At 52.0% G+C, this 112,696-nt stretch carries 118 protein-coding genes (2 of these 118 only partly in view); 64 read left to right on the top strand and 54 right to left on the bottom strand.

What is annotated here, in order from left to right; translation table 11 throughout:
- The 14 genes in view from flhA to BLW37_RS08350 are tightly spaced (at most 50 nt apart) and all read left to right on the top strand, a layout consistent with a single transcriptional unit that may run on beyond the window.
- Positions 1-940, top strand: the end of a protein-coding gene (flhA, locus tag BLW37_RS08415) for a flagellar biosynthesis protein FlhA (RefSeq protein WP_091341819.1). Its footprint begins 1,163 nt before the window's first position; 940 of the gene's 2,103 nt are visible here — the last part of the coding sequence; its start codon lies off the left edge, out of view; its stop codon occupies positions 938-940.
- 10 nt (positions 941-950) lie between these two features.
- Positions 951-2,348, top strand: a complete 1,398-nt coding sequence (flhF, locus tag BLW37_RS08410) for a flagellar biosynthesis GTPase FlhF (RefSeq protein WP_091341817.1) — start codon at positions 951-953, stop codon at positions 2,346-2,348.
- Positions 2,341-3,225, top strand: coding sequence for a MinD/ParA family protein (locus BLW37_RS08405; protein ID WP_091341816.1), 885 nt, complete (start codon positions 2,341-2,343; stop codon positions 3,223-3,225). The genes flhF and BLW37_RS08405 overlap by 8 nt, the downstream gene beginning before the upstream one ends.
- Positions 3,222-3,941 (top strand): RNA polymerase sigma factor FliA, encoded by a 720-nt coding sequence (locus tag BLW37_RS08400; RefSeq protein ID WP_091341814.1) that lies wholly within the window; start codon positions 3,222-3,224, stop codon positions 3,939-3,941. The genes BLW37_RS08405 and BLW37_RS08400 overlap by 4 nt, the downstream gene beginning before the upstream one ends.
- A gap of 50 nt (positions 3,942-3,991) precedes the next feature.
- Entirely contained in the window at positions 3,992-4,375 is a 384-nt protein-coding gene (gene cheY / locus BLW37_RS08395) for a chemotaxis response regulator CheY (protein ID WP_091341812.1), read from the top strand.
- A gap of 26 nt (positions 4,376-4,401) precedes the next feature.
- Positions 4,402-5,163: a protein phosphatase CheZ gene (locus tag BLW37_RS08390; protein WP_091341810.1), complete on the top strand. Its 762-nt coding sequence runs from the start codon at positions 4,402-4,404 to the stop codon at positions 5,161-5,163.
- A gap of 13 nt (positions 5,164-5,176) precedes the next feature.
- Positions 5,177-7,348, top strand: a complete 2,172-nt coding sequence (locus tag BLW37_RS08385; RefSeq protein WP_091341809.1) for a chemotaxis protein CheA — start codon at positions 5,177-5,179, stop codon at positions 7,346-7,348.
- Positions 7,349-7,360: 12 nt separating this feature from the next.
- Positions 7,361-8,476, top strand: a complete 1,116-nt coding sequence (locus tag BLW37_RS08380; protein ID WP_091341807.1) for a protein-glutamate methylesterase/protein-glutamine glutaminase — start codon at positions 7,361-7,363, stop codon at positions 8,474-8,476.
- Positions 8,469-9,212, top strand: coding sequence for a flagellar motor protein (locus BLW37_RS08375; protein ID WP_091341806.1), 744 nt, complete (start codon positions 8,469-8,471; stop codon positions 9,210-9,212). The genes BLW37_RS08380 and BLW37_RS08375 overlap by 8 nt, the downstream gene beginning before the upstream one ends.
- An 8-nt stretch (positions 9,213-9,220) precedes the next feature.
- Positions 9,221-10,207 carry a flagellar motor protein MotB gene (locus BLW37_RS08370; RefSeq protein WP_091341804.1) on the top strand — a complete coding sequence of 329 codons (987 nt, stop codon included), beginning with the start codon at positions 9,221-9,223 and terminating at the stop codon, positions 10,205-10,207.
- Position 10,208: 1 nt separating this feature from the next.
- Positions 10,209-10,997 (top strand): ParA family protein, encoded by a 789-nt coding sequence (locus BLW37_RS08365; protein ID WP_091341802.1) that lies wholly within the window; start codon positions 10,209-10,211, stop codon positions 10,995-10,997.
- Positions 10,990-11,736 carry a chemotaxis protein CheW gene (locus BLW37_RS08360; protein WP_091341801.1) on the top strand — a complete coding sequence of 249 codons (747 nt, stop codon included), beginning with the start codon at positions 10,990-10,992 and terminating at the stop codon, positions 11,734-11,736. Before BLW37_RS08365 ends, BLW37_RS08360 begins: the two co-directional genes overlap by 8 nt.
- A 41-nt stretch (positions 11,737-11,777) precedes the next feature.
- Positions 11,778-12,272 carry a chemotaxis protein CheW gene (locus BLW37_RS08355; RefSeq protein ID WP_091341799.1) on the top strand — a complete coding sequence of 165 codons (495 nt, stop codon included), beginning with the start codon at positions 11,778-11,780 and terminating at the stop codon, positions 12,270-12,272.
- A gap of 12 nt (positions 12,273-12,284) precedes the next feature.
- Entirely contained in the window at positions 12,285-12,710 is a 426-nt protein-coding gene (locus tag BLW37_RS08350; protein WP_091341797.1) for a DUF2802 domain-containing protein, read from the top strand.
- Here BLW37_RS08350 and BLW37_RS08345 read toward each other — a convergent pair.
- Positions 12,707-13,006 (bottom strand): EscU/YscU/HrcU family type III secretion system export apparatus switch protein, encoded by a 300-nt coding sequence (locus BLW37_RS08345; RefSeq protein ID WP_091341795.1) that lies wholly within the window; start codon positions 13,004-13,006, stop codon positions 12,707-12,709. The two genes, BLW37_RS08350 and BLW37_RS08345, sit on opposite strands and share 4 nt — an antisense overlap.
- 10 nt (positions 13,007-13,016) lie before the next feature.
- Positions 13,017-14,876, bottom strand: a complete 1,860-nt coding sequence (fliK, locus tag BLW37_RS08340) for a flagellar hook-length control protein FliK (RefSeq protein ID WP_091341792.1) — start codon at positions 14,874-14,876, stop codon at positions 13,017-13,019.
- 100 nt (positions 14,877-14,976) lie between these two features.
- Here fliK and ccmA point away from each other — a divergent pair, with 100 nt between their 5' ends.
- The 11 genes from ccmA (at position 14,977) to BLW37_RS08285 (ending at position 25,098) form a co-directional block, all read left to right on the top strand.
- Complete coding sequence (gene ccmA, locus BLW37_RS08335; protein ID WP_228611484.1) at positions 14,977-15,603, top strand: cytochrome c biogenesis heme-transporting ATPase CcmA; 627 nt, start codon at positions 14,977-14,979, stop codon at positions 15,601-15,603.
- The gene (gene ccmB, locus BLW37_RS08330; RefSeq protein ID WP_091341789.1) at positions 15,597-16,256 is read left to right on the top strand and encodes a heme exporter protein CcmB; all 660 of its coding nucleotides are present in this window, start codon (positions 15,597-15,599) and stop codon (positions 16,254-16,256) included. Before ccmA ends, ccmB begins: the two co-directional genes overlap by 7 nt.
- A 1-nt stretch (position 16,257) precedes the next feature.
- Entirely contained in the window at positions 16,258-16,995 is a 738-nt protein-coding gene (locus tag BLW37_RS08325) for a heme ABC transporter permease (protein WP_091341787.1), read from the top strand.
- On the top strand, positions 16,995-17,198 hold the full coding sequence (ccmD, locus tag BLW37_RS08320) for a heme exporter protein CcmD (protein WP_091341785.1): 204 nt from the start codon (positions 16,995-16,997) through the stop codon (positions 17,196-17,198). Before BLW37_RS08325 ends, ccmD begins: the two co-directional genes overlap by 1 nt.
- Positions 17,195-17,686 carry a cytochrome c maturation protein CcmE gene (gene ccmE / locus BLW37_RS08315; protein WP_091341783.1) on the top strand — a complete coding sequence of 164 codons (492 nt, stop codon included), beginning with the start codon at positions 17,195-17,197 and terminating at the stop codon, positions 17,684-17,686. Before ccmD ends, ccmE begins: the two co-directional genes overlap by 4 nt.
- Positions 17,686-19,686 carry a heme lyase CcmF/NrfE family subunit gene (locus BLW37_RS08310; protein WP_091341782.1) on the top strand — a complete coding sequence of 667 codons (2,001 nt, stop codon included), beginning with the start codon at positions 17,686-17,688 and terminating at the stop codon, positions 19,684-19,686. Before ccmE ends, BLW37_RS08310 begins: the two co-directional genes overlap by 1 nt.
- Entirely contained in the window at positions 19,679-20,278 is a 600-nt protein-coding gene (locus tag BLW37_RS08305; protein WP_091341780.1) for a redoxin family protein, read from the top strand. The genes BLW37_RS08310 and BLW37_RS08305 overlap by 8 nt, the downstream gene beginning before the upstream one ends.
- Positions 20,275-20,730, top strand: a complete 456-nt coding sequence (locus tag BLW37_RS08300; RefSeq protein ID WP_091341778.1) for a cytochrome c-type biogenesis protein — start codon at positions 20,275-20,277, stop codon at positions 20,728-20,730. Before BLW37_RS08305 ends, BLW37_RS08300 begins: the two co-directional genes overlap by 4 nt.
- A complete protein-coding gene (gene ccmI, locus BLW37_RS08295; RefSeq protein WP_091341777.1) occupies positions 20,730-21,935 on the top strand; it encodes a c-type cytochrome biogenesis protein CcmI in 1,206 nt (401 codons plus the stop codon). Before BLW37_RS08300 ends, ccmI begins: the two co-directional genes overlap by 1 nt.
- Before the next feature lie 32 nt (positions 21,936-21,967).
- On the top strand, positions 21,968-22,717 hold the full coding sequence (locus tag BLW37_RS08290) for an MlaA family lipoprotein (RefSeq protein WP_342744204.1): 750 nt from the start codon (positions 21,968-21,970) through the stop codon (positions 22,715-22,717).
- Between the two features lie 131 nt (positions 22,718-22,848).
- Complete coding sequence (locus BLW37_RS08285; RefSeq protein WP_091341773.1) at positions 22,849-25,098, top strand: aminotransferase class V-fold PLP-dependent enzyme; 2,250 nt, start codon at positions 22,849-22,851, stop codon at positions 25,096-25,098.
- 44 nt (positions 25,099-25,142) lie between these two features.
- On the opposite strand, the gene BLW37_RS08280 is transcribed toward BLW37_RS08285, so the two are convergent.
- Both BLW37_RS08280 and BLW37_RS08275 read right to left on the bottom strand, forming a co-directional pair.
- The gene (locus BLW37_RS08280; protein ID WP_091341771.1) at positions 25,143-25,826 is read right to left on the bottom strand and encodes a ChrR family anti-sigma-E factor; all 684 of its coding nucleotides are present in this window, start codon (positions 25,824-25,826) and stop codon (positions 25,143-25,145) included.
- On the bottom strand, positions 25,810-26,406 hold the full coding sequence (locus tag BLW37_RS08275; RefSeq protein WP_091341769.1) for a sigma-70 family RNA polymerase sigma factor: 597 nt from the start codon (positions 26,404-26,406) through the stop codon (positions 25,810-25,812). Before BLW37_RS08275 ends, BLW37_RS08280 begins: the two co-directional genes overlap by 17 nt.
- Before the next feature lie 236 nt (positions 26,407-26,642).
- Here BLW37_RS08275 and BLW37_RS08270 point away from each other — a divergent pair, with 236 nt between their 5' ends.
- Together BLW37_RS08270 and BLW37_RS08265 are read left to right on the top strand one after the other, a co-directional pair.
- Positions 26,643-27,248 (top strand): FMN-dependent NADH-azoreductase, encoded by a 606-nt coding sequence (locus tag BLW37_RS08270; protein WP_091341767.1) that lies wholly within the window; start codon positions 26,643-26,645, stop codon positions 27,246-27,248.
- Between the two features lie 164 nt (positions 27,249-27,412).
- Positions 27,413-29,893, top strand: a complete 2,481-nt coding sequence (locus BLW37_RS08265; RefSeq protein ID WP_091341765.1) for a S9 family peptidase — start codon at positions 27,413-27,415, stop codon at positions 29,891-29,893.
- A gap of 224 nt (positions 29,894-30,117) precedes the next feature.
- Here BLW37_RS08265 and BLW37_RS08260 read toward each other — a convergent pair whose 3' ends face one another.
- From BLW37_RS08260 to BLW37_RS08250, 3 genes are all read right to left on the bottom strand, one after another.
- Positions 30,118-30,702: a DUF5610 domain-containing protein gene (locus BLW37_RS08260; protein WP_091341763.1), complete on the bottom strand. Its 585-nt coding sequence runs from the start codon at positions 30,700-30,702 to the stop codon at positions 30,118-30,120.
- 80 nt (positions 30,703-30,782) lie between these two features.
- Entirely contained in the window at positions 30,783-32,108 is a 1,326-nt protein-coding gene (gene dinF, locus BLW37_RS08255; protein ID WP_281248652.1) for an MATE family efflux transporter DinF, read from the bottom strand.
- 168 nt (positions 32,109-32,276) lie between these two features.
- Positions 32,277-32,897: a DUF4136 domain-containing protein gene (locus tag BLW37_RS08250; protein WP_171907579.1), complete on the bottom strand. Its 621-nt coding sequence runs from the start codon at positions 32,895-32,897 to the stop codon at positions 32,277-32,279.
- A 338-nt stretch (positions 32,898-33,235) separates the two neighbouring features.
- On the opposite strand from BLW37_RS08250, the gene BLW37_RS08240 reads away from it, so the two are divergent.
- Together BLW37_RS08240 and BLW37_RS08235 are read left to right on the top strand one after the other, a co-directional pair.
- Positions 33,236-33,796 carry a TMEM165/GDT1 family protein gene (locus tag BLW37_RS08240; protein ID WP_091341757.1) on the top strand — a complete coding sequence of 187 codons (561 nt, stop codon included), beginning with the start codon at positions 33,236-33,238 and terminating at the stop codon, positions 33,794-33,796.
- A gap of 7 nt (positions 33,797-33,803) precedes the next feature.
- On the top strand, positions 33,804-34,283 hold the full coding sequence (locus tag BLW37_RS08235; RefSeq protein WP_425426615.1) for a GNAT family N-acetyltransferase: 480 nt from the start codon (positions 33,804-33,806) through the stop codon (positions 34,281-34,283).
- On the opposite strand, the gene BLW37_RS08230 is transcribed toward BLW37_RS08235, so the two are convergent.
- A complete protein-coding gene (locus BLW37_RS08230; protein WP_091341753.1) occupies positions 34,280-34,708 on the bottom strand; it encodes an Lrp/AsnC family transcriptional regulator in 429 nt (142 codons plus the stop codon). The two genes, BLW37_RS08235 and BLW37_RS08230, sit on opposite strands and share 4 nt — an antisense overlap.
- 155 nt (positions 34,709-34,863) lie before the next feature.
- Here BLW37_RS08230 and BLW37_RS08225 point away from each other — a divergent pair, with 155 nt between their 5' ends.
- From BLW37_RS08225 to BLW37_RS08200, 6 genes are all read left to right on the top strand, one after another.
- Positions 34,864-36,072: an aspartate aminotransferase family protein gene (locus BLW37_RS08225; protein WP_091341751.1), complete on the top strand. Its 1,209-nt coding sequence runs from the start codon at positions 34,864-34,866 to the stop codon at positions 36,070-36,072.
- 6 nt (positions 36,073-36,078) lie between these two features.
- On the top strand, positions 36,079-37,116 hold the full coding sequence (gene astA, locus BLW37_RS08220; protein ID WP_091341749.1) for an arginine N-succinyltransferase: 1,038 nt from the start codon (positions 36,079-36,081) through the stop codon (positions 37,114-37,116).
- Between the two features lie 80 nt (positions 37,117-37,196).
- Positions 37,197-38,000, top strand: a complete 804-nt coding sequence (locus BLW37_RS08215; protein ID WP_091341747.1) for a DUF1338 domain-containing protein — start codon at positions 37,197-37,199, stop codon at positions 37,998-38,000.
- Between the two features lie 147 nt (positions 38,001-38,147).
- Complete coding sequence (locus tag BLW37_RS08210) at positions 38,148-39,608, top strand: FG-GAP repeat domain-containing protein (protein ID WP_091341745.1); 1,461 nt, start codon at positions 38,148-38,150, stop codon at positions 39,606-39,608.
- A gap of 83 nt (positions 39,609-39,691) precedes the next feature.
- Positions 39,692-40,633: an ABC transporter ATP-binding protein gene (locus tag BLW37_RS08205; protein WP_091341743.1), complete on the top strand. Its 942-nt coding sequence runs from the start codon at positions 39,692-39,694 to the stop codon at positions 40,631-40,633.
- Positions 40,630-41,811, top strand: a complete 1,182-nt coding sequence (locus BLW37_RS08200; protein ID WP_091341741.1) for an ABC transporter permease — start codon at positions 40,630-40,632, stop codon at positions 41,809-41,811. Before BLW37_RS08205 ends, BLW37_RS08200 begins: the two co-directional genes overlap by 4 nt.
- Positions 41,812-41,870: 59 nt before the next feature.
- Here BLW37_RS08200 and BLW37_RS08195 read toward each other — a convergent pair whose 3' ends face one another.
- From BLW37_RS08195 to BLW37_RS08120, 16 genes are all read right to left on the bottom strand, one after another.
- Positions 41,871-42,734 (bottom strand): D-amino acid aminotransferase, encoded by an 864-nt coding sequence (locus tag BLW37_RS08195; RefSeq protein WP_091341740.1) that lies wholly within the window; start codon positions 42,732-42,734, stop codon positions 41,871-41,873.
- An 8-nt stretch (positions 42,735-42,742) separates the two neighbouring features.
- Entirely contained in the window at positions 42,743-43,582 is an 840-nt protein-coding gene (locus tag BLW37_RS08190; protein WP_091341738.1) for a DUF4392 domain-containing protein, read from the bottom strand.
- A complete protein-coding gene (locus BLW37_RS08185) occupies positions 43,582-44,538 on the bottom strand; it encodes a 5-oxoprolinase subunit C family protein (RefSeq protein WP_091341737.1) in 957 nt (318 codons plus the stop codon). Before BLW37_RS08185 ends, BLW37_RS08190 begins: the two co-directional genes overlap by 1 nt.
- A complete protein-coding gene (gene pxpB / locus BLW37_RS08180) occupies positions 44,535-45,221 on the bottom strand; it encodes a 5-oxoprolinase subunit PxpB (RefSeq protein WP_091341735.1) in 687 nt (228 codons plus the stop codon). The genes BLW37_RS08185 and pxpB overlap by 4 nt, the downstream gene beginning before the upstream one ends.
- Before the next feature lie 5 nt (positions 45,222-45,226).
- Positions 45,227-45,955 carry a 5-oxoprolinase subunit PxpA gene (locus tag BLW37_RS08175; RefSeq protein WP_091341733.1) on the bottom strand — a complete coding sequence of 243 codons (729 nt, stop codon included), beginning with the start codon at positions 45,953-45,955 and terminating at the stop codon, positions 45,227-45,229.
- Between the two features lie 11 nt (positions 45,956-45,966).
- Positions 45,967-46,758: a putative hydro-lyase gene (locus tag BLW37_RS08170; RefSeq protein WP_091341732.1), complete on the bottom strand. Its 792-nt coding sequence runs from the start codon at positions 46,756-46,758 to the stop codon at positions 45,967-45,969.
- Positions 46,759-46,904: 146 nt separating this feature from the next.
- Complete coding sequence (locus BLW37_RS08165; protein WP_091341730.1) at positions 46,905-47,771, bottom strand: DMT family transporter; 867 nt, start codon at positions 47,769-47,771, stop codon at positions 46,905-46,907.
- Positions 47,772-47,862: 91 nt separating this feature from the next.
- Positions 47,863-48,624 carry a substrate-binding periplasmic protein gene (locus BLW37_RS08160; RefSeq protein WP_091341729.1) on the bottom strand — a complete coding sequence of 254 codons (762 nt, stop codon included), beginning with the start codon at positions 48,622-48,624 and terminating at the stop codon, positions 47,863-47,865.
- Between the two features lie 99 nt (positions 48,625-48,723).
- Positions 48,724-49,833, bottom strand: coding sequence for an SO_0444 family Cu/Zn efflux transporter (locus BLW37_RS08155; protein ID WP_091341727.1), 1,110 nt, complete (start codon positions 49,831-49,833; stop codon positions 48,724-48,726).
- Entirely contained in the window at positions 49,827-50,291 is a 465-nt protein-coding gene (gene zntR / locus BLW37_RS08150; protein ID WP_171907578.1) for a Zn(2+)-responsive transcriptional regulator, read from the bottom strand. Before zntR ends, BLW37_RS08155 begins: the two co-directional genes overlap by 7 nt.
- Positions 50,292-50,359: 68 nt before the next feature.
- Complete coding sequence (locus BLW37_RS08145; protein WP_091341724.1) at positions 50,360-51,217, bottom strand: CopD family protein; 858 nt, start codon at positions 51,215-51,217, stop codon at positions 50,360-50,362.
- On the bottom strand, positions 51,218-51,667 hold the full coding sequence (locus tag BLW37_RS08140; RefSeq protein WP_091341723.1) for a copper resistance CopC family protein: 450 nt from the start codon (positions 51,665-51,667) through the stop codon (positions 51,218-51,220).
- Positions 51,668-51,763: 96 nt separating this feature from the next.
- On the bottom strand, positions 51,764-52,138 hold the full coding sequence (locus tag BLW37_RS08135) for a hypothetical protein (RefSeq protein WP_091341721.1): 375 nt from the start codon (positions 52,136-52,138) through the stop codon (positions 51,764-51,766).
- A 102-nt stretch (positions 52,139-52,240) separates the two neighbouring features.
- Complete coding sequence (locus BLW37_RS08130) at positions 52,241-52,426, bottom strand: hypothetical protein (protein WP_091341719.1); 186 nt, start codon at positions 52,424-52,426, stop codon at positions 52,241-52,243.
- 10 nt (positions 52,427-52,436) lie between these two features.
- Positions 52,437-53,882 (bottom strand): hypothetical protein, encoded by a 1,446-nt coding sequence (locus tag BLW37_RS08125; RefSeq protein ID WP_091341717.1) that lies wholly within the window; start codon positions 53,880-53,882, stop codon positions 52,437-52,439.
- A 2-nt stretch (positions 53,883-53,884) separates the two neighbouring features.
- On the bottom strand, positions 53,885-54,820 hold the full coding sequence (locus tag BLW37_RS08120; protein ID WP_091341715.1) for a permease: 936 nt from the start codon (positions 54,818-54,820) through the stop codon (positions 53,885-53,887).
- A gap of 174 nt (positions 54,821-54,994) precedes the next feature.
- Here BLW37_RS08120 and BLW37_RS08115 point away from each other — a divergent pair, with 174 nt between their 5' ends.
- The 4 genes from BLW37_RS08115 (at position 54,995) to BLW37_RS08100 (ending at position 62,226) form a co-directional block, all read left to right on the top strand.
- Positions 54,995-55,312: an ArsR/SmtB family transcription factor gene (locus tag BLW37_RS08115; protein WP_091341713.1), complete on the top strand. Its 318-nt coding sequence runs from the start codon at positions 54,995-54,997 to the stop codon at positions 55,310-55,312.
- A gap of 60 nt (positions 55,313-55,372) precedes the next feature.
- Positions 55,373-55,765, top strand: a complete 393-nt coding sequence (locus tag BLW37_RS08110; RefSeq protein ID WP_091341712.1) for a hypothetical protein — start codon at positions 55,373-55,375, stop codon at positions 55,763-55,765.
- A 79-nt stretch (positions 55,766-55,844) separates the two neighbouring features.
- Positions 55,845-58,169, top strand: coding sequence for an efflux RND transporter periplasmic adaptor subunit (locus tag BLW37_RS08105; protein WP_091341710.1), 2,325 nt, complete (start codon positions 55,845-55,847; stop codon positions 58,167-58,169).
- A gap of 70 nt (positions 58,170-58,239) precedes the next feature.
- A complete protein-coding gene (locus BLW37_RS08100; RefSeq protein ID WP_245785670.1) occupies positions 58,240-62,226 on the top strand; it encodes an efflux RND transporter permease subunit in 3,987 nt (1,328 codons plus the stop codon).
- Between the two features lie 133 nt (positions 62,227-62,359).
- Here BLW37_RS08100 and BLW37_RS08095 read toward each other — a convergent pair whose 3' ends face one another.
- Positions 62,360-62,569 carry a cold-shock protein gene (locus BLW37_RS08095; protein WP_091341706.1) on the bottom strand — a complete coding sequence of 70 codons (210 nt, stop codon included), beginning with the start codon at positions 62,567-62,569 and terminating at the stop codon, positions 62,360-62,362.
- Between the two features lie 452 nt (positions 62,570-63,021).
- A complete protein-coding gene (locus BLW37_RS08090; RefSeq protein ID WP_091341704.1) occupies positions 63,022-63,927 on the bottom strand; it encodes a LytR/AlgR family response regulator transcription factor in 906 nt (301 codons plus the stop codon).
- Between the two features lie 133 nt (positions 63,928-64,060).
- Here BLW37_RS08090 and BLW37_RS08085 point away from each other — a divergent pair, with 133 nt between their 5' ends.
- The 6 genes from BLW37_RS08085 to BLW37_RS08060 all read left to right on the top strand — a co-directional run bounded on the left by BLW37_RS08085 (position 64,061) and on the right by BLW37_RS08060 (position 68,690).
- On the top strand, positions 64,061-65,317 hold the full coding sequence (locus tag BLW37_RS08085; RefSeq protein WP_139243683.1) for an acyltransferase family protein: 1,257 nt from the start codon (positions 64,061-64,063) through the stop codon (positions 65,315-65,317).
- A 373-nt stretch (positions 65,318-65,690) separates the two neighbouring features.
- A complete protein-coding gene (locus BLW37_RS08080) occupies positions 65,691-66,227 on the top strand; it encodes a hypothetical protein (RefSeq protein WP_091341699.1) in 537 nt (178 codons plus the stop codon).
- An 8-nt stretch (positions 66,228-66,235) separates the two neighbouring features.
- The gene (locus BLW37_RS08075) at positions 66,236-66,451 is read left to right on the top strand and encodes a helix-turn-helix domain-containing protein (protein ID WP_091341697.1); all 216 of its coding nucleotides are present in this window, start codon (positions 66,236-66,238) and stop codon (positions 66,449-66,451) included.
- A gap of 38 nt (positions 66,452-66,489) precedes the next feature.
- On the top strand, positions 66,490-67,497 hold the full coding sequence (locus BLW37_RS08070) for a tetratricopeptide repeat protein (protein WP_091341695.1): 1,008 nt from the start codon (positions 66,490-66,492) through the stop codon (positions 67,495-67,497).
- 13 nt (positions 67,498-67,510) lie between these two features.
- Entirely contained in the window at positions 67,511-67,918 is a 408-nt protein-coding gene (locus tag BLW37_RS08065; protein ID WP_139243682.1) for a hypothetical protein, read from the top strand.
- 40 nt (positions 67,919-67,958) lie between these two features.
- Positions 67,959-68,690: a DUF4386 domain-containing protein gene (locus BLW37_RS08060; RefSeq protein ID WP_091341691.1), complete on the top strand. Its 732-nt coding sequence runs from the start codon at positions 67,959-67,961 to the stop codon at positions 68,688-68,690.
- Between the two features lie 58 nt (positions 68,691-68,748).
- On the opposite strand, the gene msrA is transcribed toward BLW37_RS08060, so the two are convergent.
- Positions 68,749-70,029 carry a peptide-methionine (S)-S-oxide reductase MsrA gene (msrA, locus tag BLW37_RS08055; protein ID WP_245785659.1) on the bottom strand — a complete coding sequence of 427 codons (1,281 nt, stop codon included), beginning with the start codon at positions 70,027-70,029 and terminating at the stop codon, positions 68,749-68,751.
- Between the two features lie 73 nt (positions 70,030-70,102).
- Positions 70,103-71,536, bottom strand: coding sequence for a MocR-like pyridoxine biosynthesis transcription factor PdxR (gene pdxR, locus BLW37_RS08050; RefSeq protein WP_091341687.1), 1,434 nt, complete (start codon positions 71,534-71,536; stop codon positions 70,103-70,105).
- Positions 71,537-71,621: 85 nt separating this feature from the next.
- Here pdxR and BLW37_RS08045 point away from each other — a divergent pair, with 85 nt between their 5' ends.
- Both BLW37_RS08045 and BLW37_RS08040 read left to right on the top strand, forming a co-directional pair.
- Positions 71,622-72,020 carry a GNAT family N-acetyltransferase gene (locus BLW37_RS08045; RefSeq protein ID WP_091341686.1) on the top strand — a complete coding sequence of 133 codons (399 nt, stop codon included), beginning with the start codon at positions 71,622-71,624 and terminating at the stop codon, positions 72,018-72,020.
- A gap of 3 nt (positions 72,021-72,023) precedes the next feature.
- Positions 72,024-72,656 carry an FMN-binding negative transcriptional regulator gene (locus BLW37_RS08040; RefSeq protein ID WP_091341684.1) on the top strand — a complete coding sequence of 211 codons (633 nt, stop codon included), beginning with the start codon at positions 72,024-72,026 and terminating at the stop codon, positions 72,654-72,656.
- Here the strand turns inward: BLW37_RS08040 and BLW37_RS08035 are convergent.
- The 3 genes from BLW37_RS08035 to BLW37_RS08030 all read right to left on the bottom strand — a co-directional run bounded on the left by BLW37_RS08035 (position 72,653) and on the right by BLW37_RS08030 (position 73,970).
- Positions 72,653-73,261: a GGDEF domain-containing protein gene (locus BLW37_RS08035; RefSeq protein WP_091341682.1), complete on the bottom strand. Its 609-nt coding sequence runs from the start codon at positions 73,259-73,261 to the stop codon at positions 72,653-72,655. The two genes, BLW37_RS08040 and BLW37_RS08035, sit on opposite strands and share 4 nt — an antisense overlap.
- Positions 73,262-73,279: 18 nt before the next feature.
- A complete protein-coding gene (locus tag BLW37_RS18600) occupies positions 73,280-73,426 on the bottom strand; it encodes a lmo0937 family membrane protein (RefSeq protein ID WP_139243681.1) in 147 nt (48 codons plus the stop codon).
- A gap of 130 nt (positions 73,427-73,556) precedes the next feature.
- Positions 73,557-73,970 carry a PRC-barrel domain-containing protein gene (locus tag BLW37_RS08030; protein ID WP_091341679.1) on the bottom strand — a complete coding sequence of 138 codons (414 nt, stop codon included), beginning with the start codon at positions 73,968-73,970 and terminating at the stop codon, positions 73,557-73,559.
- Between the two features lie 198 nt (positions 73,971-74,168).
- Here BLW37_RS08030 and BLW37_RS08025 point away from each other — a divergent pair, with 198 nt between their 5' ends.
- The 4 genes from BLW37_RS08025 to BLW37_RS08010 all read left to right on the top strand — a co-directional run bounded on the left by BLW37_RS08025 (position 74,169) and on the right by BLW37_RS08010 (position 76,631).
- The gene (locus BLW37_RS08025) at positions 74,169-74,510 is read left to right on the top strand and encodes a BON domain-containing protein (RefSeq protein ID WP_091341677.1); all 342 of its coding nucleotides are present in this window, start codon (positions 74,169-74,171) and stop codon (positions 74,508-74,510) included.
- Between the two features lie 43 nt (positions 74,511-74,553).
- On the top strand, positions 74,554-74,865 hold the full coding sequence (locus BLW37_RS08020) for a BON domain-containing protein (RefSeq protein WP_091341675.1): 312 nt from the start codon (positions 74,554-74,556) through the stop codon (positions 74,863-74,865).
- Between the two features lie 95 nt (positions 74,866-74,960).
- On the top strand, positions 74,961-75,713 hold the full coding sequence (locus tag BLW37_RS08015) for a Crp/Fnr family transcriptional regulator (protein WP_091341673.1): 753 nt from the start codon (positions 74,961-74,963) through the stop codon (positions 75,711-75,713).
- Between the two features lie 159 nt (positions 75,714-75,872).
- Positions 75,873-76,631, top strand: a complete 759-nt coding sequence (locus BLW37_RS08010) for a Crp/Fnr family transcriptional regulator (protein ID WP_245785658.1) — start codon at positions 75,873-75,875, stop codon at positions 76,629-76,631.
- Here the strand turns inward: BLW37_RS08010 and BLW37_RS08005 are convergent.
- The 4 genes from BLW37_RS08005 to BLW37_RS07990 form a co-directional block, all read right to left on the bottom strand.
- Positions 76,605-76,904: a hypothetical protein gene (locus tag BLW37_RS08005; protein ID WP_091341668.1), complete on the bottom strand. Its 300-nt coding sequence runs from the start codon at positions 76,902-76,904 to the stop codon at positions 76,605-76,607. The two genes, BLW37_RS08010 and BLW37_RS08005, sit on opposite strands and share 27 nt — an antisense overlap.
- Before the next feature lie 4 nt (positions 76,905-76,908).
- Positions 76,909-77,334, bottom strand: a complete 426-nt coding sequence (locus BLW37_RS08000) for a hypothetical protein (RefSeq protein ID WP_091341667.1) — start codon at positions 77,332-77,334, stop codon at positions 76,909-76,911.
- The gene (locus BLW37_RS07995) at positions 77,324-77,683 is read right to left on the bottom strand and encodes a sensor histidine kinase family protein (protein ID WP_091341665.1); all 360 of its coding nucleotides are present in this window, start codon (positions 77,681-77,683) and stop codon (positions 77,324-77,326) included. The genes BLW37_RS08000 and BLW37_RS07995 overlap by 11 nt, the downstream gene beginning before the upstream one ends.
- Before the next feature lie 117 nt (positions 77,684-77,800).
- Positions 77,801-78,508, bottom strand: coding sequence for a GGDEF domain-containing protein (locus tag BLW37_RS07990; protein ID WP_171907577.1), 708 nt, complete (start codon positions 78,506-78,508; stop codon positions 77,801-77,803).
- A gap of 517 nt (positions 78,509-79,025) precedes the next feature.
- Here BLW37_RS07990 and BLW37_RS07985 point away from each other — a divergent pair.
- On the top strand, positions 79,026-80,243 hold the full coding sequence (locus BLW37_RS07985) for an NAD(P)/FAD-dependent oxidoreductase (protein WP_091341661.1): 1,218 nt from the start codon (positions 79,026-79,028) through the stop codon (positions 80,241-80,243).
- 112 nt (positions 80,244-80,355) lie between these two features.
- On the opposite strand, the gene BLW37_RS07980 is transcribed toward BLW37_RS07985, so the two are convergent.
- Positions 80,356-80,535, bottom strand: a complete 180-nt coding sequence (locus BLW37_RS07980) for a hypothetical protein (protein ID WP_139243680.1) — start codon at positions 80,533-80,535, stop codon at positions 80,356-80,358.
- A 205-nt stretch (positions 80,536-80,740) separates the two neighbouring features.
- On the opposite strand from BLW37_RS07980, the gene hemN reads away from it, so the two are divergent.
- Positions 80,741-82,099 carry an oxygen-independent coproporphyrinogen III oxidase gene (gene hemN, locus BLW37_RS07975; RefSeq protein WP_091341657.1) on the top strand — a complete coding sequence of 453 codons (1,359 nt, stop codon included), beginning with the start codon at positions 80,741-80,743 and terminating at the stop codon, positions 82,097-82,099.
- 48 nt (positions 82,100-82,147) lie between these two features.
- On the opposite strand, the gene BLW37_RS07970 is transcribed toward hemN, so the two are convergent.
- From BLW37_RS07970 to BLW37_RS07955, 4 genes are all read right to left on the bottom strand, one after another.
- Positions 82,148-83,245, bottom strand: a complete 1,098-nt coding sequence (locus tag BLW37_RS07970; RefSeq protein ID WP_091341655.1) for a DUF3083 family protein — start codon at positions 83,243-83,245, stop codon at positions 82,148-82,150.
- Positions 83,246-83,372: 127 nt separating this feature from the next.
- Positions 83,373-84,590: a methyl-accepting chemotaxis protein gene (locus BLW37_RS07965; protein WP_091341653.1), complete on the bottom strand. Its 1,218-nt coding sequence runs from the start codon at positions 84,588-84,590 to the stop codon at positions 83,373-83,375.
- A 105-nt stretch (positions 84,591-84,695) separates the two neighbouring features.
- Positions 84,696-85,481, bottom strand: coding sequence for a type 2 periplasmic-binding domain-containing protein (locus BLW37_RS07960; RefSeq protein ID WP_091341651.1), 786 nt, complete (start codon positions 85,479-85,481; stop codon positions 84,696-84,698).
- A 30-nt stretch (positions 85,482-85,511) separates the two neighbouring features.
- Positions 85,512-85,955, bottom strand: coding sequence for a nucleoside deaminase (locus BLW37_RS07955; protein ID WP_091341649.1), 444 nt, complete (start codon positions 85,953-85,955; stop codon positions 85,512-85,514).
- 139 nt (positions 85,956-86,094) lie between these two features.
- On the opposite strand from BLW37_RS07955, the gene BLW37_RS07950 reads away from it, so the two are divergent.
- Both BLW37_RS07950 and BLW37_RS07945 read left to right on the top strand, forming a co-directional pair.
- Positions 86,095-86,673 (top strand): hypothetical protein, encoded by a 579-nt coding sequence (locus tag BLW37_RS07950; RefSeq protein ID WP_139243679.1) that lies wholly within the window; start codon positions 86,095-86,097, stop codon positions 86,671-86,673.
- A gap of 221 nt (positions 86,674-86,894) precedes the next feature.
- Positions 86,895-87,695, top strand: coding sequence for an undecaprenyl-diphosphate phosphatase (locus BLW37_RS07945; RefSeq protein WP_091342042.1), 801 nt, complete (start codon positions 86,895-86,897; stop codon positions 87,693-87,695).
- A 117-nt stretch (positions 87,696-87,812) separates the two neighbouring features.
- On the opposite strand, the gene mgtE is transcribed toward BLW37_RS07945, so the two are convergent.
- The 9 genes from mgtE to BLW37_RS07900 form a co-directional block, all read right to left on the bottom strand.
- Positions 87,813-89,168, bottom strand: coding sequence for a magnesium transporter (gene mgtE, locus BLW37_RS07940; RefSeq protein ID WP_091341645.1), 1,356 nt, complete (start codon positions 89,166-89,168; stop codon positions 87,813-87,815).
- A 15-nt stretch (positions 89,169-89,183) separates the two neighbouring features.
- Positions 89,184-89,900, bottom strand: coding sequence for a hypothetical protein (locus BLW37_RS07935; RefSeq protein ID WP_091341643.1), 717 nt, complete (start codon positions 89,898-89,900; stop codon positions 89,184-89,186).
- Between the two features lie 407 nt (positions 89,901-90,307).
- A complete protein-coding gene (locus tag BLW37_RS07930; RefSeq protein ID WP_091341641.1) occupies positions 90,308-91,342 on the bottom strand; it encodes a porin in 1,035 nt (344 codons plus the stop codon).
- A gap of 72 nt (positions 91,343-91,414) precedes the next feature.
- The gene (locus BLW37_RS07925; protein WP_091341640.1) at positions 91,415-92,569 is read right to left on the bottom strand and encodes a cation diffusion facilitator family transporter; all 1,155 of its coding nucleotides are present in this window, start codon (positions 92,567-92,569) and stop codon (positions 91,415-91,417) included.
- Entirely contained in the window at positions 92,566-92,823 is a 258-nt protein-coding gene (locus BLW37_RS07920; RefSeq protein ID WP_091341638.1) for a hypothetical protein, read from the bottom strand. Before BLW37_RS07920 ends, BLW37_RS07925 begins: the two co-directional genes overlap by 4 nt.
- Before the next feature lie 18 nt (positions 92,824-92,841).
- A complete protein-coding gene (locus BLW37_RS07915; protein WP_091341637.1) occupies positions 92,842-93,255 on the bottom strand; it encodes a DUF6691 family protein in 414 nt (137 codons plus the stop codon).
- An 11-nt stretch (positions 93,256-93,266) separates the two neighbouring features.
- The gene (locus BLW37_RS07910) at positions 93,267-93,668 is read right to left on the bottom strand and encodes a YeeE/YedE family protein (RefSeq protein WP_091342040.1); all 402 of its coding nucleotides are present in this window, start codon (positions 93,666-93,668) and stop codon (positions 93,267-93,269) included.
- A gap of 9 nt (positions 93,669-93,677) precedes the next feature.
- Positions 93,678-94,079: a rhodanese-like domain-containing protein gene (locus tag BLW37_RS07905; RefSeq protein WP_091341635.1), complete on the bottom strand. Its 402-nt coding sequence runs from the start codon at positions 94,077-94,079 to the stop codon at positions 93,678-93,680.
- Positions 94,080-94,094: 15 nt separating this feature from the next.
- Positions 94,095-94,844 carry a sulfite exporter TauE/SafE family protein gene (locus tag BLW37_RS07900; RefSeq protein WP_091341633.1) on the bottom strand — a complete coding sequence of 250 codons (750 nt, stop codon included), beginning with the start codon at positions 94,842-94,844 and terminating at the stop codon, positions 94,095-94,097.
- Between the two features lie 110 nt (positions 94,845-94,954).
- On the opposite strand from BLW37_RS07900, the gene BLW37_RS07895 reads away from it, so the two are divergent.
- Positions 94,955-95,836, top strand: a complete 882-nt coding sequence (locus tag BLW37_RS07895; RefSeq protein ID WP_245785657.1) for an MBL fold metallo-hydrolase — start codon at positions 94,955-94,957, stop codon at positions 95,834-95,836.
- Positions 95,837-95,914: 78 nt separating this feature from the next.
- On the opposite strand, the gene BLW37_RS07890 is transcribed toward BLW37_RS07895, so the two are convergent.
- The 5 genes from BLW37_RS07890 to BLW37_RS07870 form a co-directional block, all read right to left on the bottom strand.
- Positions 95,915-96,238: a TraR/DksA family transcriptional regulator gene (locus BLW37_RS07890; protein WP_091341632.1), complete on the bottom strand. Its 324-nt coding sequence runs from the start codon at positions 96,236-96,238 to the stop codon at positions 95,915-95,917.
- A 68-nt stretch (positions 96,239-96,306) separates the two neighbouring features.
- Complete coding sequence (locus tag BLW37_RS07885; RefSeq protein ID WP_091341630.1) at positions 96,307-97,539, bottom strand: efflux RND transporter periplasmic adaptor subunit; 1,233 nt, start codon at positions 97,537-97,539, stop codon at positions 96,307-96,309.
- Positions 97,540-97,543: 4 nt separating this feature from the next.
- On the bottom strand, positions 97,544-99,898 hold the full coding sequence (locus BLW37_RS07880; protein ID WP_091341628.1) for an ABC transporter permease: 2,355 nt from the start codon (positions 99,896-99,898) through the stop codon (positions 97,544-97,546).
- Positions 99,898-100,623, bottom strand: coding sequence for an ABC transporter ATP-binding protein (locus BLW37_RS07875; RefSeq protein WP_425426612.1), 726 nt, complete (start codon positions 100,621-100,623; stop codon positions 99,898-99,900). Before BLW37_RS07875 ends, BLW37_RS07880 begins: the two co-directional genes overlap by 1 nt.
- Before the next feature lie 151 nt (positions 100,624-100,774).
- Positions 100,775-103,570 carry a TonB-dependent receptor gene (locus BLW37_RS07870; RefSeq protein ID WP_091341627.1) on the bottom strand — a complete coding sequence of 932 codons (2,796 nt, stop codon included), beginning with the start codon at positions 103,568-103,570 and terminating at the stop codon, positions 100,775-100,777.
- A 316-nt stretch (positions 103,571-103,886) separates the two neighbouring features.
- Here BLW37_RS07870 and agaR point away from each other — a divergent pair, with 316 nt between their 5' ends.
- From agaR to BLW37_RS07830, 8 genes are all read left to right on the top strand, one after another.
- Positions 103,887-104,669, top strand: a complete 783-nt coding sequence (gene agaR / locus BLW37_RS07865) for a transcriptional repressor AgaR (protein WP_091341625.1) — start codon at positions 103,887-103,889, stop codon at positions 104,667-104,669.
- Between the two features lie 13 nt (positions 104,670-104,682).
- Entirely contained in the window at positions 104,683-106,053 is a 1,371-nt protein-coding gene (locus BLW37_RS07860) for a Gfo/Idh/MocA family oxidoreductase (protein WP_091341623.1), read from the top strand.
- 78 nt (positions 106,054-106,131) lie between these two features.
- A complete protein-coding gene (locus BLW37_RS07855; RefSeq protein ID WP_091341622.1) occupies positions 106,132-107,436 on the top strand; it encodes a D-tagatose-bisphosphate aldolase, class II, non-catalytic subunit in 1,305 nt (434 codons plus the stop codon).
- Entirely contained in the window at positions 107,433-108,587 is a 1,155-nt protein-coding gene (locus BLW37_RS07850; protein ID WP_091341620.1) for an SIS domain-containing protein, read from the top strand. Before BLW37_RS07855 ends, BLW37_RS07850 begins: the two co-directional genes overlap by 4 nt.
- Positions 108,587-109,504 carry an ROK family protein gene (locus tag BLW37_RS07845; RefSeq protein WP_245785656.1) on the top strand — a complete coding sequence of 306 codons (918 nt, stop codon included), beginning with the start codon at positions 108,587-108,589 and terminating at the stop codon, positions 109,502-109,504. Before BLW37_RS07850 ends, BLW37_RS07845 begins: the two co-directional genes overlap by 1 nt.
- Positions 109,497-110,663, top strand: coding sequence for an N-acetylglucosamine-6-phosphate deacetylase (gene nagA, locus BLW37_RS07840; protein WP_091341618.1), 1,167 nt, complete (start codon positions 109,497-109,499; stop codon positions 110,661-110,663). The genes BLW37_RS07845 and nagA overlap by 8 nt, the downstream gene beginning before the upstream one ends.
- Positions 110,660-112,027 carry a sugar MFS transporter gene (locus BLW37_RS07835; protein ID WP_245785655.1) on the top strand — a complete coding sequence of 456 codons (1,368 nt, stop codon included), beginning with the start codon at positions 110,660-110,662 and terminating at the stop codon, positions 112,025-112,027. Before nagA ends, BLW37_RS07835 begins: the two co-directional genes overlap by 4 nt.
- Before the next feature lie 95 nt (positions 112,028-112,122).
- A protein-coding gene (locus BLW37_RS07830; protein ID WP_139243678.1) for an ATP-binding protein crosses the window boundary here: on the top strand, positions 112,123-112,696 show its 5' portion. 2,516 nt of this gene lie beyond the right edge of the window; the window shows 574 of its 3,090 coding nt (coding positions 1-574); it begins with the start codon at positions 112,123-112,125; the stop codon falls past the right edge of the window.

Here is a 112,696-nt window from a genome sequence, read left to right as displayed (position 1 = left end):
CCGTATTAAAGGCGTACGGAAAAAGCTATCACAAGAACTGGGCTTTCTGATCCCTGCGGTACATATTCGCGACAACCTTGATTTGGAGCCGAACAGTTACCGGGTGTCTTTGATGGGGGTCACTACTGGTGAGTCTGAACTGCGGCATGATCATGAGCTGGCCATCAATCCTGGTCAGGTGTTTGGCACTGTCAAAGGCATTGCTACCCGGGATCCGGCCTTTGGCCTGGAGGCGGTCTGGATTGCCAAAGATCAGCGCGAACATGCGCAAACCCTGGGGTATACCGTGGTTGATGCGGCTACCGTGGTCGCCACCCATCTGAGCCAAATTCTGACCAACAATGCTGCCAGCTTGCTGGGGCACGAAGAAGTACAGAACTTACTGGATATGCTGGCCCGCACTTCGCCCAAGCTGGTTGAAGGCTTGGTGCCAGAAACCCTGCCTCTGACGACCGTAGTAAAAGTACTGCAAAACCTGCTGAATGAAGGGGTGCCAATTCGCGATATGAAAACCCTGGTGCAAACCTTGGTGGAGTATGGAGCCAAAAGTCAGGATGTCGATGTATTGACCGCGGCTTGCCGCATTGCGCTGCGCCGGCTGATTGTTCAGGAAATTGCAGGGAGCCAGCAAGAGCTGCCGGTTATCACCTTTGCGCCAGAGCTGGAGCAGATGCTGCATCAATCCATGCAGGCTGCTGGTAATGATGGCGGTGGCATTGAGCCGGGGCTGGCCGAACGTATCCAGCAATCGTTGCAGGATGCCAGCCAGAATCAGGAACTGAATGGCGAGTCCGCCATTTTACTAACGTCAAGTATTTTACGCTCTGTGATGGCACGATTTGTGAAGTACACCATACCAGGGTTACGAGTTCTGTCCTACCAGGAAATCCCGGATGACAAACAAATCCGTATTGTCAGTGTGGTAGGCCAGGCCAATTAGGAGATAGCCGATGAAAATTAAACGCTTTGTTGCCAAAGATATGCGCGCTGCGCTGGATGAGGTCAAAGAGTTCCTGGGTCCAGACGCCATTATCATGTCGAATAAAAAAGTCGCTGGTGGGGTGGAAATTGTCGCGGCTATCGATCCGGATGCCCAGCCGGCAGCGGCTGCAGCGCCTAAAAAAGCCATGGATACCAGCAGTGCTACTGTCTCTGCGCTGGCGGCTCGTCAAAGTGCTTTGCAGCAAAAAATGCGCACTGAGCCGCCCGTCGATGACGAGGCCGATTCGCTGCGTGCCTTGTTAGCCCGGCAGATGAGCAAGCAAGGTGGTCAGGGAGACTCGGTGAAAGCGGCGCCTGCAGCCAAGTCAGCGCGGCAGGAGAACCGGACTGAGCGTCAAAACAATGGCGCTCAGCACTCTGTCAACTTACAGGAGCTCAGTCAGCTCCAGGAAAAGCAACAGCAGCAATTGCAGTCGGAGTTTGCGGCCATGCGTAATGAGATGTTGTCGATGCGGCAGTTGCTTCAGCACCAGGTTTCCGGCTTGATGTGGCAAGAGCTGGCCCGAGCTGAGCCGGTCAGGGCTCTGGTGATTGAGCAGATGAAACAAATGGGGTTATCGTCAGCGATGGCCGATCAACTGGCGTGCTTTATGCCAGAAGATATTTCTGAAAGTCAAGCCTGGGAAACTGCCCTGGAACTGTTAGCTGGCCAGCTTAATACAGGTAATAATGATATTATGCGTCAAGGTGGTGTGGTGGCTCTGGTCGGTCCAACCGGGGTTGGAAAAACCACCACTGTAGCTAAGTTGGCTGCGCAGTATGCCCGTAAGCACGGCCCGGACCAGGTAGCTTTAATTACCACCGACACTTTTCGCATTGGTGCTTTGGATCAACTCTCGACTTTTGGTCGCATTATCGGTTGCCCGGTGCGTCAGGCCAAAGACAGTGAAGAGTTGGCTTTATTGCTGAAACAATTCGCCAATCGGAGCCTGGTATTGATTGATACGGCTGGAATGAGTCAGCGCGATCTGCGTCTGGCAGAAAAACTTGCCGCTCTGGTGCAGGATTCTCTTGTAAAAATAAAGAGCTATTTGGTATTGTCTGCTACAGCACAGGCTAGGGTGATGCAAGAGAGCGTTGAGCACTTCAAACGAATTCCTTTATCAGGTTGTATTTTTACCAAACTTGATGAATGCTTAAGCTTAGGTGAAGTCATTAATGCTGCGCTACAAAATGCCTTGCCGGTATGCTATTTGACCAATGGTCAACGCGTACCAGAGGATATTCGTATTGCCCGGGCCGATGACATCGTAGCGCAAGCTGAAAAGTTACGCATCGCATACAGTAGTACGGCTTATCAATGGGAATCCTCCATTGGCCGCCGAGCGGAAGGGGCCTATGCATAGTCATGAGCACATCGACGATCAGGCCGCAGGTCTGAGGACAATGAAAACGAACATGGTCAAAGTTATCGCAATTACCGGTGGTAAAGGCGGCGTTGGCAAGACCAATGTCTCACTCAATCTTGCTATTGCCATGGCACAGCTGGGCAAGCGCGTTATGGTGTTGGATGCCGATTTAGGCTTAGCCAACTGCGATGTTATGCTGGGACTTCGGGTGCACAAGAATTTGTCGCATGTGCTCTCCGGTGAAGCAGAACTGGATGATATTCTGATCGAAGGACCAGCCGGCATCAAAATTATTCCTGCCACATCAGGCTCACAGAATATGACCGAATTAAGCCCGGCAGAGCATGCGGGCTTAATTCGTGCTTTCAGTGAAATGAAAACCCGGGTTGATATCCTGCTGATTGATACGGCTGCGGGTATATCTGATATGGTCATGAGCTTCTCCAGGGCATCACAGGATGTTCTGGTGGTGGTGTGTGATGAACCTTCCTCCATCACCGATGCCTATGCCCTGATGAAAATACTCAGTCGCGACCACGAGGTGCAACGCTTTAAAATCATCGCCAATATGGTGCGTAGTTTGCGCGAAGGTCAGGAGCTCTTTGCCAAATTGACCCGGGTTACCGATCGCTTTTTGGATGTCAACCTGGAGTTAGTGGCAACCATTCCTTATGATGAAAATGTCCGTAAAGCCGCACGAAAGCAGCGGGCTTTTGTGGAAGCCTTTCCAAAAACCGGAGCCAGTCTGGCGGTCAAGTCTCTGGCCATGAAAGTGGTGAAATGGCCAGCCCCAGCGGGTGCCTCTGGTCATCTTGAGTTTTTTCTAGAGCAATTGGTCCAGCAACCCGATAAAACCCAGCGAGGTTTAGCGTGAATGCGAAATTGTCTGCTTATGGTGCAGCGGATCAATTAAACCAACTGATTGAGCGCCATGCCCCTCTGGTTAAACGCATTGCCTACCACTTGCTTGCACGGCTGCCGGCCAGTGTACAAGTCGATGACTTGATACAGTCCGGCATGATTGGCTTGATGGAAGCTGCGAAGAATTTTGATGGTAGCAAAGGGGCTAGTTTTGAAACCTTTGCTGGTATCCGCATTCGTGGTGCTATGTTGGACGAAATGCGCCGCGGTGACTGGACACCACGCTCGGTTCATCGTAATGCCCGCTTAATCGCTGAGACCATTGCGGAATTGGAAGCAGAGCTTGGCAGAGATGTTAAAGATATAGAAGTTGCTGAAAAACTTGATATATCCTTAGATGAGTACCATCATATGCTGAGTGATGTTAGTTGCGGCCGGATCCTGGGAATTGAGGATTTGGGCGTTTCGGACGATGTACTGGCAACAGCCGATGAGCGGGAAACCGATCAGTTGTATGAAACGCAGGCGAATGCAGCGTTTCAACACAGTCTGATGGAGACCATCAGCAATTTGCCCGAGCGGGAAGCATTAGTACTATCACTGTATTACAATGATGAGCTAAACTTGAAAGAGATCGGAGCCGTACTGAATGTCAGTGAGTCCCGGGTCAGTCAAATCCATAGTCAGGCGCTGGTTCGTTTAAAGTCCAGAATGCAGGATTGGTTGTAATTAATAGTTATTGAACATGTCCGATAACGATTTTCTCAGCGGAGGGGATTTTGGATAAGAACATGAAAATTCTGGTGGTAGATGATTTCTCCACTATGCGTCGAATTATTAAAAACTTGCTTAGAGATCTTGGTTTTACCAATGTTTCTGAAGCAGATGACGGCAGCACGGCATTACCAATGCTGCAAAGCGGTGATTTCGACTTCGTGGTGACCGACTGGAACATGCCTGGCATGCAGGGCATTGACTTACTTCGGGCAATACGTGCCGATGATAAGTTAAAGCACATTCCAGTGCTGATGGTAACTGCAGAAGCCAAGAAAGAACAAATCATTGCCGCGGCTCAGGCCGGTGTAAATGGCTATATTGTCAAGCCGTTTACTGCAGCAACCTTGCAAGAAAAGTTATCCAAAGTGTTTGAAAGGATTGGATAATCTGACGCAGACAAGGGAGTAATGCAATGTCCGCACTCACAGCACCATCCATTTCATTGGAGCAGGCCAAAGAGCTGGTTCAGTTACTTGAGATGGGTGAAAATGAAGCGGCTAATCAACTGGTACAGCAGATTGCCGTACCAGGCTCCGCAGAGCTTTTTTCTGAAGTCGGGAAGCTGACTCGTCAACTGCATGATTCGCTGAAGAACTTCCAACTGGATCCATCGCTCAATAACTTACTGGAAGAAGATATTCCAGATGCTAAAAAGCGTTTGAATCACGTGATTGACATGACCGAACAGGCTGCGAATAAAACCATGGATGCGGTGGAGTCCTGTTTGCCCATAGCCGACCAATTGGGTCAAAACCTGCAAAGTATATTACCGGACTGGCAGCGTTTAATGACTCGTGATTTAAAAGTCGGTGAGTTTAAATCTCTGTGTCACAATCTGAATGGCTTTCTCGATCAGGCCAATGCTGATGCTGGCACTTTAAATAGCTTATTAACTGAAGTGCTGATGGCACAGGACTATCAGGATCTCACCGGGCAAATTCTGCGGCGGGTGATTGAGTTGGTCCGTGAAGTTGAAGATAGTCTGATTGGCTTGCTGACTGCCTTTGGAGAAAGCAACCCGGATTTACTGCCAGACACATCCAAACCACCAAAAGTGAAGAAACCGAAAGCGGCTGCAGAAGCCGAAGGCCCAATCATCGATGCCGAAGGTCGTGATGATGTGGTTACTGGGCAGGATGACGTGGATGATCTTTTGTCGAGTTTAGGGTTTTAAGAGGTGGCCAAGCATGAGCTTTGATATGGATGAAGACATTCTACAGGACTTTCTGGTGGAAGCCGGGGAAATCCTGGAGCTGTTGCAAGAGCAACTGGTTGAGTTGGAAAACAACCCTGAAGACTCTAATTTGCTTAATGCGATCTTCAGAGGTTTTCATACCGTCAAAGGGGGTGCTGGTTTCCTATCGCTGACCGAATTAGTGGATGCCTGCCACGGCGCAGAAAACGTCTTTGACATCCTTCGTACTGGCAAGCGTCAGGTCACACCTGAGCTAATGGATGTTATTCTGCAGTCGTTAGATACTGTGAATGCGATGTTTGTAGAGGTGCAAAACCGGCAACCTTTGACTCCGGCCGATCCGGCACTGCTTGATGCCTTGCATCGGCTTAGTGAGCCGGATGACGGCAGCAGTGCGCCAGTGGTTGCTCCTGTTGCTGCTACAGCTGCACCAGAGCCCGAGCCAGTTGCATCTGCAACGGATACTTCTGATAGCATTGATGACATTGATGAAGATGAATTCGAACGCTTGCTGGATGAGCTGCACGGCGGTAAAGCGCCTGGCCAAAGCAGTGCACCAAGCCAGTCTATGGTTGACCCGGACTTGCAAGGTGATATGACCGATGAAGAGTTCGAAGCTATTTTAGATCAATTGCATGGCAAAGGCAGCTTCAGGGCGGAGGCAGAAACACCTGCGGCTGCCTCCAAACCTGCCGCCACTGCGCCAGCTAAGCCTGCTGCAGCGGCTTCTCAGGCAAAAGACGATGAAATCACCGACGATGAATTTGAGTCTTTGTTGGATGAATTGCATGGTAAAGGTAAATCGCCTCAGCCAGCAGCACAAGCAAGTGCACCGGTTGAGCGCAAGCCTGCTCCTAAGGTACCTGAACAAGCTGCAACGGCGCCAGCTTCAAGCGCCGTAGCTCCTGCAGCAACTAAACCAGCAACTGCCGCTCCCGCTGCGCCGCCAGCAGCTCAGCCTGAAACCACGGTGCGGGTGGATACCAAGCGTCTTGATGAAATTATGAATATGGTGGGTGAGCTGGTATTGGTCCGCAACCGCTTGGTGAGCCTGGCGACCAGCACCAAAGATGAGGAGATGGGTAAGGCCATCGCCAACCTCGATGTGGTTACGGCCGATATCCAGGGTGCAGTGATGAAAACCCGGATGCAACCCATTAAAAAGGTGTTTGGCCGCTTCCCCCGGGTCGTTCGCGATCTGGCTCGGTCATTAAAGAAAGATATTACGCTGGAACTTGAAGGCGAAGAGACTGATCTGGATAAAAACCTGGTAGAGGCCTTAGCGGATCCTTTGGTGCATTTGGTGCGTAATTCGGTAGATCATGGCATTGAGATGCCTGATGTGCGCCAAGCTGCAGGCAAAGATCGCACAGGGAAAGTCAAACTGGCGGCGGAGCAAGCGGGTGATCATATTTTGCTGACCATCGAGGATGATGGGGCAGGGATGGACCCAGAAAAATTAAAAGGCATTGCTATCAAGCGCGGTATTCTGGATGTAGATGCGGCTGCTCGCATGTCCGATACTGAGGCGTTCAACCTCATTTTTGCACCGGGTTTTTCGACCAAAGAGCAAATCTCGGATATTTCCGGTCGCGGTGTTGGCATGGATGTGGTGAAAACCAAAATCACCCAGCTCAATGGCAGTGTGCATATCAACTCCCAGCTCGGTAAAGGCACCTTACTTGAAATTAAAGTACCGCTAACTCTGGCGATTTTACCAACACTGATGGTGGTCGTTGGTAAACAGACGTTCGCCTTACCGCTTGGTACCATTGATGAAATTGTGCAGCTTGACCTGGCAAAAACCAATAATGTCGATGGCCAGTTGACCATCATCGTACGTGATAAAGCCATTCCATTGTTTTATCTCGAACATTGGCTGGTGAAAGGATCCAGCAAAACAGTGCGACGTGAGCAAGGCCATGTTGTAATTTTGCAATTAGGTACGCAAAAAATAGGCTTTGTTGTTGATTCGCTGATAGGTCAGGAAGAAGTTGTTATTAAGCCGCTGGATAACTTGTTGCAAGGTACACCCGGCATGGCTGGGGCAACTATTACATCCGATGGTGGCATTGCACTTATTCTGGATGTCCCGAGCTTACTCAAACATTACGCCAGAAAGTCGAAAATAAAACTTGAGCGATTTGCTAAAACTGCAAGCTAAAGCGAGTATTCAATGGCTATAAAAGTTCTGGTGGTAGATGATTCCAGCTTTTTTCGTCGCCGCTTAACCGAAATCCTAAATGCCGATGCTGAGCTGGACGTTATTGATACCGCAAATAATGGCCAGCAAGCAGTTGAAAAGGCGATAGCGCTCAAGCCTGATGTCATCACCATGGACATCGAAATGCCGGTGATGGATGGTATCACCGCTGTTCGTGAAATTATGAAGCAACAGCGGATCCCAATTCTGATGTTTTCTTCGTTGACTCACGAAGGTGCTAAAGCCACATTGGATGCATTGGATGCGGGGGCAGTAGACTTTTTACCAAAAAAGTTTGAAGACATAGCCAGAGATAAAGACGATGCTATTGCACTGCTCCGTCAGCGGGTGAAAGCTGTTGCCCGTCGCTTACCGGGTCGTCCTGTGGCGACTGCACGTCCGGCTTTAACTCGAAGTGGTTTTGAACGGCCTAAATTAGCCGAGCGCTTAAAGGACACTTCGCCGGTAAGCCGGCCTGCAACTTCAGCACCTTTCAAAGCCAGTGGCAAGGACTATAAATTACTTGCGATTGGGACCTCGACCGGCGGCCCTGTTGCTTTGCAAAAAATTATTACCGAATTACCTGCTAACTTCCCTCTTCCGATCGTGTTAATTCAGCATATGCCAGCTGCTTTTACCGGTGCTTTTGCTACCCGTTTGAATGGGTTGGCTAAAATTTCTGTCAAAGAAGCCGAAGACAATGATGTACTCAAGCCTGGTGTGGCTTATTTGGCACCCGGCGGAAAACAAATGCTGATAGAAGGTAAAGCTGATCAGGCAAGGCTTCGAATCAAAGAGGATGATTCGCCACGCATTACCTTCAAACCCAGTGTGGACATAACTTTCGGCAGCGCTGCCAGAGTGTACAGAGATCAGGTGTTAGCTGTCATTTTAACCGGTATGGGCTCGGATGGACGTGAAGGCGCCCGTTTATTAAAACAATATGGTTCTCGTATTTGGGCTCAGGATGAGGCCAGCTGTGTCGTCTATGGTATGCCTCAGGCTGTTGCGGCTGCCGGATTAATGGATGCCGAAGTCAGCTTGGCAGATACAGCCAGCAAACTTATAGCTGAAGTGATGCATGGATAAACTTGCGCTGATTGGTTTTTTTGTCGCCATCGTCGGTGTGGTGGGTGGCTTTGCTCTGGAAGGTGGGTCGATTTTCACCTTATTGCACCTGCCAGCTTTTATTATTGTGGTGGGTGGCACGCTAGGTGCTGTAATGGTACAAACGCCCTTCTCCCAGTTCAAGCTGGGCTTGCAGATACTGCCTTGGGTGGTTCGGGGACATAGCTTGCCGACCAACAGCATGGTTGATCGAATGATTGAGTGGAGCAATGCGGCTCGAGCCAGTGGTTTCCTGGCGTTGGAAAACACCGCTTTGGAAGAAGACGACCCCTTTGTTCATCGCGGTTTAAATCTGCTGGTGGATGGCGTGGATCCAAAGGTGTTGCAGGATACGCTGGATGCCGAACTGACGTTGGAGCGTGAGCGACTCCTGCGTGGTGCTAAGATTTTTGAAGCGATGGGTGGTTATAGCCCGACCATTGGTATTGTTGGCGCAGTACTAGGCTTAATTCAGGCGATGGCGAATATTACCGATCCCGAAATGCTTGGCCTTGGGATTGCCACAGCCTTTGTGGCTACCATTTACGGTGTTGGCTTTGCCAACCTGATTTTTATACCGGTTGGTAATAAACTAAAAAACCTGGTGCATCAACACACCTTGCATCATGAAATGATCATCGAAGGGCTCATTTCGATTGCGCATGGTGAAAACCCGCGCACCATTGAACGCAAACTCAACGCCTATCGTGCGGGGTAGCTAGCAGCATGTACCGGCATAAGAACAAACACCAGAAAGTTGAAGGCGAAGAGCTGGATCGCTGGTTGGTTTCCTATGCCGATTACATGACATTGATGTTTGCCCTCTTTGTGGTGCTGTATGCCATGTCCATCGTGAAGGACGAAGAGTATCGGGCTTTATCGGATACGCTCACCAAAATTTTTGAGCGGCCGGATCGCACTGGCACAGGGGTGGAAGGGACCTCTGTGTTGCCAGAGCCAGGCCCACAAAGCGATTTTGATTTGTTTGGTGCTTCGCTGGAACCGGCGAAAGGCCCTGACTTGGTGGCGGATGCAACGGATTTATCCGAAGTGACCGAGCGCTTACTAGGTTCGCCACTGAGTTCGCTGGAAGCCGAGTTAAATGAAGCTCTGGCGCATCTGATGGAGCAAGGTTTGGCCAAAGTGGAACAGGATGAGAACTGGCTGACTATTGAACTGAACAGTGGTTTATTGTTTCCTAGTGGCAGCGCTACAGCTACTTTATCGGCGCAGGCCGTACTGGATGAAATCGCTGGTATTATTGTGCCCATCAACAACTTTATCCGGGTTCGTGGCTATACTGATAATGTGCCGATTAACAATGAGCTTTTCGCCTCCAATTGGGAATTATCTGTTGCCCGTGCGACATCCGTATTGAGATTGTTAGAGGCTTTGGCCGTTGCACCGCAACGCATGGCGATTGAAGGCTATGGTGAGTTTTATCCGACGGCGGATAATACCACTGCAGACGGACGGGCTGAAAACCGACGTGTGGTGATCGCGATTTCAAAGTATGGTTATCGCGCAGACGATGCGGCTATCGATATGTCTGAAGCGCCGCCTGAAATACCGGCTGAGGTCATTCAGCAACTGGAGAATATTACGCAGGAGGATGGCAGTATTCGGGTGATTCGCTTGCCTGGTGGCGGTATTCGCATCACTACCCGCGACGAAGAGCCACCTCCGGCATCGCCTCAACAGCAGGAACCTTAATGTGGTTGTTTGGACAATAGCAAATCAGAAAGGTGGCGTTGGTAAAACCACTACCACCGTAACTTTAGGAGCCTTGTTGGCGGAGCGCGGCCAGCGGGTATTGTTGGTTGATATCGATCCCCATGCTTCCATGACCTACTATTTTGGCATCGATGCCGAAGAGCTCGAGGTCAGTGTTTACGATATTTTTATGCGAGGTAAAGACATCACCCGGGAAGAGATTTTGCAATCGCTCTGTCCCAGTGGTGTAGATAATCTGGACATATTACCTTCATCGATGGCACTGGCGACGCTTGACCGCTCCCTGGGCAATAAAAACGGCATGGGTTTAATCTTAAGAAAGGGCTTAAGTAAGTTAAGTAAAGATTACGATTACATCCTGTTGGATTGTCCGCCTGTGATGGGCGTATTGATGGTCAATGCTTTAGCTGCCAGTGATCGGGTCTTAATCCCGGTGCAAACGGAGTTTTTGGCGATAAAAGGGCTGGAGCGAATGATTGCGACCATGGGCTTGATGCGTCAGTCGCAGCAAAAAGATTATAGTTTTACCATTATTCCAACCATGTACGATAAGCGTACCAAAGCATCGCTTGAAGCCTATAAGGAGCTAAAAGCCAAGTACCAGGATAAAGTCTGGTCGGCTGTTGTGCCGGTCGATACCAAGTTTCGTGACGCCAGTCTGGCACAAACACCACCACCTGTGTTTGCCCCACGCTCGCGAGGTGTCTTTGCCTACAATACGTTACTAAGTTATCTGCTGCAGTTGCCTGCGGAGAGCGGCCATGTCTGATCGATACAGCAGTCAGAAGGTGATGCAGCATTATCTGAGCGCCTTACTGACCGATGATGAAATTCAGCCTGCGGTTGTCCGGGAAGAGCCAGAGGTTAAAAAGAAGCTCGAGTCTTTATTGGCGAAAGTGACGACCACCAAGGTTGCAGCAGAGCCTGCTCCTGTCGTTGCGAAAGAAACGAAGCCGCTGGCACCGCCAAAACTTGATAGTACTGAATTAGAACAAGCTGTCGTTAGCCGCAAATCACAACCTGGGTTTACAGCGGATAGTGTTCGCTCGGATAAGGCCTACCGCAAGGGTGACTTTCAGGCATTGTTTTTTAGTGTGGCAGGTCTTACCGTCGCGCTGCCATTAAAGGAGCTAGGTGGGATCCATAAATTAACGGCGATCAACACCATGCCTGGCAAGCCAGCCTGGTTTAAAGGTGTGATGTTGCAGCGGGAACAGAAAATCAATGTGGTGGATACTGGTCTTTGGGTGATGCCAGAAAAATTTGATAGGCAGCAAGCTGAATCGCATCAGTATCAGTATGTTATAATGTTAAGCAATACTGCTTGGGGCTTGGCTTGTGATAAATTGGTCAACACAGTGACTTTATCGCAGGATGAGGTAAAGTGGCGAGAGTCAACAGGGAAAAGGCCTTGGCTTGCCGGGCTGATAAAACAACACATGTGTGCTTTACTGGATGTGGATGCTTTGATTAACATGCTTAAGCAAGGTCAAAGCAGTGAGCACTAAGCTAAATACAACGGCCTGGTAGCCGTTGATGAGGAGCTGGAATGAGCAATGTAGCGAATCAGAGCGCAAAAAACAGTGACAAGGGTGATGAGGTCCTGCAATGGGTCACCTTTAAGTTGCAGGATGAGACTTATGGCATCAATGTGATGCAGGTGCAAGAAGTATTGCGCTATACCGAAATTGCGCCTGTGCCTGGCTCTCCGGATTACGTGATGGGCATCATAAATCTGCGTGGTAATGTCGTCACGGTCATTGATACCCGAACGCGTTTTGGCTTAAATGGCGCTGAAGTGACTGATAACACCCGTATTGTGATTATTGAAGCGGATAAGCAGGTGATAGGCATTTTGGTCGATAGCGTGGCTGAAGTGGTCTATTTGAAAGCTTCTGAAATTGATACGGCACCCAATGTGGGTAATGATGAAAGCGCCAAGTTTATTCAGGGCGTTACCAATCGGGATGGCGAGTTGCTGATTTTGGTGGATTTAAACAAGCTTCTGACGGATGAAGAGTGGGATGAAATCAGCTCTCTGTAGTAGGATAGCAGCATGCTGATTGGGTGGCTGTTTGCATTAAGCCTGCTGGTTGCCTGGTTGCTGTGGCGCAGTCTGCAGCACAGCTCTGAGCTGCTTGCCCGCTCAGATCAGCGCTTGTTGCAGCAAGACAGTACGGACGATAATCAGCAAGAGCTTCGCCTTCTCAGGGCGGAGCTTGCGGAGCTTCGCTCAGGTGTGATTGGTGTTGGCCAGCGTGTGCTTGAGCTTGAGTCTCAACTGCAAAGTCAGCAGCAACTGCTGACAGAGCAAGCGGAGCAACTGCAGGCGGTGCAGTTGATTGAACCCGAGTCTAAAATTTACAGCCGGGCCATGAAAATGGTGCAGTTAGGTGCGGATTTGGAAGAAATAATGCGCGAGTGTGAGCTGCCAAGGGCGGAAGCTGAGCTGCTGTTTAATTTACACCAGCAAAAATCCTAGGTTTTTAAATCGATGCGCTGATGAATGTTGTGCCATTTGTCGGGAAATTTGCCTTGCAGTACGTACGAAAAGGCAATCAACTCAGCAATAATCAGATACAACTCAGTCGGTATACTCTCGCCGAGTTCAAGACCAGTTAACAGCTTACTGAGCTCTTCATCTTCATGCACCAGAATGCCATGTTCTTTGGCAATGCTAAGGATATCTTCCGCCAGTTCCCCATGACCTTTGGCAACCACTTTCGGAGCGGATTTGCCGTCGTATTTAAGCGCGGTAGCTGACTTTGGCTTTTTCATCAGAAGCTCCTCAGGCCTGAACCTTAATTAAGCTACTTTGTCTGGTAAACAAAGTGCCAGGAACTACCCCGAGCTGGCACTGCGCCTGTTCAACCTCTATTCCCTGAGCGGTCAAGCGCTCGGTTAACAAAGGCAAGAATTGCTCAGCCAGTGTCTGCGCCTTAATTTGCTCACTGTAAATCTGCAGATTCAGACGGTTTTCCTGCAGCCGGGCTTTTGCCATTAATTTACCTAGCTCCAGCAAATCAAAATGCATGGTCAGTTGCCAGATTTTTGCGCTGTTTTCACCAGCAGACTCAGCCGATTCCTCCCGCTGCTCTATTTTTACCTGAAGTTGACTGCTTTGCTGCTCCAGCTGGATCGGTAGTTGTAACAGAAACTGGCTGGGCTGCTGTTGCTGTAATTCGGCACTCGCCAGCTGGCTTTGTTGCATGGCGCCACTGTGGCTGGCCAGTTGACGCAACAACTGGCTGGCACTTTGTGCATCCAGTTGTTGCAGCAATGGGATGAGCCGTTGAGCAAGTGGACTCTGATTTGCAGCGGGTGGTTGCTGACTGAGCCTGCCGAGCAACAGCTGAATGGCGATTGCCAGGGTGCCTGCAGCACTGCCAGCCAGTTGGCTTGGCATCTGCAAAGGATTGAACTGCAATACGGCTTGCAACTGTTGCTGTACCTGTGCGGTTTGTAAAACCTGTTGACCACCAGGCAGTTGTTGACGCAATTGTTGCAGTACTTGCTGCAAGGGCTGTGGGAGTTCTGGCAGACTAGCCAGGCGAGCTGGGCTGTCGGGCAATAACGGCAGTAATGCACGCCAGCCCTGATCCAGCAATGTTTTCGGTTCATTGCCAGCAAGGTTGGTTGTACTTGGCTGGGCACTGGTTGACGCACCGACGGGGGCTTGCCATTGAATAGGTCGATTGAAAGCTTCAGTCGATACGGTCACTTTATGGCTGGCTTGTTGCTTGCTTTGAAAGTGCAATTGCCAGTGTTGCATCTCCTGCTGCAAGCTGATTTGATAGCTACCAGAAGGCAATCGTACCTGCGGCAGCGGCAACATCAGTGCACCCATTTGCAGGTATTGCTGTTGTAGGCGTGCTGGCACCGCTTGACCTTGTAAGCTGTCTGCAAGTCGTTGCAACAATTGTTGTTGCAGTTGCGTCGGCAGGGTGAGTTGCTGGTATTGCAAGCGCTGCGGTGTCGCTGTGGTGCTGTGATTTTCTTTGAGGTTTGTGTTTGCAACCTGACTGAGCTGGGCTGCGGCACCACTGTTCGTAACCTTGGCGGTGCTAACTGGTTTGACTTCGATAAACAAGCTGGGCTCCTGGCCGGTGCCAAGACTAATGCTGGCCTGAAGCCTGGCCTGAGGAAACTGTGTTATTAGAGATTGTATAGTGCGATGCAAGGTTTCTGGCAGATGAAGCAGAGTTCCTTGTGGTAAACGGATCTGACTTTGCTGCGAGTTGGTTACTAACTCGACAGGAAGTTGGGTGGCGGTACTGGTTGTGATGCCCTGTGCGCCCACTTTACTGCTCGCACCCCAGTTTAAAGCTAAGGTTAATGCTTGTTGCTGATTGAGTGGGAAGCTTTGCATTGCTTCACCTTTGGCTTGCAGCTGCACCTGAACCCGGCCATCCGGCAGTTGCTGAAAGCTGGCTTGCATCGGCGTACCATTGCTGGTTTGAATACTTTTTGGCAGACGGAGTTGCAAAATCCCCTGGCTGGTTGTTAGCTGAAGCAGGCGCGCGCCCTGCACCGGATCGGTTAAGATGACACCAGTGTAGCTCTTGTCTGCTTGCAGTGGCACCGCCGCATTGCTAGTTCGCCCAGTTGCCGTTAGTTGCAGCAATTGCTCAAGTTTGATTGGGTTCATCTTATTTTAATCATTTTTACCATGCTTGTACTGGCCTGATGCGTTCGTATTCCATTAGGAATATGATAAGATCCGCGCAATTTTACCAGGAGGCCATGCAGTGACCAACTTCTTATGCGCCCGCGGCTTAAGTTGTATCCGCCAGGACAGAGTACTGTTCGAAGCGCTGGATCTTGAGTTGTCACCCGGCCAGCTACTGCAAATACAGGGTAAAAACGGCGCTGGTAAAAGCTCATTGTTACGCCTGTTGGCCGGTTTGTCCACTCCGGATGACGGGAACATTCTGTTTTGCGGCCAGCCCCTCGCTTTACAGGCCGAGCAGTATGCCGCTTCTTTATGTTATATCGGCCATCAGAGCGGTATTCATGAGCACCTGACAGCGGTGGAGAATATTGCTTTTTGGCGTGCGGCTTATCAACTGCCATTTACCGACAGCATGGACTTGTTAGGTCAGCTGGGCCTGGCTGGTTTGGAAGACATTCCTTGCCGCATGTTGTCGGCAGGTCAGCAACGTCGGGTCTCGCTGGCCAGACTCTGGTTAACCCAGGCTCAACTTTGGATCCTTGACGAGCCCTTTACGGCCTTGGACCAGCAAGCCATCCAGCGCTTACAGCAACGCTTTCATCAGCATCTGGCCGCAGAAGGGGCTATTATCGTGACCACCCATCAAGCACTGAGCCAGGATTTCCCAACGCTCAAAACCCTGGAGCTGGCGTACCGATGGTAGTGACTTTTTTACGCCGTGAACTGGTGCTGCTGGGGCGCCAAAAAGCTGATTGGCTGAATCCATTGTTGTTTTTTATTATTGTGCTGACCTTGTTTCCATTAGGGGTTGGACCAGAACCGAATCAGTTACGTATAATGGCACCTGGCATTGTCTGGATTGCTGCGCTGCTCAGTGTCTTGCTGGCGGCCGAACGCTTGTTTCGGGATGATTACCGCAACGGTGTGATTGAACAGCTGGTCGCGTCCAGGCAGGGGTTGATGGCTTTTGTGCTGGCCAAAGCCGCAGCGAACTGGTTAAGTACCGGCTTGCCTTTGGTGCTAATATCGCCGGTGGTGGCGATGTTGCTTGGGGTGGAAGCCCCAGCTTTTGTTGCGATGATGCTTACTTTGCTGCTGGGCACGCCCTTGCTGAGTATTTTGAGTGTGCTGGGTGCAGCGCTGACGATGTCTGCCGATAAAGGCGGCATTTTACTGGCCCTGTTGATATTACCGCTGTATATCCCACTGCTTATTTTTGCCAGTGCGGCGATCGAGGCAGCCAGCATGGGGCTGCCCTACAGTGGACAACTTGCTATTCTGGTCGCCATGTTGTTATTGGCGTTGGCTTTGGTGCCGCTGGCTGTCGCCAGTGCGTTACGGATAAATGTGAGTTAGTATGTTTAAATGGCTGCATCCACTTGCAAAACCTGAGACTCTTTACCATTTTTGTGGGCGTTTGTTCCCTTGGTTGATGCTGTCAGCCATTGGTATTTTGTTATTTGGCAACCTATGGGGCTTAGTGTTTGCACCGCAGGATTACCAGCAGTTTGATACCGTCCGTATTATCTACATTCATGTTCCGTCCGCTTTGCTGTCGATGAGCACCTATACCATGATGGCTATTGCTGCCTTTATCGCCTTGGTATGGCAAGTGAAGGTTGCGCAGTGGTCTGTGCTGGCTATCGCGCCGATTGGTGCCGTCTTTACCGCCATTTCGCTGCTTACCGGCATGGCCTGGGGCAAGCCGATGTGGGGCACCTGGTGGGAGTGGGATGCGCGGCTTACGTCGCAGTTAATTTTGTTGTTTCTGTATCTGGGGGTGATCGCCCTTTATGGTGCTTTCTCGGATCGTCAAACCGGAGGTAAGGTAGCGTCCTTGCTGGCTGTGATTGGCATCGTCAATATCCCAATTATTCATTTTTCAGTGGAGTGGTGGAATACCCTGCATCAGGGCGCCAGCATCACCAAGTTTGATACGCCCTCGGTTCATCCCAGCATGTTATGGCCCTTGTTGATTAGCTTACTGGGTTTCTACCTGCTGATGCTGGCTTTGGTGTGTCTGCGCTTGCGAACCGCCATTTTAGAACATGAGCAGCACAGGCCCTGGGTACGGGCAACACTGGGAGGACATTAATGCAGTTTGATAGTTTCAGTGATTTTCTGGCCATGGGTGGATATGGCTTTTACATTTGGTTGGCTTACGGCCTGACCTATGGCCTGCTGATTGGTCTGGTGGTGTACTGCTTTTGGGAAGTGAAAGCCTTTCATCAGAATTTTCGTCAGAAGTTGGCGCGGGCACAACGCATTAAGCAGTATCAGGAGGCAGAGCATCGATGAATGCACGACGACAAAAACGATTATGGTCCATTTTAGCGATTCTGGCTCTGGTAGCCGGCTCGATTGGCGCCATGCTTTATGCGCTGCAGCAAAACATCAACTTATTCTACACCCCAACTCAGCTGGTCGAAGGCATCGGGGCGGATAAAATTCGGCCTGAAATCGGCCAGCGCTTACGGATTGGTGGTGTGGTGGTGGAAGGTTCTGTGGTGCGTGATCCTGAATCCTTGCTCGTGCGCTTTGATCTGGTCGACACAGGTCCAACCGTAACAGTCGAATACAATGGTATTTTGCCGGATTTATTTCGTGAAGGGCAGGGCATAGTGGCGCAGGGGCACTTGGTCGAGGACCGGTTAATTCGTGCCACAGAGGTGCTGGCTAAGCACGATGAAGAATACATGCCACCTGAAGTTGCTAAAGCGTTAAAAGGCATCCAGCACGTGCCGCCATCGCAGCAAACTGCAACTGAGTCGGCAGGGGGTTATTGATGATCCCTGAACTTGGTCAACTGGCGTTAACGTTTTCCTTTGCGCTGTCGCTGTTACTGGGCATTGTCCCACTGTATGGTAGCTATACTGGCAATGAACGTGCGCTGATGCTCGGCAAGCCGCTGGCACTGGCAGCGGCTTTGTTTGCCGGCCTTGCTTTTGTGGCTTTGGCTTACGCTTTTTACACCGATGACTTTACCGTGATCAATGTGGCTTCCAACTCAAGCTCTGTCTTGCCATGGTACTACAAGCTGACAGCAACCTGGGGCTCGCACGAGGGCTCGATGGTACTCTGGGTTTGGATACTGACGCTGTGGACGGCTGCGGTTGCCTTGTTTTCCAAGCAACTACCGCTGTTAATGCAGGGCCGTATTCTCGGCATTATGGGCTGGATTGGTGTGGGCTTTATTGCCTTCTCACTGTTCATGTCCAATGCTTTTGAGCGCAGTCTGCCGTACTTCCCGGTCGAGGGCAATGATCTCAATCCGCTGCTGCAGGATTTTGGCATGATCATTCACCCACCGTTGTTGTACATGGGCTATGTCGGTTTTGCGGTGTCCTTTGCCTTTGCCATCGCTGCTCTACTCAGTGGCAAGTTTGATAGTACCTGGGCACGTTGGGCGCGGCCATGGACTTTAGCGGCCTGGATGTTTTTAACGCTTGGTATCATGCTTGGTAGCTGGTGGGCTTACAAAGAGCTTGGCTGGGGTGGTTGGTGGTTCTGGGACCCGGTAGAGAATGCCTCTTTTATGCCGTGGTTGGTTGGCACGGCGCTGATCCATACGCTGGCGGTGACGGAAAAGCGCGGTACCTTTAAATCCTGGACCGTGCTGCTGGCACTGGCCACCTTTTCACTGAGCTTAATGGGTGCCTTTTTGGTGCGCTCCGGCGTGCTGGTATCGGTGCATTCGTTTGCTACGGATCCAAGCCGCGGCATGTTCCTGCTGGTGTTTTTACTGATTGTCATCGGCGGTTCTTTACTGCTGTATGGGCTTCGGATGCGTTCGGTGCGCAGCCAGGCCCGTTATCAGTTGTTCTCGCGCGAAGTCATGCTCTGGGGCAATAACGTCTTTATGCTGACGGCTACTTTGGTGGTGTTTCTTGGCACTTTACTGCCGTTATTCCACCAGGAGCTGGGCCTTGGTACCATTTCCATCGGGGAACCGTTCTTTAATGCGATGTTCTTTTATCTGACCATTCCATTTAGCTTATTGCTGGGGCTCGGCCCCTGGGTGCGCTGGAAACAGCAAAAGTGGCAACCGTTGATCCCGCCGCTGGCGATGATCGCTGTGGCGGCTTTGATCGTGGCGGTTGGTCTGATGGCGGCAACGCAATCGGTACAGGCCAATGTGGCCCTGATTGGTTTGTTGTTGGGTGCCTGGGTCGGCATGTCGGCCTTGGGTGAAGTCGGTCAACGTATTCGCCAGTTTGGTCAGGGGTTGGCTGGTATTCGCAAACTCAGTGCCAGCCATTACGGTATGACCACAGCGCATATTGGTTTCGCCGTGATGGTGATTGGCATTGCCATGACCACGACGTACAGTGTGGAGCGGGATGTACGGATGCAGGTAGGAGATACGGTGACCTTATCCGGCTATGAATTTACTTTGCTCGATCTGTACAAGCTGGATGGCCCAAACTTTGGGGGTGAAGCCGCGGATCTGAAGGTGGAGCGAGATGGTCGTTTTATTACCAATTTACATGCTGAAAAGCGTTTTTACACCATTCAGCGCACGGTGATGACCGAGGCTGCGATTCATGCGCGTTTAAGCCGTGATCTCTATGTATCCCTGGGTGAGGCCCTGCCTGGAGACGCCTGGTCGTTTAAAGTACAGGTCAAACCCTTTGTTCGCTGGATCTGGCTGGGTGGTTTACTGATGGCGATAGGGGCTACCTGGTCTTTACTGGATGTGCGCTATCGCCGCAAAGTACTGCGTCGTGCTGCTGCGCCTTCAGGCGATGATCAGAGCGATGCTAAAAAGGAGCTGGCTCATGCGTAAATGGCTGTTTTTTGCGCCTCTGGCAATATTTTTGGGCGTATCGGTGTTTTTATTTACCGGCTTGTTTTCGGATCCCTGGACCAGAGACTCGGCCCTGTTGAACCGTCCTTTGCCTGAATTTGACTTACCGGATTTGATGCAGCCAGAACAGCGCTGGAATCGTGAATTACTCACCGGTGAGCCTTTTTTGCTAAGCGTTTGGGGCGTTTGGTGTCCCACTTGCAAGGCGCAATTGGGCTTTATGACCGAGCTCAAAGAGCAGGGTGTTAAAGTGGTTGGCTTGTATTACCCGTTGCCGGTTGATCCGGCTTTTGGTGATCACTTCAGCCTGGGGCAATTGCAGCGCGATGTGCAGCGCGAGTTGGCCTACTTTGGCAATCCTTATCAGTTCAATATTCTGGATGAAAACCGCCGCTTGTCGCTGGATTTAGGCGTGTCTGGCTCGCCTGAGACCTTCCTGGTAGATGCCAACGGTAAAATTCGCATGCATCATGTCGGTGATATCAATCCGCGGGTATGGCGGCAAAAATTTGAGCCCGCCTTTGAGCAGTTGCAGCAGGTTGGCCTGGCCTATCAGGGAGCTCAGCCATGAGCCGTTTCTCTGCGCTCTTGTTGCTGCTTTGCAGTTTACCCCTGTGGGCAGGTCAGGAAATCCTGCCATTTGAGGATGACGCTAAGCGCCAGCTTTATCAGGAGCTGGTTCAGCAACTGCGTTGCCCACAGTGCCAGAACCAGAATATTGCCGACTCCAATGCGGTGGTATCGATTGATATGCGCAACAAAACCTACGAGCTGGTGCAGCAGGGGCGCAGCAAACAGGAAGTCATCGACTTTATGGTCGATCGCTATGGAAACTTTGTGCATTACAGTCCGCCGTTAAATCCTCTTACCTTGTTGTTGTGGGTGTTGCCGGTTTTGATGCTGGTGCTGATGCTATGGTACATGCTGCGACGCCGTCAGGCAGTGCCAACATCAGAGGCAAGCAATCCGGCGTTGGAGCAGGAGCTCGACGCAATTATCGACGCTTATCGGAGTAAAAAATAATGATGTGGCAGTTGCTACTAGGGACAGTGTTGATGCTGGCCCTGAGTGTGGTATTTATGGCCTGGCCACGCAGTGCCAGAGCTGGTGAGCAGCAAACTCCAGCGCAATTATTTGCTGAGCGCATGGATTTGCTGGCGACAGCACGGGATGCTGGCGAGTTGGCTGAACAGGACTTTGATAGTGCTGCCAATGAACTGAAACAGCAATTTCTGGAGCAAGAAGCCAAAGCGGTGCAGTTAAAAGCATCCCAAAACAGCTGGCGCTGGTACGGTGGCTTGAGTACTGCTCTGCTAGTGATGGTAGCCGGTATTTACAGTTGGAATGGCCATTATCGTGAGCTGGCCGACTGGCAATTGGCGCAGCAAAAGCTACCCGAATATGGTGAGCGCGCCTTGCTGGAGCATGGCGAGCCGCTGAGTGAGCAGGAACTGGCGCGTTTTGGCTTGGCCCTTCGCACCAAGCTGGCGCGCGATGGGGATGATGCCGCAGCCTGGTTTTTGTTAGGGCGCATTTGGTTGTCGCAAGGTTTTATGATGGATGCTATCGATGCGTTTGAAAAAGCCTTGCAGATGACGCCAAACCGGCCGGCACTTTTGATAAGTTACAGTCAGGCCCTGTTGGTGGTTGGTGGGGATGATAAGCTGGCCAAAGCTGGCCGCGCTTTGGCCCGGGCTTTAACGGCTGAGCCGGATAATCTGGATGCCTTGTCTTTGCTTGCCTTTGTGGCTTACGAAAAAGGGGATATGGCCGAAGCTGCTGCGGCCTGGACCATTTTGCTCGATCGGCTGCCAACCACTGATCCGCGTTACGCTGTGGTGCTTGAGAAGCTACAAGCGTTAGGGCACGAAGTCAGTGTACGGCAAGAGCGCTTGGTGCTGTTAACCCTGGATGTAGATCCGTCTTTGCGTCAGCAGTATCCGGATGCCAGTGTGTTTGTGTTTGTTCGCCAACCAGATGGCCCGGCGTTACCTGTAGCGGCACAGCGTATTCCGGTACCTGCCGGTGAATTACAGCTGATGCTGACCGAAGAGATGGCCATGCAGCCAGGCTGGACCTTAGCCAGTATTGATGATGTGGAAGTGGTAGCCCGCTTTTCACCCAGTGGTTCTGTGGATGATCGGCAAGGCAGTTTTGAAGTGGTCTCGGCGCCGCAATTATTCAGTGATGGCAAGGTTCAGGTATCGCTGCGGCTGAAAGCTGAGTAATGGTTTATTGGCTTAAATACAGAGGAAGGATCTTGAACACAAAGCATTTTTTTAAGCTGGCTAGCGTGTGTTGTCTGGCTTTTGGCTTACTTGCCTGCGCCAGCGCGCCGAAAGAGCAAGTGGTGGAGAAAGATCCACGCGACTCACTGGAAGGTTTTAACCGTGCCATGTGGGAGCTGAACTATGAAATTCTCGATCCAAACTTGCTACGACCGGCTACCGTTGGCTATATGGCTGTGGTTCCCACACCGGCCCGGCGTGGCGTGGATAACTTTTTGAGCAATTTGCGTGAGCCGGATAGTTTCGTCAATGCCGCCCTGCAAGCCAAGCCTGCTAGCATGGCCGTGAGCGCCGGCCGCTTTTTGGTCAATAGCACCATCGGCGTGTTTGGCCTGTTTGATGTTGCCACCAAAATTGGTTTGAACGAACGACGGGAAGACTTCGGTCAAACCCTGGCAGTGTGGGGCGTGGGGGAGGGATCCTTCTTAATGGTGCCAGCCCGAGGCCCTTCAACCATCCGGGATACTGGCGGCGATTTGGTGGATGCACTCTACTCACCCCTTGGTTTGTTTAATACCCCTCTAACCATTACACGTTATGTGCTGAGCGGTCTGACCCAGCGTGAAAAAGCCATGGCGATGGAGCATCTGCTGGAGGACTCGTTCGATCCCTACGCTTTTATTCGTGAGGCCTACTTGCAAAATCGCTTGTTCGAAATTTACGACGGCAATCCGCCAGAGCAAGAGGAGTACGACGACTCTTATCTGGACGAGTTCTTCTGAGTTAAAAAAGCGAGCCAAACAGCTCGCTTTTTTATTGTTCGTCATCGCTGCAGCAAGCCTTGTCGAGTGAGTAAAAGCCACGTATCATTTAAAGGAATATCATATTCTTTTTGGTTATATGTTGGGTCGCTATGAAACCACTTTTGTCTGCCAACCGTGCTGAAATTTACCTGGATAACAATGCCACTACGCCGGTGCTGCCCTGTGCGGCTGAGGCGGTGCAACATCACATGATGCAATGTTTTGGTAACCCGAGCAGCACCCATGCCACTGGCATCAAAGCCAAGGTTGAGCTGGAAGCAACCCGCCAACTGGCGCGTAAGTTGGTGGGTGCCGGTGCTGGCGACATCATTTTCACCTCAGGGGCAACCGAAGGCATTCAGGCTTCGGTGTTATCAGCGCTTAGCAAAGCCAAAGCCGAGGGCCGCGTTGGTCCGGACACCTTGCTGCTGTATGGAGCAACCGAGCACAAGGCTATTCCGCAAAGTTTGCAGCACTGGAATCAGGTGCTGGGACTCAATGCGACCTTGTGCGCTATACCGGTGGATCAAAACGGTTTGCTGGATTTGGATTTTATTCGTCAGCAGTTGCCCAAAGCCACGGTGATCTGCACCATGGCGGCCAATAATGAAACCGGTGTACAGCAGGACTTAGCAGCGTTAGAGCAATGCATTCGTGCCGTACGATCTGATATTCCCTGGTTGGTCGATTGCGTGCAGGCGCTCGGGAAAATGACGCTGAGTTTACAAGATACCAGCATCGACTATGCTCCTTTTAGCGGCCATAAGCTCTATGGACCTAAAGGTATTGGTTTTTTGTATCTGCGTGCTGGCACCAGTTACCAACCGCTGGTGGTTGGTGGTGGTCAGGAAAGCGGTTTACGTTCTGGTACTGAAAACCTGCCTGGTGTCGCAGCCTTGCACGCTATTTTCAGTGAGCTGTTAAAGACAGAGGGCTCGGTGTTTCAGCCAGTAGAGCAGCTCTGGCAATACCGGGCCGATTTGCTGGCGGCTTTGCGACAGGTGTTTCCAGAATTGGTGCTTAACAGCGATGCGCCTTATTGCGTGCCTACCACGATTAACTTCTCGGTGCCTGGCTTTTACAGCAAAGACATTATGGACTTGTTTGATGCTGCCGGCATTCGTGTCAGCTCAGGCTCTGCCTGCAGCTCGAAAGTACCCAGCAGTTTTGTATTGGATGCCATGGGTCTGGAAGCTTGGCGCTCGCAAGGCTCAATCAGGCTATCTTTTGGCCCGGCGATGACACCGGTCGAGTGCCTGCAGGCTTGTCAGCGCATCCGTGAGTTGGCGGCAGTTGTGCAAAAGCATTGTCTGGTGCTGACAGACGCCACCCCCACGCTCGAGTGGCATATCAAGGGACTGACGCAATTAAAACATGAAGGTTTGTGCAGTTATCTGCTGGTCTGCCCTGAAACCCGGGCTGCGGTAGTAATTGATGCTGCGCTCCCATTGCTGGGCCGTTTGCAGGCGATGATACAGGGCCAGCAATTGCAGCTAAAAGCGGTGCTGGATACGCATCAGCACCCTGACCATGCTTCGGTCCGTACTGAGCTTTGTACCTTATTGCAGCTGGATTGTCGCCATCCCACCGATGCTCTGGGGTGGCCTGCAGAAACGAATGAGCTGCTTTGTGGTCAGTATTGCTTACAGCGCCTGGACACACCAGGTCATTGCCCCGGTGCCAGCAGTTACCTGCTGTATCAGCAGGACGTGCTGAGAGCCGCTTTTGTCGGTGACTTGCTGTTACCTGGCGGGGTAGGACGAACTGACTTGGCTGGTGGCGATGCCAAAGCCTTGCAACGCAGTGTGCAGCGTCTGCAGCAGCATATTCAGCCGGATACTTTATTGCTATCCAGTCACGATTGCGCTCAGCGCTTTTTCACCACCCTCTCAATTGCCTGCGATGAGCAGCCGTTGTTACGATCTCTGTTGCACGATGAGCTAGCGAGTGATGACTGGCAGCAAGTCACTAATGCCCAGGCTTGTCAACTGCAAGCGCTGGAACAGCATTTTTGTGGTTTGGTCGAAGTCATGCCAACAGATGCCAAGGCGACCATTGCACCGGAACAGTTGGAAGAATTTATACGTTTGCAACCACATCTGCAGGTAGTAGATGTGCGCGAACCGCATGAGCAGAGTGCGGGTGCTTTGGCTCCTTATTTGCCGACTGGCTGCAACGTACGTGAGGTACCTTTGTCCAAGCTATGCCATTTGCTCAGTCATGCCGATTGGCAGCTGGATACCCCTTTACTAATGGTGTGCCGCACCGGCAATCGTAGCTTGGTTGCCTGCCAGGTATTAGCACGATTGGGTTTTCGTCAGTTGTACAATTTAAAAGGTGGTATGGCGCTTATTAGTTGAAAAATGGGCCAGCGCATACTGGCCCTAAAAGGTTGGGTGTTGATTTAGTAAAACAAGTGCTGAAGTGGATTCAATAAACGGGTAATGCCTTTGTTAAATTGCAGAGGCGCGCTTAACACCGACAGACACAAACAGTCCTCATCCGGCAAGGTGCGCGGCGTATGGGTATCGTCGGGCGTGTTGATCAAAATATCGCCCACACCATAACTGCCCTTTTCATCGACAATGCGGCCACTCAACACCAGGGTAATTTCAAGCCCCTTGTGGGTGTGCTGCGGAATAGCGGTATCTTTATCGATATAAAGCAGCGACACATGGCGTTTGTCACCCGCTGGCAGCTTAGCATTTGCAATGCTGCCAAGTTGGGTCCATTTGGTTTGCTGCTCAACCAGCCGCGCTAAAGCACGTGGTACCGTAAAGGTTTTGTCTTTTAATTGCACCTGAACCGGGCCCTGTGGCTGGGTGTTTAGCTCACGACCATTCCACTGCGGCTGTGCCATAATATCAGCCAGCATCTGATCCAGATCCGTGGCATCAAGCTCAGCAGCTGGGGCTGATTTCTCCAACATCAAACCTTGTTCAGCGGAAAGATCCAAACAAAGTTGTTGGCAATGTGGGCACAAATCAATGTGGGCGGATACCGCCAGAGCAACATCGGCTTCCAATGTGCCCTCCACGTATTGTTCCAGTAGCGGAATGCCCGGATGATATTTAACTGCGTGTGTCATCGAGTGCCTCTCTCAAACGATCCAGTGCCAGACGAATTCGTGATTTCACCGTACCTAACGGAATGGCCAGTTCATCCGAAACTTCCTGATGCGACTTTTCTTCTAAATACACTTTTACCATCACTAAACGCTGAGCTTCGGGCAGGCGATCAAAGTGTGGTGCCAACTTTTCAGTCATCAAAACGGTATCCCATTGATGGCTGCCTGAGTCTTCCTGCTCAGGGTAATTGCCGTCGTACCAGAGGTCGTCGGCGCTGATATCGTCTTTACGGCTTTGCTTTTTGCGTAACATATCGAAGCGGACATTACGGGCAATAGTAAAAATCCAGGTCGAAGCGCAGCCTCGGCTTGGATCAAACAGCCGGGCTTTTCGCCACACATTAAGCATGGTGTCTTGCACCATCTCCAAAGCTTGCTGTTCGTTGCCAAACATCTTCATGCCAAAAGCTTTCAGGCGGGGTGCAAAATAGCTAAACAGTTCAGAGTAAGCAGCTTTGTCTTGATGTACAGCGACAAAACTAAGTGCATCCTCCCATTGACCGGTACGGATCTCTGGGGCATTTTCATCGTTCGTCGACATTCCGGGCTCACGTTGTGCTGGTGTGGTCCCATCATGCCTCTGAGTGGATGCTAAATTCAACATCATTCGTCTTTCCTAATTGTGCAAAGGTTGCCAGTGGATAGATCACCACCTTATACGAGCGTAATCACTAAACTGATTCATTTCATTTTATCGAAAGATAGCTATGATATTTTCTGGTTTTTATTCTTTTTTGTTGATGTATCATGCAGCCATTAACCACTAGGAGACCTATTATGAGAACAGTTTTAGTGATTGAGAGCTCTATCAGCGGTAAAGCAGGTAAATCGAGCCAGCTTGTTGCACAATTTCTTACTAAGTTGCCTGCCGACGTCCAATTGGATCGCATTGATTTGGCCAGTCAGCCACTGCCTCATTTGGAAATGAATGAAATTGCAGCCTGGATGACCCCGGAAGCCGATCGCTCTTTGGAGCAGGCTGCTCTGGCTCGTCATTCGGATGATCTGATTGCCCGTATTCATCAAGCCGATGCGATTGTGTTAGGCGTACCTATGTACAATTTTGGTGTGCCAAGTCAGTTAAAAGCTTTGTTTGACCGGGTAGCTCGTGCTGGTGTTACCTTTAAGTACACTGAGCAAGGGCCGGTTGGTTTGCTGTCCGATAAACCGGTTGTTGTTTTCGCAACCCGTGGCGGTATCTATCAGGGCACAAATGCAGATAGCCAAACACCGTTTTTACAGCAGTTTTTCAACTTTATTGGTCTTAGTGAGCAGTACTTTATCTATGCGGAAGGCCTGAATATGGGCGAGGAGGCTGCTAAAGCTGCGCTGGAAAAAGCAGAGCAGCGTATCGGTGAACTGAGTCGTAAATTGGCTGCCTGATAAGCGTTGCAATCTAATGAGTGCCCATCTGGTTAAGAGCAGTACGGTTGGGCGCTAATCTTGTTTCTACCCCGCTTGAACCCGCATTGCTTGCATCCTGACCTTAGCCTTTGTATAAATGGTGCTATTCCAACAACCATACCCATAATCATAAAAGTGCCACTATGAAACTACTGACAACCTCGATACTGGCGGTTGCACTGGCAGGTGCCTGTATGGCCACCTCTTCTGTGCATGCCAAAAACGAACGGCTTACTCACCGAATTGAAACCATTCAGCTGGAGCAAGTTTATGCGACTGATGCCAGCATCCGGCTAACCATGGAACAGATTATGGCCGATCCGGATTGGTTGGGTCGCCAACCGGAAAATGAGTTCTGGTCTGCAGACAGTCAGTTTATTTATTACCAGCGCAAGCGTGAAGGTAGTGAAATCCGTGACTGGTACAAGCGCTCAGTGACGGAATCTAACCGGGATAACGGGACCTTAGTATCTCTGGCTGAAGTGCATCAGATGGGCGCAGCCGATGCGGTGTATTCCAGCGACGGTCAGCTGCAAGCCTATATTTTTCAGGGCAATGTATTTGTTAAAGACAGTCAAAGCGGTACCATCCGTCAACTGACACGCAGTCAGGACCGGCAAAGTCACCTGCAGTTTTTAACCGATGGTCGGCTGGCCTATCGCAGTGGTTGGCTGTATTTTGCGGTGGATCCAACCACAGGTCTGACTGAACAGCTATTCAGTATTCGTACAGAAGATGCGCCTAAGGCGCCTAGCGTACCAGAAAGTTATTTAGCTCAAGAGCAGCACAAGCTGCTGGAGTTTGTTGCTTTGCAGCAGCGTAACCGCACCGAGCGCCATCAACAGGAGCAGGAATTAAGGCAGTACAACCCTGCAATGCCGCCGCAGAGTATTTATGTCGGCAAAGACAAACATATTGTCGATGCCAGTCTGTCGCCGCAGGGCAACTTCCTGTTGGTGGCCATTCGTGATCAACAAAGCAGCAGTGATCGCGATATTATGCCGAACTACATCACGCCAAGCGGTGACATCATTGCCGAGTCGGTGCGTCGCAGGGTGCATGATTTCAAGCCCTTGCCACAACAGTTGATTCTGGTGGATCTCAGCGATGGTAGCCAGCATACTTTAAGCTACACCAGCTTGCCCGGTTACAATGAGGATGTGCTCAAAGAGGTCAAAACGGAAAATGCCCTTGCCCGTGGCGAGCGTTATCGCAGTGAAAAAGTGATCCGCGATATTGGCTTGATGACGGATTGGTACTGGACACAAAGCGCGATGCGTTGGAATGCACAAGGCAATCAGGTGGCAGTAATGCTCAAGGCGTTCGATAACAAAGATCGCTGGCTGGCGACGGTAGATTTTGCCAATAAGCGGCTGGTGCCACAGCACCGTCTGCACGACAGCGCCTGGATTAACTATGCCTTCAATGATTTTGGCTGGCTGCCGGCCGGTGATACCTTGTATTACCTGTCCGAAGAAAGCGGTTACTCGCATCTGTACACCAAGGCACTGAATCAGCGTCGGGCGCAGAAGCTTACCGAAGGTACCTTTGAAGTGGCAAACCCTGTGCTGACCCGCGATGGCCGTTTTATCTATTTCAAAGGCAATCGAAATCATCCGGGCCAGTACGATGTGTTCAGGGTGCAGCTTAGCAACAATCAACTGCAGCAAGTCACCAACTTGCCTGGAGCGGTTGATTTTCAGCTATCACCGGATGAAAGCCGCCTGTTGTTGCGCTATTCCAACAACCTAAAGCCGCATGAGCTTTATGTTACCAGCGCAGAACCAGCTGCTGATGTTCAGCGTTTAACCTATACCATTTCCGATGCTTTTAAAGCCTTGCCGTTGCAGGCACCGCAAATTGTACCTGTGCCATCCAGTCATCAGGCTGCGCCTGTCTACTCCAAGTTGTACCTGCCAGAGAACCACATGGACGGCGAGCCCCGTCGTGCAGTGATCTTCAATCACGGTGCCGGTTATCTGCAAAACAGCGATTTGGGCTGGTCGGTCTATTTCCGCGAGTTCCTGTTCCACAATCTGCTGGTTCAGCATGGTTATGTGGTGCTGGATATGGACTACCGGGCATCGAAAGGCTATGGCCGTGATTGGCGCACCGCTATCTACCGTCGGATGGGCACGCCGGAAGTCGAAGATCTGGTGGATGGCGTGAACTGGATGGTAGAAAACGTCCATGTTGATCGCAACCGGGTTGGCACCTATGGTGGCTCTTATGGTGGTTTTATGACCTTCATGGCCATGTTTAATGAACCGGAGTTGTTTAAAGCCGGTGCCGCTCTGCGGCCGGTCAGCGACTGGGCCTATTACAACCACCCGTACACCAGCAATATCCTGAATACCCCGGATATTGACCCTATTGCCTATGAGCGTAGCTCGCCGATCTATTTCGCCGAAGGCTTACGGTATCCGCTCTTGATCAGCGCACCTATGGTGGATCGCAATGTGTTCTTCCAGGATGTGGTGCGTCTGGTACAGCGCTTTATCGAGCTGGAAATTCCGCACTTTGAAACGGCGATTTATCCGGTCGAAGATCACGGCTATGTGCAGCCTAGCAGCTGGTTGGATCAATACCGCCGTATCTTTAAGCTGTTTGAAGACAATTTGTAATTAGTGCCTGTCCTGAAAGGCGGGTACTAACGCAGCGCAAGGATGCGCGGCCAAAATCATTGGCATAAGCCATTGATTTTGCGAGCCAGGAAAAACCGCGTTTTTTCCTGGCGACTCCGCGAAACGGCAGGGATGCCGTTTCAGGATGGAAACTAATTAGTCATCTTTAGCCAACAAAAAACCGGGCCTATCACATGCCCGGTTTTTTGTTGCTGGGAGCCGGGTTATTTTTCGTCTGGTTTTTTCTGCATCATCTCTTCCATGCGCTCACGGAACTGGGCCAGGCCTTTCAGCACATAATCGTAGGTGGCATCGACGTTGCGTTCAATCTCACCTTCATACACATTCAGGCCTTTTAAAATATCTTTGGCTTCGGTAAAACCCTGATCGATGGCACCACCTATGATGTTGAGGAAGCTGTCGAGCCGTTCCTGTTCATCCATATCCGGTGTCATTTTTTCGTAGCGGCCATAGAATTTGGTGGCAAAGCTGACAATGCGTTCGGCGGTTGCTTCAGGAGAGACATCAATGCCGGAGTCGTAGGTTTTTTGCGCTGCGTTTTCACCCAGCACAGGTTCCAGCTCTTTGTTGATGGCCTCCAGCGCAGTTTTGTACAGCAAGCGCAGGCTTTCGCTGTTGGATTTTAAACTCACCTGCTCATTGGCTGCCAAAATGGCCGCATTCTGGGCATTTTTTGCGGTTTCTTTTGCGGCGCGATCTGCAACGGCTTTATCCAGCTCGGATTTGGGAGCAGACTCTTGCTTGCTGCTTGCCTCGGCAGCTTTTGGAGGAATAGGTGCAATCGCCATAAGTAAGTACCTCAGTTGGTTCTGGACGAAGTATAGCCTATCCATTGTATCGGCTGAAAATTGTGCAGCTTGAGTGTTTTTTAGTTTTTCAGCAAATAATCGCTACCGAAGCGGTATAAAGGCCAACCCAGAGTCAGGCCGCGCAGCAGCATAAAAACCGACAATGCCAGCCAAAGAGCATGGTTGTCCATGCCTTGCAGCAGAAGGTAGCACAGACCAAAACCAGCGAAGGACAGCAGCATGCTGTTGCGCATGGCTCTGGCTTTGGTGGCGCCGATGTAGATACCATCCAGTAAATAGCTCCAGACCGCAATCAGGGGCAGGGCGATTAACCAGGGCAGAAAGTGAGCCGCGTTTTGTTGTACTGCAACAATGGAGGTTAGCAAACCAATCAAGGCTGTACCGCCTAACCAGAACAGCAGGCTGAAAATTATGCCGAGCACCAGGCCCCAACCAGCCAGAATGGCAAACAGCTGCTGCAATTCGCTGCTGTCTTTGGCGCCCACGGCTTTGCCGGTACAAGCCTCAGCGGCGTAAGCAAAACCATCCAGCGCATAGGAGACCAGCATCAGAAAAGTAATGAGGACAGCATTGGCAGCCACAATTGCATCACCATAGCTGGCACCACGAAAAGCGATAAAAACAAACACCCCTTGCAGGCAAAGGCTGCGAATAAAGATATCGCGATTAAGCGCAAATAAGCGGCCATAACCAACCAGCCGACTAAGTCGTTCAAACACTAAGGGCGCTAGTTGGTGTTGTTGCCACAGCCGCCGTACCAGCAGTAAGCCCACCAACAAGGTAGTGTAATCAGCAATCACTGAGGCGGCGGCAACCCCTGCGACTTTCCAGCCAAAGCCCAGCACAAAGAGTAAATCCAGTACAATATTCAGGCTTTGATTGATCAGCAATAACCACATTGGGTAGCGGGCATTGTGCAGGCCAAGAAACCAGCCAAGCAGCACCATGTTGAGCAGTGCCGCCGGGGCGCTCCAAACGCGGATCTGAAAATAAATACCGGCTTGCTGCAGCACTTCGTTGCTGGCCTGGCTTATCAGCTGTACCAAAGGCATCACCAATGGGTGCAGCAGCAACAGCAGCAGAGCCAGCCCTATGGCAACCAGAGCTGCTTGCAGCAAGGCATCGCGCTGTGCGCTTTTATCCCCGGCACCAAAGGCCTGCGCCGTCAGGCCTGTTGTGCTCATGCGCAAAAAGCCTAACAGTAAAAACAACAGACTGATCAAGCTGCTGCCAAGGGCCACGCCGCCTAAGTACCAGGCATGTTCCAGATGGCCGACCACAGCGGTATCTACCAAAGAGAGCAAGGGAATGGTCAGGTTGGAAGCGATCATCGGCAAAGCGATCAGCAACACCTGCTTTTGTTTGGGATGATTAAAGTTCAGCACAGAGGCATTAACGTCATTAAGCTGTCATTTAGGCCAGGCATACTAGCACAGCCTGTCGAAAGAGGGGTGTTTGTTCCTCCTAGTGCTAACTTTTCCGGCCCCCTTGGGCCGGTTTTTTTATGCCACAAAAAAGCAGCCCGCAGGCTGCTTATGCATGGGGCAATGCGATTATTGCCGGGTAGGGAAGCGCTGGAAAATCAGCGCTACCGTCTCATCCACGGCTTGCTTTGGATTTCTCAGTGCTTCGCGGGTGAGGCGGCCTTCCTGCACACCTTGCCAAATTAAACGGTTTTGCGTTGCATCGACTAAATCGACCCGTACCGTGCCTTGCTTGTAGTGCACGGTTTCAATATCCGATTGATAAATTGGGAAACCCAGATGCCAGGCAGAGCGGTGACCAAAGCGACCAAAGCCCACGTTGGCGCGGAACGGACTGGTGCGGATATCGGTTTTATCTTCGGTGATGGACGCAAAGTTCAGCAGTAACTGGGCACCTTCAGCCTGATACCGGTAACCCAGAGCTTCCATCTCACGACGCAGTGCCGATTTAAAGTGATCGGTCAGCAGGCTCTGGTATTCTTCGGTATTGGTCTCCGGGTTGCTAAAAAAACCAAACGTCTGATAGTGGGCAAAGTTGACATCCCGCGCATAATCAATACGCGGTTCAGGTTTGCTGGCACAGCCTGCCAGTACCAGCAGGGCCAGTAATAAACAAAAGGTTGAAACAACCAGGCGAAGCTGTGATTTTTGCTCAGTGACTGCCTGAGTAGCTTTTACAAAATTGGACATAATCAACTCCTGCAACGCATTCAACATCTTACTTTATGAGACAAAAGCAAGAATGGTTTAGTTCTTGCGTTCAATAAACTCTAACAGACTACAACTGAACCTGTGCTTAATCCAGTAAAAGCCTAACTTGCATCTGTCTTTTCTACGGGCTAAAATGCCGCCGCGCTTGGGGGAGTAATCGGCCAGACTGGCGTTGTTGTCAACATCCTTGTGCCTCATTGCACATGGCAACAACATCTGCAGCTTTGCTTCAGACTGATGAGACCTGAGACATGCACTGGGCCCAAAGCGGGAGCCTGGGGCATGTCTTTGGTAGATGTTCCCGCTGAGTCGTTTCCATGGATGCTTTTCTTGCTTCGTTCACTGCGGTGGCTATTGCCGAAATTGGTGATAAAACCCAGCTTCTGTCATTATTCCTTGCAGCTCGTTTTCGTTCAAAACTGGCCATCATTGCCGGTATTCTGGTGGCAACTTTACTCAATCATGCTGCTTCTGCCTGGCTGGGAGTCTGGGTGGCACAGTTTATACCGGCTGGCTGGCAGGGCTGGTTGCTTGGGGGCTCCTTTATCCTGGTCGCACTCTGGCTGCTGATCCCGGATAAAGACGACAGCGAGGATACCGGCGTGCTGAAGTTTGGTGCCTTTATGGCCAGTTGCATCTTATTTTTCCTGGCCGAAATTGGTGATAAAACCCAAATCGCTACCGTGATCCTGGCGGCGACCTTTGATGAGGCCATCTGGTGGGTGATTTGGGGCACCACCTTTGGTATGCTGGCCGCCAATGTACCTGTGGTGTATGCCGGCAGCTGGCTGATGGATAAAATCTCCCTGGATTGGGCCCGTCGCGCCGCCTGCGGTATTTTTCTGCTGCTGGGTGTTCTCACCATTATCAATTATTAGGATGACTATGATCGATGTGCGACCTGTAAACTACCGCGATCCACAGCAAGCCAGTCAACTGGTGTATTTACTGAATCAATATGCGTTGGACCCGATGGGTGGGGCCGAGCCATTGGCTGAGCAGGTTCAGGCGGAGCTGGTTAGCAAACTGGCGGAGCGTAGCGATACCTTTAGCTTTATTGCTTATGAAGATGGCGAACCGGTTGGTTTAATCAATTGTGTGGAAGGTTTTTCCACCTTTGCCGCCCGGCCTCTGCTGAATATTCACGATATTGCGGTGGTAGCGGCCAGCCGGGGCAAGGGCATCAGCACCTTATTGCTCAAGGCCGCTGAACAGTTAGCACAAGCGCGCAATTGCTGCAAACTAACGCTGGAGGTGCTGGAAGGCAATACCGTGGCCAAAGCCAGCTACCAGAAATTTGGCTTTGCCGGCTATGAGCTCGATCCTGCCATGGGGCAAGCCGTGTTCTGGCAGAAAAAACTTTAGCGCTTAAACTTGGTTTCAAGGATCACCGACGAGTTGGTCCTTTCCACCCCTTCCAGATTGCCGATATCATCCAGAATATGGCTGAGCTGCTCGGTATTTTGGGCCTGCACGATGGCAATCAAATCGTACTCACCACTGATGGCATACAGTGCCGATACCTGCGGCATATGCTTGAGCTCCAGATTGGTGCGAGCAGTGAGTTTTTGCCGCACCTTGATCGACACATGGGCCGATACCTGTTCGCTGAGAAAGCGACTGCCCAGCTCTACCGTATACCCCTGGATCACGCCTTGCTGTTCTAAACGCTGCAGCCGGTTCTGGATGGTAGTGCGCGAAACATTCAGTGCCCGTGCCAGATCCGACACACTGGCACGGCCATTGGTGCGCAGAATTGCCAGCAGCTGCTCGTCCTCTGAATTTATCATATTGACAACCTCTTAAGTCAAATTGTCTTTTTAATCGGTGATTTTGTACAGAATGATACTGCAAAATGGCAGCTATGGCGATTAAACTGTGACTACATTTTCCGGCTCTCTGCCAATCCGGTTCTTGACCGATAATAACGACACGAGGTTTATCCATGCAGCAAGTAAACAGAGCTCTTTTCGATGAGGTGATGGTACCCAACTATGCGCCGGCTCAGATGATCCCGGTCAAAGGTGCTGGCTCCAGAGTCTGGGATCAGCAAGGCAAGGAATACATCGACTTTGCCGGCGGTATTGCGGTGAACTGCCTGGGGCACTGTCATCCGGCCTTGGTGGCTGCGTTAAAAGAGCAGGGCGAAAAGCTGTGGCATTTATCCAATGTGTTGACCAATGAACCCGCCTTGTTGCTGGCCAAAGCACTGGTGGATGCTACCTTTGCCGAAAAGGTTTATTTTGCCAATTCGGGTGCGGAAGCCAATGAAGCGGCACTGAAGCTGGCGCGTCGTGTTGCCAAAGACCAGTTTGGTGAGCACAAAGATCAGATTGTTGCCTTTAAACAAGGTTTCCATGGCCGCACTTTTTTTACCGTTACCGTTGGCGGGCAGCCAGCTTATTCTGATGGCTTTGGCCCAAAGCCGGAAGCCATCGAGCATGCAGAGTTCAACAACATCGACAGCTTAAAAGCGCTGATTTCTGATCGCACCTGTGCCGTGATGGTAGAGCCGTTGCAGGGTGAAGGTGGAGTGCTGCCAGCCGATGCGGAATTTATGCAGCAGGTGCGGGCGCTGTGCACAAAGCACAAAGCGCTGCTGATTTTTGATGAAGTGCAAACCGGCGTTGGCCGCACTGGCGAGCTTTATGCTTATATGGGTTTAGGTGTGACGCCGGATATTCTGACGACAGCTAAAGCGCTGGGTGGTGGTTTCCCGATAGGTGCCATGCTCACCACCACAGCCATTGCCAAACATCTGGTGGTTGGTACCCACGGCTCCACCTATGGCGGCAACCCCTTGGCCTGTGCGGTGGCGCTGGCAGCATTAAATACCGTCAATCAACCGGATGTGCTGGCGGGCGTGAAAGCCAAAGAGCAGTTGTTTCGTGATGGTTTGCGTCAGATCAATGAAAAATACCAGGTGTTCGCTACCATTCGCGGCCAGGGTTTGCTGTTGGGTGCTGTGCTTAATGCCGATTATGCAGGCAAAGCACGTGACTTTATGGTGGCTGCGGCGGAAGAAGGTCTGATGGCGCTGGTGGCCGGTGCCAATGTGGTGCGCTTTACGCCATCGCTGGTGATCCCGGATGCGGATATCCGCGAAGGCCTGGCCCGCTTTGAGCGTGCCGTTGCCAAAATCGTGCAGGGTTAACGACGGATGCTGGTTATTCGCCCTATTCAAAGCAGTGACTTTGCTGCGTTGCGCTACATTGCTGAAGAGTCCGGCCCAGGTTTTACTTCCCTGCCGGTCAACGATGGTCGGTTGCAGCAAAAAATTGCCCACTCTGAGAGCAGTTTTGCGCAGTGTGTCGAGCAGCCGGGGCAGCAGGGTTATCTGTTTGTGCTGGAAGATACTGCAACCGGCGACATTGTCGGCACCACCGGTATTGAAGCGGCGGTAGGTCTTGAGACTCCGCTGTATCACTTTCAGCAGAATAGGGTAATGCACCACTCGGCTGAGCTGAATGTGTTAAATCAGCTGAAAACGCTGACGCTTTGCAACGATTACACCGGTGCTTCGGAAATATGCACGCTGTTTTTACGCCAGAGCTACCGCAAAGGCTACACCGGGCGATTTTTATCCAAGGTGCGCTTTTTGTTTATGGCCGAGCATCCGCAGCGTTTTGCCGAGACGGTGATTGCCGAAATGCGAGGCGCTTCGGATGGCAATGGTCAGCCGCCATTTTGGGGCTGGTTGCAAAAACTCTTTTTGACCATTGATTTCCCAACTGCTGATCATCTGATTGGCGTAGGGAAAAAAGCGTTTATTGCCGAGCTGATGCCGCGTCATCCCATTTATGTGGGCTTGCTACCGGAAGAAGCCCAGCAAGTGATAGGCCAGGTGCATGAGCACACCAAGCCGGCACTAAAAATGTTGCAGCAAGAAGGCTTTGTCCATCGTGGCTATGTCGATTTATTCGATGCCGGCCCAACCATCGAAGCCCGTCTTGGTCAGATCCACTCCGTGGCCAGCAGCCTGAAAGTGCCGGTACGGGTGGTACCCAAAGTTGAACCTGGCCAGATGCTGGCAGTCAGCAACACCGAAACCCAGGGCTTTCGTGCCAGTTTCAGTGAGCAGGCCCGCTTTGATGAGCATCAGGGCGTGTTGTTGATCCAACCGGAACTGGCTGATGCGCTGCAACTTAGCGAAGGCGGGCTGGCGCGCTTTATTGTGCTGGAAAAAGGCCGTCGTTGAGCCGGTATGGATTGAAACCAAATTTGTTATAATACCTGCCCCCTGGGGCATCCTGGAAGTTAAGAAGTAAGGTGAGCGTCATGCATAGCAACGTCAATGAACTGTTTGAGAATCTGTGGCAGAACTACCTGGAAGTAACGCCTTCTGCCAAGCGTGTCCATCAGTTGCTGGGAAGCTCTCAGCAAGCGGACATCATCAATGACCACATCGCCTTACGTACCTTCAACCTGGATAAAATCGGGTTGGAAAAGCTGGCCGCGCATTTCAAAGCGGTTGGCTACGAAGAGTGTGGTGAGTACCATTTTGCAGCGAAAAAGCTCTATGCCAAGCATTTTGAGCATCCGGATCGCAATCAGCCGAAGGTCTTTATCTCGGAGTTGTTGCTGGATCAGTGTTCAGAGCAGCTGCAGCGTATTGTGACTGAGCTGGTTGCCCAGATCCCGGAAGAGGCCGTCACTGCTGATAACTTCCTTTATTCCGGTACCCATTGGTCGATGGATCATGCGACCTATGAAGCGCTGCTGGCAGAAAGCGAGTACGCGGCCTGGATGGCAGCCTGGGGCTTCCGCGCCAACCACTTTACCGTCAGTGTCAATGCGCTGGAAAATTTTGAAACGCTGGAGCAGGTCAATCAGGCACTGAAAGACGGCGGCTTCCTGCTCAATACCTCAGGCGGAGAGATCAAAGGCAGCAAAGAGGTCTTATTGGAGCAATCCTCGACGCTGGCCGACTTAATTACTCTGCAGTTTAGCGATGGCCCGGCCACCATTCCAAGCTGTTTCTACGAATTTGCCCGCCGTTACGAAGTGGCGCCAGGCATGCTGTACACCGGCTTTGTTGCGGCTTCTGCCGATAAAATCTTTGAGAGCACCAACGCCCGTTAAGCCTCAGGCGTAAAAGCTATCCAGCCACGCCGGGTGATCCATCACCCGGCGTTTTTCGTTGTGCTATTCAGGTGCAATTCATTGTGTTCTTTTTAGGCTGCATGGTACCTTTGATGCTGAATTCCTGAACGGCTGGATGCTAACTTCATGATCATACAAAAAATAAGCGCCTTACTGATGACCGGCATGCTGAGTGTTGGTTTGCTTCCGGCGGATGAGCTGACGTTGGAGCGGGTGCAGCTGCAGCTGGAGCATCCGGCCAATGGCAGTTTGTTGAAAATGCCAGAGCAGCCTTATCTGCTGGTATCGGGCTTTAATCAGTACCAGCGCTGGCTGAGCCTGGTCGATACCGAGAACTACAACGTCAGTAGCTTACCCATTCCTGAAAGTGCCCAGTTTTTCAGCAAAGCCCAATTGGCGGGTTTCGAGCTACCGCAGCTGGTGTTTTGGGGCATTGATGGTTTGTACCGCATGAGTTTACCGGATGGTGAGTACCAGCAACTGCTGGCTGTAAGCTCGGTGCATCGGGTGCTGGACTCGGTGCGGTTGCGCCAGCGCACTTTTACGCTGGATTTGGGGAGCGAGCTTGCTGATTTTTTTATTCCGGACTTTACCAGTTCGCATTTGTTACGACAAAACGCGGATGGTAGCTTCCGGCACTATGAATTGCAGCTGCCGAGCCGCATCCAAAGCTGGCAAAGCAATCGGCTGGATTATCAGCCAAGACGTCCCTTTGTGGTGGATACCAATGGCAATGGCCGTAAAGACCTGCTGGTTGTCGATCAAGGACGCTTCTGGGCGTTTGAACAGGCCGTAGATGGCAGCTTTGCTGTTCAGCCTAAAGCTCTGGAGTGGCCGGTGCCTTTATCGGATGAACGTGCCCTGGATCAACGCAGCGATGCAGGCCGCAGTTATCAGGGCCAGCAGATGGACCGCTTGTTCGATGTGCGTGATATGAACGGCGATGGTTTGCCAGATTTGGTGATGGAACGCGAGCAACTGGCTGACGCACTGGATCGCAGTACCGAATACCGTATTCATTTTGGGCGTCTGAGTGAGCAGGGGCTGACCTTTGCTGCCGAGCCGGATACCCGGGTAAAAACCGACAATGTGCCGATTGATGTGGTGATTGGTGATTTTAATGGCAATGGCCGGCAGGATTTTTACATCCCCAACACCAACATCGGGGTAGGCACCATAGTACGGGTGTTATTACGCGGCAATGCCAACCTGGATGTGGATTTCTTTCTGATGAATGAGCAGGGGCATTATGGCAGCCGGGCTGATTTGCGCCAGCAGGCGCGGGTGGATGTCAGCATCAGCAATGTACGTTTTGATTTGCCGTTGTTTCAACTGGCGGATTTGACCGGCAGTGGCCAGCAGCATCTGTTGGTGGGAGAAAGTGGTCGGCTGCGTTTATACAGCCCCGACAGCAGCCGCTTATTCAGCCGGCGCAGTGAACGGCTGGAGCTGGATGTACCGCGTGACAGCAGCCGGGTATTAATCACCGATCTCACCGGCAATGGCAAAGACGACCTGGTGTTGCCGTTTGATGCACAGGATAAACAAGAGCACAGCAACCAGTTGCATTTAATCTTCAGTCGTTAAAATGTTTGCTAACACTTTCTGTTTTTGGCTTTTGTCCGGCCGATGTTAGGCTAGGCAGGTTTATTGTGCAGGGAGTGTAAGACATGCAACTACGCATCGATGCGGTGACCAAGCAGTACGCCACGGTTACGGCGGTCAATCAGGTCAGTTTCCAAATTCAAAGCGGCGAAATTTTCGCTTTGCTCGGCCCGAACGGGGCTGGAAAATCCTCCATTATCCGTATGCTGGTAGGCATGACCAAGCCCGATGCCGGCAGTATTTCAGTGTGTTATCAGGACCAAACCTTTCATCATGTACCACGGCGCTTGCTGGGCTATTTGCCGGAAGACCGTGGCCTTTATGGTGATAAGAGTGTGGAAAAAAATCTGCTGTTTTTGGCGCAATTGCATGGACTTGGCAAAACAGAAGCGCTGAGCCGGATGGATCACTGGCTGGAGGTATTCGAGCTAACCGAGCGTCGGCACGACGATTTAAAACAGCTGTCCAAAGGCAATCAGCAAAAAGTACAGCTGATTGCAGCGGTACTGCACAAGCCGGCACTGGTCATTCTGGATGAGCCTTTCTCCGGGCTGGATCCCATCAATCAGGAGAAAGTGGTCGATTTTCTAAAGCAACTTAAGCAAAACGGCATGACCGTTATTTTGAGTGCACATCAGATGGCGATGGTGGAAAAACTGGCCGATCGCATGGTGCTGATGGCCAAAGGCGAGGTGGTGCTGGCTGGTACTCTGGCCGAAATCCGCCAGCAGGCGCAGCCGGAGGTGCAAATCCAGCTAAGCAGCAAGGTGCCATTGCCTGCTGATTGGCTGCGCAGCCTGGAGGCGGTTACGGCAGTGGAAATGCACCAGCCAGAGCAGGCATTATTGACCTTACAGCGGGATGCGGAGGTTGGCCCTGTGTTGCAGCAACTGCTGGGTCGGATTGAGCCGGAGCAAATCGCTATGCAGAAACCGGACTTGCATCAGCTGTATCTGAACGCCATGTCCAGGCATCAGGGGCAAACCCCACAGGAGGCCGCTGCATGATATCCCGTCAAAGTCTGATTGTAGCCCGCTGGGAATTTCTGCGTTTTTTTAAATGGAAGCAGCAGCTGATTTCCTATTTACTCATGTTGGCGGTAATGGGGGGTGTTTTTGCCTGGGTCTATCTAACCGATGAAAGCCGCCAGCAGTACCGTATAGCCGTGCCTGGCTCTGTGGTGGTGCAAAATACCGAGCAGTTTGAGTTTCAGCGTCCCAGCATCGATCTGTCGCAGCAATTGCAGCAACTGCGCGATCACCAAACCTGGCATGCCGTATTGTCCTATCAGGACGGCAGCTGGGTGCTGCACACCGGTGCCAGCAGCAAATGGTTGCCGCAATTAGAGCAGGTGTTGCAAAGCTATTTCCAATTGCAGCGCGCCGGTGATTTTGGCTTAACCGATGCGCAGCTGACGGAGCTGCAGCAGCCAGCCCCCATTGAACGTAGTTTTTTGGATGATGATTTTAAAGGCGAAGACACGCCGGAGAAGATGATTGCTTTTGCCGTGCTGATTTTATTGTTGATAGGCCTAAGCACGGCTTTTGGTCAAATTCTGATGAGCATTACTGGCGAAAAGCAGCAGCGGGTGACCGAGCAGCTGTATGCCATTTTGACTCCGCAGCAATGGATGGATGGCAAGGTGCTGGGGCATAGCTTGAGTGCGCTCAAAGCCATGTTGACCACCACACTGGTGATGCTGGTGTTTTTCCTGGTGGTTTCTGTGCTGGTGGCGGGTGAAGCCATGGACTTAAGCTGGCTGAACTGGTGGGTGATCCTCTGGTTGATCCCGTTTGCATTGGCCGGCGTTTTGCTGTGCGCCTGTTTTATGGGCGCCATTGCCGCCTCGATTGATGATCCCAATACCAGTGGCAAAGGCGTGGTGATGATGGTGACCTGGTTGCCACTGCTCTTTACGTATCTGGTGATTGATAGTCCGAGTGGCTGGGCCATGACGCTGCTCAGTTGGCTGCCAGTTACGTCCTTTGCTGTCATGCCGGTGCGGATGTCGATGGTGGAAGTGCCCTGGTGGCAGCTGAGCCTGTCGCTGGCACTGCTGCTGGCGACGGTGTATTACATGCGCCGGCTCGGTGGCCGGATTTTCCTGCGTGGCATGCAAATGTACGGCAAAGAGCCAAGCTGGGGCGATATTATGCGCTGGGCGTTAAGCCGCAAGGCTGATTGAGCGCTTTTTCAGAAGAGCCCGCGTTCGCGGGCTCTTCGTTCATCGTGGTTTAGTAGCGACTAAAACTCGTACTTATGGGCGCTAAACAGCGTCTGCACTTGCAGCCAGATATCGCCTGGCTCGCCATCGCCGACCCATTGATCGTTGATTTGTACCACAGGGGCCACTTCTTTGCTGGAACTGGTTAACCAGACTTCATCGGCAGCCAGTACCTCAGCCCGGCTGATGGCGCGCTCTTCCACCGTGTAATTGCTGTATTTGCGCAAAATCGCCAGCAAAATCAGCCGGGTAATGCCAGGTAGCAGCTCAGTGCTGAGCGGTGGGGTGGCAATCACACCGTCTTTGACGATAAACACATTGCAGGCAGCCGCTTCGGTCAAAAAGCCTTCGCGGTTAAATAAAATGGTTTCCTGCGCGCCCTGAGCATAGCCTTGCTGGTAGTGCAGCACATTGCCGAGCAAGGAGGTGGATTTGATGTGGCAACGCTGCCAGCGCAAGTCGTCGGCGGCGACCACCCGATAACGCGGCGCTTTGTCTTTATCAGCCACCGGTGCTGGCGGGATCTCAAACACAAAGGCGAACACCGTCGGCTGGATATTGGCCGGAAAGGCATGATTGCGCTTTACATCCGTGCCCCGGCTTACCTGGACATAGATCCCAAGGTTTTCGCCCATGCTTTGGTTTTTTGCCAGTAAATCGGTCAGCAACTGCTGCCAGTCGGCCAGATTAAGGCCGGTGTCAATGCTCAGCTGCTCCAGGCCGCTTAGCATTCGCTCCATATGCGGTACCAGGCCGACAAAACGGCCCTGGTAGGATGGCACTACTTCGTAGATGCCGTCGCCAAATAAAAAGCCACGATCCATCGGTGAGATGCGGGCCTCGGCAGCCGGCAGATAGTCCCCATTTAAATACACAATACTCATAATCACACTCAGCTAAAGCCACAGAGGGCACGTAAGGATCCAAGCACAGCGATGCCTTCGCTGGCATCTAAACTGTCTTCGGTTAAGGTATTCAGGCGGCTGACGCCATCGACACTGCCGCGGTCGGATAAGTACTGCAAAATGCGCAGTGGCTGCACCTGCGCCAGTAGATCCTGCTCGCGCCAGACACTCAGCAGTGCAATCAGGCCATAAGCGCCCCAGTTGGATACATCAGCCAGCAAAAGTTCATCGCACTCGGTGGCGGCCGGAATAATGTTGAGCTTACCGACTGCGGTCTTGATATTGCCCATGCCGATCTCATTGCCCCCATCGCCAATGGCCAGCGTTGGGCAGGCGGCCAGCGTCATAAAATCATCGAAGCTGGCACAGCGACCACTGATGTCTTCGCCCCGCATATTGTAATACTTGCCGTCCTGAGCCCGGCCTGGCCGCTCAATGGAGATCACGGCTTGTGGCTGATAATGCTGCAGGGCCTCGGCCGCCAGCGCGGCCAGGTTTTGCTGGCTGTTGACGGGCAGTGGATGGCAGTGGTAGTCGGTTTTTAGCACCGAGTAGAGCGGATCGCCACACACCAGCACAGGCCGGGCGCCCAGCTGTTGCAGGCAATCGTACAAGGCAATGGCACCCACAGGCCCGTCTGTTTCAAAAGTATCGGCGACCGGAAAACCGGTGCCGATAAAGACCACGCCCTGGCACTGGTTCAGGATGCGGGCGGCGCGTAGGTAATAACCGGGGCGCAGTGCCTGTTGCAGCTGCTGCATGCCGCGTAAATTACGCGCCACCAGCAAGTCTTCAATCTGACGACTGAGTGACAGCAATGGCTTCATCAAAGCACCTCCAGTTGGCTGTGTTGCTGCCAAAAGCGTTGTTCCTGCAAATGCAGCAGGTTATGCGCCTGCTCCATACTAATGGCTGTAAACTGCAGCTCAAAGCCGGCTGGTCGTTGGGCCAGCTGCCAGCAATCGATGGACAGCACGGAGCCTAGTTTAGGGTAACCGCCCAGGGTTTGCCGATCGCACAGCAGCACGATGGGCTGGCCATCCGGTGGTACCTGCACAGCACCGTAACAGATGCCCTCCGACAGCAGGCTGCTGCGCTGGCACTGCAGCGCCGGGCCTTGCAGCCGGTAGCCCATCCGATCGGATTTTGGCGATATTTGGTACTGGTGCTGATAAAAGCGTTGCCGCTCTGCGACCGAAAAATCCTCGCACTGATAGCCTTCAATCAGTCGCAATGCCAGTGGGCTCTGATAATCCGGCCAGAAACGCTCAGGTAAGGCGAACAGCTGCAGTGAAGCCATGGTCGCCGCTGTTGGTTTCGTCACAGGCAGTAATTGCCCGGCTGTGAGTTTGCCGCCATCCAGGCCGCCAATGCCTTCGCGCAGCACCGTAGCACAGCTGCCAAACTGCTCCGGCACACAAAAGCCGCCGGCTACTGCCAGATAAGCCCGCACGCCTGACGTTGCCATCCCAAGCTCAATGCGATCGCCTGCTTTGACCGCATGGCCTTGCCACAAAGCTTTCGGCTTGCCGTTGATGCTAAGCGGCACAGCAGCACCGCACACGGCAATAGCGCCATCTTGTTCGGCGCTCAGTTGCAAGCCGCCGAGCGTAATTTCCAAAGCGCAGCTGCCCGACGTATTGCCAAGCAGGGCATTGGCCCAACGAAAGGCATGGCCATCGGCCGGGCCTGCGCTGGTCAGGCCGAGCCGGCTTTGGCCAAAACGGCCTTGATCCTGCAGGGTGCAAAGCAGGCCAGGTTGCTCAATACGAAAACCGCTCATAATACGCCTCCCAGGCGTAAAAACTCGGCTTTGTTGATGGCGGTAAAGCGCACCTGGTCGCCCACCGCCACTGGCATGCTGGGGGTTTTGCTTGGATCAAAGAATTGCAGCGGACACAGGCCAAGCAGATTCCAGCCACCAGGGGATTCGGCCGGATAAACCGCTGTCTGGCGATCGGCAATCGCCACAGCGCCTTTGGGTACTTTGGCGCGTGGGCTATCCAGCCTGGGGGTCGCCAGGCGCTCATCCACTTCGCCCATGTAAGCAAAGCCTGGGGCAAAACCTATGGCATACACCCGGTACAGCGGCGCCTGATGCAGCTCAATCACTTGCTCGATGCTTAGTTGGTGCAGTTGTGCCAGCCGGGCCAGGTCCGGCCCGCTTTCTTCACTGTAGTACACCGGCAATTCAACCAGTTTGCCAGTCTGCTGGCTTTCGCCGCTTTGCTCTGCTAAAGCGTGTCGGATCCGAGCTTTGACCATAAAATGATCCGTTTGCAGCGGGTTGTAGCTCACCAGGATGGACGCATAGGATGGAGTCACATCCAGCAATACATCGGCCAATGCTTGTTCTAGTTGCTGGCAGGCACTCAGCACCCACTGATTGACCTCGGCCGACATCTGCTGCGGCGGGTAAAGGATCAGGCTGTTTTCGCCGGCAATCTGAATGCGGTAATCGAGCATGATGGCTAGCCTTGCAACAACTGACGAATATGCTGCACTTCGGCAATGGCCGCTTCGTTATCGCCATGCACGCACAGCGTATCTGCTTTCAGTGCCAGCCGTTTGCCGCTGCCGGTGATTACCACACCGTCACTGACCAGCAACTGCACCTGTGCCAATACCTCTGTTTGATTTAACACTGCACCCGCTTGGTTGCGAGGCATCAGCAGGCCTTCATCGGTATACCGCCGGTCGGCGAAGGCTTCAAACAACAGCGCAATACCCAGCGCATCGGCCTCGGCCTGGTGTTTGGCTTGTTCAGCCGTGGCCAGCAGCATCAGGGCCAGTGGTTTGTGGTAGCTTTGAATGGCGGTAAATACGGTTTGTAAAATAGCCGGCTGGCGCATCATATCGTTGTACAAAGCACCATGAGGTTTGACGTAGCTCAGCTCAAGCCCATGAATTTGCGCCATGCCATCCAGCGCCGCGATTTGATAATGCAGCAGGTTGATCAGCTCTTCGGGCGAACAGTTCATCGTGCGGCGGCCAAAACCCTGACGATCCGGATAGCTGGGGTGGGCGCCCACGTCAACCTGATGCTGTTTAGCCAGCGCCAGGGTGCGTTGCATCACATCGGCATCACCGGCATGAAAACCACAGGCAATGTTGGCCATATCGATGTAAGGCATTACGCTGCTGTCCATGCCCATGGTCCAGCTGCCGTAACTTTCGCCCAGATCGCAGTTTAATTTCATGCTTCCTCCGGCTAAAACAACGCCAATTTTGAATTTGGAATATCGGTCACCAACATGCAGCCCGGGCTGTGGGTAATACAAAGCTCCGGTTTGGCCTCGGCAATGGCCAGTTGCGGCGTCACGCCACAAGCCCAGAATACCGGCACTTCGCCTGCCTTGATGCTGACGGCATCACCAAAATCCGGCTGAGTTAAATCGGCAATGCCAATCGCAGCCGGATCGCCAAAATGCACCGGTGCACCATGCACCTGTGGAAAGCGGCTGCAAATCTGAATGGCGCGGATGGCATCGGCAGGCTTCATTGGCCGCATACTCACCACCATGGGGCCGCTGAATTTACCGGCGCTTTGGCAGCGGATGCTGGTGCGGTACATCGGTACATTCACGCCTTCGGTAATATTCCGAATTTCCAGCCCATCGGCCAGCAGAGCTTCTTCGAACGAGAAGGAGCAGCCTAGGAAAAAGGTGACCAAATCATCACGCCAGAGCTCGCGAATATCCGGTAGCTCCTGCACCAGCTCGCCGTGGCGAAACAGCCGGTAGCTTGGTAAGTCGCTGCGAATATCCAAGTCTGCAGCGATGGCTGCAATGCCGGTATCGCCTGGTTGGGCAGATAGCGCCACGATAGGGCAGGGCTTGGGGTTGAGCTGACAAAATTGCAGAAAATCGCTGGCATCGGCTTTTGGCAGGATCACCATATTGGCCTGCACAAAGCCGGCGGCCAGGCCAGAGGTATTGCCGCTGTGTTGTTGCAGCCGGCAAGCCAGGCGCACATCTTTGGGGTGACTGCTTTTGTTTAACATCAACGTCCTCTCAGGCATTCCGGATGGCTACAACCTACAGGTGCTACTTTATTATGAATAAACTATTTACTCAATAATGAGCGATGAAAATAAATTATTCATGATTGCTGTGGCAGGTGCGACCATACTCAATGCTAAGCATAGCATTATGCCAGCAACAGGCCGACCCCCAAAAGGGCGGCTAAGGTCCAGTGGATACTGCCTTTCGGGATAGCATCACCCAGTAGTTTTGTCAGCAGCAATGATAACACGATGCTGGTCGCCAGTAAGGTTTGGGCGATGGCTGCTTTGGTATGGCTAAACGCCAGCATTTGCAGCAACATCGCGGCGGTGGTTCCGACCAGGGCCGCGACCAGCAGCACCAGCCAGGGACGCCAGCAAAACGCTGGTCGTGGCAATGGCCGTTGCCGCCAAAGCAGCATCAGTACCAGAATAATGGCCATGCCGCCGAGAAAACGCCAATTGCTGGCTTGTAACACCGACACCTCAGTGTGCAGAAAAATATCCCGGCTAATCACAGCACCAATGGCCTGGCATAGGGCAGCCAAAGCAGCAAATTGTAGCCCAGACCAGTTCAGCGGGGTACCGCTGCTCGTACTGCCCGCTCGCAGCACCCGTTCAACCGCCAGAAATATCAGCGCCATGCCCAGCCAGTGTTGCCACAGCAGCCATTCGCTCAGCCACAGCATCGCCAGCAGGGCGGTTATTAAAGGCGCCAGGGTTTCTGCCACCAGCAGGCACTGCCGATCGCCCAAACGGCGTAGCGCTAAAAAGAAGAAGGTATCGCCAAGGCCAATGCCAATGGCACCACTGAGTAGCAGCAAGGCGAGCTGATAACTGGTTAACTCAATGGAGGGCAGTAAAAATCCCAGTGGCAGCAAGACCAGCAAGCTAATCAGGCCTTTCCAAAAGTTCAGGCTGATGGCATTGAAACTGGCGCCAAGATGGCGATAGAGCCGGGCGGCCAGTGCCCAGCAACAGGCGGTGAGCAGGGCAGCAATTTCACCTGTCATGCAGGCTCCGGAGGCGGGGAAAAACGCAGCTTAGAGATTGTGGTGGCAAAAAGCAAGTGGGTTGCCGGTCGCAGGGAGAGGAGCTGCAGGGTTATTCCACGGCGTCCAGATCGACCCGGAATTGTTTGACTTCGCCACTTTCCACCAGTTGCTGTATCGCTTGTTGCAGCAGGGGCAATAAGTGCTGATGAGGGCTGTTTTTGGATAGTGTCAGATTGACGCTGCGATTTTGAGTCAGCGGAAATTGATAGCTGGCACGTTTAAAGCGTTGATGAAAACGCGGGTTGTGTTGAATCACATTGATGGTGCTTTGTGCCGGACCTATCATCGCATCCGCTTTGCCAAGCAATACCATGGCAAAAGCGTCATCCAGCGTGGCTGCTTTGACGAGTGTTAAGGCATCATCTGCGAGTAAAGTCTCCAACTCCCTGGCGTATACATAATCCTGCACAACGGCGATACGTTGCCTGGTAAGCAACTCCCAGCTTGAGATATCAGCAGATTCCCGCAGCAGGTAAATGACTTCGGGTTTGGCCTCATCGTAAGGGATAAAATGCATAAAGCGGGCTCGCTCATCGCTGTAATTCAGGCTGGCCATTAAATCGGTTTGACCCAGCTCCATTTGACGAAGGCAGCGTGAGAAAGGGGTGTTGGGGCTGAAGCGAAGTTTGATGCCAGCACGTTCGGCAATGGTGTGCATTAAATCGACGGTAGGGCCGTAAGGCTCGGCATCGTCCGGATAAAAATGCCAGTACGGATGATCATCCAGACACCACTCCAACTCCGGATGCTGGTGTGCATTCAGTGGCAAAAGGTAAAGCAATGTCAGAAATACAATCCCAAACCGTACCATAGCAGTCCCTGAAATATGACGGCATAGCCCAAAGGCTATACCGTATCATACGCATGTTAACAACCAGGGTGCAAGTGCTTGTTGTGGCGATTTTCGGGATTAGACGGTATGCGCTTTCATCGAGGGCTTTTGCCGCCATTGCTGCCAGATAATTCGCCCAATCAAAGCTGCCAGTAGCAGTGCGGCCGATAGCTCTAGCCAGTAGGGCAGCACCGAGTGCTGATGTTGCATCGCACTGTGTACCGAGATATCAAAGTAGTTCAGCGAAAAATCAAGCAGCCAGCCAAAAAACACCGACATCACAATGACACCAAATAAGTAAGCCGCCAGCGCTCGTTTGCCTAGCTCTTTGTACACCACGCTAATAGTCGCGATGTTGGTGGCTGGTCCGGCCTGCATAAAGACCAGGGCGGCGCCCGGGGATATGCCCATCATCATCAAAGCAGCAGCAATCGGGGTAGAAGCAGTAGCGCAGACGTACATCGGCACTGAAATTAGCACCATCAATAACATGGTCCAGATGCTGCTGCCGTATTTAGCCAGTGCATCCATCGGCACCAGAGTTTGCACCAGCGCAGCGAAGAACAGGCCTATCATCAGCCACAGATAAAAATCGCTTAGCAACTTGCCGGTGCTGAACTGCAGGCCTTCTTTGGCCTGTTGCCATAAGGTTGGTTTTGTCTCAGTGACTTTTTTAGGTGCACAGCAGGATGTTTTCACAGGCACAGCAGCTTGTGAAGGGGGAGCAACTGGTGGGGCTTTGCTGGCACAGCAGCTTTTTACCGGGGCCTTTGGTTGGCTGTCGTGTGCGGTTGCTTTACCAACCAGCAGGCCAGAAGTAATGGCACTTAAAATGGCGGCGATTGGCCGTACTATGGCCATGACTGGCCCAAGCAATACATAAGAAACGGAAATCGAATCCACCCCAGTTTCCGGGGTAGCACTTAAAAAGGCTACGGTTGCTCCTTTGCCGGCACCGCCGCGGCGCAATTGCATCGCCGCCGGGATCACGCCGCAGCTGCATAAGGGCAGTGGGGCGCCCAGCAAAGCGCCTTTTACCACAGGTTTGACGCCATCGCCCCCGAGCTGGCGTTGCAGCCAGTCCATTGGGATCCAGGCTTTCATAATGGCGGCTACCAACAAGCCAACCAGTAACCAGGGCGCAGACAGCACAAACAGTTGCCAGAAGTTGTCGATAAAACTTAGCATGCTATCTGTTCCTTGTTGTTGGTACGCTCATGATGATGCTGTTCGGTTCGGGCAGGCTGGCCTTGTTCCAAAGCGGTTAGAATCGAACATTCAGTGGCACTTAACGGGCCTCCACAGCAGGCTTCATCCAATTGCTGCAATGCCTGATGAAAGCGGTTCAGCTCAGCCATCTGTTGCTGGATTTCCTGCATTTTTTGCTGCACTTTGTCTTTGACATCGGCGCACTGCCACTCACTTTTATTGTCTTCAATCTGCAGGAGTTCGCGGATTTGTTGCAGGCTAAACCCCACACTTTTAGCGCGAAGAATAAATGCCAGCCGCTTGCTGTCGGACTCATTGTACAGCCTATATCCCGCCTCAGAGCGGGCGCTAGGGTTTAGCAACTGCTGTTTTTCATAAAAACGTAGTGTATCGACGCTTACACCATGTCGCTTGACCAACTCACCAATTTTCATCATTTTTCCTCTATTGAGGCCACTTGCGTAAATACAGTATAAACCCTTGAGCTTACTCCAGAGTCAAGAGGTTAATTGGTCCAGCCTATGATGGTTGTTAATACGACAGTTGTGATGAGTACAGTCACGGCGAGTAGCATTTCCAGGGCAATGGTTTTTCTTAATTTAACCAAACCTGCTGGATGATGTAGCGCCGGTACCAAACGTAATTTATTGAAAGCACCGAGACCCAGCAGCAAACTGACCAGGCCTAGTTTAAGCAGCACTATTTGACCATAGGTTGTTTGCCAGAGTTGGCTCGGCTCAGAGAATAAAAGTAATAACATACCCAGGCCACTGCCAATCAACAGCAACAGCACAACGACCATGAGTTGCCCGAACTGCTGCATCAGGGGGTGTAGCTTGCTGGCAGCGTGTTGTTGGCATAGTCGCCATAATAGTGGTAAAGAGCCGATCCAGAGTCCGATGCAAAGCAGGTGCAAGCCAAGTGCTAACCGGCCAATGAGACCATGCTGAAGCAGATGCCCACCAAGGGTGAAGCTGAATAATAGCAGCAGCACCACAGTCAATTGCATGAGCGCTTGCAGCCGCAGGTAGTGCCTGATTAGCAGACTCAGAGCCAATAGCGTAAAGGCTGCCCACTGCCATAGCATGGCTTGTCCGGTGCCATCGGGCAGCAGCATCCAGATTAGTTCAGTGTCAAACATGCCATTGACGCCAGTCATGGCAATACTGCCAATAAAGAGTAAAAAACTGGCAGTTGCGCTCAATACGCCCAGACCAGCAACGGTCAGATAGCTTTGCCAGTGAACAGGCTGCTCTAATTTATGTTGGCGCGACAGCCAGCAGCAAAAAAATGCTCCCACTGTCAGCGCCATACAAATGAACAGCGTTAGCCGGCTTAAAACCGTCCAAAGCTCCCAGTGCATTTAGCTTTTCAACTCAGAGCTAGTCTCAGCCAGCATTGCATGGTGGTGATGCTGGTGCGATTCTGACTCAGGCTCAGGTTCCGGGTTCGATGCTTCAGCGTCTGGATCTATCTGAAAGCTGATAGTACCGGATACCCGGTGACCGTCGGCGCCCAGGGCTGCCCATTCCAGCTGATAGTGACCTGGTGCTAATGTCGGCAGCGGAAATTCAATGTGATCTGTCGGCTGGCGATTACGCTCAAAGCCAAACTCTATCGCTTGATCCTGATGTGTCAGGTCGAGTGACAGCATCCGTACCGGATCACCAAAATGCAGCATGACTACGGCGGTTGATTCATTTAAGACCGCACCATCAGCTGGGATCGAAAACTGCATTGGGGTATGGGCCAGTACTTTGGCTGGTGCAAAGCAAAGGATGACTAACGCAAAAAACATCATAAAACGGTTCATGAAAACTACCTCAAAATTTATAGTGGATCAGTATGCGCACTTGGTATGGCCCGGCTCGGGCTAACCAAAGTCATTAAAAAAACGAGTGAAAGGGAGTTAACTGAATGGTTTGGGTGGCTTAAACAGCGCTAATTGATTGACACTTAAGTCACTGAATGCATGGATACTCATTGATTCTGAAGGTTCGAATGCAGGGAGGTTATCTGTTTGATCGGCTGCAGTAGATTGAACACAGCAGCTGGCGCAGATGGCACAGGACTGAGCGTAACCATCTGATTGGGTGATATCGGCAATATTGCTCTGAGCAGTGTCCTCGTTGGCAGCGGGTTCACTGAACTCTATCTGAAGCTGTTGTTGCAGTGGTGCTGAATTTTCCATTGTGCCATGATCAGCATGACAACCAGCCATAGCCAAGCCTGCTATGCTTTTTAGCAACAGCGTGACTATCAGGACAATGGCAGAAAAACGCATTCAGGCGCACCTTCTTCAGACGATGACGCAACCTTAGCGAAAATTGCAGTTAAAGGCAAACTGGCTTTTAGCATGTGACTGATGACTGCTGCAGTTATTTTGCTACTCTGTACTGAGCCGCTGACACCAGATCTCGACGACGAGTAAGCCTACCGTCAGTAGCAGCATAAAAAAACTATGGATCACCAGCAGGTGTACCAGATCGCGGCTAAAAAATAATGGATCCAGTACCACCAGCAGAAACAGCAGCAATAGAAACCCTTTGGTTGCATGGCAAATGGTGTGCATGACTGTCTCCTTAGATAGCGTTGCTTGTGGGCAAGTGGGATTTTGTCGCAGTATAAGCTCTGGAGTTCACTCCAGAGTCAAGCCAGCGATTGCAGCATGCATCTGGTTGTAGCTGAACCGTATCAAGCACAGCGCCGCCTTTGTGAATACCCCCTTCCAACTGAGCTGCTTGCTTGGTGCGTAGCAAGTAACCGCCATAGTTGGCGCTGCTGCCTACTGTAAATAGACCCAACTCGGAGATTGCTTTTGGCCAGTGTTTTATCTTGCCTTGTCGTTGGGTAAATACGCCTTCAGTTCTGATCAGGGCAGGGATCCGTTGCATTAGCACAAAGCCTTCGGCAGGTTCCACGCCTTGCTGGATGCGGTCGATAGCATCTGCTGTCTGCAGCAAATGGCCACCGCCTTCTTGCTGGTTTTTCAACAACCAGCCTTGTTGCAGCAACTGAATTGCGGTTGCTTTCTTCAGCTCTGCTGCTGGAGTAGTTGCCACTGTCAGGTTTTGTAGTTGTTGTCTGTCGTGTTTATCCCAGCTGGCAGGTATCGGTAGTCGGCTTGGATTTTGTGCCAGTTCTTGCTGAATTTTTGTCTGGATCCATTTGCTGCCAGCCAGCTGAAGCCGAATGCCAGGGCAGAGCGCCAGCCGCAGTCGTTGCCATTGCGTTCGATGCTGGTGCCAGGCTGCTGTATCTGCAGCCAGATCGTCCAGGTTGTAGCCGGTACGAAAATAAAGCAAATCAGCTTCGCCTTCGGCTAGTTGTAGTCGATGCTGTGGACTGACCGTGGCGGTGTACAGTTCAGGCAGGGTTTTACGAAGTACTCGTGCGCCAAGTTGGCGCAGAGCTTGGGCCAGCAATTCCTGATCGAGTCGATTGCCTTCAACAGGCTCTACGACAAAGACAATCAATGGATACCCATGCCCAGCGCGCTCTGCCTGCAGCTTGGCGGCATCAAACAGCAATTGTGCTTGCGATAAAGTCGCTGAGTTGTCTGCCCACGAAGCCGGTGGGGAATTGGATCGCAGTAACGACAACCATTGCTCATTGAGTGGTCCCATGCCAGCAGCAATGGGGTTGCTCTCAACCCATCGCCAATTTTGGTGTTGATCCAGCATAAAGTCGTGCCGCAGTAAGGGCACTTCGCTGGCTCGCTCCGGTTGCTGGCTGATGGTATTGAGCATCCTCACCAGCAGTGACGTCATGTTGCTGCCAGAACGTAAAGGCTCGCTTTGTTGCTGCAACCATGTAGTTTGTTGGCTAAGGTGCACCAGTAACTGGCCCAATAGCTGCGCTTTGTGCTGAGCTTGTTGCCATAGTTTTGCTTCGAGCTGCCATGGAGTGTGGCTAACCGGTGCTGGTACAAAGCCAACGCTTTTTTGTTCCAAGCCAAGTTGCCGATTAGCAAATTCTGCAGCGCCTATGGCGGCGGGAATGCCATAATGTTTGGTAGTATGCAACATTCTCACACCCCCGCCCCGGTGCTCAGCAGCAGCTGAACACTAAATCCTGTCATTATCGCGGTGCCCAGCACCACCAGCACAAAAGCGATCATCAGTGGCCACTGAAAGATCCGCTTTAAAATAATCATTTCTGGCAGGCTGGCACCAGCGCCGCCAATTGTAAGCGCCATCACGGTTCCCAGGCTAACCCCCTTGGCAACCAGGGTGGCAGCCAGCGGTAACATGGTGCTGGCACGCACGTAGAGCATAATTCCGCTCAATGCCGCTGCCGGGATCAGCCACCAGGGGTTAGAGTTACTCAACCCTGCCAGCAATGAGGAGGGTACATAACCATGAATAACAGCGCCTACGGCAACACCTAAAGTAATATGCGGTAAAAAGCTACGGGTTTCTTTAATTGCTTGTTGCAACAGCCCTTTTAGCGACCAAGTTTTTTCAGGATGAAGTGTCAGCATGGCATTGTTGCTGCCGCAGCAGGTTGATGCTTGTGGCAATGTGATAAAGCGTTGGAACTGAAAGACTTGCAGTAACATACCGCTGAGTATTGCTACTCCCAGCACAGACAAACTATAAATCAGCAGCAATTTCAAGCCAAAAATAACCCATAGCATGGCAATCAAAAATGGGTTAAGCAGTGGTGAAGTAAACAGAAAAGTCATTACCGGACCAAACGCTGCTTTTGCTCTAAGCAAGCCCACCATCATCGGCAGGGTAGAGCAACTGCAAAAGGGGGTAATAGCCCCCAGGCCGGCGGCAAGCATATAGCCACTTTTGCCGGATAACAGTGCTTGTACCCGGGCTTTGGGGATCTTTAATTGCAGCCAACTCACGAGCATACTGATCAGAATGAACAGTAACACCAACTCGCTGAATACTATTATAAAAAACTGCATACTATTAAACAGTGCGCTTTGGCTGAGTGAGGTAAAGTCAGACATAGTTAACTCCTTATTTCTGTTTTTCCGCAAATACCGAAATAAACTTCATTTAAAGCGCTTTCCTTTGGAGTATTTATTTCGGTGATTGTGGAATTATTTTATTTCGACTAATATGGAATTGTCAATATGCTTCGATAAATATAGAATGTTTTTATTTTTAAGCAGGAGACGCTGATGGAGTTGGAACTTGCAGCTGCACGGTTGGCAGAACTGGGGCACAGTACCCGGTTGGCGATTTTCCGGCAGTTGGTGCGCGCTGGGCGTCAGGGGGTTGCAGTGGGGGACATTCAGCAGCAGCTTGATATTCCATCTTCCACTTTGTCCCATCACTTATCCCGAATGATTAAGGTGCAGCTTATGCAGCAACGACGCGAGGGGCGTACATTGTATTGTCAGCTCAATTTTGATGTGCTGGAACAGTTGCTGGGCTTCTTGTATGCAGAGTGTTGTGCCGGCGAGCGGACTCCATTTACCCTGACTAAGCTGGAGTAGTATTTTGACAGTCATGGCATTTAGGCGTATCTTTAGCACATTCTCACTCTGGTATTAGCCATGCTTAGCACCTTAGTACAACGGCAAAAAATCTGGGCCATCCCGATGATGGTTAGCCTCGCCTTGTCCTGGTGTTTGCTGTTTTGTGGTCAGTTGTTTGCAGCCAGCCATCATGCAGAGCTGCAAGCGGAAGTGCCTTCTTGCCATGGGGTTGTTGCTGAAGCCCAGGTGCATGAACTGTTGCCAGAGCACGATCTCTGTTCTGGTTGCGCGCTGGATGCGGTGCAAACGGCTACACCTGAGCTACCTGCTGTGGTGCTGTGGTTGCAGGCTGTCATTGAGCCTGTGCTGGCTGAACTGCCTGCTGAGCAACACAGTCTTTATCTGGCCCAGGGCCCGCCTTACCCCCGAACGACCCCGCTCTATCTGGAAAAATCCTTACTGCTGATCTGAGTACTGCTGGTTATCTGAACCTTGGCTGCATGCTGTGGCATGTGGTTGCTTTGGCGTTTAACCTGGCAGGATTTTTCTTATGTTGGTTTCAAAAAACAGGCGCACTGCGCTTTTTATCTGGTTATTGATGCTGAGCTATGGCGTTTTAGCGACCCCGCATCAACACGATCATACACATCACCACCCGGCAAATGCTTCTGAAGTACAGCAGGATGATCCCTTGGCGAAGCTGCGTGGTGAAGCAACCACCATTTACACTTGCTCCATGCATCCGCATGTTCGATCTGAAAATCCGAATGATCGTTGCCCGATTTGTGGTATGGCGCTGATCCCGGTCGAGCAGGATGATGACCCCTTGCCGGAAGGGGATGATGCCGTGATACGGCTAAGCCCCAGAGCCCATGCCTTATTGCAACCGGAACTTACCCCGGTACGCCGGCAACAGGCCACGGCCAGCCTGTCGCTCGTGGGACAGCTGGCAGCCGATCAAAGCCGGTTAAAAACCATCAGCGCCTGGGCTTCCGGCCGTATTGAGCAGTTGTATCTGAATAGCACAGGGGTAGATGTTACGGCTGGTCAGCCAATGGTGGAGATTTTTAACCCGGATTTGATTGTGATCCAGCAAGAGCTGGTGCAAGCCAAACAGCTTGCGGCGGCTCAGGGCAGTGCTCGTGCTGGTAGTCTGCCGGCTAGCGCCACACTGGATGCAGCGAGGCGGCGCTTGCGTTTACTCGGTGTGCCCAGCGAGCAAATTGAAGCCATCCTGCAAAGTGAAACCTTGCAGGACAGCGTGACCATCAGTGCGCCGGTTTCAGGCCGGGTGATGGAGAAAATGGTCAATGCAGGGGCCTATGTCAGCACCGGCCAGCCGCTTTTTACCGTCCTTAACCTGGACACACTTTGGCTGGAACTGGAAGCTTTTGAACATCAGTTGCCATTGATCCAGCCAGGTCAGACCGTCAAGGTCGAACTGCTGGCCCTGCCCGGTGAAACGCTGGAGACGGAAGTGCTGCTGCTGGAGCCGTTGGTCGATGCCAGCCGGCGTACGGTTCGGGTGCGGGCACTGCTGCAGAATCCCGATGGCCGTTTAAAACCGGGCATGCTGGCCCGGGCACAGCTGAAAAGCACGCAGGATGATGTACTGTTAATCCCGGTTTCCGCAGCTTTACTGACCGGGGAACGGGCGCTGGTGTATGTGAAGCTGGACGATGAACGCCCAACCTATGCCGGCCGTGAGGTCCGCTTAGGCCGGCGCTTTGGCCCCTATTACGAAGTGCTGTCCGGTTTGGATGAGCATGCCTTGGTGGTGAGCAAAGGCGCGATGCGGCTTGACAGCGAGCTGCAGATCCGCGGGCTGTCCAGCATGATGGCGGCAGCGGGTGAAGGCGGCGATCCTCATGCCCATCACCATGGCGCTCATGCCGGTGAGCCTAGCACCGAAGACGCAACCACCAGCTCCCGAAGTCGCCAGCTGGTGACTGACTTTCAGCTAAAGCCTGACGATGAACAGGCGCTGCTGCTAAGTTACCGCCAGCTCTATCAGGCTCTGACCGACGATGATTTAGCGAACTGGCAGCAGGGCGCTGCTGATTTTCACCGGGTTGTCGCTGCCATTGATTGGCCAAAAGAACTGGAGAGTAAGGTTCAGGCGATGCAGCAGGGCAAAGGCCATAGCCATCATGTCGGCTCCTTAGAGCAGGCGCGTGAGCTCTACTACCCGCAAGTGCAGGCGCTGTTGGCACTGGCCGAGCATGGGGTACTGGCCGGCGGCTGGTACCGGGCCTATTGCCCGATGGCGCGAGGCGGCCGGGGAGCGGCCTGGTTGCAGCCTCAGGATAACGTGCTCAATCCTTACTACGGTGCCATGATGCTGCGTTGTGGCGATGTAGAAACGCAATTCCCGGACCGTGAGGCTCTTCCATCCAATGGGCAATCGACGGATACCAGTCAGCATGGTGCTTTTTCACTGACAGACGCACAGCAAGAAGCCGTGTTGCAGGCTTACCAAAGCCTGTATCAAGCACTGACCAAGGATGATTTAGCCGGCTGGCAGCAGGGCGCTGCTGTCTTCCACCAGGCCGTTGCCGCCATTGATTGGCCAAAGGCACTGGAGGCTGAGGTTCAGGCCATGCAGCAGGGCAAAGGCCATAGCCATCATGTTGGCTCCTTAGAGCAGGCGCGTGAGCTGTACTACCCGCAAGTGCAGGCGCTGTTGACACTGGCCGAGCAGGGCGTACTGGCCGGCGACTGGTACCGGGCCTATTGCCCGATGGCGCGTGGCGGCCGGGGCGCGGCCTGGTTGCAACCTCAGGATAACGTGCTCAACCCTTACTACGGTGCCATGATGCTGCGCTGTGGCGATATCCAGCAGCAGTTTGTCGGGGAGGGACAGCATGCACACTGATAGCGAAACTGGCACTGGCTCAACTGATACTGTTTCAACGGCTACTGCCTCGCCCTGGTTTGATCGCCTGATGCAAAGCTGCCTGCAGCAAAAGTTGCTGGTGCTGCTGATGGCTGGCCTCTTGCTGGTGGCTGGTGTTGCCTTCGCTCCTTTTGGCTGGAAAACCGGCATGCCGCTTGAACCGGTCGCGGTCGATGCCATTCCAAACCTGGGTGAAAACCAGCAAATTGTCTTTACCGATTGGCCCGGCCGCTCGCCGCAGGACGTGGAAGATCAAATCAGTTACCCACTGAGTGTGGCGCTGATGGGCGTCCCTGGCGTAAAGGATGTGCGTTCTTTGTCGATGTTTGGTTTTTCCAACATTGCGGTGATTTTTGACGACAGTGTGGAGTTTTACTGGTCACGTACCCGCTTGTTGGAAAAACTGGCCAGTCTGCCAGCCGATGCCTTGCCGGCTGGGGTGCAGCCAACGCTTGGACCGGATGCAACCGCACTGGGGCAGGTCTTTCTCTACACGTTAGAAGGGCGTGATCCTGCAGGCAACACCACCGGTGGCTGGGATCTGGATGAACTGCGCAGCGTGCAGGATTGGTACCTGAGAACCGGCCTGCTGGCTGCCGAAGGCATCAGCGAAGTAGCTTCCATTGGTGGTTATCAGCGGGAGTATCAGGTGGAGGTCGACCCCGATCTGCTGCGGATACATCGGGTGACGCTTGCGCAAGTGACCTCGGCGGTGATGGCAGCTAATCTGGATGTCAGTGCCGGCAGCCGGGAACTGAATGGGGTCGAGTACCTGATCCGCGGTGTTGGTTTTGTCAAACAACTGAGCGATATCGAGCAGGCGGTGGTGCGGCTGGCACCGGACAACACCCCGATCCGGGTTGCCGATGTGGCCCGGGTGCAATTTGGCCCGGCTGAGCGGCGTGGTGCGCTGGATGTCAATGGCGCCGAGGCCGTCGGTGGTGTGGTCACGGTGCGTGAGGGTTACAATCCGCGTCAGGCCATTGCCAATGTTAAGCGTCGTCTCGAAGAGGTACAACGTGGCTTACCGGCCAAGGCCGTGATTGACTGGCAGCAAGTGACTGCGGCCGAGGTAGACGCCTTTGCCCGGGATTGGCAATTGCCTGCCTGGCAGGGACGGGACCCGGCTGTGCAGGCCGACTGGCTGGGTTTTTTACGGGCCCAGCCAACTGATAGCTGGCCCAGCTGGTTGACCTTAAGCCAACTGACGGTGGTGCCTTTCTACGATCGCAGTGAACTGATTGATGAGACCTTGGGCACCTTGCAGGATGCGCTGAGCCAGCAATTGCTGGTGACGGTGGTGGTGGTGCTGGCTTTGCTGCTGCACTTTCGGGCGGCACTGGCGGTCAGCCTGATGTTGCCGATGGCCGTGCTGCTGAGCTTCATTGCCATGAAGTGGCTGGCGGTCGATGCCAACATCGTCGCGCTGGCGGGCATTGCTATCGCCATTGGTACCATTGTTGATATGGGCATTATTGTCAGCGAAAACCTGCTGCGGCAGCGTCAGCAGCAACCCGAGTTAAAAGCCGTTGACGCTGTGATGCAAGCCGGCAGGGAAGTGGGCCCGGCTATTCTGACGGCCATCAGCACCACCGTGATCAGCTTTTTACCGGTCTTTACCATGACCGGTGCCGAGGGCAAGTTGTTCGGGCCTTTGGCTTACACCAAAACCTTTGTACTGTTATCGGCGGCGCTGCTCGCATTAACGGTACTGCCGGTATTGCTGGCTTTGTTGTTTCGCTGGCGCAAAGCCGATGCCTGGCAGGCCTGGCAGCAGCACCTGCTAAGCAGCGCCCGCTGGTGGCTGTTGGCAGCTTTTGTGCTGGCGGCCATCTGGTTTGGTTCCGGACTGCTGTGGCTGGCCAGCCTGTTTTATGCTGCGGTCTTGCTCTGGTCAGGTTATCGGGCAACATTAGGTGATCGACTGTGGAGCAAGCTACGGCAGCAGTTCCCGCTATGTCGCAGGATTGAGCAAAGGCTGCACGCCTTTGACCAACAATTCTCACTACCGGCAGCCGCTTTATGGCGCCTTGGTCATGGCCTGCTGGTGATCCTGGTGCTGCTGGCGGCGGTCAGTTTGCTGAGTCAGGTATGGCTGCCGCTCGGGCCTTTGGCCGGTAGCTTGGCCAACTGGGGCTTTGTCACCTTATTGCTGGCAGGGGTGCTGGGCTTTTTTATGCTGTTTTTATGGGGCTACCCCTGGCTTCTGGCCGCATTTTTGCGGCTGAAATGGCTGTTTTTAAGTGTGCCTCTTTTGGTGGTAGGCTTTGGCCTGACGGTTTGGCTGGGCGCACAGCAGACGCTGGGCTGGTTGCCTGGTCATTGGCAGCACAGTGACCGTTGGGTTGATCTTACCCATCGTTACCCAGGTCTTGGCCGTGAGTTTATGCCGGCACTTGATGAAGGGGCCTTTTTGCTGATGCCAAGCTTAATGCCGCATGCTTCCATTGGCGAAGCGCTGGCGGTGTTGCAGCAGCAAGATACGGCCATAGCAGCCATCCCGGAAGTGCGTTCGGTGGTGGGTAAAATTGGCCGGGCCGAAACCGCACTGGATCCGGCTCCCCTAGGCATGATTGAAACCCTGATCCAATACCACAGCGAGTTTAAAACCGATGCTGCTGGCCGGCGGCTGGCGTTTCGCTTCGACAACCGTGCAGGGGACTTCGTGCGCGATAAGCAAGGTGAGCTGATTGAAGACCCGCGTGGCCGGCCATACCGGCAATGGCGGGAGCATATCCAGTCGCCGGATGACATCTGGCAGGAAATTGTGCGTGCTGCCCAGTTGCCGGGCGTGACTTCAGCACCAAAGTTGCAGCCCATTGAAACCCGTTTGCTTATGCTGCAAACCGGCATGCGGGCGGCCATGGGGGTGAAATTATCGGCACCGGATCTGGCAACACTGGATCAATTGGCTCTTGAACTGGAGCAATTGCTGCGCCAGGCACCCGGGGTGCAGGCCGCGTCAGTCAGTGCTGAGCGCATTGTTGGTCAGCCTTACCTGGAGATCCATCCGGATCGCGCTGCTATTGCCCGTTACGGTGTGAGCATGCAGCAAGTACAGCAGGCCATTGCGACCGCCATAGGCGGCATGGAAGCTGGTCGCACCGTGGAAGGACGCGAGCGTTATGGCATCACGGTACGCTACATGCGTGAACGCCGCGATAGTCTGGAGCAACTGGCCGAGGTGTTGATTGATACCGCGTCCGGTTATCCGGTGCCTTTAACCCAGCTGGCGGAAATCCGCTACCAGCGGGGCCCGCAGATGATCCGCTCGGAAAATACGTTTTTAACTGCCTACGTTACCTTTGGTAGCCTGAGCGGCTGGGCTGAAGTCGATGTGGTGGATGCAGTGGCAGCCCATCTGGATGCTGCCATTGCCAGCGGCGACTGGCAACTGCCGGCCGGAGCCAGTTACAGCTTTGCTGGTAGCTTCGAGCATCAGCAGCGAGCCAGCCAAACCTTGCAATGGGTGATCCCCTTGTCGCTGGTACTGATTTTTATGCTGTTGTATCTGCAGTTTAAGCGGGTTAGTACAGCGCTGATGATTTTCAGCAGCATTGCAGTGGCCTGGTCTGGCGGCTTTATCATGTTGGATTTGTTCGCTCAACCCTGGTTCTTAAACATCGACTGGTTCGATACCAATCTGCGGTCTTTGTTTCAGCTGCAAAGCTATCACCTGAGTATTGCGGTTTGGGTCGGCTTTTTGGCGTTGTTTGGCATCGCGGTCGACGATGGGGTGGTGATGGCCACTTACCTGAAGCAGCAATTTAGTGCGGCTAAACCAAAAAGCCGTAGTGAAGTGCGGGCCCTGGTGATGCAGGCCGCGTTAAAACGGATCCGTCCTTGTTTGATGACCTCGGCTACCACCATGTTAGCCCTGTTGCCGGTACTAACCGCCACTGGTCGTGGCGCCGATCTGATGATCCCTATGGCCATTCCAACCCTTGGCGGTATGCTGTTTGTGCTGCTGAGTGTCTTTATGGTGCCGGTGCTGTATGCCATGGTCGAGGAGCGGCGGTTGGCTCAATCCCGCTGATCTCCATCTGGCGGAGCCAGTATTACTTTGTTATAAGCCAATAAAAAAAGGCAGCTGCAATGCAGTTGCCTTTTTTGGTTAAGATGTCCGAGAATTCAGAGTAGCTCTGAAATCTGGCGCACAGTCTTAACGATTACATCACAGTGATGTTGGAAGCCTGTGGACCTTTCTGGCCTGCAGTTACGTTGAACTGAACACGTTGGCCTTCTGCCAGGGTTTTGAAGCCTGAGCTTTGGATTTCACTGAAATGAGCAAAAACGTCTGGACCTGAAGTTTGTTCGATGAAACCAAAGCCTTTCGCTTCGTTAAACCATTTGACGGTGCCGGTAGTTGTATTAGACATGGTATATACCTGTATTAATTAATAATGATGCCTGATGTCAGGCGATTGTGCTGTAAGAGATGTTTTAACTTATGAATACAGGAAGAGTTACTAAAACGGCAATAACATTCGAGGTTTTGCATAAATAACGAACAAACTAAACAAGCAAGGCCAGTTTACAGGGTTTAGGATGGGTGTCAAACTTTATTTCGTTTAGTTATAAAAATAATGGTTTTTATTTCTTCAGCTGCTCATTGCTCTGACCGAAAAGGCGTATTCGTTCCTTCATGGATCGGTAATATAGCCGTGTTTCATTGTCAGTTTGACGATCTTTTGGTCTACTGATGCAAATAGCAAGAAAATGCTAGGAAGATTCGTCATACCATCTTTTTCAGATGCTCCAAACGTTTATGCCAGAATTGGCGGCTCAGTATTACCGGTGATGTGCTAATGCATGCGCTGGGTATCTCCTGTTAACTTGCGGTAATTGCTGCTTTAAACTGCTCTTTGTATCGGCGTGACAGGTTGAGCTGCTGACCGGTCTTTAACAAGATGCTGCCATCTCCACTGCTTTGGTAGCTAATGCTATCAATATAGCTCAGGTTGACCGCCAGGCTGCGGTGTACCCGACAAAAGCCAGCTTGATGTAGATTTTCCAAGGTGGCCGCCAGTGTCGAGCGCAGCGGATAAATGCGCCCCTGGCTGTGCAGATTGACGTAGTTGCCATTGGCCTCCAGCCAGGCAATGTCTTCAACCCGGATCAGATACTCTTTATCGAGTTTCTTGACCAGAAAGTAACCCGGTACTTTGCTGGCACCATCAATTGACTCAATGTTCTCTTTACTGCTAGCTTCGCCAGCATCCTCAGTATCTAGTTGGTAAGCTTCGCCTTGCAAGCGCGAGTATACGAAACGAGCTAGCTGATAACCACAAAGAAACACAACATAAGCCCAGACATCTTTGCGGTATTCATACAGCAACTCACGGCTGAGCGGACCAAACTGGTAGCTGCTGCCCATCCAGCCATAGATCCAATGGCGCAATAACACCATCAACCCGATGTGACTGAGTGAAAACAACACGGAAGCAGCAAAATGCTGCCACAACTGTCGGACGGGCGCCTGGAATTGTAGCGGGTGATGTTTGAACCACCAAAACAGCAATGGGCTGCAGAGCAGGGTGCTGACGGTACTGCTGTATTCCCAGAGTATAGGTTGCCAGAGGAGAAGGTCGCTGGCTGGGTCACGCTGATGTTCTGTCCAGATAGAGCTGACATTGACTGCAGCATTGATCGCCAGAAACAAAGAAAATAGCAGATAACCGGTTAACGCGGGGTAGCGCTGGATGCATTGTATAAAGGAATGCTTACCGCTTGTCATCTGATTCCACCTGTTATCCCATTTTGCCACCCCTGGGCTGAGTGGCTGTATGACCGCTTGCGACCTCCATGCATACTAGCACGAGATGTTATTTGAAATCAGTTACATCCTGGAGTATTAAAATGGAGTGGTTATGTCTGTTGCTATAAACACTATGCCTGATTCCCATCCAAACAGACGTTATGATCTGGACTGGTTGCGCGTGCTGGCCTTTGGCTTATTGATGTTGTATCACCTTGGCATGCTGTATGTAGGATCCTGGGGGTATCATTACAAAAGCCAGTACTTATCATCCTCGCTTGAGTACCTGATGTTATTATCGTCTCCCTGGCGGATGTTTTTAATCTGGTTTATTTCCGGTTTTGCGCTTGCTGCTGTGTTGCAAAAGTATCTGGGCTGGAAATCGTGCCTCTTGTTCGGGCTTAAGCGGACGGTGGTTTTATTGCTGCCATTGCTGGTTGGGCTATGGCTGATTGTGCCTCCACAGCTGTATGCAGAAATGGTGCAAAACGATGGGCTTGAACTGAGCTACTGGCAATTTTATCGCGCATTTTTTGATTTGCAACATCCGTTGTTTGCCGATTATCAGCGTGGTGTCTGGCCACATGTGGATGTGAACCATCTCTGGTTTTTACGCTCACTCTGGACTTTTACGTTACTGGCGTTAGTGCTCACGCCACTCTTGTTTCTACGGCAGCTAAGAGGTTGGTTGGAAGGTCTGTTCGGTATGTCACTGCTTTGGCAATTGGTGCTCTGGAGTGGTCTGCTCCTGTTGATCCGCTACCAGTTTAGTGGCGATAGCATCCGTGAGTTGCAAGGGTTGCTATTTTTCCTGCTGGGGGTGTTGGTCGTGCAGTTGCCTGTCTTTTGGCAGCGACTCTCAGAAGCCCGCCACTGGCTGGGTTGGTTCTGCTGTCTGAACTACCTGCTAATGTGTGGTCTATACTTCATCATCAACCAGACGGAGTTACCACCTGAGTTGATGCAGGGCAGGTTGTTTGCATTACGCCTGAGTTTTTCGATACAGGGTGTGGCAGTGACTTGCTGGTTACTGGCGTTGGCTCAGCGCTATTTGAATCGACCACATCGCTATTTGTCGCTAGCGAACCGAGCTGTATTTCCTTGTTACCTGCTGCATCAGACGCTGCTGATAGTGGCAGCGCTCTGGCTGGCTCCCTATGCACTTGGAGCCTGGCTGGAGGCTACGTTAGTGCTGCTGGTTACAGTGCTTGGCTCTTGCTGTTTTCTCTGGGTGTTCTGGCAGCTACCCTGGTGCTCAGCCCTGGTTGGACTAAAGACAGGCTATGTTTTCACAGAGCGACAGCGCATCGTTGGTTACGCGCTGGGCTTGCTGCTGGTCAGCCCTTTGGCGATAAGGTTACTGCTCTGATCAGCAGACTCAGCGGGCTACAAAATCCAGCACGGTGGCATTGAGGCCAGGGCGGAGCTGGTCATTGCCTTTCGTTTTTTATACTTTGATCGGTGATGTTATTTAAACAACAGGTTTGATAATGAATAAGATCTCAACGTTAACTGTCCAATGTCGTCAGCAATAGCCACTGATTCTGATTACGCCCTGTGTTTGTTCTCTGCGGCAAAATGTCACAGACGAATTTTCTTCAAGCCATCTTCCTTAGGTTGTCTGCTTACAACTGAATTTGTCTATTATCAGTATTTATTTGCCGATAAACAGTAAATATGTATTGATATATGGGTCTTGTGCCGTTATGGTGATTCAAGTCAATACTGATCAGGAAATCGCTATGGATATACAAACTCATTCCCGTACCCGGCAAATCAAGCAGTTAAGCCGCTATTTATTCATTGCGCTGACCGGTTTTCGCTACCTGCTTTTGCTCGGTTGGCCAGCCATTGTTGTGGTTGCATTTATACCAAGCGGCTCGCTCTATCTCGGTGATGCATTGATACCAATTGAGAACATGAGCCTGCCGTTCAAGGGAGGGATCCTCGCCCTCTATGCTGTTGGATTAACCATCATGCTGAGGATCAATCACCATTTCCGGGCGCTGATGAAACAGTTTATGCAGGGCCATATTTTTGGGCCAGAGGCCATTGCCAGCGTCCGGGGCGCGCTACACAGCGGCATGGTATTTTTTATTTTGTCCTGGTTGTATGTGCTATTCGGCTTGATTTACGACTACTCAATCAACTCAGAGCTGGATTTTTCTTTTGTCACAGAAATAGCCATTGCCTGCATTTACTTCGGCTTGATGTACACCTTGCTGTGGGCGTTGGAAATAGGGGCTGATCTTAACGAAGAGTCAGAAAAGACGATTTAGGAGCTACCATGGCCATTATTGTTAATCTGGACGTTGTGCTGGCTCAGAACAAAATGCGTTTAAACACCCTGGCGGAAAAGGTCAATATCACACCGCAAAATCTCTCGGTATTAAAAACCGGAAAAGCCAAGGCGATACGCTTTGATACGTTAGAAAAAATTTGCCGGGCTCTGAATTGTCAGCCTGGAGATATTTTGGTCTACCAGGACGAAGATGAACTGTGATGCGGCTGCCAGATCCACTGTGCCGCAATGGAGAATTTATGCGTTTATTCATTGTATTTTTATGTTGTGCTCTAAGTAGTGTTTCATACGCTTTTGAACCACTGGACGGAAAGTTTAGTCAGGACCCTGGCGTGGTGTTGTTTGAATCCTATCAATATGACGATGCTGAGCGTTACTTTAAAGATCATTTGTCAGGGCAAGGTGATCTTTACGAGCTGTCGTTACTGTATCTGGCTAAACTCTCCGTTCTTAGAAATGATGGGAAAAAGGCGGTTGATTTCATAGAAAAATCACTGGCTATTGAACCTAATGGTGTTGACGAAATGATATTAGCTGGTGACGCCTACTGTATAAGAGCTATGCAAGTATCTATGTTCAGGGCTCTTAGATTGGGAAGAGCATGTGGTCAATGGTACACCAGAGCTGCTGATGAGCATCCTGAAAATATACAAGCACTAAGAACAGCGATTCAATTTCATCTTGATGCACCCTCAATTGCTGGAGGCTCGATGAACAAAGCTCGAGCATTTCTGGACAAACTTACAGACGTCTCGGAGGAAGACGCCAGAATTATCAACGTATTGTTTGTTCAGGAAAATGACAGCGATCAGCAAGCCATGGCTTTAGCCAATAGCTTTGCCTCCATGCCATACACCAATCCAAGAACAGCCTACGATTTAGCTTCTTTCTTTAAACGTCAGAACAATGTCGACAAGGCGCTGGAGCTCTTTAGCCAAGTTATAGCTGAACGTTCTGATGATGTTGAAAACTGGCATGTCACTGACGCTTATTTTCAGTTGGGCGACCTGCTGATTACCACCGGCACGAATTTGAAGGAAGGCATTGCTTTGATTGAGCAGTATATCGCCACCAGCCACGATGAATATGACGACCACTATTTTTGGTCGAGACTTCGGCTTGCCAAGGCCTACAAAGAGATGGGGAATGACTTGGAGTACGAAGAGTTGCTGGCTTTGATTCAAAGTAAAGACTACAGCCATGACAGTGGCTTTAAAAAGGCCTTTGATGACCACTTAAAGCATTGAGGGAGGAGAGGCCATGCAAGTTTCCGAGTTCAGATTACATGTTCTCAGAGGCATGTACATATTTATAGCTGTTGGGCTTGGTTTAGTGATTTGGCCGGAAATTTTGCTTCCTGCAGATACACAAGCCAATGCACACACTGTGGTTTCATCCTTACTAGGAGCGCTGGGGCTGCTGTGTTTGCTTGGTCTGCGGTATCCATTAAAAATGCTGCCACTGCTTATTTTTGAGCTGGTCTGGAAGTTGATTTGGGTACTGGCCTTTGCACTTCCTATGTCGCTTGATACAGGTTTGGATGCCTATGCGAAGGATACACTGTTTGCCTGCGCTATCGGCATCATGTTGGTTCCTCTAGTCATGCCCTGGGGCTATGTCATGAATACGTTTTTGAAAGCAAAAGCAGAGCCATGGCGTCGTGGCTAAGGACATGGTTAAAAAATTTTTGAAATAAAGGAAGTTATCAATGCGTTCATTTATAGACTCACCAAACGTTTATGCCAGAATGGCCGGCTTGTCCTATCTTTTGATCATTTTTCTTGGTCTGGTGGGCTATCTATTTATCAGGGAACCGTTGTTCGTTTCTGGTGATGCTGCGGCAACGGCCAGCAATATTCTGCAAGCTGAAACGGTTTGGCGGCTCAGTATTACCGGTGATGTGCTGATGCATGCGCTGGATATCCCTGTGATGGTCATTCTTTATTTTCTGCTTAAGCAGGTCAATAAACCCTTGGCGGTAGCCTCCGTTGCTTTTAATTTGGTGCAAACGTCAGTGCTGGTTGCCAACAAATTGGTATTGCTGGTACCCCTGTTACTGATGAAGAGAGCGGATTATGTGGCGGCTTTTGAACCTGAGCAGATCCATGCGCAGGTGATGTTACTGGCGAACTTACATGATTACGGTTTTGGCTTGGGGCTGATTTTCTTTGGTTGTGCCTGTATCGGCTATGGGGTACTTATATTTAAATCGAATTATTTTCCCAGGTTTGTCGGGGTGCTTATGATGATGGCTGGTACCAGTTATTTAATCAACAGCTTGACCTTACTGATTGCACCATCTTTTTCAGGCGTGGTATTTCCAATATTGGTATTGTCTTTTCTTGGCGAGCTTACCTTTGCGCTCTGGCTAATTTTTAAAGGTGTTCATAAAGAAAAGTGGCATCAGGCGGTTGCGAGAGGCAACCAAAGAATAGTTTAGTTTATTCATCAGTCCAACCGCATATTCATTAGCGCTGGAATTGGTAAAAATTGAAATCTCAGCGGGCTACAAAGTCCAGCACGGTAGCATTGATGCAATAGCGGGGCTGGCCCCTAGGGCCGTCGTTAAAGACATGGCCCAAATGAATGCCGGATACGGCGGCCAGCACTTCGGTGCGGATCATGCCATGGCTGTGATCTGGCCGGGTGGTGACGGCGCCATCAATGGCCTTGGTGAAGGATAGCCAGCCGGTGCCAGAGTCAAAGCGATCGCGGGTATCAAAGAGTGCAGCGCCGCTTAAGGCATCGATAAACTGGCCATCCGGTGTATCACGAAACAGCTCGTACTGCTGGCAAAAGGGCCGGTCAGTGCCACTTTGAAAGGCGGTTTTAAAGGCCTCACTGTTCTGGCCTAAGCTGAAATACCCCAGCGCCAGATAGAAATCCTTCGGGCTCATAGAGCCTTGCACGCCAAAGACTTCCTGACCATTATTAAGGAATAACAGGGTAGGGGTGGCCCAGGTAGGGGAGTCGATGGTCAGTTGGTGCAACTGATCGGCTTGTCGCAGATGCAGCGGAATTTTGCCCTGATAATGAGCAACCACATCGGCTTTAAATTTCTCGCAGTAAGGGCAATAACTGGCAGCATCAATCATCACGATATGCTTGCCTTGAAGCAGCAGGCTGTTATCAACTTGCGTTACTTGTTTGGGTTCAGAGTTGTCAAAAAGCACCCCGGTGGCATGGTCCGGGCAATAGCCGTTGGGGTTTTTCGCCAGATAATCCTGATGGTACTCCTCAGCTTCGAAAAATTGCTGCAGCGGTTGGATGTGCGTTTGAATAGCGCCATAACCTGCTGCGGTGAGCAGGGGCTGATAGCGTGCTTTCACAGCCCGCGCCAGCTGAGCTTGCTGCTCACTGTTGGTGAGAATAATGGAGCGGTACTGGGTACCAATATCATTACCTTGCCGGTTTTGCTGAGTGGGATCGTGCATTTCAAAAAAACGCTCCAGCAGAGTTTGCAGGCTGATGATGGCTGGCTGAAACTGCACTTTAACTACTTCGGCATGGTTGTTCGGATTATGCCGATTGCGCGGATGCGTAATCGCCCGATAGGTAGGGGCAACATCTTTGCCTCCGGCATAACCAGATACGACATCAAGTACACCATCCATGGCCTCGAAGCGCTTTTCCACCCCCCAAAAGCAACCGGCACCCAGCACAATGCTATCAAGCTGGCTGCTGGCCGTAACGTCAGCTCGGGCCGGTTGGACGAAAAAGCCTGTTAGCAGGCTTATGCTGATTAAAAGCCAACGCAGAGTTCGCATACTGTATCGCATCCGTTGTGGATTCCACCAAAAGTATACGTATCAGACCGGCAAACAGAGCAATGGTTGCTGGCTTTTCTGCGCTTTAGGGGGCACGGTAGTGCTTTAGCAAGCGGATCAGGTGGAGTAGCTGCACTTCGTTTGCATCGGCAATGCCAATCACCAGGCCGCGCTCGGCTTCGTCTAAAAAGCAGTAGCGACTAAAAGGCTGCACTTTAAAACCATGCTGGTTCAGCTGGCTGCACAGTGCAATATCGTCGCGCAGACCGGGCAGCAGCAGGGTCAGGTGCAGGCCGGCATCTTGCGCCAGCAAGCGGGCATCCGGGAAATGTGCTGTTAGCAGGGTACTGGCCAGCTGTTTTTGCTGGTGGTAATGGCGGCGCATTTTTCGCAAATGGCGCTGAAAATGGCCTTCTGCCATGAAATCGGCCAGCACCGCCTGGGAGACCAGGGCTACGTCGCCCTGCAGGGCTTGCAGCAAGGCACTGGCGGTATGGGTTTGCGCTTTGGGGGCCACCAGATACCCCAGACGTAGCGCCGGAAACAGCGTTTTGCTAAAGGAGCCGACAAAGAGTACGCCTTCACCCTGAGCCAACCCTTGCAAACTGGCGATGGGACGGTGGCGGTACTGAAATTCGCTGTCGTAATCATCTTCCACCAACCAGCATTGCTGGTGTTTGGCCCAGGAAAGCAGCTCCAGCCGTTTGGCCAGCGGCATGATGCCACCGCAGGGGTATTGGTGTGAGGGTGTCAGAAACAAGGCTCTCGCTGTACCGGCTGTGGGCAAGCAAGCGGGATCCAGGCCACTGGCGGTGTTGGCGGCAATATGGCGGGTGTTCAGCTCGGCCAGTTGCAATGCCTGCTTTAACCGGGGGTAGCCGGGGGATTCCATCAGTACCTGCTCATTGCTGCGAGCTGCCAGCTTGGCTGCTATAAACAGCGCCTGCTGGGCACCTGCGGTGATCAGGATAGTGTCTTCATCGCACACCAGCTGACGCGACTGACGTAAATACTGGACCAGTGCCTGTCGCAGCGGCTGATAACCCAGCGGATCGGCCATGCCACACAGCGCGGGCCTGTTGCCATGGCGTTGCAGCAGTTGCTGCCAAACCCGAAAAGGAAACTGGCGAACATCTGCCTGGCCAGGTTGCAAGCGGCCGCTGAAATCCGGCCCTTTAGGCTTCAGGCCGTACGGTTGCACCGGCAGGGCTGCACCGGTTAACGCATGGACCGGTTCCGGGGTAAAATACTGATCCGGTAGTGCATCGACGATCTGGTAACCTCGGCCATGCTGCGCCTCTAAATAGCCTTCGGCCACCAGCTGTTGCAGTGCTTGCTGCACTGTGGTGCGGCTGAGCAGTAAGTCGCCGGCCAGTTGTCGCTCGGAAGGCAACAAAGCCCCGGCCGGCCAGTGGCCGCCAAGCAACTGCTGGCGCAAGCACAAATAGAGTTGCTGCTGCAGCTCCCCTTCTCCGGATAAACTCAGGGCATCGCTGCACAAACGAGGGCTTGCTGGCAACTGGATTGATCCTTTTGTTAAAACTGGTTATTTCAATCAGTCCAGTTTAGCAGTGAAATGGGGTCTCCAACAGAGGAGACACTGCATGACTGTAACTTTCACCATCGAAAATCGATTTGACCTGAACGAAGTGGTTGCCTTGTATCAAAGCTCCGGCATTGCCCGGCCGGTTGAGCAACCGAAGCGGATGCAGCGCATGCTGCAGCATGCCAATTTGGTTGTGACCGCCAGACAAAATGGCCAATTGCTGGGGCTGGCTCGTTGCCTGACCGATTACAGCTGGGTGGTTTACATTGCCGATTTGCTGGTTGCCAAAGAGGTGCAACAGCAAGGGATAGGGCGGCAGTTGTTGGTCGAAGTCCAGCGCATTACCGGGCCTGAAGTGCAGCAACTGCTATTAAGTGCACCATCGGCAATGGCTTATTACCCCAAGGTGGGTTTTCAGCCGTTAAGCAATGCCTTTGCCATTGGCCGTAAGGAGTAAAGCATGCTGTATTGTCCACCTACGCTGGCATTTTCCGGGCCGCACGCTATGCATGATTTTATCGAACAACACAGTTTTGCTGCTATGACCACCCATCCATTTTTTTGCAGTCACTTGCCCTGGTTGTTAAAGCGTGATGAAGGTGAGCAGGGTGTGTTGTATGCGCATCTGGCGCGGAATAATCCGCATGCTGACAATCTGCAAGGGAAGCAGGTGTTGATCTGCTTTAGCGGCCCGCATGCTTACATTTCTCCCAGTTGGTATCAAAGCACGCGCGCGGTGCCTACCTGGAATTACGCCGTGGTGCAGGTCCTAGGACAGGCAGAGCTATTAGATGAAAGCCAGACCCTTGCCTTACTCGAACAACAGATAGCGCATTACGAGCCAGAGCCTGCAGCGGCATTGGCTAAAATGCCAGAACACTACCGCCAGCAACTGGCAAAAGCCATTGTCGGCATCCGGGTACCGATAGCACAGTTGGCAGGCAAATTGAAACTGGGGCAGCAGCGATCAGCGGCCGATCAACAAGCGGTTTTTGCTGCATTGCAGCAAAGCGAGGATTGGCAAGCAAGGGCCTTGGCAAAATGGATGCTGCAGCACGCTACGGGTACTGGCGAGAAGGAAGCGGTGGATTAACGCAGCAACGAGAATTGCTGGCCACCTCTGCTTTGTGCACGCTGCATGGCCGCGGTTGCTCTTTCCAGCAAGATAACCGCATCGCCGCCATCTTCCGGAAACCGGCTAATGCCGATACTTGCAGACAAAGCGGAGGCTGGTAGCGGTAACTGATGTGGAATGGCCAGCTGCCGGATGAGTTTTTCCGCAACCAACACCGTATCCAAAATGCGGGAGACATCGGTAATCAGCACCAGAAACTGATCGTCGGCAAGTTGGCTGATACTGTCGCATTCGCGTACAGCAGCACTCAGGCGACTTAACGTCAGCTCACTGATCTGTCGTATCAGCTGTGTATCTCCCATCTCATGGTAACTCTTAGCGTGATCCAACTGCACAAAGAGGAGAGCAAATTGGCTGTTATTGCGTCGCGCATGCTGCAGGATAAATTGCAATTGATGCTGAATTCTGAGGATAGAGAGCGTAGCCGCATCGTGTCCCCAGAGTTGACTCTGGCGAAACGCTAACAGTTCAGCCAGAGCAAGTTCGGTGATTTTCTCTGCTTGCTCCAGTTGTTGTTCCAGCTCGGCATAGCTGCGCTCTGGCTGGTTTAGTTTCTGCTGCATCTGACTTTCCTTAGCGGCTTAGACTCGCCGCCCCTGAATAACCCGAACCACAATCACGATCAGGGCCAACACCAGCAGAATATGGATAAAGCCACCCATGGTATAGGATGACACCAGTCCAAGTGCCCACAGAATAATCAGCAGTACAATGATGGTTTCTAACATGATGCTCTACCTGGTTGGTGTAAATTGATGGTTAGTATGCGTCTATTTGTTTAGCGCTGTATGTACGCTGACCAACATAGCCGAAAAAAAACCCGCTCAGCTGAGCGGGTTTCGATAACAGCCCTGTTCGTTAACCTGGGAAAATACCGGGTTTGGCAGAGTCGTAGTAGTTATCAATGTCCTTGCTCCAGCTTTCATCTGCCATGTTTGGCCAGTTATCTTTGTCGAAACCCGGCGCATCGCTTAAGCGGTCTTTTTCAATATTCAGCACAAATCGCTTGTTGTCTGTATCCAGGGTCAGGGCACTCCATGGCACAGCAAACAGCTTTGCGCCCATACCAAGGAAAGCACCAAACGACAACACTGCGTAGCTAATTTTGCCATTGGTCACATCCAGCATAATTTCTTTAATATCACCCAAGCTTTCTTCTTTGTGGTTGTACACATCATTCCCCACCAAGGTGTTTGCACCCATTAGGTGAGGGCCAGGACCACTCAGGTTTTCCTTGTAAATGCCCATGGTATCACGCGTTTCATAGTTCATTTTCAGCTCCTAGCTTAAAACCTTGCTGCCGAACGAAAGTGTTGACGCAAGTGTAGGAGCTAGCATAACGCTGCTATCTGATGCTCTCAGTGCGTTACCGCACGCACATTTAAAAGCCCGTTAAAGTGCGCTGGCGCACGGAACTTACTGTATGTGAGGCCTAGACTGAGTGCTCGAACTAGCACTGAGGAACCCATCATGAAATTTCATCACAACCTTTCGCTGCTGGTAGTGGCTCTGCCATTGCTGGCGTTAACCGCCTGCGATACCAACCGGGCTTCATCAACTACTGTCCAGGCTGGCGCTGTGCATGACAATGACAGCCAGTTGCATGCGGATGTTTCCAGGGAATTACGCAGCCATGCCGTCTTTGGCCAGAGCAACATCACGGTCACTGCAGTCAGGGGCTATATCACCCTGGATGGGACAGTGGCCTCTGATGCAGATAAAAAAAGTGTCGCTGAACTCGTGCAGCAAGTGGATGGTGTCAGGGGTGTTCGTAACAACCTTGTTATCACCACGGTATCGGTAGGAAATTAATCTACCACCTGATGATACATCACAACCAAAAGGATAGTTCACCATGAAAATACGCAATGTGTACGCAATGTTTTTTCTTAGTCTCTTTAGCTTGATGCTGTTAGGTTGCGGTGCAACTTCGACCAGTGAAAGCACCGGCGAGTACATCGATGATACGGTTATCACTACCAAAGTAAAGGCTGCCATTTTTAATCATGAGTCGCTCAAAGTAAATGAAATCAGTGTTGAAACCTTTAAAGGTGAGGTGCAGCTTAGTGGCTTTGTCAGCTCAGCCTCACACATGCCGATTGCTATGCGCTTGGCTAGAGATGTTAACGGTGTGACCTCGGTAAAGAATAATATGCAGGTAAAATAGCAGCCAAACCTTATTATGTGCGATAACGAACAGAGTAAGCCTGGGTATCAACTATACTTATGGCTTACTTTTATTTCACATGGAAGGAGATAGCTATGCCAAATAGTCAATTGATAAAATGCTCTGTGGCTACCAACCATCATCCAAGCCAGAATTTTTTTTTAGACGCACTTTCTGATGAAATCCAGCAACGGTTGTTTCCATATATGGAGTTGGTTTCTATGCCGCTTGGAGAGATTTTGTATGAATCAGGTGAGGTGATGCGGTATGTTTATTTCCCAACCGATTGCATTGTGTCTTTGCTGTATGTGTTGGAAAATGGCGCTCAGGCTGAAATTGCAGTGGTTGGCCATGATGGTCTGATTGGCATGTCGCTGGTGCTGGGTGGCGAAAGCACCACCAGCCGTGCTGTTGTTCAAAGCGCCGGCTATGCTTATCGATTGCTGGGCCAGCGATTGATTAGCGAGTTTAGCCGTCACGGTCAGTTACTGCATTTAACCCTGCGCTATTCCCAGGCTCTGATTACCCAGATGGCTCAAACCGCAGTCTGTAATCGCCATCATAGCATCGATCAGCAGCTGTGCCGTTGGTTGTTGTTGTCATTGGACCGATTAAAGGATAACCACCTGGTGATGACTCAGGAGCTGATTGCCAATATGCTGGGCGTACGCCGTGAAGGGGTCACCGAAGCGGCTGGTCGCTTGCATAGAGAAGGGGTTATTGATTACAGCCGTGGCCATATTTTCGTCACCAACAGGCCAAAGTTAGAGCAGCTGTGTTGTGAGTGCTATGCCGTGGTGAAAGCTGAAACGGATCGTTTGTTGCCCTACCATCCCTCTAAGAAATAACTCTGCCAGGTGCCAAGCGTGGTCCCCTCTCGTTGAATGTATCGCCTAAGTTGTTCAGCGCACCGAGACGGGACATCACATCCATTATACTTCCTTCTCAAGGCTACAGAGCACCAGCCTTGCGCCGTTATGGTATACCAGGTGCTAAAGGTTACTCCTGTGTCTGTTTCTGCTCATCCTGTTATCACCAATCACCTGATGGAACTGATCTCTGCCAAAGAACGAGTGTTGCTTCAGCGGCACTGCGAACAGGTGGAGTTAACATTTGGCGTTGTACTCTGTGAGCCGAATCAGCCTTACCGTTTTTTGTACTTTCCGATGAGTGGTTTTATTTCATTGGTAACTAAGCTTGCTGGTCATAAACCGTTGGAAATGGGGGTAATTGGCAATGAAGGCATGCTGGGGGTAACCCTGGCACTTGGCGTGAGTACGGCACCGATGCAGGCTGTGGTGCAGGGCAAAGGAACCGCCTGGCGCATAGAGTTGGCAGAGCTGCAACAACTATTGCCTGAGTGTCCGCAGTTGCGCTCTGTGTTGCAGCAGTATCTGTTTGTTTTAATGGCACAGTTATCGCAAAGCGCAGCTTGCATGCACTTTCATTCGCTGGAACAACGATTGGCTCGCTGGTTGCTGATGAGCAATGATCGTGCTCATAGCAATTCGTTTTATCTTACGCATCAATTCCTGGCCGATATGCTGGGGGTTCGACGCAGTGGGGTGACGGTGGCCGCTGGCGTGATGCAGCAAAATCAATGGATCAGCTACAGCCGGGGCAATATTCGGCTGCTAAACCGAACTGCTATCGAAGGGCTGGCATGCGAGTGCTATCAATGTAGCCTGGATGCGTATCGACGTTTGCTCGGTGAGCCGTTACCCGATACACCTATCCGCTTATTGGCTGAGCAAGGGACGCCATAAGTTCTGCCAAAGGGCTTGGTAAACGATATCCCAGCCCAGCTGGGACTTGGCTTGATGCGCACTAAGGGAATTTGGGCTGTGATCATGCCCATGCCACCAAACAGTCACCAGTGCACCTGTCAGGGTTGCTGCTACCAAAGCTTGCGGGGAGCACAGCCTGGCTGCGAGTACCGACGTGATCAGGTTTGTTTGGCGTGTAAGTTGCTGCCGCTGCTGTGGCAGTTGTTGCATCAGCAGCTCGATCCGCTGATTTAACGCAGGTTGTGCTGGCATCTTGCTAGTCCTTTTTATCCAGAGTGATTGGGGCAGGTGCTGGTCGCAGACTTTGGATGGTAGCAGGAAAGCGCAACAGGCTGCTGTAATAGGCGCAGCGGTTTAGCACAAGCCATAAGCCAAGTGCATTGACGATCATTGCCAATCCCAGCGATTGCCAGGCAGACAAGGTTGTTTGCTGCGCTAATAAAATAATTTGAGCCAATGCACCAAACCATAAGGTCAGCGCCAGCAATCCTGCTATCAGCCCGAACACATAAAGGGCTACCATGCTTCTGGCAACGCGCTCGCCTTCCAGCGTCAGCAGCTCGAGCTGGTCATGCAGCAATACTTTGAGCTGCAGCCACCAGCCTGACAGTTCAGCACTAAGCTCTGGCTCTGATGGAGAAACACCTGCATCAGCAGGTGTTTGGGTTGGTTTAGCTGGCATTTTTCTCACCGGCATGACGGTTTAGCCACATGGCAAAAAGTGCGCCACTGGCCAGAGCTATCCCAAGGGATAACAAAGGGTGATTACGGATCTGGGCTCTGGTGCTGTCTGCGAGTTGCTGTTGCAGGTGCTGCAACTGAGCGCTTTTGGCCGACACAGTTTCAGAGGCCTGATGAGCACCTTTGGTCATAGAATCCACTGTACTGTGGGCGGTATCGGTTGCTTTTTTAATGGCTGGGCCAGAGGCATCCGAGGCACTGTCAATGGCTTTGTGAACACTGCCTGAGGCGGCATCGACACCACGGTCAAAGGTGCTTTGAGCGCTATTGGTTTCTGTTGGCTTATTCATGATAACTCCGGTTAAGTACTACAACGACCGGTTTGTCGTTGTCTGGTAGTCAGTTTAGCGACATAAGATCGCTGGGTCGGTGCGCCAGCGATCTTAGTGACCACAATGTTTTTGCTGTTAGCAGGCGCGGCCGCCACCTTGGTGTTTGGCTTTGTACATGCCGGCATCGGCATAACTGATCAAGGTCTCTGCGGTACTGGCATGATCCGGATAAAGGGCAATACCGATACTGGCCGATAACTTAATCTCATGCCCATGGATCTGATAGGGCTTAGTTAAACTTTTGCCCAGTTTTCTGGTAAAGGCGATGACATCGGCTCTGTTCTTCACCTCTGTCAGCAGTACCAGAAACTCATCGCCACCATGGCGGCTCACCGCGTCGCTGCTGCGTATCGCCGATAGAATGCGCTGGCTAACTTGCTTTAGCGCGTCATCCCCAGCGGAGTGACCATGCAGATCATTGATTGGTTTAAAGTTATCCAAATCGATAAAGAGCAAAGCAAACTGCTTGTGTTGGCGCTTGGCCATACTGATGGCATGACCAATCCGATCCAACATTATGTTGCGGTTGAGTGTTTGCGTCAGGGCATCGTATTGGTTGTCGCAGCTCAGTTGTTGCAGCCTGGCCTGGGTGCTGGTATGCAATGCGCCGCTTTGCAGCAAAGCGAGCGATAACAATTGATTGTCTTGCTCCATCCGAAGCTGTTGTTGATACCAGAACTTTTGTTGTACCACAGCTTCACAACGCATCTGTACCATGTCGCTGGCCAGTTGGTTCAGCTGCAGTTGCAAGACTGCGGGAGTGGCAAGTTTTGATTCGTTCATCATAACCTCAGTTCGTCTGCTGTGGTGTGAAAAAGAATGGAGTAAGCCGAAATTGGCAGCTTACTCCAGATGGTGATGCAGTTATGTTCGATGTCGAACATTGTTAACATCTGCGTTTTTATTCTTCATACAGGCAAGGCGTTTGCTGGCTCATTCTTGCCGGGATCATTGCCTTTTGTATTCTGGTTCATACAAACCTCAGTGTTCACTCAGTCCGCACCAAAATGTGCAGACTGGTTAGATACCATAGAGCGAAACTGGATTTGTGTCGGTGCGTCAGCGCGCATAGGGGATCAGCGTGCGCTAGCGTACCTTCCATTGTGATTATGGAAATACTGCTTCGCTTCGTGTGGTATCGAACGGACGTGGTTGATCCCTTTTCATAACCTTGTGACTAAGCAACAGCCTTGCTACAAAAGTAAGTGACAAAGCTATTTGGTCGCCTCAGTTTTCAGGCAGGTGTGTTTTGGTAGCTTCTTCGGCTGGTACATTTTAGATAACCAATCAGGAGTTTAGGGTGGATTTGAAGAGCGGTTATCCTTTTTGGGCAGTCAAGAATGGTCTGATGTATGCGTTTCCGCAGCTGGATACCGACTTGACTTGCGATGTGGCGGTGATAGGTGCAGGGATTACTGGCGCACTGATTGCGAATGAGTTGGCTCGTCATAGTTTCGATGTTGTCGTGCTCGAAAAACGCGATGTTTGTTGGGGCAGTACATCCGCCAGTACGGCCTTACTGCAGTACGAAATTGATACCCATGCAACAGATATCGCCAAGCGATACGATCAGGCCGCAGCGAAGCTGGCCTATCAATCATGTTTACACGCGATCAGTGAGATCGCAGCATTAGCCCATCAGGTCGGCAATGTGGATTTTGCTAACTGTAAAAGCCTGTACTACGCGAGCAATCGCGTGGATCACCTCCGACTGGCGGAGGAGTTCGCCTGGCGGGAAAAACATGGTTTTCCGGTGCACTGGCTAAGCCGCAAAGCACTTAAAGATGAGTATCAACTGACGGCACCTGCGGCGATACTCAGTACTGTAGCTGCCCGTGTTGACCCGTACAGGCTGGCATCCCGATTGTTACGCCAGATGCAGCAACAAGGCACCGGTGTGTTTGATCGTACACTGGTGGAGTCAATCAAGGTGGATGACCATTCGGTACAGCTGACTAGTGAGAATGGACGAACGGTCAGAGCGAAACATCTGGTGGTAGCGAATGGCTATGAAGCGCAAAACTGGTTAAAACAGAGTGTCGCAAAAAACCGTAGTAGCTACGCTTATATTACGGATCCGTTAGATAAGCGGGAGCTGGGTTGGTTGGCACATACCATGTTATGGGAGTCTTCCAGGCCGTATATTTACCTTCGCAGTACTGGCGATGGGCGATTGTTGGTGGGCGGTGAAGACGACGAATACGATATCCCATCGCGCCGGGACAGGTTGGTCGAGCGAAAGGCGGCAAAGCTGCAGCGTAAGGTCACGCGCTTATTTCCTCAGTTGCAGCTAAAACCTGCCTTCGCCTGGGCTGGTACCTTTGCCGAAACCATCGATGGTTTGCCGCTGTTTGGCCCGCATCCGCAATACGGCCCTCGGGTGTTATTTGCTCTGGCCTATGGTGGCAATGGCATTACCTACAGTATGCTCGGCGCCGGATTACTGCGCGCCCACATTGAAAAGAAAGCACACCCATTGTCAGAGTTGTTCTCTTTTAGCCGATTGGAAACGAAGTGAGGAGTAGGTACAGATCCATTGTGAGTGGATGGTGTTGGCCGGAGTGGTATTTGCAGATTTCTAATGCGCCGGTATCTGATAGATACCGGCAGTTCATGCTTGTTTGATGGTTTTATTGATTTTTAGATGGGTTTTGTTGATCTTGCTTTGGTTTTTTCGAATCACCAGCGGGCAAGGTAGATGCCTGACCTTTTTGGTCTTTTTGATCTTTATTCCCACCTTTAGGGTTGTTGGTGGTTTGATTGGTTTGTGCCAACTTTTCGGCATTATTTTGTTCAAAGTTCTGGTTCATAGTAACCTCGGTGTTTTCGCAGTTTACACAGGATTGTGTGAGCTGGTAATTCACTATAGGGAGAGGTTACTTTGCTGTCGGTGCGTCAGCGCGCATAGTGACGTAAGATCACTGTTGTTGCGGCTGCATTTGTTGCGGCAGATCAAGGCAGCGTTTAGGGTGAAAAGTTAAACTAGCCGCTGATTTCCATGCGATGAGAATAACTATGTCAGGCATTCACTGGGATCCGGCTCTGATTGCCAAGTACAATATTCATGGGCCACGCTATACCTCCTACCCGACAGCACTGGCGTTGCAGGCACCCTTTGAAGCGGCTATCGTACAAAACACCCTGCAACAGTCTTCAGGCGAGCTAAGCCTGTATCTGCACTTGCCATTTTGCCATCAGCTTTGTTACTACTGCGGTTGCAACAAGGTGATTACCCGTCATCAGCACAAGGCGGATCGGTATCTGGATGCGCTGGAGCAGGAGATGGCGATGTATCAGCCCTTGGTGGCGCACCGCTCAATTGGCCAAATTCATTTGGGTGGTGGCACACCGACTTTTTTAACCGAGCAGCAGCTGAGCCGTTTGATGCAGCTGTTTCATCAGTACTTTGATTGTGCAGCACTTGATGAGCTCAGTATTGAAATTGATCCGCGTAGCTGCAGCCTGGAAAAACTGGCGCATTTGCGTGGGCTTGGCTTTAACCGGGTCAGTTTTGGCGTGCAGGACTTCGACCAGCAGGTGCAAATTACCATCAACCGGGTGCAAGATGCGGATTTGGTACGCCAGCTGGTTCAGGTGGCTAAAAAGCTCGGATTTGCGTCAATCAACCTGGATCTGGTGTATGGTTTGCCATACCAGCAAGCCGCATCGTTTCAGCAGACGCTGGACCAGGTAGTAGCGCTGGATCCGGATCGGGTCTCTTTATTTAGTTATGCGCACTTGCCAGCGCGCTTTGCCGCTCAGCGCAAGTTGCCGGAAGCCGCTATGCCGGGAGCTGAAACCAAGCTGGCCTTATTGCAGCAAGGCATCGCCACCTTCAGTCAGGCCGGTTATCAGTTCATTGGCATGGATCACTTTGCCAAGCCGGAGGATGGTTTGGCCAAAGCACAGCGGGCAGGGCAGCTGCAGCGTAACTTTCAGGGTTATACCACCCATGGTCAGAATGCCTTGTTAGGCCTTGGTGTGTCCTCGATTAGTCAGGTCGATGGCGTGCTGTGGCAGCACGAAAAAGACTTGCCGGGCTATTACCAGGCCATGGAGGCCGGCCATTTGCCGCTGGCCAAGGGCTTTGTGTTGTCGAAAGATGATTGCATTCGTGCTGAATTAATCGCTGAGCTAATTTGTCATTTTAACCTGGATACGATTGCCTTTGCGAGTAAGTGGCAGCTTGACTTTGCCAGCTACTTTGCCAACAGTCTGCAGAAGCTCGCCCCCTTTATTGAAGATGGCCTGGTTCAGGTTCAACCCGGAAACATCCGGGTTTCGGAGGCGGGCAGATTGTGGGTGCGGAGCATTTGCAGTGCCTTTGATGTGTATTTGCAGCAGGGCCAGCAGCGTTATTCCAAAGTGGTGTGACACACAAAAAAGCCACCGCAAGGGTGGCTTTCGAAAGAAAGGTGTTGGTTACAGGTGATAACTGATGTGTTGATGAAAGCGCACCACTAAGTCGTCACGCTCCGGGTTCAGATTCACCCCTTTGGCAAAACGACGCAACGCCGTTTCGACCTGGTTCATAAAGCGGCCATAACCCATATCGGTGTAATCGTCTTTGGTCGCAAAGATAATGAATTGCGCAGATTCCACCAGGTTGCTGTCGTCCCAGTCGGCAATCAGTTGGCCTTCGCTGACGCTGGTATCAAAACCAATCATCTGCAACTCTTTGCCGGTACTCATTTTATCAAACTTACTGTTTCGCACCAGTGGCAACAGGCCATTGGCCAGAACGGCACGGTGGGTCAGTTTATTTAAACTGGTTGCCTCAACAAATTGATCCTGGATCAGTTGGTACAAGGCGTTGTAAGGCCGATCCGATTTAGTATCAATAGTCACCTGTTCTTTGACATAGCGGCTCAGTGGTAAGTTGATGATGGCATAGGTCAAGGCGCTGTGCTTTTCTGGCAGTTCACAATTGCGTGCCTTGTAGCGGGCATCCAGAGAACGTAGCTTGTAGCCATAGCTTTCTTTCACACCTTTTTGCTTGGCAAATAAGTCGTAGGTAAGATGCTGATGGTCACGCACCTTGATACTGAGTTCCGGACTGTTGATTTCATCGCTAAAGCGCTGCAATAAGGAGCGGACTTTGTTATGAAAATCGGCAGCATTGGCACGGATATTGGCATCAGTGGCCAGAAATAGCAGGGAAACTTTACGGGCTTTTTCTGCCGGATTAAAAAAGCTGTTCTGTGCTTCGTGATAGGCCGGGTTGTAGAAAAACAGAATTTGCTCGGCGGTTTGCAGGGTATAGGCTTCGGTATGAAAACGCACTACTGGCGTTTTACCATTGGCAATCAGATGCACATTGCGCAGGCCAGCCTGATCGGCCAGTTCAAAGAAAATCTTACCCAATTGCAGGTAAAACTCTTTGAAAGGTTCGGCACTATCCACCATGGGTGCGCCAAAGCGAGCCAGAATAGCATCCGTCAGGCTGAACTCAGCAAGTAGATACTGGTTGTCTCTGGAACTGTTTGGAATATAAACTTTGTGTTGGCTGCTGACCGGCATAACTCCCCCGTTAAAGCTGTGCTAAATTTCGGCTATTGTAGCAAATTTTAGCCAGCCAGACTTATCATTTTTGCTGATTTTTCACAAAGATAACCGTCGGCATACTGCATGCGTATGCCGACTGGCTTTACTGACCTTTGCGTGCAAAGCGGCCGAGTTGCTGCTGGGTTCTGGCGGTGCCCTCCAGCAAAGCTTTGGCGGCATCATCAATAGATGTCATCTGGGTATTGGCTTCGTTGGTGACATGCTCAATAGCCGATAAATGTTGATGGGTTTGCTGGTAGCGCTTCTCAAGGGCACCTACGGTGTCATTGATGCTTTGCACACGGTTTTTAGCATCTGCCAGCTGTTGCTGCAAACCAACAAATTCGTTACTGGTGACACTGGTTTGTTGCTGGGCTTGTTTGGCCTGCTGGTTTAAGCTTTCCGACTCCGTGCGAGTTTCCTGCACCAATCGCTCCATATCATTTAAAAAGCCGGAAATCTGGCGGGTAGCATCGTTGACCTTCGCCGCCAAAGTGCGGACTTCATCGGCCACTACTGCAAAGCCTCGGCCTGCTTCACCTGCCCGGGCTGCCTCTATGGCAGCATTGAGCGCCAATAAGTTGGTTTGATCGGAGAAGTTTTCTACCATCACCAGAATTTGTCGTACATTTTCAGCATTCTGATGCAAACCATTGATGGTTTGACCAAAGGTATCCAGCAGTTTGACAATACTCGCTAATTGGCCAGACAGTTGCTGCATTTGACTGCTGGCACCCTGAGCGCTGCTGACGGTCACAGTGGCTACCTCACTCATTTGATCGCCATGCTGCACAATATCCGCCAGGTATTCTAAAACCTGATCACTCTCACCACGGATCTGATGGCTGCGCTTTTCGGTATCCTGTAAATGGCTGCGGGTGGTACGAACGGCTTTTGATACCTGTTCATTGGTCTCATGAGTTCGTTTTGCTTCCTGGTGAATTTCGCCCAACAATTGCCCCAACTGACTGACAAACTGGTTGTACTGCTCGGACAGAGTGCGAAACTCATCGTGCGTAAAAGCGGGCAGGCGGTGCTGTAAATCGGTACCTTTGTTATTGGTCTCCTGCAAGGCCGACACTAAGGCATGCACCGGACGGACGATTAAATGATGCAAATAAAAAATGGTAAAGATAAAGGCTACGGTCCCCACTAACAACAAAAGCCACCAGCCGGTAGTGGCACCTTCAGCCGGGTACGCCAGGTAAAGCGCTGCCGCAAAGAAAAACGCCAGGAAACCAATGTTGCCGATTATTTTACGGGTCAGGGTATAAAAAAAGGTTTGTTCAATAAAGTTATACACTTTGGCAAAACTCCCCATAGTCTTTCCATGCATCAGTTTAGTTTACAATAACAGCAGCATAGCATACCTAAAAGCTCTGACTATTGTTACAGCGCAGGTTTTGACCGCTTTTTTGGTTGATGTTTAGTGCTCTGTCACTTCGGGTAACTGGGTAAGGCCATAATGATGAAGCTTATGGCTCAGTTGCTCTTGTTGCAGGATTTGAAGTACCCACTGATACAGCGTTTCTATCGCAAGCCCATGCTCTGGATTGATCAAAAGTTGGTGCTGGTAACTTTGATCAACCCGGTCGGAAATAATGATTTTGTCGCTACTTTCTGGATTGGATCGCAAATACTGATGAAAAAAAGAACGGGTAACGATGGCGGTATCTGTTCGCTGTTTCAGCACCAGCTCAATGCTGGCCTGGTGATCATTGACCAGTGTCATGTGGTACTTGGTGGCAAGCAGCTCAGGATCGGTTTCATAGTTGGTAATACGGTAGTGATACCCCAGAATACCTGCAATGGTTTTATCGTGTATGTCATCGAACCATTGCTGTGAGTGGGCGTTGCTTGCCAGCGCAATAAACACTTCATCATCTTTGGCAAAGGCCGGTGAATGGTCAATTTCAATGCCTCGCTGCACCCAGCCCCAGTAAGGGTCTTCAAAGAAAATGGCATCAAACAAGCCTTGCTGGTAATCCTGATGACGGCGGATTGGCGTGGTGAGCACCAACTCAAACTGGTAGTCTTGCTGCATGCGATTTAGCTGTCGGATCAGCTCCACGGTAAAGCCTTTGGCCAGCCCATGCTCCAGTTCGATGTATGGGGGAAACTGGTAAGCTCCAACCCGTACCACGGTTTTTGCCAACAGCTGATTGAAAAAAAGCACCCAGACAATTAACGCAGAAATCACAACAGACTGCATGATCGATTCCTTTTTACAGCGAAAGCTAAATCATTCCTTGCCTATATCTTCGTACCATAGTTCCGGTGAGCTGGCAATAAAGTCTTCCATCAGTTGGATGCATTCTGCATCCTGTAAAATCGTCAGTTTTACCCCCCGACTGCGAACATAATCCTCCGGTCCCTGAAAGGTTTTGTTTTCACCCACTACGATGGTGGGGATGCCGTACAACAAGGCTGTGCCGCTGCACATATCACAGGGCGATAAGGTGGAATAGAGCGTGGCTTTTTTGTAATCGGCAGGCGACAAGCGCCCGGCTTGTTCCAGGCAATGCATTTCGGCATGCAAGATGGCGCTGCCTTGCTGTACGCGTTGGTTATGACCACGACCTACAATCTTGCCATCTATCACCAGCACGGAGCCAATAGGTATGCCGCCTTCAGCTAACCCTTTTTTGGCTTCTTCGATGGCTGCCTGCATAAAAGGATCTGTCATTGCTACTCCGATGGTTTCTGACTTTGCGCTTTCTTTAGCATAGTTGCTTTTGCGCTTTGCAGCGAGGCCTTCTTTGTTGCGTATGTTTGCTGTGGTAGATTGCACTTACCGTCAAAGTCGAACGAATAGGTAATACAGGATGGAATGGATAGTGGCATTGTTCCTTGGCACAACAGCACCCGCGGTGGCAACACAAAATGAGGCGGCCGCACAATTTTGGCTGAATATGGCACAGCACTGCGGTCAGGCATTCGAAGGCCGGCGGGTGATAGCCCGGGACGACCGGCCGGATTTGCTGGAAGGCAATGAGCGCCTGATTGTGCACTTTCGTGAGTGCTCCAGTGAGTTACTGGCACTGCCATTTCATATTGGTGCTGTCGATGGCAGTTGGGATCGCTCGCGTACCTGGCGTTACAGCTGGCAGGATGGGCAGTTGGAGCTGCGGCATGACCATCGGTTAAACACCGGCGCACCGGATGAAAGCAACACCATGTACGGTGGTTTATCCATCGGGCAGGGCACACCAGAGCAGCAACAGTTTTTATTTACCGAGCGCACCGCAGAAGATGGTTCCGCCCTTGGCTGGCGCATCGAAATTGTGCCGGGAGAGCGCTATACCTACGGTACTTTTAGTGGCGATAACTGGACCTGGCGGCTGGATTTTGATCTGAGCAAGCCACTGGAGAAACTACCACCAGCACCCTGGGGGCATGAGTAAAAACAAGTTAAATCTCAGCCTGAAACGGCATAAAAGTCGTTTCAGGCTGCAAACTTAGCTGCCGAAATTAGCTGAAAAGTTATAAACCACACCAATTAACAATACTTATGTGGCCTTAACTGTCTTAATCCTGCTACACCGCGCAAGTAAGCTTAACCGTGGCTGTATAATTGTGAGCCATAAGAGCAATGTCTTTTTTCTTTCAACTGGAGTATATAAGTTTGTCTACTATAGAAGTGATTATCCTGGCAATAATTCAGGGCATTACCGAGTTTTTACCAATTTCCTCATCAGCACACTTAATTCTGCCCTCGGCGGTGCTGGGCTGGCAGGATCAGGGCATTGCCTTTGATGTGGCCGTGCATGTTGGCACTTTATTAGCGGTAATGCTGTATTTTAGGCAAGATATTGGGCATTTGACGGTAGGCTGGTTAAATTCCTGCAGTGGCCAGCAGAGCACCTATGGCACCTTGGCCTGGATGGTGATTGCGGCCACTATTCCGGCAGGTCTTGCGGGGTTAATTTTTGCGGAAATGATTGAAACTTTATTGCGCTCGCCCTGGGTTATTGCTATTACCACGCTGATTTTTGGTAGCTTACTGTGGTACGCCGATAGCACCGCTAAGCAGCATACTGTGATGGAGCAAATTGGCTGGCGTCAGGTGCTGATCATTGGCGTGGCGCAAGCAATTTCGTTGATCCCTGGTACCTCACGTTCAGGTATCACTATGACCGCGGGGTTAATGCTGGGGTTAGACAGAGCCAGCGCTGCCCGCTTTTCGTTTTTACTGTCGATCCCGATTATCGTGTTAATAGGCGGCTATCAAACAAGTAAGCTACTTAAAAACCCAGAGATTTATGATTTTTACAGCCTCGGTTTAGGCCTAGTGTTAGCCTTTTTCAGTGCGCTGATCTGTATTCATTTCTTCCTGAAAATTATCAGCCGCATGGGCATGCTGCCCTTTGTGATTTACCGCTTGATATTGGGTGTCGCGCTATTAATCTTCCTGACTTTTTATTAATGGAAATTAACCCTGCGTACTGGTACTCCAGTACGCTTGAGTGATAAACGATAAGATTAAGCGCCGCAGCCGGGAACTACCAGCAGTCTGGTGGTTCCCGGTGATGGTTTGATGAAGCTAGCCTGTTACCGGTAAATCTAGCAACCAGGTGGCCATGCCGAAGTAGATCAGTACGCCACAGGCATCGGCAATCGAGGTGATTAACGGTGCACTGGCAGCGGCCGGGTCCAGCTTAAAGCGGCTGAGTATAAAAGGCAGTGACATACCAATAACACTCCCTATAATAACCACTAGTTGCATGGTTAACGCCACCACTAACGCAATTTCAGGCCCGCCTCGCCAGATACCCAACACTGACACCGCAGCAGCCATGGTCAGGCCCAGTAAGCCGGCAACGATAAATTCGCGACCCAACATGCTAGCCCAGTCTTTTAACACTATTTCGCCGGTAGCCAGCGCGCGCACCATTAAGGTGGCTGACTGCGAACCAGCATTACCGCCACTGTCTACCAGCAGGGGTAAGAAAAAGACCAAAGCGACGTAGGCGGCAATGGTATCTTCAAAGTAGGCAATACCAGCACCAGAAAAGATATTGCCAAACACCAGCAGCACCAGCCAAAACACCCGCTTTTGATAGAGCATTTTTACGCTGGCATCTTTAATGCTGCCTAAAACCTGACCAACGGCACCGGTTTTATGAAAATCCTGATCGGCTTCTTCTGATGCCACGTCCATTGCATCATCATAGGTCACAATCCCTACCAGCTTGTCGCCGCCGTTTATCACAGGTAACGCCAGCAAGTCATACTTGGAAATCAGTTGAGCAGCGATTTCCCGCGGGGCGTCAGCGCTAACAAAAATTGGCTCACGTTGCATAAAGTCACAGATTAACTGCTCAGGTTCTGCCATGATCAGTTGGCGTAACGACACTGTCCCCAGCAAACGTCTGTCAGCATCAACAATGTAAGCCTGATAAATGGTTTCTTTATCGGGTGCGACTTTTCGTAAGCGAGCAATGCCCTGTGCCGCAGTCAGTTGCTGATCCAGCAATGCATAATCAGACGTCATCACCGAACCGGTTTTGTCTTCATCAAAGGATGCCAGCCGTCGAATATCTTCGCGCTCAGCCTGCGCCAGGCCAGGTAATACTTTGGCTTGATCCTCTTCGGATAACACATTAAATAAATCAGCCCGCTCATCCGGCGACATGTGTAAAAACAGCTCTGACACAGCCTGATTATCCAGTGCCCGCACAATATCGGCTTCTTTATCTTTGTCAATATACCCAAAAAGCTCTGCTCGAGCCGCGGCCGGAGTCAGTGCCAGCAACAAACAAACCTGCTCCAGTTCAAAGGCGCCCAGTACAGCGCCGATATCTGCCGGGTGACACTGCTGCAATAGCTGCTGCATCTCAAGCCGGTCTTTACTTAAGGCAATAGTTTTCAGCGTGAAAATTAAGTCTTGTCCATTCATCTGCTAAGTCTCCTATCAGAAAATGTTGAAATACAGCACTGCACCTGCCGAAATAAAGTCTTCGCGGCCTTGGCGGTGCAGGCGGTTGCCATAGCTTGCATCCAGTTGCAAACGGCCTGGTAACACTTCCTGTAAATAGCCAAGCTGATAGAGCGGGCGGCCAGCCTGCTCGCGGTACAGCTCAACAAACAGCCACTGGTTAGCAGCAAGCTCGCGTTGTAGCGCTATACCGGCAGTCCAGTCATTGCTTTGCTGGTAGCGTTGCATATATCCTGCATTCAGATGCAGTAACCAGGCGTCGTCCTGCCAGCTTTGGGTGAGTGCCAGATTAAGTTGTATGTCACCATGTTGCTGCGAACCCGCCGCAAACTGATAAGCCAGCTGAGCGGTAACACCAAAGCTGTTAGCCATTAATGGTTTAAGTTCTGTTTTTGCAGCCAGTTGATATAGCTGGGGTTCACCGCTGGCGGTGCGCGCCACGCCTAAACCCCATTCCACCCCTGCCAGCTGGCAAGCCGGTGCCAGCCATAAGCTGTTACCGCTACGCTCACGTTGCCACCAGCTTTCCAGCTGGCACTGATCAACAATAGTGGCGTCGTCGGTTAACATTGGGCGGCCAGCCTGGGCTTGCAGGCTAACAAGGCAAAAACCTAGCATCAGCGCAGCGAACACTAACGATTTGGATGGGGCTAAGGTTGCATCACGCAAAGCAGCATGCTTTAAAAGTATCATGTGCCTGTTCCTCTTCAGTTAGCGCGAAGTGGCCACCAGAGTGAATCAATATGTCAGGCAAGGGCTTGTTGCGGCAAAAAATACAAAACAAAGATCAGCGCCATTGCAGGGGTAAGTCAGCAAAGCAGATATAATTTTGTATTGGGTAAGGCAGAGAAAGGAAATTGATTACCATCACTACCCTGTCATCGACAGAGCAGTACACCACAGTGACTACACTATCAGACGTTTATTTGCGCAACAGGCCTTGGCCTACTACCAGATTGTTCGCCCACAGTGGGTCCTCGCGGTGGTTGTAATTGCGCTGCATTGTAAAGCGAAAAGCCAGCTTGTCAAGCTGGACAAGGATAACTTCACTAAACTGTCATGGTACCAGCGGCTGTGTTTTACCCTGTATGCTGGTTTATTCACAGGCCAAAATTGGCCGAGAAGTTGTAAATAACCCCAACCGACAAGGCCCATGGATCCTGGCTGGGTTCAATGGTTAACGATTTGCCATGACCGCCGCCGGCAGAGACGTTAAAGCTGGCATTTTGCTGGTTATTGGTCATGGCTGCTGCGCCATACAAGGTCAGGTTGCGGCCAAAGCGGCGATCCACGCCAAGCGACACCATGGTGGCACCGCTGTCATCGGCATCGGCAGAGCCGGCATGGTACAACTGGCCTTTAACGCTGTACGCATCGTTGATGCGGTAAGCCGCGCCCACACCGTAGGCGCTGCGATCACCGCCACTGAAGCTTTCACTTTGTTGCCAGAACGCCGTCAGACGCCATTGTTCGGTTAAACGATAACTGGCACCGGCCCGAATGCCGCTGAGAGCCGGGTTATCCAGGCGGTTGCGGCGCTCGTAGGCCAGCATCACCATCAGCTCTTTGTTGTCAAAAGTGACCGAGCCACTATACGCATCGTCTTTGTTATCGGTGGTGCTTCCGGTGCGATCATTGGATGAATAATGCAGATCCAGTGTGATGTTTTGCATGGCCGGGGTTTGATAGTGCAGGCCATTGCGAAAACGCCGGTCTAAATCGACACCGCCACCGCGCACGATGTTGCGGGCATCCCCGACCTGATCGCCAAATAAGTCGGTGCGGCTGCGAACATTTTTCAGTGGGGTATCAAAAAAGCCGGCCCGTACCAGGCCAAAATCGCCTTGCAAGCCTAAAAAGCTGTTGCGCGAGGCCCAGTCGCCACTGCCTTCATCGAGGCGGATCAGGCTTTCAATTTGCAGTAGCACTTTTAGGTTGTCCTGCACCTGGTGCGAGCCGCGAATGCCAAAACGGCTGGCATTGCTGGAAATATTCAGGCCACTGTCGTTGCCATTGTCCAGTTGATCAACCGACAGGTGTGCCCGGCCGTAGATGCCAAACTCGTTGGCGCTGGTGGTGGTAGCTAACAAAGCAATGCCTGTGGCAAGAGCTTGAACTAAGCGCTTTGTTGTCATCGTGATTTATCCGTCATAATTTTGCCATAATGGTAGTTGGCATAGACGAAAAATAAAAGGAAAAACAGCTGGCTAGTCTGATTTTTCCTGGTAAAAATGAATGTGCAGTTGCTTGCTCTGCGGCCAGATTTGTTGCAATTGATGCTGCAGTTGTTTTGTGCCGATTTCGGCTAATTTTGTTTGCGCTTTGGGGCTGAGCAAAATATCGATCCGCACCGGTTGCTGGCAGTAGAGAAAAAATTCAGCATCGGTCGCTTCGAGTTGATAGCTTTGCAGCAGGGTTTCCATCGCTTGCTGCATAGCCGGGCGAAGAGAGCTGCTTGCCTGCTGCTCTGGCAGCGAGCTGGCGGGGCTGTTGATGTGTACCAGGATATCGCCGATTTCAGCAAACTGTTGCTTCAGCTGTTGTTTGACCTGATGCCCAAGCCAGTGGGCTTCAGAGGCGCTAAGCCGAGGCGCAACTTCCAGTTTTAGCTCCAGCAGCACCTTACCGCCACTGGTGCGGCTACGTAGAGCATTGATGGCGTGGATCCCGTCCGTTTGCAAAATCAGCTGACGGTAGCTTTGTTGCTGTTGCTCAGGGATAGCGGTATCGATTAGCTCTGCCAGGCTACGTTTTAGCAGTTGCACACTGATCAACCCAATCAGTACAGCAACCAATAGGGCTGCCACCGCATCCAACCACCAGATCCCCAGCATGGCACCACCAGCTCCCATCAGCACCACAATGGAAGAAAACGCATCGCTGCGGCTGTGCCAGGCATTGGCGCTGAGTAAATCGGACCCCATAGCCCGGGCTGCTTTGATGGTGTACCAGTAGAGGCCTTCTTTGACCAACCAGGACAAGGCAGCAACCAGCAGCACTGGCCAGGTCGGGACGGTGTTGCCCTGGCCTTGTAGCAAGGTGAGACTGTTTTGCCATAGCAGGCCCAGGGCGACTGCCAGCAGCATCAGACCCAGCAGGACAGTGCCTAAGGTTTCTATGCGCCTATGACCGAAAGGGTGGTTTTGATCCGCGGCTTTACCACCCAGTCGTATGCTGATCAGTACCACGGCATCGGTGGCCAGATCGGATAACGAATGAATGCCATCGGCTACCAGAGCAGCAGAGTGGCCAACGATACCCGTCATAATTTTTAGCAGGCCCAGCAGCAGATCCGCTACCGAGCCAATTAAGGTGACTTTGGTGGCATCAGCACTGCTGGCACTGTGCTGATGTGTACTCATTGACGAACCAGATGCTCTTCAGGCGAGAGGCTACTCAGTATTTGGTGCATGTTTTGCCCCTGCAACGGATGTTGCTCACCATGGCGGATGAGCCGACGTTCGACACCAGCTGAAGCTTGAACCCGGACATCATGCAGTTGACCACGTTTTTCACTCAGCTTGCTTGGTATTAACAAAGCATAGCGCTCGCTAACAGGAATGGCCAGCCTGGGTTCGCCTACAGCAACGTCATCTGTCGAATAGCCAGGTTTCATTGCCTGAAGGAGCAAAACTTAGTGTGGCAGAGGCCACTTTCTAGCCAGGTACCAGCCTGCGATCATGGCTATGACAAAACCAAGGGTGCCGATGCTACCAGCACTAAGGGCACTAATCGCCGGCCCGGGGCAATATCCTGCCAAGCCCCAACCCAAGCCAAAAATCGCAGCTCCGATTAACAGTGGTTTGTCTGGTTTGGTTAACAGCGGCAGCTCAAACTTTTCTGCCAGAATGGGCGCTGCTTTCTGGCGTATCAGCCTGAAACCGATGCTGTAGACGGCCAGTGCAGCGGCCATCACCAGAGCTAAGCTGGGATCCCAGTTACCGGTCAGATCTAAAAAGGCCACTACTTTAGCCGGGTCAATCATTTTAGAGACTGCAATGCCGACGGACATTAAAAAACCAGCTAAAAAAGCAATCAGTAGGTGCATAACTATCTCCGTTAAAACAGGCTGGCAACAAAGACGCCGACTGCCATAAATACCAGCGTGGCCAGGATGGAGCGTGTTGAAAACCGACCGATCCCGCAAACACCATGACCGGACGTGCAACCACTGCCCCAGGCCGTGCCAAGGCCGACCAGCAAGCCGGCAACCACGGTTCGTAGGGTGAATTCAGGCGTACTGAAGCTAAAGTCACTAAGCAACAGACCGACGGCTACAGGCCCAATCAATAAGCCAGCAACAAAGGCCAGCCGCCAGCTGCGCCCTTCACGCTCAAAGATAGCCCGGCTGCTAATGCCGGAAATGCCAGCAATTTTCCCAAGGGCAGCCATCAGTAATAAGGCGCCCAAGCCAATAAAGCTGCCACCAATCAGAGCGGATAGCGGGGTAAAGTTTTCCATCATGCCCTCTTATTTTACCACAGGTAGTTGTGCGTCAAACCAGCCCTGCATACCGGGTGCTACGGAATACACGTCGGAAAAACCCATGCGTTGCAGTGACTCAGTTGCCAGTGCCGAGCGTGCGCCAGAGCGGCAAATTAAATACAGGGGCTCGGCAGCGAGTTGAGCCAAAGCGACATCAGGGGCACAGCCGCTGGCCGCTACCGCAGGATGATTGGCCAGCTGCATTTCCAGCACCCCTCTGGGATAATTCACGGCGCCGGCGATATGGCCCTGAGCAAACTCAGCCGGCTCACGCACGTCAATCAGCCTTGGCTCAGGATGGGTGTTCAAGTAGTTTGAAAGCTGCTCAAGATCCACTTCTTTAATGGCAGCTTTCGCTTCTGCTACCAACTGTTGAGATGTTTTCATGGGTGTCTCCATTGTTCAGATAACGGATTGAGTGACAACAACGACGGCCATTATGGCTAGAAATACCGCAAAACCACGTTGCAACTTTTCTTTGGGCAAACGGCGGCCAATCCAGGCACCTAAGTAACTGCCAGCAATACCGGCCACAACCATAAGACCAATGACGGTCCAGTCAAAACTTAACCCCTGACTGGTAAAAACCACATAGTATTTGGCAAAGCCAACAAAGGATTTTAAGGCGATCACCACCAGACTGGTTGCCACGCCAATCACGATAGGCAAACCGCCCATCAGTACCAGTGCTGGCACGATGAGAAAGCCACCACCAACGCCAACGAAGCCGGTGACTGCCCCGACAACCAAACCATCGGCCAGTACTTTGGCCTTGTTAAAGGCTAACTGATTGGCGGTATCTTTTAATTTAGTGCGCCACATAAAGACAGCGGCAACCACCATCAATAGCGCAAATGCCAATAACTGCCAACGGCTGTCTACCAAGGTGCCTGCCCAGGCACCCAGATAGGTTCCAAACATGCCCGGGATACCAAACCAAAAGACATGACGCCAGCTGATTAGTCGCTTAAAACCATTGTGAAAAGAGCCAAAAGCACTGATGGCTGCGACGATAAGCAATGATGAAGCAATGGCTAACTCTGCCGGCATGCCCAACAGGTACAATAGCACCGGGACGGTCAGAATTGAGCCGCCTGAGCCAAATAAACCAAGACTAAGACCTATAATTAGTGCGCCTAAAAGTGCTAACATAACTTATATATTCCAAAAAAGAATATGCATATAACCGAATTGCATTTTAAACTGTGCTCAGCTATGATGCAATCACTATTTAGTGAAATCTAATTTAAAAAGGTGCCCCGATGACCACGCAACAGCAGCCGATGCACATTGAGATGTTTTTTGATAACGATAGCAGTACTTTCAGCTATTTGCTGGTGGATAAGAGCAGTAACATGGCGGCGTTGATTGATCCTGTGCTGGATTACGATGCCGCTGCCGGTATGGTGGATACCCGCAGTGCCGATCAGATATTGGCTTACCTGAATCAGCATGAGCTAAAGCTGCAATGGATTTTAGAAACCCATGCCCATGCCGATCATTTATCCGCTGCCCATTACCTGCGGCAAAAAACCGGTGCCCGGGTGGGCATTGGTGAAGGCATTCGCAAGGTGCAGCAGACCTTTAAGGTGGTGTTTAATATCGGTGACGAAGAGCTGACCGCCAAGGGGGAGTGCTTCGATCATCTGTTTCATGACGGCGAGACTTTCCAGATTGGCGCTCTGACCGGACGGGTCATCAATACACCGGGGCACACCAACGACAGCGTCAGTTATCTGATAGCCGGTCACCTTTTTGTTGGTGACTCCTTGTTTATGCCGGATGCAGGCACGGCACGCTGTGATTTTCCGGGCGGTGATGCGGCTGTGCTCTATCAGTCCATTCAGCGGCTGTACCAATTGCCGGATGACACCCCGATGTACATGTGCCATGACTACCAGCCCAATGGCCGTGAACTGCGTTACAAAACCACGGTGGGGGAGCAAAAACAGCAAAATATTCATGTTGCGGCAAAAACTGAGCAGCAGGACTTTGTGCAAAAGCGCATGGCGCGTGATGCGACCCTGGCTGTACCGCGGCTGATTTACCCTTCGGTGCAGGTCAATATCCGTGCTGGAAAGTTGCCAACTGCGGAGAGTAATGGTACCGCTTATATCAAGATCCCACTCAAAGGAGCCTTGTAGCCTGGCTGATCGCCTAAGCAATGCCCGCCCTGAAAGCGGACGCTAGCTCAGTGCATGGATGCCGTATCTGGATAGAAACTAACTAGTTTGGTTGGCGCACTTGATGCAAAGCGTGGTGTAGGGAATCGCGTTAAGTCGTTCGATGGCAATGACATCCTGGCAAACCGAGCAATGGTCGTAGTTGCCTTGCTCCATACGGGCTAAAGCACGATTGATGTGTTGTAGCTCCTGCTCAGCTTTAAGTTCCAGTGCAGTGAGTACGTCATCATTCTCCCGCTCTTGCGCCTGCTCGGCTAAATCGGAGCTTCGGCCCTGGCGAAAATCGTGCTCGATGGCGGCAATTTGCCGTTCCAGCTTCATTTTGCGTTGCAGTAACTCTTGTTTTAGCTTTTGCAATGGCATCGCGCGCTCCTTTGGTTATTTTCATTTAGGAGTGTAGCGCATTTTTTGCGCAGCTTACTTGATCTGTCTCAACGACGGCGCGAGTACTGAATTCGATCACCTGATTGCAAACTGGCTGGCGGATGGGTGATCACCAGCTCGCCGGATTGAAGGCCGGACTCCAGCTGCGTCACTAGTCCGCTGCGACGGCCAATCTCCACAAATCGCAACTCTGCTTTGCCGTTTTTAGCGACAAATACCGCCCAGCCTGGTTGGTCATTCGTCTGTCCGGCATCTTGGCGTTGCTCACGGAATAATGCACTGGTGGGCAGGCTGAGCACATCATCGCCTTGCCAGAGCACAAAGCGGGCTTCGACCCGGTAGCCTTCCCCCAATTGCTGCCAAAGTTCAGGGTTCGACTCAATGCTTACCAGCACCGGCACCCGTTGCTCATCCACCCCCAGCGCCGATACCCGGGTAAACCCGGCTGGTTCTACCCGCCGGACCAGTCCCTGCAAAGTTGTATCACCACCCCAGCGCTCCAGATGCACCGTCATGCCGGGGCGCACCTGGACGGCGTCGGCCGATAGTAAATCAACCTGCACCTCCAATTGATGCAAGTCGCCCAGTGTCAGCACCGGAGCTCCGGCCATAATGACGCCTTCGCAGCAGCGGTGACGCTGCAGCACCAGGCCACTGACCGGTGCCAATACCTGCAAAATACGCGCATCACCACTGCGACTGCCATCGGTAATGGCCAGCAGGGCGCGGGCGTTCTCCACCTCGTAGCGGGCGACATCAATGGCTGCCCGGGCAACGCGTTCGGCCGCCTGGGCGCGCTGCCACTCGTGGCGTAGCCGCTCCAGTTGAGTGGCTGAAATCACGCCTTGCTGTTGCAGGCCCTGATGACGCTGGTACTCCTGCTCCGTGTAGCGGCGCTCCTGCTCGCTGCTGTCAAAACTGGCTTCAGCGGCCAGCAGCCTGGCTTTGGCGGCCGACAGCTGTTCCCGGGCCTGCTCCAGGCTGCGCGCATCCAGCGCTGGTGTTGGTGCAGGCTCCAGGGTTAGCAGGGCCTGGCCGGCCTGGACCGCATCGCCCGGCTCCAGCTCCACCCGGTGCAGGTAGCCGTCTATCGGCGCCGAAATGGTGTAGGTATCGCGCAGCCGGGTTCTGCCTTCATCGGCAATGGTTTCGGCAAAATAGCCAGCTTGTATCTCGCTGACCGACACCTGCACAGCAGCAGGCCGCAGTGCCAGCAACAGCGCCAGCAGCACTGTTGCGGTCAGCAGGAACAAAAACCAGTGTTTGGTTCGGATGATCATGAGGTTACTCCGTTTTTAAAGCTGAAATCATATCCAGTTGCTGAAAACGCCTGAGCATCAGGCTGAGCGACAAAGCGGTGGCCAGCAGTACCCCGAGCGCAGCCAGCGCAAAGCTGGACGGCTCCAGTACAAAAGGTAAGCGAAACAGATCCATGGTCAGTGCCTGTTGCAACGACCAGGCAAAGCCGGTACCCAGCAACCAGCCCAAAGGGATCGCCAGCAGGGTCAGCAGCAGCACTTCACCGGCCAGCACCCAGCCGACCTGATAACGCTCAAAGCCCAGTACCCGCAAGGTTGCCAACTCGCGCGAGCGCTCAGCCAGGGCAATGCGGGCATTGTTGTAGATCACCGCAAAGGTGATGGATATAGCCATCAGCAGCAGGATAGTCATCATCCCCAGCAGGGTATCGGCAATGTAATTCCTCAGCTGCTGCTCAATATCGGCCATCTGGCTGATGCCGGCGATAGCGGGGCGCTGCTGCAGCCGTTGTTGGAGCTCAGTGCGCTTGAGCGGATCGGTCAGTAACCAGACGCCGGAAATGGCAGGGCCTTCCCGCAATAAGCGGTTTAAAGCTCTGCGCTCCATGTAGCCACTGACGCCAACCGGTTCATCCACCACCGCCGCCAAAGGCAGCTCCACCAAGCGGTTGGCTCCTTCCATTAGCTCTGCCTGCACCATATCGCCGGGTTTGACCCCAAGGTAATCGGCCAGATAGCGGGTTAACACCAGGCCTTCTGCGGGCAGTTCAATGGGTATCAATTCCTGGTCCAGCAATCGCCTGAGTTGAGGTCTGGCTTCCAGCCCTTGCAGCACAGTGCGATAGGAGGTGCGTTGGTAGTGCAACCGCACCGGCACCATGCGAAAGGCTTCGGCGGCCAGCACACCGGGCTCTGCCCGAATTTCGGCCAGTACCCGCTCCGGGCTGGCTTCGCTTAGCATCAGCTGGGTGTCCATTTGCAGGATGTGGCGGTACTGAATATCCAGCAAGGCATTGAGGGCATGAAACTGAAAACTGCCGACCAACAGCAAGGCTGAGGACAGCGCTATCCCCAACACCGACAGCAGGCTACGGCCGGGGTAACGCAGCAGGTTGCGTAGAATGATCCGGTTCAGTTGGCCCAACCAGGGACGCAGTACCATCTTTTCTGCCAGGCCGCGCTGAAATTGCGGAGGTACCGCCGGGCGCATCGCTGCAGCAGGTTGTAGCCTGGCGACCTGGCGCAGGATGCTGAAAACACCGACCATGGCGGCCAGCAAAGCCACCAGCAAGGCCAGGGCCAGATGACGCAGTTGCACCCGCAATTCCATAGCGGGAAAATGAAAGTAAGCGGCATAAAGCTCTGCCAGGCCGGTTGCCGTCCAAAGCCCAAGGCCAACGCCTGCCACCACTCCGATCACCACAATCACGCAGGCCAGTTGCAGGTAATGCAGCAGCAAGGCGCCATGGCTGTAGCCGAAGGCTTTTAGCACCGCAATTTGCTGCAACTGATTGCGCACCAGCCGGCCAATCAGCACATTGAGCAGGAACGCAGCTACACCAAGAAACAACAGTGGCAGCACCCAGGCCATTACGCTTAGCTGCTCCAATTCTTCGGTTAAAAAGCGATGCGAGGCTTGCTCGGCCCTGAGGTAGCTGCCCCGGCTGCCATAGGGGGCCAGCAGCAGATCCAGCGCATCCAGCACCGGCAGTGGATTGACACCGCGCTGCAGGCTAACACTCAAATGATTGAACGCGCCATCCATCTGAAAGGCATGGGCCAGCGCTTGCCTTGGCATCCATAACACGCCAAAGCGCTGGTAGTCGGGCAGCAAGTCGGCCGGACCAAGCTGGTAAATAAATTCAGGCGATAGCACGATGGCGCTAATTTGCAGGCGCTGCAAGCGGCCCTGGATCACCGCCGTGAGCTGATCGCCGGGTTCCAATTGATGCGCGTTGGCAAAGGGTTCGGTGATAGCAACTTCATTGGCCTCAGCAGGGAAGTGCCCGCGCAGCAACACCAGTTGATTTAGCCGGGGCAAGCCCTGCTCCGGCAGCGACAGCATCAGCCCACGAATAGGATCGTCAAAACCGACCACTTCCAGCCGCACCGGGGCCCGGACTGAGCTTTGCACCTGTTGTACGCCGGGCAGCAGTTGCAATTGTGGGATCAAGTGCTCTGGTGCTCTGGTTAGATCGACAAAAACATCGCCAAAATGGGCCTGCTGATAAAAGCGCTGTTGCGCCCGTTCCAGCATATCCAGCGTAGTGACAGCCAGAAACAGCACCATGACACCGGCCCCTATCACAGCAGCGATGGCCAGGATCTGACCTTTCATCGCCAGCAGATCGCGCCAGAGTTTGCGTTGCAAGGCCTGCATTACCAGCTTAGCTCCGAGGCTGATTTGGGATTGGGGTTGTGCTGAATATCGACGATTTGACCGTCTTTTAAGCGAATGACCCGATCAGCCATGGCGGCAATGGCTTCGTTATGGGTAATCACCAGGGTGGTGGTGCCCAATTGTTGGTTGATCTGATGCAACACCGCCATCACCTTGCTGCCGGTTTTGGAATCCAGCGCGCCTGTGGGCTCGTCGCACAGCAGCACCCGTGGTTTTTTGGCAATGGCACGGGCAATCGCCACCCGCTGTTGTTCACCGCCGGACAATTGTGACGGGAAGTGACTGCTGCGCTCGTTCAGATCCACCATCGCCAGCGCCTCGTGCGGCGACATCGGGCTGGGACTGATGTCTGTGACCAGAGCAACATTTTCCAGTGCGGTCAAACTGGGGATCAGGTTGTAAAACTGAAACACAAAGCCGACCTGTTCGCGACGATAGCGGGTGAGCGCCTTGTCATCAGCCTGGCTTAACACCGTATCGCCATAACGCAGCTCACCTGAGCTGGCCGTATCCAGCCCGCCCAGAATATTGAGTAAGGTCGATTTACCAGAGCCGGAGGCGCCTAACAGCACCACGAACTCACCGCGATACAGCTCCAGATCGACCCCACGCAGTGCCTGGATCAGCACATCTCCCATCTGGTAATGACGGGTTAGCTGATGGGCAGAAAAAACAGGTTCTTGGCTCTTGGTTGTTGCAGGCACCGCATGTCCTTATGAAAAAGCAATAGCTTAGTATGGCACAGCCTGATGCGAAGAGGCTTGATCTACAGCAAGCTGGATGGTCTTGTATTTACTGAATAAAAAAGGGCGCAGCAGCTGCGCCCAACGGGAGTGTTCCTAAACAGAGCCTTCTTTAGAAATAAGCCCGGATCCCTAACGAAAGCTGGGTGCCAAAACGCTCCAGATAAGCGACCTGATCGTCACGATCGATGTAATGCCAGGCGCGGTTGTTGGTCATGTTGGAGGCTTCGGCAAACACCGTTACCTTGTCGTTAATGTCGTAGCTCAGGCTGGCATCCAATTGGCCATAAGCGGCGTGCCAGGCTGGGCCACCCCAGGCATCGGGGTTGAGCAGGTATTTGCTGCGCCAGTTATAGGCTAGTCGTGCTTGCAGGCCATACTGCTCGTAGTAAAGCACGGCATTGTAGGAGTTTTTCGACATGCCCTGGAAAGGCAGACTGGCTGCTTTTAACGCTGGATCGTCGTAGTTGCTGTCGACATAGGTGTAATTAAGTAAGAAACCCAAACCATCGAAAGGCGCTGGCAAAAAATCTGCAAAGGATTGCTGCCAGGCCAGTTCATAGCCACGTACTGAAGCACCGTAATCACCACTGACCGGCTCATAGATAAAATATTCAATGCCCTCTACCACACCAGGTTTGCCTTCAGAGCTGATAAAGGACAGGATATCTTTGTAGAAAATACCCAGGTTTAAAGCACTGGCCTCGGCAAAGAACCAACCCAGCACCAGATCGGCCTGGCGTGCCCGCTCGGGTGGGACACTGGCATTGCCACGACTTAAGACCGGTAAACCTTGTTCTCGACTGGTGAAGTTTGGTGCTGCCCAGGGACGAAGGTAACCCAGACTTGGCCGACTTAGCACTTCGGCAGCAGAGGCCCGTAGTTGCAGCTCATCATTGAGCTGCATCCGGAAATTCATGCTGGGTAGGATATTGGTATAGCTACCGCTGTAGCCGACATCAACGACTTCATCCTGCCAATCATTATTGATGGGTTGACCTGTATCCGGGTTTAACTCAATCAGACCAAAGTCATAGCCAAACCCAGTGGCGTCGACGCTGGTGCGACTGGCTCGTACACCGAGGTTAAGGACATAAGGCATCTCGGCCAGTTCACTTTCAAAATCCGCCTGCAGATAGGCAGAAGTCACGGCCTCTGTCACTTTGTAGCTGTCTTGTGGCACCACACTGGCAACGATGCCGGCATTGGCAGCATCGGCATTGATGGTACGGTAGTAATCGACCAGATCATCGTAATCAAAGCTAGGCCATGGATTGGGCGTGATGCTGTTTTCACCTTTTAGGAAGTTGTCAAAATTGGCCGGGCGAAACACCGAGGATGGAATGGCAAACAGCTCAAAGGCACCCCGTTGAAATACCGTGCTGTCATCAAATTCGTAACCGTCCTGCGCTAAAAAGAAGCCACCGCGACTAAACTGGCTGGGATTTCTGGAGCGATAGCCACTTTGTTGTTTCGATTGTCGCAGGTAACTCAGACCAGCATCCAGCCGGGTTAGCAGACTGCCAAAAGGTTGATACTGGCTTATGAGCTTTAGATCGGTGACGGTATCTTTGACCCCGGTGCCAGAACTTAAACTGTAATGGGCACCGTACTGCTGATCGGCCGTCAAGCCAGGCTCAATAGCCACATCGGGCAGCATATTGCCGGTGCTGTAATCTATATCGATGGCATCGACAAAACCGCGGGCCACAATAAAACGATTGTCGCCGTTGTTTTTGTTGCGGGCTTCCGAATAGGCGGCATCGGCTTCCAGTGTCCATTCATCATTCAGGTAATAACGGGCATTGCTACCCAGCTGCCAGGTATCGCTCCGTCGTGGTGTGGTGCGGTTGAGTAGCTCCACCATGGTTTCAGGGCCGGTTTGACGGATTTTATTCACCCGGCCAAGTTCGTCAAAGCCAGGTTCAATGAAGATCGGGGTGCTAGGGGTCCAAGGTTCGTCGTAATTGACAAAGCCAATTTCATAGAAGCTACCATCGGTGGTGTAACGGGAATAAAGACCATCCAGATTCAGATCCAGTCGATCACTCGGCTGCCACTGCAAGGCCAGAGAGCTGCCAATACGGGTACGGACATCCTGGGCGTTGGCAAAGTACATGTACATGGGAATTTTGGATGGGAAGCGCTCGTCATCATCAATCACGCCATCGTTGTTGATATCGACATTCAAAAGTGCCTCGTCTTCATCCGGAAAGCCTGAAGCCCGATAGGTATCTGCCCGGAGTGTTTTACGCGAATACACCAGAGAAAATAAAGCACCCAGGCGGTTATCGGCCGTTTTATCGCCAAGGATAAAAGAAGCATGGGGATGAATATCACCCGAGCGGGATTCATGAATGCCTTTTACCGAAGCTGCCATGGTACGGCCATCGAGTGCCAGCGGTCTGCGGGTTTCAATATCAATAACGGCGCCAATGCCACCATCAATCAACCTGGCTTCCGGCGATTTGTACACGCTAAGCACATTGACCAGCTCGGAGGCGATGGTATCGAAGTTAAAATCCCGGCCAGCAAATTCTGACGCCAGCTTGCGGCCATTCAGGGTGGTGGTGTTGTAATTACCACTTAACCCACGCACCGAAATGTTCTGGCCTTCGCCACTGTTGCGGGTGATGGTGATACCTGGAATGCGTTGCAAGGCTTCCGCTAAGTTTTCATCCGGAAACTTACCAATATCATCCGCTACCACTACATCAATCACGCTGGTGGCGTGTTGTTTTAAAAATTGCGATTCGGTAATACTGCCGCGAATGCCACTGACCTGAATGCGCTCGATGTCTTCTTCGGCATCTGTCTGTTGTTCTGCCAGCGCAAAGGGTGCCTGCATGCTGAAAAGGCTGGCAAGAGCCAGTACCAGTGGCCTAGGTGTGAATCTGAGCTGTTTCATAAGTTCCCCTGTGATCTCATTGTATTGTTTGATGTGCGCTCTTGCCTTGAAAACTGCCTGCTTCAGGTTTAAATCGCAAGATATCGAAAGCTGATTTGTTTTCGATTGCCTTTTTATAGCTTTTTTTTTGTACTTTGATCAATAGTGAAAGTAAAAAAAAATAGTGCTTGCTTTTTAAGTTTTGGGCTGGTAAATCTATACAGCGTTGGCTGTAGCGGGGCTTCTACCGGAACTTTTGCGAAAACTTCGTAAGCATTTGAAAGTATCAACCGGAGTGTTATCTTAAGGTTGGATTTGAACTGAGAGCATGGTTGATATGACTGGATTAAATACGATTGAACGGCAGCAGCACATTGTGAGGCTAACGCAGGAGCAGGGCAAAGTATCGGTCAAGGCGTTGTCCGAACGTTTCGAAGTGTCAGAAGTGACCATACGAAATGATCTGAGCGTGCTGGACAGAAAAAAATTGCTGGTGCGTTCGCGTGGTGGCGCCATGGTCAACTCCCAACTCAGCCGGGAGTTGTCACTGAAGGAAAAAAGCCACCATCGTCAGGCTTTGAAGCAGCAACTGGGTAAAGAGGCTGCCTTATTGGTTGGTGATAACGAGCAAATTTTATTGGACTCCGGCACCACCACCCAGGAAGTGGCCGCCAACCTGGTTGAGCGGAAAAATCTGGTGGTGATGACCAATGGCCTGAATATCGCGCTGGAGCTGGCGCAAGCAGACGAAGTTCAGGTGATGTTGACAGGCGGTGTGCTGCGTAAGAAATCGATGTCCTTTTATGGGCATCTGGCTGAGAAGAGTTTGCAGGATTTTCATTTCAACAAGTTAATCCTGGGTGTTGATGGCTTTGATTTAAAAACAGGGCTGGCAACACACTTTGAAAAAGAGGCGGTGCTGAATCGCATTATGTGCGAAATCGCCAGTGAAATTATCGTGGTGACCGATTCATCCAAATTCAATGCCCGGGCATTTCATCGCATTTGCCCAATTCAGCGGATCCATACCCTGGTTACCGATGACGGCATTCCGGATGAGTACGTGCAGGCATTAGAACGACAGGGTGTGCGCTTACACCTGGTCAAACAAAATAAATAACAGGAGTATGGCAATGTCCAAACTGAATCGTCGATCGTTTTTAAAGGCCACCATGGCCACAGCCGCCCTCGGAGCCATGACCGCCTGCACCAGCAGTCAGGCTAGTGGTGCTTATACCCCGGCTGCTAAAGGCAAAAGCGTGATGGGCCTGGTAGCCCCTAAAATGAACACGGTTCGGGTTGGCTTAATTGGGGTTGGTGAGCGCGGCGTTGGCTTTGTGCGGCATTTTTGTCATATCGATGGTGCTGTGGTGACTGCGGTATGCGATACCGATCCTGTGGTGCTGGAGCGGGCAGCAAATATTGTTACCTCGTTGGGAGGGGAAAAGCCAGCCATGTACGGTGAACATCCTTATGCCTATCGGGATATGCTGGCGCGGGATGATATTGATATTGTGATTATTTCTACGCCCTGGGAATGGCACCATCCGATGGCCAAAGACACTATGTTAGCCGGCAAGCATGCCTTTGTCGAAGTACCACTGGCCCTGACGGTGGCTGAAATGTGGGATCTGGTCGATACCGCTGAGAAAACCCAGCTTAACTGCATGATGATGGAGAATGTCAATTACGGCCGGGATGAGCTGATGGTGCTAAATATGGTGCGTCAGGGGCTCTTTGGCGAGTTATTGCATGGCGAAGCGGCTTACATTCATGAGCTGCGCTGGCAAATGAAGCAGATGGACCGCAAAACCGGCTCCTGGCGTACCCATTACCATACGACGCACAACGGCAACCTCTATCCTACCCATGGTCTTGGCCCTGTGTCGCAGTATATGAATATTAATCGTGGCGATCGTTTCGATTACATGACTTCGATGAGCTCACCGGCGCTTGGCCGGGCCGCTTATGCCAAACGTGAATTTCCGGCGAATCATCCTCGCAATCAGCTGAACTTTATTCATGGTGATATGAATACCAGCATCATCAAGACGGTTAAAGGCCGGACCATTATGGTACAGCACGATACTACCACGCCCATGCCATACAGCCGCCACAATCTGATCCAGGGCACCAATGGTGTTTTTGCCGGCTTTCCAAATCGTATTGCGCTGGAAAAGGGCGGACGGCTTGATTTTCATCACTGGGATTATGAGATGGAACACTGGTACCAACAATACGAGCACCCACTGTGGACCCGAATGGGCAAAGAAGCGGAAAAACAGGGGGGCCATGGTGGCATGGATTTCCTGATGTGCTGGCGCATGATCTACTGTCTGCGCAATGGCGAGCCTTTGGATCAGGATGTGTACGATGGTGCAGCCTGGTCGGTGATTTTGCCACTGTCGGTGGCATCGGTGGCCGATCGCGGCAACTCAAAAGATATCCCGGACTTTACCCGTGGTGCCTGGCAAACCGGCAAACCACTTGGCATTGTCAGCTAGCAGACGCCATTTCTAATCGCACGCTTATGCCCTTTAGCCGGGGTCTTGCCCCGGTTTTTTCAGACGTTTGAGGATCGCATGCACGCATTGCACTCCATTTTTGCTGCCAATAAAGCTGGCAGCCAGCAAGGTATTTACTCCGTTTGCTCCGCCCATCCGCTGGTACTAAAAGCGGCTTTGCTTCAGGCGAAGCAGGATCAGAGTCGGTTACTTATTGAAGCCACCGCCAATCAGGTGAATCAGTTTGGCGGTTACACCGGCATGATGCCGGCCGATTTTATTGCCTTTGTAAAGCAATTGGCGACAGAGGTTGGCTTCACCCCTGAACAACTGGTGTTTGGTGGTGATCATTTAGGACCGGTCTGCTGGCAGGATTTGCCAGCGGCTGAGGCGATGCTTCAGGCAGAAGCGCTGATTGCCGCTTTTGTCGCTGCGGGTTTTTCCAAAATTCACCTGGATACCAGCATGCGCTGCGCCGATGACCCGGCTGTGCTGTCGGATCAACTGATAGCCAGCCGGGCGGCGCGTTTGTGTCAGGTTGCTGAAGAAAGTGCGGCCAGAGCCGGGCTGACCGGCACCCTGAGTTATGTGATTGGGACTGAAGTGCCACCACCTGGTGGCGTATCCGAAATGGAGCAGGGCATAGTGCCCACCTCGGTTGACAGTGTGCAGGCGACTCTGGCGGCGCACAGGCAGGCATTTATCAATCAGGGGCTAACGGCAGAGGTCTGGTCACGGGTGATTGCCGTGGTGGTGCAACCCGGCGTGGAGTTTGATAACACCAGGGTGCATGCCTTTGATGCTGAAAAAACCAAAGCCTTGACGGCTTTTATTGCTGCTGAACCTGGCCTGGTGTTTGAAGCCCACTCCACCGATTACCAAACTGAAGCGACCTATCATGCCCTGGTTCGGGGGCACTTTGCTATTTTAAAAGTTGGGCCTCAGCTGACTTTTGCACTGCGTGAAGCGTTATTTGCGCTGGCCCAACTGGAGCAGCAACTGTTACCGGCTTCCGACTGTTCACAGTTGCAGGAAAAATGCCTTGAGTTAATGCAGGCTAAGCCAGGGTACTGGCACAAATTCTATCAGGCAGAAGGTGCGAAGCTGTTGGAGTTACAGTTTTACAGCTACAGCGATCGCATTCGTTATTACTGGCCTGAGCCTGTGTTGCAACAGGCCCAGTCCAGGTTATTCGACAATATCCGGCAGCTGGCGGTCAGCCAGCCGGTACTGCATCAGTTCTTACCGCAGCATGCGCTGCCAGAATCCACCGGCGATCTGGTGGCCGATCCTGAGCAACTGGTGATCCGTCATATACAATTAGTACTGGCACGTTATGCCGGTGCCTGTGGGATGCGCGGCAAACAGGAGCAATCTTCATGACAACGGCTTTGAAGCACGATGCGGGTTTCACCCTGGGGTTATCGCAGGCTGAGTTACGTCAGGCCGGAGCCCTGGCTACCGCGAAAGAAATTAGTCAGCAGCCAGTATTATGGCGCACTCTGCTTGATGGCTTCGAACAGGAAACCGCGGGCTTGTTACCCTGGCTTAATACGGTACTGCAGCAGCCCGGGCTTCGCGTGATCCTGACCGGTGCCGGTACCTCTGCTTATATCGGCCAGGCATTGGCCGCTTATTTGCAACAGCAGCTGGGAAGCCAGGTACAGGTGCTGACACTGCCAACGACCGATTTGGTCAGTCATCCACAGCTGTATCTGGCAGGGGATCAGCCGGTGTTGCTGGTGTCTTACGGTCGCTCGGGCAACAGCCCGGAAAGTGTTGCCGCCGCAACGATTGTGCGTCAGTTACATCCTGACAGCCATCATCTGGTGCTGAGCTGCAATGCCGATGGCAAGCTAGCCAAAATGGCCGCCGAAGATACCACTACGCAGCTTTGGTTAATGCCAGCTGAGGCCAATGATCAGAGCTTTGCTATGACCAGCAGTTACAGCTGCATGTTGTTTGCCACCATGCTGTTGTTTGGCGCAGACAAGACGCAGGCAAGCCGGATGATTGCATTAAGCCAGCACCTTTTAGAGCACAGTGTGCCCCGTTTAAAAAGCCTGTCGGCGCACAGCTGCGAACGCATCGTTTTTCTGGGCTCAGGCCCTTTGCAGGCAGTGGCCAGAGAGCTGGCACTGAAGTATCTGGAGCTGACAGCGGGCAAAATACCAAGCTTTTACGAAACAGCTCTTGGCTTTCGGCATGGCCCGAAATCTTTGGTTAATCAGGCGACTCAGATTGTGCTGCTGGATGCACTTAGCCCATACAGTCGTCGCTACGATATGGATATGCAGCACGAGTTGTGTCAGGACCAGCAGGCGCTGTCGGTGCAGCTGTGCTCAGAGTTACTGAATACAGACTTACTGCCGGATGACGACAGCTGGCTGAGCTTTCCTTATGCGTTATGCGGTCAGTTGTTGGCATTTTTCAAAGCCATTGAACTTGGAATATCGCCAGATAACCCGTGCCCAGCCGGCTTGGTCAATCGGGTCGTGCAGGGCGTAACCATTTATCCACTTTTAGAGCGGTAATGGTGATGAAACTTTGTTATGGCCTGGATATAGGTGGCACCAAGATGGAATTGGCCATTTTTGACCAGCAGATGCAGCTACAACAAGAATGGCGGCTGGCGACGCCAACCAGAGACTATGCCGATTTTTTGCAGCAAATTTGCCAGCAAATCACCAAAGCCGATCAGTTCAGTGGGCAGCTGGGACAGCTTGGTATTGCGCTGCCTGGCATTCAGGATGGAACCGGCCGGGTCATTTCAAGCAATGTACCTTGTTTAAACGGTCAGCAGGTTGCTGCTGACTTGCAACAGCAGCTGCAACGCCCCGTGGCTATTGGCAATGATTGCCGCTGCTTTGTGCTGTCTGAAGCTGTGCTCGGCGCAGGTCGCGGTTTTGACCGGGTGCTGGGTGTGATTCTGGGCACGGGCTGTGGCGGTGGTTTTTATGCCGATGGCTCAATGCAGCAAGGTGCCCAGCAGTTGGTGGGGGAGTTTGGCCATCAAAGTCTGGCTGCCCGGGTGATTCAGCAGTATCAGCTGCCTCTTTATCCGTGTGGCTGTGGCCTCACCGGCTGTGCCGAGACCTATGTCTCCGGGCGCGGGTTGGAGCGGTTGTATCAGCACTTCGCCGGCGAGCCAAAGAGCACCTATCAATGGCTGGAAGATTACCGTGCCGGGGAGCCAGCAGCGGTCGATACCTTTGTCGCCTACACGGATGCGCTTGGCTCAGTGTTGGCGGCTCAGGTACTGGCCTACGATCCAGATGTGCTGGTACTCGGAGGCGGCTTGTCCGATATTGCGGAAATAGTGGCGGCGGCGCAGGCGACTCAGGCACATCTGTTTGCCGGTGTCCGGGTGCCGCCAATCAAGGTGGCTGAAGGCGGTGCGGCAAGCGGTAAACGTGGCGCGGCTTTATTAGGAGCAAAGCTCAATGACTAATTCATTTCAAATTATAGCGCCAAAAGTCCTGACCGCAACGGGCTGGCTTTACCACGCCTGTGTCAGCATTGAGCATGACCGTATTACCAGCATAGGGCAAGCCCCTGATCCTGCTCTGCCACTGCTTACCTTGGAAGAAGGTAGTCTGGTGCCCGGGTTGATTGATGTGCAGGTGAATGGTGGGGGTGGTGTTCTGTTTAATCAGGCACCTGATCGCCAGGCGCTTCGTACCATGCTTAAAGCCCATGCTCAGTTTGGTACCACGGCCATGTTACCGACTGTGATTACCGACTGCATTGCTGTGATGCGCCAGGCAGCCAATACCATCGCCATAGCCATTGCCGAGCAAGAGCCAGGCGTGCTGGGCATTCACTTTGAAGGGCCGCACCTGTCACTGGCGAAAAAGGGAGTGCATCCACCTGCTCATATACGCTCGCTGACCGATGCCGAGTGGCAGCTGTACCGCCGCAAAGATCTGGGTATCAAAGTGGTCACGCTGGCACCAGAAACAGTCGCTCCTGAGCTAATAGCGGAGCTGGTAGCGGAAGATGTGCACGTGTGCCTGGGGCACTCCAATGCCGACAGTGCCACGGTGCAAGCGGCACTGAACGCAGGCGCTACAGGTTTTACCCATCTGTTCAATGGCATGTCACCACTGACCTCGCGCGAACCAGGCATGGTGGGCACTGCCCTGACCGACAGAAGCAGCTGGTGCGGTATGATTTTAGATGGTCATCATCTGCATCCGCTGGCGGCCTTACTGGCCTATCAGGCTAAACCCAAAGGCAAGTTAATGCTGGTAACCGATGCGATGTCGCCGGTAGGTACCGAGCAGCAGCAGTTTGACTTTTTTAGCGGCAAGGTGGTGCGCGATGGCAGTCGTTTGACCGACTTATCCGGCTCTTTGGCGGGCTCGGTGCTGGATATGATCAGCGCCGTTCAGCAGGCCAGTCAGCAGCTGGGCATCAGTTTTGCCGAGGCGCTGGCGATGGCTTCGGCTTATCCGGCTGATTTTCTGGGTTGTGCCGACCGGCTGGGGCGTCTGGCTCCAGGTAAACAGGCCGATTTGGTCTGGCTAGACGACTCACAACAGGTCCGGCAAAGCTGGGTCGCCGGTCGGCCATTTTATGTTCATCCTCAATCGAAGGTAGCGTTATGACGACAGAATTCAGGCAACAAAGCAGCTTCTTTCCGATGCTGTTGATTGGCATTTTGTTCTTTGTGTTTGGTTTTGTCACCTGGCTGAACGGTGCCTTGATCCCCTTCTTAAAAATTGTCTGTGAGTTAAACGAGTTTCAGGCGCTGCTGGTGGCTTTTGCCTTTTACATTGCTTATGTGGTGATGGCGTTGCCGATGTCCACCTTGTTAACCCGCTTTGGCTATCGCAACGGCATGACCATTGGTCTGGGCATTATGGTAGCTGGCTCCTTGATGTTTATTCCGGCGGCGCAAAGTGCGCACTATGCTTTCTTTTTGCTGGCGCTTTTTGTACTTGGCACTGGCCTTACCATTTTGCAGACCGCTGCCAACCCCTACATTGTTTGCATTGGGCCGCGTGAAAGTGCCGCCATGCGCATCAGCATTATGGGCATTGTGAATAAAGGAGCGGGCTTTATTGTGCCTCTGATCTTTGCCGCCTGGATCCTGACTGGCATGGATCAATTCAGCGAGGAGGCATTGGCGCTGCTTAGTCCACAGCAGCAAGCTGAGCAGCTGCAGGCTTTATCCAATCGCTTGGTGGTACCTTACCTGTACATGACGGCCGCTTTACTGGGGTTGATGGCTTTTGTGTACTTTTCACGTTTGCCAGAGCCGGATTTATTCGAGCCGGAGCCCGCGGTGGATGCCGTCACCACCCTGGTGGCAGAAACCGAGCACGCGACGGATGCGGCAGACAAAAACGATTCGGACTGGCGGGCTATCTGGCGCCATCCGCGGCTGGTGCTGGGCTTTATCGCCCTGTTCTTTTATGTTGGTGTCGAAGTGATTGCCGGTGACAGCATTGGGCTGTACGGACAAGGACTTGGCGTGACACACTTTGGCATTCTTACATCCTACACCATGGCTTTTATGGTTGTAGGCTATCTGCTGGGGGTGTTGCTGATACCTCGTTATTTGTCTCAATCCACTGCGTTGGTTGGCTCGGCGTTGGCTGGGATCCTGTTTAGTTTTGCCATTTTGTTCAGTTCGACTGAGAGCTCCGTTTTATCAGCCTGGACCCTGGGTTTGGCGGGGATTCCAGAGGTGCCAGACTCAGTGCTCTTTGTCGCACTGCTCGGCTTTGCCAATGCACTGGTGTGGCCAGCGGTCTGGCCACTGGCACTGCAGGGGTTGGGTCGTTTAACGGCGACAGGTTCTGCTTTATTGATTATGGGGATTGCCGGTGGTGCTTTATTGCCTTTGGTATATGGCTATCTTGCCCATAGCAGTGGCAACAGCCAGTCGGCTTACTGGATGCTGATCCCCTGCTATGCTTTTATCCTGTTTTATGCACTGAAAGGTCATAAAATAAGGAGTTGGTAATAAACCATTGAGCTAAAAGCAGTTCACTGCCTTTTTCCTGTCAACAAAGCGGCTATACTAAGTGACAGAACTTCCTTCTGTACTGAGGCTGCCGCTTGCTTAGCTCGTACACTTCGCTTGAACGTTACTGGACTTTTAGCCGACGTCAATTGTGGCTTTGTTGTCACATCAGTGCCCTCGGTTTTGTCACTAATTTGCTGGTGTTGCAACTGCCGCTACTGGCACCCTTGCTGCTTGGTAATACCGCCTTCCTGGCTATTTTACTTCGGCTTGGGCCATTCTGGGGGCTTGCTTCTTTTGCCGTAGTGGCACTGCCGCTATGGGGGGCTTGGTTTTGGTGGCTTAGTCTGGCCGAATTTATGTTGGTATTGATGGCCTGGCGTTCGGGCAGGCAGAGCATAAGTCAGTTGTATTTGCACTGCTGGTTGGTATTGGTACCTGCAGTGTTTTTGTATCTATTTTGGTTGCAAAGCATCAGCATCGGCTTTGCGGCTCTTATCAGTCTGATTCTGTGTCTTGGTGGCGGAATGAGCTTGGTAGGCGCTAAATTGATCCTGAATGTGGCCATCAGTACTCGTTTAAGCCGGCAACAGCCTTTGTCGGAACAATTGGCCGGGCGTATTACGGTTTATTCCGCTGTGCCAACTCTGGTGTTGATTCTGGCGGCTT

Origin of the sequence: Alkalimonas amylolytica, assembly GCF_900107845.1 — a bacterium.
Classification (GTDB): Bacteria; Pseudomonadota; Gammaproteobacteria; order Enterobacterales; family Alteromonadaceae; genus Alkalimonas; species Alkalimonas amylolytica.
This window is presented reverse-complemented; position numbering and strand designations above follow the sequence as displayed.

Bases quoted from the DNA above. Each gene is read 5' to 3' on its own strand.
- flhF (WP_091341817.1), top strand. From the start codon at position 951: ATGAAAATTAAACGCTTTGTTGCCAAAGATATGCGCGCTGCGCTGGAT.
- BLW37_RS08405 (WP_091341816.1), top strand. From the start codon at position 2,341: ATGCATAGTCATGAGCACATCGACGATCAGGCCGCAGGTCTGAGGACA.
- BLW37_RS08390 (WP_091341810.1), top strand. From the start codon at position 4,402: ATGTCCGCACTCACAGCACCATCCATTTCATTGGAGCAGGCCAAAGAG.
- BLW37_RS08385 (WP_091341809.1), top strand. From the start codon at position 5,177: ATGAGCTTTGATATGGATGAAGACATTCTACAGGACTTTCTGGTGGAA.
- BLW37_RS08380 (WP_091341807.1), top strand. From the start codon at position 7,361: ATGGCTATAAAAGTTCTGGTGGTAGATGATTCCAGCTTTTTTCGTCGC.
- BLW37_RS08375 (WP_091341806.1), top strand. From the start codon at position 8,469: ATGGATAAACTTGCGCTGATTGGTTTTTTTGTCGCCATCGTCGGTGTG.
- BLW37_RS08370 (WP_091341804.1), top strand. From the start codon at position 9,221: ATGTACCGGCATAAGAACAAACACCAGAAAGTTGAAGGCGAAGAGCTG.
- BLW37_RS08360 (WP_091341801.1), top strand. From the start codon at position 10,990: ATGTCTGATCGATACAGCAGTCAGAAGGTGATGCAGCATTATCTGAGC.
- BLW37_RS08355 (WP_091341799.1), top strand. From the start codon at position 11,778: ATGAGCAATGTAGCGAATCAGAGCGCAAAAAACAGTGACAAGGGTGAT.
- BLW37_RS08350 (WP_091341797.1), top strand. From the start codon at position 12,285: ATGCTGATTGGGTGGCTGTTTGCATTAAGCCTGCTGGTTGCCTGGTTG.
- BLW37_RS08345 (WP_091341795.1), bottom strand. From the start codon at position 13,006: ATGAAAAAGCCAAAGTCAGCTACCGCGCTTAAATACGACGGCAAATCC.
- fliK (WP_091341792.1), bottom strand. From the start codon at position 14,876: ATGAACCCAATCAAACTTGAGCAATTGCTGCAACTAACGGCAACTGGG.
- ccmB (WP_091341789.1), top strand. From the start codon at position 15,597: ATGGTAGTGACTTTTTTACGCCGTGAACTGGTGCTGCTGGGGCGCCAA.
- BLW37_RS08325 (WP_091341787.1), top strand. From the start codon at position 16,258: ATGTTTAAATGGCTGCATCCACTTGCAAAACCTGAGACTCTTTACCAT.
- ccmD (WP_091341785.1), top strand. From the start codon at position 16,995: ATGCAGTTTGATAGTTTCAGTGATTTTCTGGCCATGGGTGGATATGGC.
- ccmE (WP_091341783.1), top strand. From the start codon at position 17,195: ATGAATGCACGACGACAAAAACGATTATGGTCCATTTTAGCGATTCTG.
- BLW37_RS08310 (WP_091341782.1), top strand. From the start codon at position 17,686: ATGATCCCTGAACTTGGTCAACTGGCGTTAACGTTTTCCTTTGCGCTG.
- BLW37_RS08305 (WP_091341780.1), top strand. From the start codon at position 19,679: ATGCGTAAATGGCTGTTTTTTGCGCCTCTGGCAATATTTTTGGGCGTA.
- BLW37_RS08300 (WP_091341778.1), top strand. From the start codon at position 20,275: ATGAGCCGTTTCTCTGCGCTCTTGTTGCTGCTTTGCAGTTTACCCCTG.
- ccmI (WP_091341777.1), top strand. From the start codon at position 20,730: ATGATGTGGCAGTTGCTACTAGGGACAGTGTTGATGCTGGCCCTGAGT.
- BLW37_RS08285 (WP_091341773.1), top strand. From the start codon at position 22,849: ATGAAACCACTTTTGTCTGCCAACCGTGCTGAAATTTACCTGGATAAC.
- BLW37_RS08280 (WP_091341771.1), bottom strand. From the start codon at position 25,826: ATGACACACGCAGTTAAATATCATCCGGGCATTCCGCTACTGGAACAA.
- BLW37_RS08275 (WP_091341769.1), bottom strand. From the start codon at position 26,406: ATGTCGACGAACGATGAAAATGCCCCAGAGATCCGTACCGGTCAATGG.
- BLW37_RS08270 (WP_091341767.1), top strand. From the start codon at position 26,643: ATGAGAACAGTTTTAGTGATTGAGAGCTCTATCAGCGGTAAAGCAGGT.
- BLW37_RS08265 (WP_091341765.1), top strand. From the start codon at position 27,413: ATGAAACTACTGACAACCTCGATACTGGCGGTTGCACTGGCAGGTGCC.
- BLW37_RS08260 (WP_091341763.1), bottom strand. From the start codon at position 30,702: ATGGCGATTGCACCTATTCCTCCAAAAGCTGCCGAGGCAAGCAGCAAG.
- BLW37_RS08250 (WP_171907579.1), bottom strand. From the start codon at position 32,897: ATGTCCAATTTTGTAAAAGCTACTCAGGCAGTCACTGAGCAAAAATCA.
- BLW37_RS08240 (WP_091341757.1), top strand. From the start codon at position 33,236: ATGGATGCTTTTCTTGCTTCGTTCACTGCGGTGGCTATTGCCGAAATT.
- BLW37_RS08235 (WP_425426615.1), top strand. From the start codon at position 33,804: ATGATCGATGTGCGACCTGTAAACTACCGCGATCCACAGCAAGCCAGT.
- BLW37_RS08230 (WP_091341753.1), bottom strand. From the start codon at position 34,708: ATGATAAATTCAGAGGACGAGCAGCTGCTGGCAATTCTGCGCACCAAT.
- BLW37_RS08225 (WP_091341751.1), top strand. From the start codon at position 34,864: ATGCAGCAAGTAAACAGAGCTCTTTTCGATGAGGTGATGGTACCCAAC.
- astA (WP_091341749.1), top strand. From the start codon at position 36,079: ATGCTGGTTATTCGCCCTATTCAAAGCAGTGACTTTGCTGCGTTGCGC.
- BLW37_RS08215 (WP_091341747.1), top strand. From the start codon at position 37,197: ATGCATAGCAACGTCAATGAACTGTTTGAGAATCTGTGGCAGAACTAC.
- BLW37_RS08210 (WP_091341745.1), top strand. From the start codon at position 38,148: ATGATCATACAAAAAATAAGCGCCTTACTGATGACCGGCATGCTGAGT.
- BLW37_RS08205 (WP_091341743.1), top strand. From the start codon at position 39,692: ATGCAACTACGCATCGATGCGGTGACCAAGCAGTACGCCACGGTTACG.
- BLW37_RS08200 (WP_091341741.1), top strand. From the start codon at position 40,630: ATGATATCCCGTCAAAGTCTGATTGTAGCCCGCTGGGAATTTCTGCGT.
- BLW37_RS08195 (WP_091341740.1), bottom strand. From the start codon at position 42,734: ATGAGTATTGTGTATTTAAATGGGGACTATCTGCCGGCTGCCGAGGCC.
- BLW37_RS08190 (WP_091341738.1), bottom strand. From the start codon at position 43,582: ATGAAGCCATTGCTGTCACTCAGTCGTCAGATTGAAGACTTGCTGGTG.
- BLW37_RS08185 (WP_091341737.1), bottom strand. From the start codon at position 44,538: ATGAGCGGTTTTCGTATTGAGCAACCTGGCCTGCTTTGCACCCTGCAG.
- pxpB (WP_091341735.1), bottom strand. From the start codon at position 45,221: ATGCTCGATTACCGCATTCAGATTGCCGGCGAAAACAGCCTGATCCTT.
- BLW37_RS08175 (WP_091341733.1), bottom strand. From the start codon at position 45,955: ATGAAATTAAACTGCGATCTGGGCGAAAGTTACGGCAGCTGGACCATG.
- BLW37_RS08170 (WP_091341732.1), bottom strand. From the start codon at position 46,758: ATGTTAAACAAAAGCAGTCACCCCAAAGATGTGCGCCTGGCTTGCCGG.
- BLW37_RS08165 (WP_091341730.1), bottom strand. From the start codon at position 47,771: ATGACAGGTGAAATTGCTGCCCTGCTCACCGCCTGTTGCTGGGCACTG.
- BLW37_RS08160 (WP_091341729.1), bottom strand. From the start codon at position 48,624: ATGGTACGGTTTGGGATTGTATTTCTGACATTGCTTTACCTTTTGCCA.
- BLW37_RS08155 (WP_091341727.1), bottom strand. From the start codon at position 49,833: ATGCTAAGTTTTATCGACAACTTCTGGCAACTGTTTGTGCTGTCTGCG.
- zntR (WP_171907578.1), bottom strand. From the start codon at position 50,291: ATGATGAAAATTGGTGAGTTGGTCAAGCGACATGGTGTAAGCGTCGAT.
- BLW37_RS08145 (WP_091341724.1), bottom strand. From the start codon at position 51,217: ATGCACTGGGAGCTTTGGACGGTTTTAAGCCGGCTAACGCTGTTCATT.
- BLW37_RS08140 (WP_091341723.1), bottom strand. From the start codon at position 51,667: ATGAACCGTTTTATGATGTTTTTTGCGTTAGTCATCCTTTGCTTTGCA.
- BLW37_RS08135 (WP_091341721.1), bottom strand. From the start codon at position 52,138: ATGCGTTTTTCTGCCATTGTCCTGATAGTCACGCTGTTGCTAAAAAGC.
- BLW37_RS08130 (WP_091341719.1), bottom strand. From the start codon at position 52,426: ATGCACACCATTTGCCATGCAACCAAAGGGTTTCTATTGCTGCTGTTT.
- BLW37_RS08125 (WP_091341717.1), bottom strand. From the start codon at position 53,882: ATGTTGCATACTACCAAACATTATGGCATTCCCGCCGCCATAGGCGCT.
- BLW37_RS08120 (WP_091341715.1), bottom strand. From the start codon at position 54,820: ATGTCTGACTTTACCTCACTCAGCCAAAGCGCACTGTTTAATAGTATG.
- BLW37_RS08115 (WP_091341713.1), top strand. From the start codon at position 54,995: ATGGAGTTGGAACTTGCAGCTGCACGGTTGGCAGAACTGGGGCACAGT.
- BLW37_RS08110 (WP_091341712.1), top strand. From the start codon at position 55,373: ATGCTTAGCACCTTAGTACAACGGCAAAAAATCTGGGCCATCCCGATG.
- BLW37_RS08105 (WP_091341710.1), top strand. From the start codon at position 55,845: ATGTTGGTTTCAAAAAACAGGCGCACTGCGCTTTTTATCTGGTTATTG.
- BLW37_RS08100 (WP_245785670.1), top strand. From the start codon at position 58,240: ATGCAAAGCTGCCTGCAGCAAAAGTTGCTGGTGCTGCTGATGGCTGGC.
- BLW37_RS08095 (WP_091341706.1), bottom strand. From the start codon at position 62,569: ATGTCTAATACAACTACCGGCACCGTCAAATGGTTTAACGAAGCGAAA.
- BLW37_RS08090 (WP_091341704.1), bottom strand. From the start codon at position 63,927: ATGACAAGCGGTAAGCATTCCTTTATACAATGCATCCAGCGCTACCCC.
- BLW37_RS08085 (WP_139243683.1), top strand. From the start codon at position 64,061: ATGTCTGTTGCTATAAACACTATGCCTGATTCCCATCCAAACAGACGT.
- BLW37_RS08080 (WP_091341699.1), top strand. From the start codon at position 65,691: ATGGATATACAAACTCATTCCCGTACCCGGCAAATCAAGCAGTTAAGC.
- BLW37_RS08075 (WP_091341697.1), top strand. From the start codon at position 66,236: ATGGCCATTATTGTTAATCTGGACGTTGTGCTGGCTCAGAACAAAATG.
- BLW37_RS08070 (WP_091341695.1), top strand. From the start codon at position 66,490: ATGCGTTTATTCATTGTATTTTTATGTTGTGCTCTAAGTAGTGTTTCA.
- BLW37_RS08065 (WP_139243682.1), top strand. From the start codon at position 67,511: ATGCAAGTTTCCGAGTTCAGATTACATGTTCTCAGAGGCATGTACATA.
- BLW37_RS08060 (WP_091341691.1), top strand. From the start codon at position 67,959: ATGCGTTCATTTATAGACTCACCAAACGTTTATGCCAGAATGGCCGGC.
- msrA (WP_245785659.1), bottom strand. From the start codon at position 70,029: ATGCGATACAGTATGCGAACTCTGCGTTGGCTTTTAATCAGCATAAGC.
- BLW37_RS08045 (WP_091341686.1), top strand. From the start codon at position 71,622: ATGACTGTAACTTTCACCATCGAAAATCGATTTGACCTGAACGAAGTG.
- BLW37_RS08040 (WP_091341684.1), top strand. From the start codon at position 72,024: ATGCTGTATTGTCCACCTACGCTGGCATTTTCCGGGCCGCACGCTATG.
- BLW37_RS08035 (WP_091341682.1), bottom strand. From the start codon at position 73,261: ATGCAGCAGAAACTAAACCAGCCAGAGCGCAGCTATGCCGAGCTGGAA.
- BLW37_RS18600 (WP_139243681.1), bottom strand. From the start codon at position 73,426: ATGTTAGAAACCATCATTGTACTGCTGATTATTCTGTGGGCACTTGGA.
- BLW37_RS08030 (WP_091341679.1), bottom strand. From the start codon at position 73,970: ATGAACTATGAAACGCGTGATACCATGGGCATTTACAAGGAAAACCTG.
- BLW37_RS08025 (WP_091341677.1), top strand. From the start codon at position 74,169: ATGAAATTTCATCACAACCTTTCGCTGCTGGTAGTGGCTCTGCCATTG.
- BLW37_RS08020 (WP_091341675.1), top strand. From the start codon at position 74,554: ATGAAAATACGCAATGTGTACGCAATGTTTTTTCTTAGTCTCTTTAGC.
- BLW37_RS08015 (WP_091341673.1), top strand. From the start codon at position 74,961: ATGCCAAATAGTCAATTGATAAAATGCTCTGTGGCTACCAACCATCAT.
- BLW37_RS08005 (WP_091341668.1), bottom strand. From the start codon at position 76,904: ATGCCAGCACAACCTGCGTTAAATCAGCGGATCGAGCTGCTGATGCAA.
- BLW37_RS08000 (WP_091341667.1), bottom strand. From the start codon at position 77,334: ATGCCAGCTAAACCAACCCAAACACCTGCTGATGCAGGTGTTTCTCCA.
- BLW37_RS07995 (WP_091341665.1), bottom strand. From the start codon at position 77,683: ATGAATAAGCCAACAGAAACCAATAGCGCTCAAAGCACCTTTGACCGT.
- BLW37_RS07990 (WP_171907577.1), bottom strand. From the start codon at position 78,508: ATGAACGAATCAAAACTTGCCACTCCCGCAGTCTTGCAACTGCAGCTG.
- BLW37_RS07980 (WP_139243680.1), bottom strand. From the start codon at position 80,535: ATGAACCAGAACTTTGAACAAAATAATGCCGAAAAGTTGGCACAAACC.
- hemN (WP_091341657.1), top strand. From the start codon at position 80,741: ATGTCAGGCATTCACTGGGATCCGGCTCTGATTGCCAAGTACAATATT.
- BLW37_RS07970 (WP_091341655.1), bottom strand. From the start codon at position 83,245: ATGCCGGTCAGCAGCCAACACAAAGTTTATATTCCAAACAGTTCCAGA.
- BLW37_RS07965 (WP_091341653.1), bottom strand. From the start codon at position 84,590: ATGGGGAGTTTTGCCAAAGTGTATAACTTTATTGAACAAACCTTTTTT.
- BLW37_RS07960 (WP_091341651.1), bottom strand. From the start codon at position 85,481: ATGCAGTCTGTTGTGATTTCTGCGTTAATTGTCTGGGTGCTTTTTTTC.
- BLW37_RS07955 (WP_091341649.1), bottom strand. From the start codon at position 85,955: ATGACAGATCCTTTTATGCAGGCAGCCATCGAAGAAGCCAAAAAAGGG.
- BLW37_RS07950 (WP_139243679.1), top strand. From the start codon at position 86,095: ATGGAATGGATAGTGGCATTGTTCCTTGGCACAACAGCACCCGCGGTG.
- mgtE (WP_091341645.1), bottom strand. From the start codon at position 89,168: ATGAATGGACAAGACTTAATTTTCACGCTGAAAACTATTGCCTTAAGT.
- BLW37_RS07935 (WP_091341643.1), bottom strand. From the start codon at position 89,900: ATGATACTTTTAAAGCATGCTGCTTTGCGTGATGCAACCTTAGCCCCA.
- BLW37_RS07930 (WP_091341641.1), bottom strand. From the start codon at position 91,342: ATGACAACAAAGCGCTTAGTTCAAGCTCTTGCCACAGGCATTGCTTTG.
- BLW37_RS07925 (WP_091341640.1), bottom strand. From the start codon at position 92,569: ATGAGTACACATCAGCACAGTGCCAGCAGTGCTGATGCCACCAAAGTC.
- BLW37_RS07920 (WP_091341638.1), bottom strand. From the start codon at position 92,823: ATGAAACCTGGCTATTCGACAGATGACGTTGCTGTAGGCGAACCCAGG.
- BLW37_RS07915 (WP_091341637.1), bottom strand. From the start codon at position 93,255: ATGCACCTACTGATTGCTTTTTTAGCTGGTTTTTTAATGTCCGTCGGC.
- BLW37_RS07910 (WP_091342040.1), bottom strand. From the start codon at position 93,668: ATGGAAAACTTTACCCCGCTATCCGCTCTGATTGGTGGCAGCTTTATT.
- BLW37_RS07905 (WP_091341635.1), bottom strand. From the start codon at position 94,079: ATGAAAACATCTCAACAGTTGGTAGCAGAAGCGAAAGCTGCCATTAAA.
- BLW37_RS07900 (WP_091341633.1), bottom strand. From the start codon at position 94,844: ATGTTAGCACTTTTAGGCGCACTAATTATAGGTCTTAGTCTTGGTTTA.
- BLW37_RS07895 (WP_245785657.1), top strand. From the start codon at position 94,955: ATGACCACGCAACAGCAGCCGATGCACATTGAGATGTTTTTTGATAAC.
- BLW37_RS07890 (WP_091341632.1), bottom strand. From the start codon at position 96,238: ATGCCATTGCAAAAGCTAAAACAAGAGTTACTGCAACGCAAAATGAAG.
- BLW37_RS07885 (WP_091341630.1), bottom strand. From the start codon at position 97,539: ATGATCATCCGAACCAAACACTGGTTTTTGTTCCTGCTGACCGCAACA.
- BLW37_RS07880 (WP_091341628.1), bottom strand. From the start codon at position 99,898: ATGCAGGCCTTGCAACGCAAACTCTGGCGCGATCTGCTGGCGATGAAA.
- BLW37_RS07870 (WP_091341627.1), bottom strand. From the start codon at position 103,570: ATGAAACAGCTCAGATTCACACCTAGGCCACTGGTACTGGCTCTTGCC.
- agaR (WP_091341625.1), top strand. From the start codon at position 103,887: ATGACTGGATTAAATACGATTGAACGGCAGCAGCACATTGTGAGGCTA.
- BLW37_RS07860 (WP_091341623.1), top strand. From the start codon at position 104,683: ATGTCCAAACTGAATCGTCGATCGTTTTTAAAGGCCACCATGGCCACA.
- BLW37_RS07855 (WP_091341622.1), top strand. From the start codon at position 106,132: ATGCACGCATTGCACTCCATTTTTGCTGCCAATAAAGCTGGCAGCCAG.
- BLW37_RS07850 (WP_091341620.1), top strand. From the start codon at position 107,433: ATGACAACGGCTTTGAAGCACGATGCGGGTTTCACCCTGGGGTTATCG.
- BLW37_RS07845 (WP_245785656.1), top strand. From the start codon at position 108,587: ATGGTGATGAAACTTTGTTATGGCCTGGATATAGGTGGCACCAAGATG.
- nagA (WP_091341618.1), top strand. From the start codon at position 109,497: ATGACTAATTCATTTCAAATTATAGCGCCAAAAGTCCTGACCGCAACG.
- BLW37_RS07835 (WP_245785655.1), top strand. From the start codon at position 110,660: ATGACGACAGAATTCAGGCAACAAAGCAGCTTCTTTCCGATGCTGTTG.